Genomic DNA, 113,650 nt, shown 5'->3' with positions numbered 1-113,650 from the left:
GTCCACCCATAGCGTTCGACCAGACGAGTCACGCCATCGGTGAGGACGGCGACCCGGCGGAGCCGGTCAAGAGGCCAGCGGTCGGTGACGCACTTGGCGGCAGCCTCGGGCTTGGTGCTCGCGACCCAGAACCCCGCGTCGGTATTGCGCAGGTCGCGGTTGTTGCCCGGCAGGGGCGCATTCTGGGTGTCACGGACTGTTGCCACCGATCCGTCACGCATCTCCACAACGACCGGCGAGTCTGCCAGCACCAGGCAGTCCAGCCAGCCGCCAGCTCGGCGAACGATGGCCACGGTAGTCGACGGGCTATCGGGATTGCTCAGATCGCAGGTGCTGGCATGGTCGGCGCATACAGAGTTGATGGCGTCGGCCAGCGCGTTCCTCAGTGGTACGCCCTCTTCGGCTGTCAAAGCTCTGAACAGATGGCCGCCGAGGCGGCGAACAAGCCAGGGCACATCATGGATGCAGCCGGTCGACTCCGTCAGCGAAGTGCAGCCGTCCATGACAATGACGAAGTCTTCGGTGCCGAGCACAAAGTCCTCGTTGACGGCTCCGGACATCGGCTGGCATGAGTAGACGATCTCCATCGCTGGGCTCCAATCATGATTGTGCGGCATCAGCAGAAAGCACTCATAGCGCCTGGGCTAGCTGCCTGCCCGCGCGGTGCCAGGCGGCCGACATTCCCGCAAAGGTGGCGTCGGCGGTCAGCGGGCGTCCGGTCGCCACGGCGCGGGCGGCCTTAAGGATCAGCCGTTTGGCGGACTGGGACACGGCGTCCAGCGAGTCCGCTGCCTCGTCGAATCTGTCCACAGCTCCGGCGTGGGCCAGCCAGCGGGCGAAGCGGGCCGCCATGGCCGAGGCGGCTCCGAGCTGCCGCAGAGTTGCGAACGCATAGCCGTCGCCCCCCCCGGGTCCTCCTCCGTCATCCGTGTGACGTCGGAGAAAAAACGGTCCAGGAAGGTCTCCATAGCGTCCCCACCACCACGGCGCGCCACGTGGCGGGCCGCGTTGTCCATGGCGATCGCAACGAGGTCGGCCCGGGCGCGCCTGCGTGCGGGTGCGCCAGTCACCTTCGCCGCTTCGACATACGGAGCGAGCTGGGTGCTGTCGACTGCGTGTGCGCCGACTCGGAAGGCTCCGGCGTAGTCGTCGCGTTGCAACTGGAAGCATCCGGCGTTGTGCAGGTAACGGGCGACACCGGTCGACGGGTCGACAGCTACGACGGCGATCGTCGTCTTGGCGTGCTCGCAGTGGTACGTCCTCGGGACGTCCGGCAGAAAGTACGCGTCGACCTCCATGATCGGTATCCTGCCCATCGCAAGCTGTGTTGCCGCGTGCCGGTCCAGTGGCTCATAGACCATCAGCTCGATGAGGTCGATACCGTACAACGACCAGAGGTCCTGAGCCGGGGGCTTGAAGAACGTCCATTGGTCCCCCTCGAAATCGATTCCCAGGGTGAACGACAACATGGGCGTCGGATCAAGGCCCAGTCCGTGCAGCAGTTCGATCCACAAGTCCGTGTAGCAGTTTGCGTCGAGCCAGTCATTGCTGGCGTCGAGATGCAGTGGGTGGGGAGAGAACGGCTCATCGCAGTAGCGCCATCCGAGAGCCGACGCATCGCGAGCTGGATCACTGATGCCCATGAGGTGCCTTCCGGTACTGAGATGACAAGAATGTGAGATGGTGACAGCGTCCGACTGTCGGCAACTCACTGAGCCGATTCATTCGGCATTCTCGGCCGAATGCATGAACTGGGCTGCGTGCAGTCGCGCGTAGGTGCCTCCTGTAGCGAGCAACTGAGCATGCTTGCCCTGCTCGACGATGGTGCCGTCCTCCAGTACGAGGATCACGTCCGCCTCCCGAATCGTGGAGAGTCGGTGCGCGATGACAAAGCTGGTGCGCCCTTGGCTCAGCCGCGCCATCGCCCGCTGGACTAGCACTTCCGTACGGGTGTCGACCGAACTAGTCGCCTCGTCCAGTACATGGATCACAGGGTCGACGAGGAACACCCGGGCGATGGTCAGGAGCTGCTTCTCCCCGATACTCAGCTCCGTCCCCTCGACACCGATCAACGTGTCGTATCCCTGCGGGAGCGTTCGGATGAAGCGGTCGGCAAGAGCGGCGCGCGCAGCTTCCTCAATCGCCTCGCGCGTGGCGCCGTCCGTTCCAAAGGCGATGTTCTCGGCAATGGTGCCGCTGAAGAGCCACACGTCCTGCATGACCATGCCTATGCCAGAGCGGAGATCGTCCCGTGACATGGCGCTGGCATCGACCCCGTCCACGGTGATTCGACCGCTATCGATTTCGTAAAACCGCAGAAGCAGATTGACGAGGGTGGTCTTGCCGGCTCCTGTGGCGCCGACGATGGCCACCGTCTGTCCCGGCTCGACCGACAGCGACAGGCCTTCGATCAGCGGCTTGTCCGGCTCGTACCGGAAGAAGACATCCTCGAAGCGGACATACCCCTGCCGTGGCTTCTGTCCGACCAGAAGCTCGGGTTCCCCGCTCTGCTCTGTGGCGTCCAGCAGCTCGAACACGCGCTCCGCCGAGGCCACGCCCGACTGGACCACGCTCACCAGGCTCATCAACTGCGTCAGTGGCCCACTGAACAGGCGCGAGTACTGGATGAACGCCTGGACCGCACCGACCGACAGGCCTCCCATGGCGACCTGGAGACCACCAATGACAGCCACCAGTACGTAGCTTGCATTGGTGAGGAACGTCAAGGCGGGCTGGACGATCCCGCCGGCCGACTGGGCTCTGGAGACCGACTGGGAAAGCGAGTCGTTCAGCCGACGGAACGCCGTGTCGCAGTCGGCTTGCAGGCCGTGCGCCCTGACCAGGTCATGAGCGGTGTATACCTCCTCGATATGCGCGTTGAGTTCGCCTGTCGTCTTCCACTGCCGTGCGAACTGCGGCGCCGCCCGTCTGCGCAGGACCGAGGTGAGGAACACCGAGATCGGAACGATCACCAGAGCAACCAGAGCCAGGAGGGGCGAGATCCAAAACATCATGGCCAGCACACCGACGATCAGCAGCAGCGAGTTGGTGACCGAGCTCACCGTCTGCTGAAGGGTCTGCACGATGTTGTCGATGTCATTCGTGGCACGGCTGAGTACCTCGCCACGCGGCTGCCGGTCGAAGTACGACAGAGGCAACCGCGCCAGCTTGGCCTCGATATCGCCGCGGAGTTGGAATGCCGTCCGTTGAACGATCTTCGTGGTGACCCTGCCCTGGATGATCCAGCATGCTCCGTTCCCCACGCTTGCCGCAAGCGCCGCGATCAGCGTGATGTGCACCATCGTGAAATCGATACCGCGTCCGGGTGTGAAGTCTGTCGACCGAAGCATGTCGGCGAGTGTCCCGTCGCCCTGCTGCCGGTAGTGATCGATGACCTCCACCCGGGTGGCCCCGGCAGGCATGTGATGTCCGATGAAGCCGGAGAAGATCAGGTCGGTGGCATGACCCAGAATCATCGGGCCGACTACGTTCAAGACGATGCTGGTGAGCCCGAGCGCCAGCATCCAGAGCAGCAGCGACCGCTGGGAACGCATCAGCGCGAGCAGCCGTCCAGCTGTCACCTTGAAGTTCGTCGACGGCTGGGCAGTCGGGCTGCCCAGCCGAGCGGGGCCCGGCGGCGGGATCGGGCCGGGAGCCTGTCGGGACGCGGACCGCTGCGTGGTCACCTGGCCCCCTCCTGGGACAGCTGCTGGGAAAGCGCAAGCTCCCGGTATGTCGGGGTGCCTGCCATCAGTTCGTTGTGGGTGCCGGTTCCGACGACGATGCCGCTGTCCAGCACCACGATCCGGTCGGCGTCCCGGATGCTGCCGACACGTTGGGCAACGATCACCCGGGTGGCATCGGCCGTCTCCCGTGCCAGCGCCGCGCGCAGCGCGGCCTCGGTCGTGTAGTCCAGTGCCGAGAAGGAATCGTCGAGCAGGTAGATGCGGGGCCGCCGGACGAGCACCCGGGCTATAGCCAACCGTTGCCTCTGCCCGCCGGACAGGTTGGTGCCGCCCTGCGCAATCGGCGAGTGCAGGCTGCCATTCAGCCGTTCCACGAATCCTCGCGCCTGCGCCACGTCCAGTGCCCGCCACAGCTCCTCGTCCGTCACATTGGGCCGACCGTGTCGCAGATTTGACGCCACGGTCCCGGAGAAAAAGTACGGCCGCTGAGTGACGAGGCCGATGAGGTCCGTAAGCGCGGCCTGATCTATGTTCCGCACGTCCTCACCGTCCACCAACACCTGCCCGCTCGTGACGTCGAGGAGTCGGCAGATCAGTCTGAGCAACGTCGTCTTGCCAACCCCGGTGGATCCGATGACCGCCGTGGTCTCACCGGGACGGGCCACCATACCGATGTCACGCAGCACCGCTGCCTCGGCTCCCGGAAATCTGAAACTGGCCCCGCGCATCTCCACGACGCCGCGACGCTGCCGCCGCCGTGCGGGATGCAGCGGCGGCACGACGCTGGATTCGGTGTGCAAGACTTCCTGGATGCGTTCGGCGCTCACTGATGCGCGGGGGACCATCATGAACACGGACGTCGCGGTCGCGACGGATGTCAGGATGAGCATGAGGTAGCCCAAGAAGGCGGTCAGGACTCCGATCTCGGTGCCCGCGCTGTCAATCCTGCGTGCCGCATACCATGCCACCAGTACGCTGAACGCATTGATCGTGGTGAACATCAACGGATACAGCAATGTAGTCAGTCGGCCGGCCCGCAGTGAGACGTCAGTCAGTGCATCGTTGGCGCGTTCGAAACGCCGCTGCTCATGCTCGTCCCGCACGAAGGCGCGAATGACTCGAACGCCATCCAGCTGTTCTCGCAGTACCTGATTCAATATGTCGATGCGACGCTGGATCACGCGGAACAGTGGACGCGATCGGCGGAAGATCGAGCTCGCCTGAAGGGTCAAAACCGGCACGATCGTCAGTAGCAACACAGCGAGAGGGATGTCCTGGCTGCACGCCATGGCTATGGCGCCGACAAGCATCACCGGTGCCGTCACTATCGAGGTGAAGGTCATCATCAGGAACATCTGCACCTGCAGGACGTCGTTGATCGTTCGGGTGATCAGCGAAGGTGCACCGAACTTTGAGACCTCACGCGCAGAGAAGCTCTGCACTCGCTGGAACACCGAGGCTCGGATATCCTTGCCGACCGCTGCGGCCGTACGAACCCCAAGAAAAACCGTGCCGATCACAGAGAAGAGTTCGAGCACCGCCAGAAGTCCCATTGCGGCACCGGTGTACATGATGTGATGGGTATCGCCTCTCACGACCCCTTTGTTGATGATGTCGGCGCTCAGAGTCGGCAGGGAGAGCGCCGTCGTAGCTTGCACTAATTGCAGTGCTACCAGCAACGCGATGGATCGCCTGTATGGGGCCAGGTGCGAACGCAGCAGTGAGACCAACACAGCGACCGACCATACAGTGACATCGGCCCTCCTTGAACCGTTGGCGCTTCAGGAAGCGCGCCGTCCGCACCAGCGCGTTTCCGACCCTAGCCGGGAACCGGCCAACCGCTAGGAAACGGCCAAGTTGGTTACGGCAAGTACGATCTCCGAGCCGGAGTTCGTCACGCCGACGCCCTGCGGCTATACAGCAGATGACGGGCCCGTGGACGATGATTCCGTCTTGCGCGACTCAACAGCGCGACTCAGGATGCTGACAACATCGTTGATCTCCAAGGGGGCTCGCTGCGTGCGGAGTGAGAGTCGTGATCGAGCGGTTGGAACGCGCAAATCCGACTTAGGACACCAGGTACTGACGAGACGGACATCGTTGTCATTGCCTGACCGGCTGTCCATTAGTGAGTGGAAGTCGGTCGGTGACAGGCTGGCCGCCATCGCGGTCTCGTCCGCTTGGTGGCTGGGCGATTGCCTGGTGTACGGCCAGAACAGGTTCCGGGAACGCTATCGAAGGGCGATAGCGGAAACCTCACTCGATTACCAGACGCTGCGCAACTATGCGTGGCTGGCCAGGAAGTTCCCCGTGTCTCGCCGGCGAGACAGCCTGAGTGTGCAGCACCATGCCGAAGTCGCGCGTCTCCCGGAAGCCGAGCAGGACATGTGGCTGAGCCAGGCCGCGGAGTTTTGCTGGTCGAGAAATGAACTGCGCCGCAGGCTGAAGGGCTTGCCCGGTGATCCCGATTCGACCTCCCTGGGAGAGCCTGCCTCCATCCGGCTCGAGATCGCCCAGCACCGGCGAAAACTTTGGGAGGGAGCCGCACAACGGGCGGATTGCAGCCTTTCTGAGTGGATGCTCAGCGTTCTTGACAGCGCAGCAACCGGTGGTGCGGAAGTGCCGTCGATCGGCTGATCCTGTCTTGCGGAGCGTTTGAGTAGTTGAACGGACAGCCGGCAGTCCGAATGTCTCGTAAAAGGATGGTGGAATGCCGAATCCAGCAGTTGACATGATGATGAAGCGACGGTCCGCTCTCGACCGGATGGCCGCTCCGTCGGGAGCGCACCCCGCCCCCCGGCCCTTCGCCGGCATCGACGTGAGCCTGGCAGAGCACAGCGTCGACTACGAGTCGGCCAAGATGCCCCGAACGCTGATCCACTCCATAGCGGAGTTGCTGATCAGAGATGGAAAGAGCTCAGGCCCAGGCGCCGCCCGGGTGATCGATCTCCCCCGGCAGCCAGGGCTGGGCAAAGCGCACACCTTCCACGAGGCGCTGTTTCGCGAAGTTTGGGCCGAATTCATGACTCGATCCTCCGACGTCGATCGGGCAATTTGCTGCCGAATCAAGACCAAAACCCTCACGGACGGGGCCATACCGCCTGAACTGTACGGAAGTAACTGGAGCTTCAAGAAGCTCCACATCGACCGGGAGGCCCTGCTCTTCTCGCACCTGTACGGGCCCGTATCCGGGTTCACCGGCGGCGCGTTACACCTGGTGGACATCCGCTCGTACATGCACCGACACAAGCTGCGATTCGATGACGTGTTCGAGTGGTCGGCGGAACCCACTCCGGGGAGCAAGCCCGTCCTCAGCGCCCGCCATCAGGACGCTGCCCTGGCCGAGTGCGGGATCGACCTGGGCGCTCCCGGTCCCGACCAGGTGATCTTCGTCAATAACATGCCCGGCGCCGGGATCCTGCACGGAGTCACGCCGGTGGTGGTCGCCGATCCGGACAACTTCATCCGGGAGTACCACCGGTGCAGCGTCAAGGAGGACCCACATCAACCTCGACGGATCGGTAGGGGCGCGATGAACAGCACAGTGGCGAGGCGCACGGCGATTGTCGCGACGATCGGCTCGGCAAGCGAGAAGCGTGCGTGCATCGAGGGCCTCATTCTGGCGGGCGTGGACATCGTGCGACTCAGCATGTGCAACGGGACCAGGGAACGGCACGTCAACACCGCCCGCATCGTCCGGGAGGTGTCCGCGGAACACGGTCGCAAAGTCCGTCTCCTGGCGGACTTACAGGGTCGGAAAAACCGCCTGGGCGCCCTTCCCGGAGGGCGCGCCGAGTGGGCGGTGGGGGACACGGTCGTCCTGACCACTCGGCCTGCGAGCAGTACTTCACACTCCACCTGGGTCTCTCACCCATGGCCTTCCGACGGGGTGTCGCCCGGTAACAAGGTACTAATCGACGACGGAGCCGTCCTCCTCGTCGTCGTGGAGGCGGGACCCGAAGAGCTGCTGTGCGAGGTCATCGACGGCGGGCCGGTCACCGACGGCCGTGGGGTGACCATGCCAAACGTAGCAAGATGTTCCGCTGGCCTTGTAGAGCGGGACATCGACGACCTGCACTTCGCGCGGAGGTTGGGGGTCGACATGGTCGCCCTGTCGTTCGCCTCCAAGGAGGACCACGCGGAACTGCGCGCACTCGCCAAAGGTCTGGCGATCATCGGCAAGGAGGAGCATCCGGACGCCGTCAACGAGATCCCAGCCATGGCGGACGCGTTTGACGGTCTGATGGTTGCACGAGGCGACCTGGCGCTGGAGATCCCGTTCGAAGACGTGCCCATCGTGCAGAAAAGAATCGTCGCCGAATGCGCCAGCAGGGGGAGGCTCTCGATGGTCGCCACCCAGCTGCTCCACTCCATGCGGCACAACGCGCGTCCCACTCGAGCCGAGGTGTCCGACATAGCGAACGCGGTGTTGGACGGGGCCGATGCTCTGGTTCTGGCTGGCGAGACGGGGTTCGGGCAACACCCTGTCCAGGTGGTGGATGTCATGCGACGAGTGATCGAGCGCGCCGAACTCTACCGCGACGACAGCGTTTAGGGGCCCCGCCCCGGCCATACGGCCGGGGCGGGGCCCATTACGATGGGTTGATCAGGATCTCGTCAGGCACGACAGAGCCAGCGAACCACGGCTGCCTTGCATGCAACGCGCGGAGCAACTCTTCCACCGAGATAGGGCCGGAGGTACGGACATCCGCCAGCAGGCGGCCCTTGCCGAAGCCCTCGTGGCGCACATCTAGCCGGCAGTGACCGATTCCTGGAACTGCGGTCACCATCGCCCGGGTTGCCTCGCTATCGATCGCCACGCCGCTGTGATGCCCGTGAACATGCTGGGAAGTCGACTCGAATGCCCGGACAGGGATGCCGTTTATGGGCTCGCCGGGTTCGCCGCAGAGTGTCCGCATGACCGCCAGAAGATCCTGAAGCAGGTCCGACGTGTTCCGCTGCGTGCTCACCGGCCTCCTAGCGGTCAGTCTGACGGCCGGGCCGGGCGTGGCCTGGATCGACACGGCGAGATCGGACTTCGCAGATCGCTCCCGGGCAGAGGCATCCGCGCGGCACCCCTGGCGACGAGCGGTGGCGCGAGCGCGGCCGGCGGGCGGGGCGGCGTTCCGGCTGCGCGACGCGTGAGCCGCGCCTGGTCACAGCAGCGTTGAGGTCAGTCCGATCGTTGTGCCCGTCAGGGCCTGGCTCACCGGGCAGTTGACCTTCGCGTCCTCGGCCGCCGCCTTGAACGCGGCCTCCTCGATACCCGGCACCTGGCCCTCCACGGTGAGATGGATTCCCGTGATCCCCGTGCCCGGCTCGAAGGTGACCGCTGCCTTCGTGGTGAGGCGCGTCGGCGGGGTTCCGGCCTTGGTGAGCGTGTTGGACAGGGCCATGGAGAAACAACTGGAGTGGGCGGCGGCGATCAGTTCCTCCGGGCTGGTCCTGCCATGGGGCTCCTCGGCTCGGGAGGCCCAGGTCACGGGGAAGTTGCCGACTCCCGAGGAGTCGAGCGTGACCTCTCCGAAGCCCTTGATGAGTTCGCCTTCCCACTCGGTGTGGGCGGTGCGCGTGGTGGCCACGATGAATCCTCCTGTATCTGGATGACGTCTCGCTTGATCGTCCGCCCTGCGACAGCCGCCCCCGGCTTCCGACGCGCCGGATCGCCCGACTCGGCGCTCGCCGTCCGCCCCACGGGGCTATTCAATCGTTTGGTTGACAACACACAGCTCCCGGCGTACGTTGAATTTAACCAAGCGGTTGAATATGCGAGGTATGAGGTGGCCGACGACCAGCTGTCCAGGGTGCTCTCCGCACTGGCCGACCCGACCCGGCGCGACATCGTGGCCCGGCTCGCCGCGGGGGACGCCACGGTCAATGAACTGGCCGAGCCGTACAACGTCACCGTCCAGGCCGTGTCCAAGCACATCAAGGTCCTGGAGGACGCCGGACTGGTCAGTCGCAGCAGGGACGCTCAGCGGCGGCCCTGCCACCTCGAGGCAGAGGTGTTCGACCTGATGACGAAATGGATAGAGCGTTACCGGCGTGAGGCGGAGGACCGTTTCCGCCGTCTCGACGCCGTCCTCGAGCAGATGGACGGGCGGGCGGACGAGCAGCCGGTGACGGGCAAGTCGACGAAGGAAGAAGCATCATGAGCACCACCAACACGAACCATCGTCACGAGACGCGGATAGCGGCCGACCCGGCCCTGCCCACCATCTTGATCACCCGGGAGTTCGACGCTCCGCCGGAGCGCGTGTTCCGCGCGTACACCGAGCCCGACCTGGTCGTCCAGTGGCTCGGACCGCGCCGGCTCGCCATGCGGATCGACCAGTACGACGCCCGCAGCGGGGGGTCGTACCGCTATGTGCACCGAGACGAGGACGGGACCGAGTACGGCTTCCACGGCGTGTTCCACGAGGTGCGCCCCCATGACCGCATCGTGCAGACCTTCACCTTCGAGGACTTCCCGGACGGCGTCAGCCTGGAGACGGCCGTCTTCGAGGACCTCGGTGGCCGCACCCGGGTCACCACCAGATCGCTGATGGAGTCCCTGGAGACCCGCGACGCGGCGCTCGCGAGCGGCATGGAACATGGCGTGCGGGAAGGGTACGAACGGCTCGACGAACTGCTGAACAGAGACGGCAGAGACGACAGAGACGGCAGAAACGAGAGCGGCGACAGCGACGACCACGGCGTCCGCGCCGACGCCGACCGACGCAGCGAGCCGGAGGCTTGAGATCGTGACAAGCGCAGCCGAAGAACACCGCGTCATCGCGGGTGGGTTCACCGATCGCGTCCGCGGGGTGCGTCCGGAGGCATGGGACAACCCGGCGCCGTGCGAGGGATGGGTCGCACGGGACGTGGTGCGTCATCTCGTCGAATGGTTCCCGGACTTCCTGAAGGCCGGCGCCGGAGTGGAGCTGCCCAAGGGACCGTCGGTGGACGACGACCCCCTGGCGGCCTGGACGGTGCACAGCGACGGGGTGCAGGCCCTCCTCGACGATCCCGCCACGGCGGGGCAGGTGCTGTCGAACCCGCACATCGGCGAGGTCCCCCTCGACCAGGCGGTCGCCCGCTTCTACACGGCCGACGTCTTCATGCACACCTGGGACCTGGCCCGGGCCACCGGCCAGGACGAGAGCCTCGATCCCGGCAAATGCGCCGAACTGCTCGACGGGATGCTGCCGCTGGACGACGTCCTCCGCAACAGCGGGCAGTACGGCACCCGTGTCGAGGTCCCCGCGAGCGCCGACGTCCAGACCCGCCTGCTGGCCTTCATCGGCCGCAATCCCTGAGAGCGAGTCCCGGTCATGGCGCCGTGGGCGCCGCACAGGGCGGGAAGAGATAGTGGAGACCCCGGGCGCAAGCCCGTGGTGTTCACGCAGGACATACCGGGAGTGCCCGACTCCGACGACGGCACGGACGACTTCGGCAGCGCGGTGTCGGTGGGCGACGTCAACGGTGACGGCTACCCTGACGTCGCCGTCGGTGCCCCCAACGAGGACTACGGCGGCCTGGAGAACGCCGGGAAGGTCACTGTGCTGCCGGGCCGCAAGGGCGGGCTGAGCGGCACCGGCGCCAAGGCCTTCACCTCGAGCACCTCCGGTGTGCCCGGCACCGCCAAGGCGCAGGGAGACTTCGGCATCGGGCTGAAGGTCGTCGACACCAATGGCGACGGGCGCGCGGAGGTCCTCGTCGGCGCCCTGGACGGCACGGAGAACGGCGCCCTCTGGAGCTTCCGGGGGACTTCTTCCGGCACCACCGTCACCGGCTCGCGCCATGTCGGCGCGACCGCGCTCGGGCTGCCCGCAGGCGCGGGGCTGCGGGTCGGGTCCAGGTACAACTGCTGACCCGGCACCCGACCGGCACCCGCACCCACATCGGTATGGGCTCCGGCCCCCGCACCCGCACCGGCACCGGCACCGGCACCGGCATCCGCACCGACTCGGCGCCCCGCACGCTCGTCACGGCTTCCACGACGGGTCTCGGCCGCTCAGGCCGATGACCCGGTCGAGGAGCGGGGCGTCGGCCGGAATTTCGACCGCCGGGCCGAACGGTCCGCCCGGGGGCCGTTCGTTCGCCGTAGGGGCGAGCATCGCGTACGACGCTTCCAGGGACAGGGTGTCCGGGTCGTACGGCTGGCCGGTCGCGCGGGCGAGGTCCCAGCCGTGGATGAGGAGTTCGTTCAGGGCGACACGGCCCGCTTCGGCGGCCGGGAAGGTGAGGCCGCCGGCCTGGGTCATGCCCTCCCACGCTTCGGGGTCGCGCCAGGTGGCGGTGAGCTCGTCGAGCCGCTGGGGGAGCTCGGTGCGCCAGCTCTCGCCGTCCTCGATGTCGGGCACGACGGCGTTCGGGGGAGTGCCGGTCGTCTCGCCGAGCTCCTTGCGCCCGGCGTCGCGGAAGGCGACGCTCAGGCCGATCAGATGCCCGAGCATGTTGCGCACCGCGCACCCCGGGCAGGGTGTGGGCGCGGTGAGCTGGTCGTTGGTGACGCCTTCGGCGAGCAGGGCGATACGGCGCGCGGCCGGTTCCAGATCGATCATGGGTGTGCCGGATCCCGTCACGTCGGTCATGGGTGCACTTCCTTTCTTCCCACCCATAAGACCGGAGCGGGCACCGGAACTCATCGGCGACAGCCCGCGCGCTTCACGATTCGGGCGGGTTCCGCGCAGGCTTCCTGTCCACGCGAGCTCCCTGTCCACGCGGGCTCCCTGTCCGCCGAGGGCTGAACGCCGCCTGGCTCCCCGGCGAGCGCGGCGCTCCTACCCTGGGGAGGTGAGCAACCACACGCCGAACCAGACCCGCGTCACACCACCGGCACCGGCTCAGGCACCGGCTCGCCCCCCGGTCCCGGCCGCGGTCCCGGCCGCGGCCTCCCCGGCACCCGCGGCCGCACCCGCCGCGAAGGAGCCCCTGTGGCGGCACATCGTCGGTGACGTCCTGCGCCGCGAACGCCTCGCGCAGGAACGCACGCTCAAGGACGTCGCCGAGGCCGGGCGGATCTCGATGCCCTATCTCTCCGAGCTCGAGCGCGGCCGCAAGGAGGCTTCGTCCGAAGTCCTCGCGGCCGCCGCCCACGCCCTCGGTCTCGGCCTGGCCGACCTGCTCGCCCTGGCCCAGGGCGAGCTCGCCCGCCTCGACGAGGCCAGGTCGGCGAGGTCGGCACCGTCAACACGGTCGGTCGTGAGGAAGCGCACCTCCCCCGCCTCGGTCACCCGGCTGAGCACCCGGCTCGGCGGTGCCCCGGTGGCCTCGCGCCAGGGCGAAGTGCGTCTGGCCGCCTGACGGTTGCCGGCTCCCGGAATCGCGGTTGCCGCGAGGGCCCACCCGGGCCTCAGGCAGCCGCGATCCGTCGGCTCAGCACCTCGTCCGCCAGGCCGTATGCCACCGCCTCGTGCGCGGTGAACACCTTGTCGCGGTCCATGTCCGCGCGCAGCGTCGCCACCTCATGGGGCGTGTGCCGGGACAGGACCTCCTCCACCTGGGAGCGGATCCGCAGCATCTCCTGGGCCTGGAGGCCGAGGTCCGAGACCGTTCCCTGCCGTCCGCCGCTCGACGGCTGCCCCAGCAGGACCCGGGCGTGTTCGAGCACGTACCGCCGCCCGGAGTCACCCCCGGCCAGGAGCACCGCCGCCGTCGAGGCAGCCTGTCCGACGCAGAACGTCGAGATCGGCGCACCGACGAACGTCATCGTGTCGTAGATCGCCATGAGTGAGGTGAACGAGCCACCGGGCGAGTTGATGTAGATCGCGATCTCGCGCTCCGGGCTCGACGACTCGAGGTGGAGCAGTTGCGCGATGACGACGTTGGCCACGCCGTCGTCGATCTCCGTGCCGAGGAAGATGATCCGCTCGGACAGCAGTCGGCTGTAGATGTCGTAGGCCCGCTCCCCCTGCGGGGTGCGCTCGACGACGGTCGGGATGGTGTACTGACTCATGTCTACAGCCCCACCCGTCGCCTCGAACCGGCCGGGCGGACGTCGTCGAGCGAGTCGACGACGCGATCGACCATGCCGTACTCCTTCGCCTGCTCGGCCGTGAACCACCGGTCGCGGTCACCGTCGCGCGAGATCGCCTCCTCGCTCTGGCCGGTGTGCTCCGCGGTGATCCGCTCGATGGCCTTCTTCATGAACTGGAGGTTCTCGGCCTGGATCGCCACATCGGCCGCGGTCCCACCGATGCCGGCCGACGGCTGGTGCATCATGATCCGCGCGTTCGGCAGCGCGCAGCGCTTCCCCTTCGCCCCGACGGTGAGAAGGAACTGCCCCATGCTCGCGGCGAACCCCATGGCGAGCGTGGAGACGTCGTTCGGGATCAGGCGCATCGTGTCGTAGATCGCCAGGCCCGCCGTCACCGAACCGCCCGGGCTGTTGATGTAGAGGCTGATGTCGGTGCGCGGGTCCTCCGCCGAGAGCAGGAGGAGTTGCGCGCAGACGCGGTTGGCGGAGACCTCGTCGACCTCTGTGCCGAGGAGGACGATCCGCTGCGTGAGGAGTTGGGCGGCCAGATGGTCGTCGAACCGTGTGGCGGGTGTATCGCCTTCGGAGGCTCGGGGGTTGAGAGCTGGGTCGCGGCCGGTGATGAGTGGAGCCATCGGTCCTCCTTGTCGTGGCGCGGCCGGAGTTGCCGCGGTGGCTCCACTGTGGGACGGATTTCGAGGCTCGATCGGGAATCCTGCCGGCAGCAGATTCGCTCATGGCAGAGCGGGCGGCCGACGTTCGGCCCACGACCCGGCGCAGGGCGGCCACCGTCGCACGCCGGATGTGGCGGGCCGGGCAGGGAGGACGACTCTCCCGTCGGTAGGCCCTTCCTCCCCCGCGGGAAGGGCCTACGTCGGAGTGATCCCATCGTCGCGAAGCGTCAACAACCCATCAAGGCCCATCTTCTGTACGATCGGTAAGTGGCATTTACCGAACTCGGAGAGATCGAGGCGTTCCTGGTCCTCGCCGAGGAACTCCACTTCGCCAGAGCGGCGGACCGGCTGGGGCTGTCCCGGCCGCGGGTGAGCCAGCTCATCCAGTCGCTCGAACGCCGCATCGGCGGCAAGCTGTTCGACCGCACAAGCCGCAGGGTGACTCTCACCCCGACCGGTCGCTTCCTGCTGGAACGGGTGAAGCCGAACTTCGACGGACTCCAGCGCTCCATCGAGGAGACCCGGGCCTTCGCGCGCGAACTGCGCATCGGATTCCTCGGCCCGTTCGCCGGTGCGGTGAACTCGTCCGTGGCCGACTTCCGCCGTGCGCATCCGGATTGGTCGGTCAGCATGACCGAGACCCGCTGGTCCGACTACTTCGGCCCGCTGCGCCGGGCGGAGGTGGATATGCAGGTCACCATCTGGCCCGTTCAGGAGCCCGACCTGACGAGCGGCCCGGTGATCGCGGAGTATCCCCGCGTGCTCGCCGTCGCCAGTGACAATCCACTCGCGGCCAGATCGTCGGTCTGCGCCGAGGAACTCGCCGAGCACACGATGGTGGAGCTGCCGCGGGCGACGCCCAGCGAGGTCCGCAAGGGGTTCCTGCCGCACACCACGCCCAATGGCCTGCCCATCCCCAGGGGACGGGTGGTCAATACTCAGCACGAGATGCTCAGCCGGGTCGCGACGAGCAACGAGGTCTGCGCGACCTCCACCGCGCTGACGCAGTACTACCGCCACCCCGAGGTGGTGTTCGTGCCCCTGACCGGCCTGCCGCCGGCGAGGGCCGTGGTCAGCTGGCGCACCGACAACGAGAACGTCAAGATCAGGGACTTCGCCTCCTCACTGACGTCCCTCATCTAGAAACGGACGTTTCTCAGCTGGAACGGACGTCCCTCAGCTGGAAACGGGCGTCCCTCAGCTGGAACGAAAGCTCGTACGGGTCCGCGAAGGCCGAGCCCACCGGAGCATCGTGGCGGGGGCTGCGCTGACCCCGTCCCGGCGGCTACGGCTTGATGTTCTGGTTCAGGTGGAAGAGGTTGCCCGGGTCGTAGGCGCGTTTCACTTCCGTCAGGCGGTCGTAGTTGGCGCCGTAGTTGGACCTGACCCGGGGCTGGTCGTCCTCGGCCATGAAGTTGACGTAGCCGCCCGCCTCGGAGTGGGGCGCCGTCGCCTCGTAGTAGTCGCGCACCCAGGCGGTGTTCGCCTCGTTGGCAGCCGGGTCGGGCCACATTCCGGCGATCACGGTGGCGAACGAGGCGTCCCGGTGGGAGAAGGCCGTGGCCTCCTGCGGCACCCGGTGGCAGGCCCCGTTGATCGGGTAGATGTGGACCGTCGAGTTCACGGCGGGCAGCCCCGGTGCGTGCTCGAGATGCGCCGTGATCGCCGCGTCGGTCAGCTCGGTGACGAAGTTGGCCTTCCAGTAGTGCTGCAGCCCGGGCGGCACCAGTGCGTCGAACGCGCTGTTCAGCGCGGGATAGGGCATCGGGCCGATGTGCTCGGCGACCACCGGGGCCGCGTCGCGGAACGGCCGGAGCGCGCTCTCCCCCTCCTCCAGCGGGCCCGTCCAGCACGCCACGATCAAAACGAAGGTGTCACCGTGCCGGTCCTGCGGGATGAAGGGCAGCGGCGGGGCGATCTGGAAGGCCGGGAACGCGCCGAGTTCCTCCGGCGCGTCGGCGATGACCTCGCGGAATGTACGCAGTATCGCCCCGGCGTCCTCCATCTCGAAGAGCATCAAGCCGCCGTAGATGTCCTTGACGGGGCTGAGCCTGAACTCGAACGAGGTGACCGCCCCGAAGTTGCCGCTGCCGCCGCGCAGGGCCCAGAACAGGTCGTCGTGCTCCTTCTCGCTCGCCACGAGGAACTGGCCGTCCGCGGTCACCACATCGGCCGAGACGAGGTTGTCGCAGCTCAGGCCCAGTCGTCGTGACAGGTGCCCGATGCCGCCGCCGAGGGTGAGGCCGCCGACGCCGGTCGTGGAGATGATGCCGCCGGTTGTGCCCATGCCGAACGGGTATGTCGCGGCGTTGAAGTCGCCCCATGTCGCCCCGCCCTCCGCACGGGCCGTCCCCCGTGTCGGATCGACGCGGACACCTCGCATCCCGGACAAGTCGGCGACCACTCCGTCGTCGCACGTACCGAAGCCCGGCACGCTGTGCGAACCGCCGCGCACGGCCAGATCGGCGTCGTTCTCGCGCGCGAACTCCACCGCGGCCATGACGTCACCGGCGTTGGCGCACCGCACAACGGCGGCCGGGCGCCGGTCGACCATCGCGTTGTAGACCGTGCGCGCCTCGTCATATGTGCCGCTGTCCGGAGTGACCACCGCTCCATGCACGCGTTCCCGCAGCTGGTTGATCGAGGGCTTGCCCATGGACGCCACCCGCTCCTCGTGCCGGACGTGCTCTCCGTGCTCCACGTGGTCCACGTGGACCACGCGCTCCCCGCGCTCCACGTGCTCTTGCGGAGCCGCCTCATCCCACGCTACGCCGAACGCGGGAAGCCTCAACCCGAGGAGCCGGCGGCCCCGAGGTCCGCCCGGCCACCGGGCGCGCCGGCCGTCAGACCTCCAGGATCTTCACATCCAGTCGGCCCAGGTGCGCGGGGTCGGCGAGCAGTTCGATCGCTGTGATCCTGCCCGCGGGCGTGATCGTGAAGCCGAACACGACACGGGGCCGCCCGCCCGGGGCCCACACGGCCGCCGCCGCTCCGTCGACGAGTGCCGACTGCGCGGCCCGGGCGCGGCCCAGGAAGGTGCTGACCACGGCCGACGCGCCGCGGACCTCGCTCGCCGCGCCCGCGGCCACGGCCGCGCTGTCGGCGCGCACGACGACATCCGGGTCGAGCAGGGCGAGCAGCGCGTCGAAGTCACCCTCGCGTGACGCCGCGAGGAAGGCGTCCACGACCTCCCCCTGGCGTACCGGATCGGCGCCGCAGCCGGCGTCCGAATCCTGCACCCGGCGGCGGGCGCGGCTCGCGAGCTGCCGCGCGGCGGCGGGCGAGCGCTCGACGATGGGGGCGATCTCGTCGAACGGCACGGCGAACATGTCGTGCAGCACGAACGCGAGGCGTTCGGCGGGCGTCAGGGTGTCGAGCACGACGAGCAGCCCCCGCCCGACGGCGTCGGCCCGCAGTGCCTCGTACTCGGGATCGACGCCTTCCTCGCGCGGCGCGGGCGGCTCGGCCAGGCCGGCGTCCAGTGGATCCTCACGCCGTGACTTCCGGGACTGGAGCATGTTCAGCGAGACGCGCGCCACGATCGTCGTCAGCCATCCGCCCAGGTTCTCCACATCGCCGGTGTCGGAGCGGCTGACCCGCAGCCATGCCTCCTGAACAGCGTCTTCGGCATCGCTGGACGAGCCGAGCATTCGGTAGGCGACGGCCCGAAGGTGGGGGCGGTGCGCCTCGAAGCGCTCCGCCAGAAACTCGTGCTCTTCCATCCGTCACATTCCTCCGTCGCGGTCTGTCATAGGAGTGACGGACACGATCCGGTCGATCCGACGAGCGAACGACACCACGGCATCACGGCATCACGGCATCACGAATCAGGAGTACACCATGGCCAACGGCATCAAGACGATCATCTACCCCGTGCAGGACCTGGCGAAGGCGAAGGCCGTGTTCGGCGCGCTTCTGGGCGTCGAGCCGATCATGGACGAGGCCTACTACGTCGGCTACGACGTCGACGGCCTGGATGTGGGCCTCGATCCCCACGGCCACCGCAAGGGCATGACCGGCCCGGTCACCTACTGGCAGGTGGACGACATCAAGAGCAGTGTGCAGGCGCTCCTGGACGCGGGCGCGCAGGCGCAGCAGGAGATCGGCGACGTCGGCGAGGGCAAGCTGATCGCCACCGTGAAGGACGCGGACGGCAATGTCATCGGACTCGTCCAGCCCGCCTGAGTACACCCGGCACCACGGCGAACGGGCGCAGGGCGGGGCATGATTCCTTTGATCACCCCGATCGTCCCGGTCACATGGTGCCGGGGCCGCGGCCGGCCTTTCGCGCCACCCGCGTCCCTGCCCCGTTCCCGCCACCCGTGTCCTGCCCGCCTGATTGATCCGATCAGCGATGAGGAGACCCGCCCACCATGACCCCGCCGCCCCGCACCCCTCAGCAGCGCAGGCAGGACGCGCTGAACCGGCTCGAGCACGACGTCGACGCCTGGGTGGCCACGGCCGACGAGGAAGGAGGGACCCCCTACCTCATCCCGTTGTCGTTCCTGTGGGACGGCGGCACCCTGCTGGTCTCCACCCCGGCCTCCAGCCCCACCGGCCGCAATCTGCGGGGCACCGGCAAGGTCCGCCTCGGCATCGGCCCGACCCGCGATCTCGTCCTCATCGAGGGTACGGTGCGCCCGCTCGCGGCCACCGAGCTCACCGGCGGACTCGGCGACGCGTTCGCCGCCAAGACGGGCTTCGACCCGCGTGAGCTCACCACCTCCTATCTCTACTTCCGCATCGAGCCGCAGCGGTTGCAGGCCTGGCGGGAGGCCAACGAACTCACCGACCGCGACCTCATGCGCGACGGGACGTGGGTGGTACCTGACACGGAAGGAGCGGAAGGTCGGGAGGCGGGACCGAGCGAGCCGGAGTACCCCGTGCGCCCGGTCGGCCGGGTGGAATCACCGCTGACCGACCGCGCCGGCGCGCCCAAGCAGGGCGACGAAGGAGCACCGGCCGCGCGAATCGTCTTCCGGCCCGAGCTGCGGGAGGCGGCGGCCGATCTGCGGGTGGGCGAGGAGGTGGTCCTCCTGACCTGGCTCCACCAGGGCTCTCGCGATGTGCTGTCCGTCCACCCTCGCGGCAACACCGACCGGCCTCGCCAGGGCGTGTTCTCGACCCGGTCACCGGACCGCCCCAACCCGATCGGGCTGCACACGGTGACCATCACCGATGTCGAGGACGACGGCGACGCGATCACCGTCAGCGGTCTCGAAGCGATCGACGGCACTCCCGTTCTCGATGTGAAGCCGGTCCTGCGCGCGACCGCCGAGCGGTGACATGCGGGGAGGGGACATCCGGGGAGCGGTGACATCCGGGGCGTACCGCACGGTCAGTGGCCAGGGACATCAGCGATCCGGCCGGACGCTGCCCAGCCACAGCACATCCCGGGCTCGCGTCATGGCCACGAACAGCCGGCTGCGGGCGAGTTCCTCACGCTCACGCGCGGTCTCGGACGCCGCGGACTCGTGCGTCGACGCGGCATCGTGCTGGGGCAGATAGACGCGCTTGAACTCCAGGCCCTTGGCGCGGCGGTAGCTGCCGAGCTTCACGGCCTCGACGGGCCGGCCGTCGTAGTGCTCCAGCAGGCGCACCTCGATGCCCGCCTGCGCCAGCAGGCGCCGGTAGTGGCCGATGGCCCGCATCGAGGGGCACAGCACGGCGGCGTCGGCGCGCTCGGACGACGGCAGGGCGAGCAGGGAGTCGAGAAGGGCCTGGTCGTGCACGGCGACCGTTGGCGTCACAACGCGGTGCACCCGGCCGTCGTAGTACGTCAGGTCGATGTCGCGCCGACCGGGGGTGCGCAGGCCGTCGATGTCCTCGAAGTCGTCCTTGGCGACGAGTTCGAGGGCGGCGTCCAGGATCTCCTTGCTGTTGCGGTAGTTGGTGCGCAGCACCTGCCCCCGTCCACCGCGGATGTCGATACCCGCGTCGGACAGCCGGAACCCTCCGGGATAGACGGCCTGTTGTCCGTCCCCGACCAGGAGCAGGCCGTTGGGGACATCGCCGACCAGGGCGTGGAGCAGCCTGACGCCGACGAGCGTCAGGTCCTGGACCTCGTCCACGATCACGGCGGCGTAGGGGGACTTGGCGGCGTTGCCCGCCTCGGCCAGTGCCAGGGAGAGGACGTCGTTGAAGTCGTGCACCCCGCGCTCGACGCGCCCGGACTCGTAGGCCTCGTACAGCGCCCAGACCGCCTGCCGGTGCGGCCGTCGCAGGGTCGCCCGGCGGCGGCGCCGGGGCACGGCGGCGTACTCCTCGAAGGAGGTGATGCCGCGGCCCTTGATGACGTAGTCGATCTCCTCGCGCCAGTAGCCCGGCGCCGGGTCGATCTCGGCGAGGCAGCTCTCGCGTCCGACGTGCTTCCAGGCGAGGCTGAACGCCGTCTCCGCCTTGTCCCCGTGCAGGCGGACGGGCACACCGCGGCCATGGAGGAACTCCTGCGCCCAGGAGTGGAGGCTGCGGAAGTCGACCCGGTCCGCCACGGCGGGCGACATGGTCTTGAGGAAGGTGCCCTGGACGCGGGGCAGGTTGTTGGCGAAGGTGACGTACAGGATCCGGCCGGTGGTGCGCTGGGCGAGGTAGGCCGCGCGGTGCAGGCCGACGACGGTCTTTCCGGTGCCGGCCGGGCCGGTGATGCGCGCGGGGCCCTCCCAGTTGCGGCGGACCAGCGCGACCTGGTCGGGGTGGAGGAACGTCATCCACTGCTCGATGGGGGCCCGCCGTGCCTCGTCGAGGGCGGCCTCGCGCAGGCCCTCGAGGTCGAAGAGGCCGTCGGAGCCGTCGTCGTTCCGGGGCTTCGCGGGCACGTCGGGTCCCTCGGGCGTCTCAGGTGTTCCCGGGGCGGCTTCCGTGAGGTCCGATCCCTCGTAGTCGGGGAAGACGCGCTCGAGTTGGTCGGCGATGACGCGGACCGAATCCGCCCGCAGACGACGGCTCTGCGACAGCAGCGCGGGCCCGACCTCGTACTCGCCCAGCAGCCGGATCCTGCCCAGTTCGGCGTCGACGCGCTGCCCCGCGAAGACCATGAGCGGCTGAACGGCCACGGGGGACATTCCCAGCGCCGCCACCGCGCCCTCGGCGGTCTTGGTCATCCGGATGAGCTTGCGCGCGTGATCGTCACGTGACTCACCACCGGCCCACAGCCGGCCGTCCGAAGGCTCGGGAGCGGCCCGCCAGTTCTTGACGTCGATGACGAAGACGCCGCCCGGACCGACGAGGAGCATGTCCACATTGGCCTCGCGCGTACCCGGCCACCGCCGGTCCACGAGGAGCCGCCACCCCCGCTCGGTCAGCACCAGCAACTGAGCGGCGACCCGCCGCTCCCCCTCGCCGGCCGCCTCCCAGCGGCGGGCCCGACGGCCGGCCGCCCGCCACTGCTCGCGTAACAGCCGCTCCTGCCGCCGTGCTTCCTGCGCCCGCCGTGACGCCGAACCGCCTGCCGCCATGTTCGCCCCCCTCGCACACGGAGTAACGATCATAGGACGATCCGCGATGTCCCGACAGGTGGCGCGCTCCTGCCCGAGCACCTCCCGCCGCCGCCCAGGTGCGGCGCGACGCGCGCTCCTGACGGCCGCCCATGACATACGTCATCTCAGTTGATGACAGTGCGCACCGCTCCGGGCGGTCGCGAGGCCGGACGCTGATGGCATGAACATCGAGGAGAGCGTGATCGAGGCCGCCGAGGTGTGCCGCCGGTACGGGGGCGGCTTCGAGGCCGTACGGGGAGTGTCGTTCGAGGTGGCGCGCGGTGAGCTGTTCGCGCTGCTGGGGACCAACGGGGCCGGGAAAACCTCCATGATCGAGCTGTTGGAGGGACTGGCCCGGCCGAGCGGCGGGGCGGTCCGCGTCCTGGGCCACGACCCCCGCGCGGAAAGGGCCCGGATCCGGCCGAGGGTCGGCATGATGCTCCAGGAAGGGGGCTTCCCCTCCGACCTCACGGTGACCGAGACCGCCCGGATGTGGGCGGGCTGCGTCAGCGGCGCGCGGCCGGTGGACCAGGTCCTGGGCATGGTCGGGCTGAGCGCGCGGGCCAGGGTGCGGACCAAGCAGCTGTCCGGCGGTGAACGGCGGCGCCTGGACCTGGCACTGGCGTTGCTGGGGCAGCCGGAGGTGCTGTTCCTGGACGAGCCGACGGCCGGGCTCGACACCGAGGCGCGTCGCGACACATGGGAGCTGGTGCGGGAGCTGAAGGCCGGCGGCACGACCGTGCTCCTGACCACGCACCACCTGGAGGAGGCGGAGACCCTCGCCGACCGGCTGGCCATCATGCGGGAGGGCCGGATCGTCGCCTCCGGTACTCCCGCGCAGGTCACGGCCGCCCGTCCGGCCCATATCTCCTTCGGCCTGCCGGACGGCCTGCTCCTGGGTGACCTGCCGCCCCTGCCAGGACTGGACGTGCTCGGGCACGAGGTGCGGGACGGGCGCGTCACCCTGCGGACCGAGCGGCTCCAGAAGTCGCTCACCGTCCTGCTGCGCTGGGCGGAGGAGCGGAATGTGCGGCTGGACCGGCTGGACGCCCGCTCGGCGTCGCTGGAGGAGGCGTTCCTCGTGATCGCGGGCAACAGGACGGAAGGTGCGGCATGACGGCGACCATCACCACCACGACCACCCCCATGGGCCGCGTGACCGCGCTCGGGCGGGCCGAACTCACCCTGCTGTCACGGAACACCCTGGCGATGCTCACCGCGTTGCTGTTGCCCGTCGGCATGGTCGCCGTCATGCGCCCGACGATCGCGCAGATGGACCTCGAGAAGACCGGGCTGGATGTGAACGCCGTGTCGATGAGCGGCGGCGTCGGCTTCGTCCTGCTCTTCGTCGTCTACTACAACCTCGTGACCGTGTATGTGGCGCGGCGTGAGGAGCTGGTGCTCAAGCGGCTGCGCACGGGCGAGGCGAGCGACCTGGAGATCCTGGTCGGCACGGCCCTCCCGGCGGTGGCGGTGGCGCTCGTGCAGTGCCTGGTGCTGATCGCAGCGGGGACGGCACTGCTCGATCTCGACATGCCCGAGCGAGCGGAACTCCTGGTGGCCGCAGTCGCCCTGGGACTGGTCCTGCTGACGGCGCTGGCCGCCGCGTCCACGGTCATCACGCGGACCGTGGAGATGGCCCAGATCACCACGACGCCGCTGCTGTTCCTGTCGCTGGTGGGCTCCGGACTCATCATCCCCCTGGAGACGATGCCGGACGCGCTGGCGAATGTGTGCCGCCTGCTGCCGATGACCCCGGTACTGGAACTCGTCCGGGCCGGGTGGGTCGGCGGCGTCGGGGCCCATGATGTGCTCGGGGCGCTGGCCACGGCACTGGTCTGGACGGGCCTGGCCGTGTTTGCTGTACGCCGATGGTTCCGCTGGGAACCGCGCCGCTGACCACGGGAAATCCGCCGACCGGAAATCCCGCTCACCACCCGGAAATCCGCCGACCCACCGGAGAGACGATGTCGAGACTGACGGGCTGGTGGGACCGGCGGAGCGACCCCGCCCGGATCGAGTTGTACACACGGGGGTCGTTCCACTCCTTCGCGCTCCTCGAATTGGGCCTGATCGGCCTCACCGTCGGGCAGGGGGACCTCCCGGAATGGCTGGCCGCGGGGCTGTCGGCGCTCGTCGCCCTGCACGCCCTGCTGTGCGCGATGCTGTCGTCCAGGGCCCTGGACTGGGCGCTGGGGCGCCGCGACCGGCCGAACCGGCTGTTCGTCGCCGTCGTCGTGCTCTCCGGCCTCGGCGCGGTCGCGACGCTGGTGGCGCGGGCGACCGGGACCATCTCGAACGCTGCGGATGTACCGGCGCCCGTCGTCGTCTTCACCGCGTTCGGTCTCGGCGCTCTGGTGCTCGCCATCCGGGGGACGCGCCGGATGCTCTGCACCGTGTTCGGCACGGCGGCCGGGACGGCCGCGGTGGCGGCGGTGCTGGGGCTCGGTGACGAGGCCCTGGTCATCGCCGTCGCCGTGCTCCTCGCGGGATTCGGGTGGGTGATCACCAGCGGCTGCTCGGCCTGGCTGCTGAGCGCGGTGTGGGAACTGGACGCCGCCCGCGAGGTGCAGTCGCAACTGGCGGTCGCCGAGGAGCGTTTGCGCTTCGGGCGGGACCTCCACGATGTGATGGGACGGAATCTGGCGGTGATCGCGCTCAAGAGCGAGCTCGCCGTGCATCTGGCACGGCGGGGCAGGCCCGAGGTGGTGGAGCAGATGATCGAGATCCAGCGCATCGCCCAGGAGTCGCAGCGCGAGGTCCGCGAGGTCGTGCGCGGCTACCGCAAGGCCGATCTGGCGGTCGAACTGGCCGGTGCGCTGTCCGTCCTGGGCGCGGCGGGCGTCGACGGGCGGGCCGAGGGGGACCGCGGAGGCTCGCTGCCGCCACAGATCCAGACGGCGCTGGGCTGGGTGATCCGGGAGGCCACGACGAATGTGCTGCGGCACAGCGAGGCACGGCGCTGCACGATCCACCTGGCGTTGGGCGCCTCGGTGGTGCTGACGGTGGAGAACGACGGTGTGCCCGAGCCCGCCGGGGGTTCCGCCGAACGCGGAACGGCCGGCTCGGGGCTGGCCGGGCTGCGGGAACGACTCGACGCGCTCGGGGGCACGCTGGCCGCCGAGTCGAAGGCGGGAGTCTTCCGTCTGACGGTGGGAGTCCCCCTGCCACGCGACCCCGGCGCCGCGCCGGCAGGGTCCCCGGTCCGGTCCTCGCCCCTCGCGCCGCCGAAGGGGGGCGACGCGGTATGCGAGCCGAGCGCATAAGGGTGCTGCTCGCGGACGACGAGCATCTGATCCGCGGCGCGGTGGCGGCGCTGCTGTCGTACGAGGACGACCTGCTGGTCGTGGCGGAAGCGGCTTCCGGGCCGGAGGCGGTCGCCATGGCCATGGCACACCGGCCGGACGTCGCCGTACTGGATCTGCAGATGCCGGGCGGGAAGGACGGCGTGGCGGTCGCGACGGCGCTGAGGACCGGGCTGCCCGAGTGCCGGACGATGATCGTCACCGGCCACGGCCGGCCGGGTCACCTCAAGCGTGCCCTCGCCGCAGGGGTGCGCGGCTTTGTGCCGAAGACGGTGTCGGCGCAACGGCTCGCCGAGATCATCCGGAGCGTGCACAGCGGAGGCCGCTACATCGACCCCGACCTGGCCGCCGACGCCATCAGCGCGGGGGACTCCCCGCTGACGGCCCGTGAGGCCGAGGTCCTGGAACTGGCCGCGGACGGCGCCCCGATCGCCGAGATCGCCCGCAGGGCATCCCTCTCCCCCGGCACCGTCCGCAACTACCTCTCCTCCGCCACCGCCAAACTGCACGCCGAAAACCGCCACACCGCCGCCCGCCTCGCCCGCGAACGCGGGTGGGTGTGAGGCGGCGGGCAGCTCACGCGCCCGTACCGCCGGGACGGGCCGCATCAACCCGGCGCAGCGGTCCGGCGCAGCGGTCCGGCGCAGCGGTCCGGGTCAGCGGTCCGGGTCAGCGGATCGCGGTGGCGTTGGCGGGGGAGCCCGCGGCGCCCGGGAGGTTCAAAGGCGCGGCTACGAGTTGGCAGGTCCAGCGGTGGTCGCTCGCGCAGGCTTCGGCCGGGGGGTCAGGCGCCACAGCTCGCCGATCGCGAAGCCCAGGAGGGCGATGAGGCGCTGGTGCATCATGCCGCTGTCGGTCCCGCCGCCGAAGGGGGAGCCGGTCCGGGCGGGGAGTGCCTCGAAGGCGAAGGTGTCGGCGGCGATCACGGCGAAACGGTGGTCCCACAGCCAGGCGAGGACGTCATGGTCCTGGTCGACGCCGGTGAATCGGCGGGGCTCGCGGACCCGCCGCTGCGCTGCCGAGTCGAGGCCGAGCTACCACTGCGCCAGTCGGTGTGCGGGAGGAGGGCGTCACCCGGGCGGGGGTGGACGGCCTGGGCTCGCGCGGTGGCGCTCAGCGACTCCGCGTCCAGGTGCTCTGCGCGCTCGTGGTCGATCGGCCGCCCCGTCTCCCGCCGGAACCGGCTCACATCGAGGACGAGCCCTCGGGTGACGATGCCGCGTTCGGCCCAGCGCTGGATGCCCAGCGCCGGGCTGCCCTCGGCGATCTCGGCGTCCGGGGTGCCGTTGTAGAAGCCGTGTCCGTGGTGGCGGCGGTGGCGCAGGCCGTCGAACTGGCCGGCCGCCTAGGGGAAGAAGCCGTCCAGGACGTCGTCGCGGTGATCGCGATCCTGCTCACCACCGGTGTGCTCTACCTCGCCATCACGATCCCGGCCGCACTGCCGGCCCACCGCATCGAGCGAAAGGCGGCGATCACACGATGACCGCCGTGCTGTACGACGCCCTCGGTCCGGGCTCGGTCGAAGGCAGGGCTCGGCCGAATGGCAGGCTCAGTCGAAGGCCGCCGAAATCGTTCGTTTGGTGATCCGGGCGGCCAGGCCGCCGTCGGCGGCGGAGGTGGGTGACGGGTCCTCCACGACCACCGCCACGGCCACTTCCTTGCCGTTCGTGCCGCGTTGGGCGTAGGAGGTGAACCAGGTGTACCGCGCCTGTCGGCCTCCCTCGGAGGTCTGGGTGATGCCGGGCTTGCCGCCGACCAGGGTGTCGTGGAGGCGGACGCCCCCGCCCGTGCCGTCCATGACGACGTCGACCATCGCCTTGCGCAGCTCGCTCGCCGTGTTCGCGCTGACCACCTGCGAGGGCTTGGAGCCTCCGTACGTCCGCAGCGTCCTGCCGCGTGAGTCGGTCAGCCGCGCCACCATGTGCGGTGAGAACAGCTTGCCGCCGTTCGCCAGCGCCGAGGAGACCATGGCCATTTGGAGCGGCGTCGCCCGCACCTCAAACTGCCCGAGGCCCGACAGCGCCACCTCCGCCGACCGCATCCCCTCCGGGAAGACGCTCTGCGCGGCCGCCACGGGCACCTTCGGCTTCTCGGTGTTGAAGCCGAACTTCTCCGCGGTCGCCCTCACCTTGTCCTCCCCGAGCGTGGCGGCCGCCTTCGCGAAGACGTTGGAGCAGGAGAGGACGAGCGCGGTGCGCAGGCTGGCGTTCGCGCAGGCGCCCGAGGTGTCGCCGCTCGTGACCTGGGTGCTGGTCCGGGGAAGGACATAGGGATCCGGGCTGTCGGTCCTGTCGTCGACCGACCGGTACAGGCCGCTCTCCAACGCCGCCGCTGCCGCCACCAGTTGGAAGGTGGCGCCGGGGGGATAGGTCTCGCGCAGGGCGCGGTTGCGCAGCGGACCGGTGGCGTCCCCGTTGAGCTTCGTCCAACTGGCCTTGTCCGACGTGCTGTTCCCGCTGAAGACCGACGGGTCGTACGAGGGCGTGCTGACCAGCCCGAGGATGGCCCCGTTGGACGGGTCGATCGCCACGGCCGCGCCCTTCTTGTCGCCCAGCGCCTCGAAGGCCGCCTTCTGGACGGAAGGGTCGATCGTCGTCACCACGTTGCCCGGTCCGGACGACTTGCTCAGCCGTCCGTCCGTGCCGTCGAGGACGGACTGGAACATCGCCTCGAGCTGGCTGGACCCGTAGGCACGCGAACGGAAGCCGGTGACGGAGGAGTACAACTCGCCCGCGGTGTAGGTGCGCTGGTAGGGCACGGTTGTCCCCTTGTCATCCAGGCGCCGTGACCCGGTGACAGGCTTCCCGGCGACGACGATGTCGCCCAGGGGCTTCCCTCCCGCCGCGGGGTTGCCACCGCTGCCCTCGCCCTTGCCGTCCCCGGTGAGCTGAACGACGGCGAATGTCGCCCCGCCGATGACGACCAGAGCCGCAAGCAGCGCACCGGCGATCCGTGCCGGGGACCTTCGCCCGCTCCGCTCGGGCGAGGGGGTGGGGACCGGGGCCGGGGACAGCGGGGGCCGCGTGGGTGGGTCGGCCGCCTGGGCAGGAGAGGGCGGCGGGGCAGCAGAGGGCGGCGGGGCGACAACCAGAGGGGCAACCGGTGGGAGGACCGCAGGGGCCACCGGCGGAACATCCGCCGGCACGGGGCTGGGATGGGGCGTCGGCTCCCGCCGCGGCACCTGCCCGGCCACCGCCGGTGGGAGCCACCCATGCGACACCCTCTCCAGTACCCCCTCACCCGCCCGTTCGGCGCAGAGGTCGATCACTTCGGAGGGAGTGGGCCGCTCGTGCGGTTGCTTCGCCAGGCAGGCGGTGACCAGATCCCGCAGCTCGGCCGGGCAGGCGCTCAGGTCCGGCTGCTCGGCCACGATCCGGTACAGCAGCGCATGCCCGCTCCCCTCACCGAACGGATGGCCCGCGGTGGCGGCGAAGTACGTCAGCAGGCCCAGCGCGAAGACATCCAGCGCTGGGCCCACATCACCGCCGGAGATCTGTTCCGGCGCCATATAGGCGGGCGTGCCCAGTCGGGCGTCCGATCCGGTCAACGCCGTGGCGTCCGCCGCCCGGGCGATGCCGAAGTCGATGACGCGGGGCCCGTCCGAGGCCAGCAGCACATTGGAGGGCTTCAGATCCCGGTGGACCACCCCCACCCTGTGGATGGACTGGAGCGCCTCGGCCACTCCGGCCGTCAGCTGGAACACCGTCGGCAGGGGCAGCGGTCCATGCCGGCGCACGGCGGCGCTGAGCGAGGGCCCGGGCACATAGGCGCTGGCGAGCCACGGCTGCGGCCCCTCCGTATTGCTGTCCACCACGGCCGCGGTGTAGGGCCCCTGCACACGCCGGGCCGCCTCGGCCTCACGGGTGAACCGCCGACGGAACTCCAGGTCCTGGGCGAACTCCCGCCGGATCACCTTCAGGGCGACGGCCTGGCCACCACGGGTGTAGGCGAGATAGACCGCCCCCATCCCGCCCATCCCCAGCCGCCCCCGCACCCGGTACCCGCCGACCTCCCCGGGATCGTCCGCCCCCAACTCCTCCATGCCCGCCCCTTCACCCGCACCGGCCCTTGCGGAGTCCAGTCAAGCAGCCCAGGCCGACGCGGAGTTCACCCGGTGGCCACCGGCTCGGCGGCCTGAACGCGGCGCGCGGGCACGGGATCCAACTGAGCCACGACCCCCGCGTGAAAGCGGTCCACGGCGTTGTCCACGCTGCGGATGAAGCTCGTTTCCGCGTTGCCGCGGGTACTGCCCATCCCCTTGAAGAGGGACAGGCGAAAGCCGGTGATAGGGACACCGTCCCTCGGGAGCATGTCCCCGGGTTCCGGGCGCAGACGTTCCAGGGTGCCTCGCGGTCCGCCGCCCTGTCCGTCGACGAGGGGGATCTCCACGCGGGTGCCCGTGGGCGCGACGGCCGGGGGGATTCAGGGGCCTCGGAGCAACCGCAACCGCGGCCCGGCTGCCGGCGGGGAACCGTCGGCGGGCCGGGTCAGCGGGCCATGCCGAACAGCTGGGTCCAGTAGGTGCCCGCACGGCTGCCGGTGGCGTACCCGATGCCGATGTGCGTGAAGTCGGGTTTGAGGATGTTGGCGCGGTGGCCCGGGCTGTTCATCCACCCCAGGACCACTTCGGCGGGGGTGCGCTGGCCGCAGGCGATGTTCTCGCCGATGCCGCGGTGGGCGCATCCGGCGGAGGCGGCCCGGTCCCACGGTTCACGGCCCTCCGGCGTGGTGTGGGAGTAGAAGTCACGGGTGACCATGTCGTCGCTGTGGCCCTGCGCCGCCGCGGTCAGGCGCATGTCGGGGGCCAGCGGCGCCAGCCCGGCACCCGCCCGTTCGGCGTTGGTGAGCGCGATCACCTCCCGTGCCACATCGGCCAGGCCCGCCGCGGTGAACGGCCGGGCCCACAGCGCGGTCCAGTAGACGTCCCCGGACCGGCCGCCCACGGCGCTGCCGATCCCCACCTGCGTGAACGCCCGGTCGTGGAAGGTGCCGGTGTACTTCCCCTCGCCCAGGCAGTAGGACACGAACTCGCCCGGGGTACGCGGCCCGGAGACGATCTGCTCGGCGATGGAGAGGTAGGCGTAGCCGCCGGCGGCCACGCGGTGGAAGACCGACGTCCCGTCGGGGCCCTCGATGGCGAGGAGGCCCTGGGCGGCCATGGCCGACGCGTGGGTACGGGCCGCGGTGGCCAGCCTCGGGTCGACGGTCACCGGTGGGGCGCCCACCCGGGAGCGTTCGGCGTTGACGAGGTGGAGGAAGCCGTCCGGGCCGTCGGCCGCCCCGCCCGGCTGCCCGCCGTACCCCACGGCCGACTGCCAGCCGTGCCCCGCTCCCGGCTGCCCGCCGTACCGCTCGGGCTCGGCCTCGCGCTCGGGCTCGGCCTCTTCCTCGACGTCGACGCCGAAGTCACGGGCGAGGGCGGCCAGGCCCTCCGCATAGCCGTGTCCGAGGGCCCGCAGCTTCCACTGGTCTGCGCGCCGGTAGAGCTCGGCGACGAGCAGGACCCTCTCAACTGTCGGGCGCGGCGGGGTGAACCGGGCCAGGACCGTCCCACCGCCACCGGTGACCACCATGGCCGGGGCGGGCAGTCGACCGAGCGGGGTGCCGGTGGCTGCGGCGGCGACGACCACGGTCACCCGCCCGGCCCCCGGACGCAGCCGCCGGGGGTCCACGGTCACCGTGTCTCCGCTCAGCCGGGCGCCGGGGGCGGACGGCTGGTTGTAGAAGACGAAGTCGCCGTCGCCCGCCACCTTCCCGTCGTCACCGGTGATGAGGACGGACACGTCGAACGGGCCCCGCACCCGGATTGAGACGGCGCCCTCCGGCATCGGCCTGTTGGCGCCTGGAACCAGCTCGACCATCCCCGCCCCCTCGTCGCCGTCCCCCCAGGGGAACGGTTCCGCCGGGCGGGCGGTTCCAACGGCACCCCGGCCCCGTGGCACCCCGGCCCCCTGGACCGCCCACCCGGGATCCCCCGCGTTCACCCGCCCATCGGCTCGCGCCCCAGCCAGGCGGCCGGTTCCCGGTTCGCCCCGGCACCGGACGGCACCGGCCGCACCTCGCCGGACGGCATTGCGGACCGGAGCTGTCCGCAATGCCTCGTAGTCTCTTCCTCAGCGAACCCAATAATTCAGTCGGCGAAAGTCAGCGGATCTCAGCGCCCATCTCGCGAGATCGGCGGCGGAGGAAGGGAAGAGGCGTCATGGACTGGAAGCTCGAGCTGGTGGCGGTGCCGGTCTCCGATGTGGACAGGGCGAAGGCCTTCTACACGGAGAAGGTGGGCTTCAACGCCGACCACGACCACAAGGTCAGCGACGAGATCCGCTTCGTGCAGCTCACACCGTCCGGCTCCGCCTGCTCGATCGCGCTCGGGACCGGGATCGTCGACAGCGCGCCCGGCTCGGTCAAGGGCCTGCAGCTGGTGGTCGCGGACATCGAGGCGGCACGGGCGGAACTCGCCGGGCGGGGTGTGGAGGTCAGCGAGGTCCAGGAGTTCCCCTGGGGCTCGTTCGTCTTCTTCAGCGACCCGGACGGCAACGCCTGGGCGGTGCAGCAGTTGCCCGCCCGGGGCTGACCGTCGGAAGAGCGAGCGTGGGCGCCGTCCGAAGACCGGTCTGCGGACGGCGCCCACACCGATCCACAACCGGCGCGCAGTTCGAGGATGATCGCCGCCCCCTCCCCTGACGCCGGAACATGATCAAGTCATATCCCCTCCCGACCACCACCCGACACCATCGGTCATCGATGCGGTCATCAACACCAGGGAAACGACTAGAAATTCGCACACATGATCTTTCTACTAGTCGTTCCACCTGAAAAAACGATCATTCAGAGAGACGGGCCTCTTGGTCGAAGCGGAACGGTCTATGCTCCTGGCTTGTGGCGCAGCGCCTTGACGCGATTACGCCATGCGCATGCTCGCTGTGGCCGGTGCCGCAGACCGGGCGGGTCCACAGGTCCCGGTGGTCCGCGGCCTTCGGGTCCGCGGGCGCGCGACGCTGCCCGCATCCGCTACGACACGGGGTCCCGCGGGTGCGGCCGGGCGGTCGACGTATCTGCCCGGTGGCCCGCCGATGCCGCCGCAGCCCGCATGTCCTTCCATCCATTCAACTGTTCTGAGGGTGCAGATGGTTCGCGCTGGATCGTCACCCGGAGTCCAACGGCCCGCTTCCGCTCGCATATGGCTGCTCCCCCCTGCCGTCATGGCGGTCTTCACCGCCTTCGCCGTGCCCGTCGTCTCCGCCGGGGCGCGCGCTCCCGTCGCCTGGTGCGGGGCGGTGGCCGTCGCGCTGCTGGCCGCCGTGTCGGCCGAGGCCGTGCGCCGGGGCCGGACCAATGCCGCTCTGCGTCACCGATGTGCCGCGCAGGAGGCCGAGTTCAGGCGCCTGCTCGCCAACCAGGCGGCGGAGACCGCCCGGCTGGCCGAGGTCGTGCTGCCGGACGCGGTGGCCCGGCTGCAGCGGGGAGAGCACCCCGAGCAGGTGCTGCGCGCCTCTTGCTCCGAGCTCGAGGTCGACTCGCAGTTCCAGGCGGCGCACCAGCGGGTGGTGCGCACCTTCGTGGATGCCGTGGTCGCGGAGGAGGAGCTCCGGGACTCCGCGCAGCGGGCGTTCGTCAACATCGCCCGCCGTGTGCAGGCCATCGTCCACCAGCAGGCCCAGGACCTGCGGGAGATGCAGCACCGGCACGGCAACGACGCCGCGGTCTTCGGCGACCTCCTGCACGTCGACCACGGCAACTCGCTGATCGGCCGCCTCGCGGACAGCATCGCGGTCCTCGGCGGCGCCCGGCCGGGTCGGCAGTGGCTGAAGAATGTGACCCTGTTCAGCGTGCTGCGCGGAGCGATGTCGAGGATCCTCGACTACCGCCGGGTGGACCTGCACTCGGTCGCGAACGTCGCCGTGCTCGGTCCCACCGTCGAGCCGCTCATCCACGCCCTCGCCGAGCTGCTGGACAACGCCACCCGGTACTCGCCGCCGCACACCCGTGTGCATCTGACGGCCACCGAGGTGCAGTCCGGCATCGCCGTGGAGATCGAGGACGCCGGCGTCGGCCTGACCGAGGAGGCCCTGAACCGGGCCGAACGCGTGCTGGCCCAGGCCTCGATCGGGCTGGACCTGACCGACCTCGGTGAGGCGCCCCGGCTCGGTCTGGCCGTGGTCGGCCGCCTGGTGCGGTCGAACCGCTTCCAGGTGTCGCTGCGGCCCTCCGCCTACGGAGGCGTCCGCGCCGTGCTCGTCGTCCCCCGGGACGTGATCACCACGGCCCCCATGCCCGACACCTACCCGGGAGCCGGACTCGTGTCGATGCCCGTACCGGCGTCGGTCACGGTGGCGAACCAGGAGGAGGACGAGCCGGTCATCGCCGGCCGCACCGCCAACGGTCTGCCCCAGCGGCGCCGCCGCCGCAACGCGGCTCCGCTGCCCCGCCCCGCCCGCGCGGGCTCCGCACCCGCGCCCACCGCCGTCCCTGTCACCGCTCCCGAGACGCCGGCACCGGCCGACCCTCCCGTCCAGCCGGGTATCTGGCTGGCCGCCTTCCACAGCGGTGTTTCCGGTGAGGCGCCGACGGACGGGCCCGTCCGCCGCAATGGCGACGGGCCACTGGATGAGAGTGAGTAACCGTGACACAGCGGCCCGACATGGACTGGATGCTCAAGGACCTCGCGACGAGCGTTCCCCAGACCCGTCACGTAGTGGTGCTGTCCGCGGACGGCCTGCGCATCGCGAAGTACGGAACGGACGAGGACGTCGCCGACCGGCTCGCCGCCGCGTGCGCCGGGCTGCAGAGCCTCTCGGTGGCGGTGGCGTCCGAACTCCCGCACGGTGACGGGCGGATGCGCCTGGTCGTGATCGAGATGAGCGGCGGCTTCTTCTATCTGATGGCGGCCGGCACGGGCGCCTACCTGGCGGTGCTGGCCGACGAGGGAGTGGACGCGGGCCTGATGGGCCAGCGCATGCGAGATCTCGTGGCCAGGCTCGGCGGCCACCTCAACAGCCCGCCGCGAGTGGACGGGCGGGTCACGTGAGCGGACCGGAGGACAAGTCCGAAGGAGAACAGCCCGAGCGGCTGTACATCATCACCGGCGGCCGCAGCGACGCGAGCGAGCAGGCACCGCTCGACCTTGTCTCGCTGATCGTGTCCCGGTCCGCCCCGCAGCCGGACATGCTGCCCGAGCACTCCGCCATCGTGCGGATGTGCCAGTACCCCTTGTCCCTCGCCGAGATCTCGGCATACCTGGCCCTGCCGGTCAGCGTCGTCAAGGTGCTGCTCGCCGACCTGTTGGGGGACGGGCGGGTCGAGGCCCGCGCGCCCGTCACTCCCGCGTCGCTGCCCGACGTCGAGCTATTGGAAGCGGTGATGCATGGACTGCAAAAGCTCTGACCGGCACACGGGTCCGAGCCGCGAGGACACCCTGCCCGCCTCGGTCACCGCCGCGGTCAAGATAGTGGTCGTCGGCGGCTTCGGGGTCGGCAAGACAACGATGGTCGGCTCGGTGAGCGAGATCAGACCGCTGACCACCGAGGAGACGATGACGCAGGCGGGTGTCGGCGTCGACGACACCGCCGGTGTGGAGCGCAAGACCTCGACCACCGTGGCCATGGACTTCGGCCGGATCAGCATCAACGACCAGCTGGTGCTGTACCTGTTCGGCACTCCCGGCCAGGAGCGCTTCTGGTTCCTGTGGAACGGGCTGTTCCAGGGAGCCCTGGGCGCCGTGGTCCTGGTCGACACCCGCCGCCTGGAGGTCAGCTTCGACGTGATCGGGCGCCTCGAGGAGCGCGGTGTCCCGTTCGTGGTCGCCGTCAACACCTTCCCCGGCGCCCCCGTGCACTCGATGGAGGAGTTGAGGGCGGCCCTGGACCTGCCCGAGTCCGTGCCCATGCTCGACTGCGACGCCCGCAAGAGGACGTCGAGCCGGGACGTGCTCATGACGCTGATGCGCTACCTCTACTCCCTCGCCGTCACCCCGGAGCCGAAGTGAACGCCCTGCCCCCCGACGACATCCGCCTTCACACCCAGCGCGGCGCCGCGGCGCATCCCGGCCCGCTGTCCGCCGGCCCCCCTCCCGGCTGCCCGGCCCACCAGTGGGACACCGACGGCAAGGCACCCGTGCGGTTGTTCGGACCGCAGCACGAGAGCGATGCGATGGGCGTCTACGCCCGGCTGCGCGCCCAGCACGGCGAAGTGGCCCCGGTCCTGCTCACCGGGGACATCCCGGCGTGGCTGGTCCTCGGCTACCGGGAGATCCTCGAGGTCGTCCGCACCCCCACCCGGTTCTCCCGTGACTCGCGCAGGTGGCGCGAGCTGCGTGAGGGCAGGGTCCCCCAGGATTCGCCCCTCCTGCCGGTGATCGGCTGGCGTCCCGACTGCGTGTCCGCGGACGGGGACGAGCACCGGCGGCTGCGCGAGGCGGTCATCGACAGCCTCGGGCGCTTCGACCGCCGGGGCATCCGGCGCCATGTCACCCGCTTCGCCAACCAGATCATCGACGGCTTCTGCGAGGACGGCCGGGCCGACCTGCTGACCCAGTACGCCCAGCAGCTGCCCATGATCGTGCTGACCGAGCTGCTGGGGATGCCCGAGGAGTACGGGCCGCGGATCGTGGAGGCCGCCCTCGAGCTGATCAAGGGCTCGGAGAAGGCGGTCGAGGGCAACGAGTACATCAGGAGCACGCTGCGGCAGCTCGTGGCCCGCAGGCACGAGGAGCCCGGCGCCGATCTGGCGTCGTGGCTGATGGAGCACCGCGCGGGGCTCTCCGACGACGAGGTGCTCAACCACCTGTGGCTCGTGATGCTGGCCGCGAACGAGAACACCACCAGCCTGATCGCCAACACCGTGCGGATGGTGCTGACCGACCACCGCTTCCGCGCGTCGCTCGCGGGCGTCCGGATGACGCTCGAGGACGCGGTCGAGCAGGTGCTGTGGGACGAGCCGCCGACCGTCGTGCTCCCCGCGCGGTGGGCCACGGGTGACAGCGAACTGGCCGGACGGCACATCAGGTCCGGGGACATGCTCCTGCTCGGCCTCGCCGCCGGGAACGTCGACCCCCTCATCCGCCCGGACCTCGGCGCCTCGATGCACGGCAACCGCGCCCACCTGTCGTTCAGCGGAGGGCCCCACGAGTGCCCCGGTCAGGATGTGGCACGGGCCATCACCGACACGGCCGTGGACATCCTGCTGACGCGGCTGCCGGACGTCGAGCTGGCGGTCCCGGAGTCCGAGCTGGCCTGGCGCTCTTCTACTTGGACCCGCCATCTGGCGGCGCTGCCGGTGAAGTTCGGGCCCCGGTCCCCGATGCCCGTTCCCGAGCAGGCGCCACCGGTGCGGTCCCCGCGTTCCATGCGTGCGTCCATGCCGCAGATGCCGCCGCTGGTGACCGCCACTGCGGTCCCCGGGTCGCCGGGCGGGCCCCCGGCGGGGCCGGCCGGCATGCCGTCCCCGCGTCCGTCCCGGCCTCCGTCCCGGCGCAGGCCGTGGTGGAAGGCCGTCGCGCGGTGGTTCAGCGACGAACCTGGCAGCGGGGACTGATCAGGTCCTCGCTGAAGCCGGGCTCATGGGCGGAGGTGGCGGTGTGGACGGCGTAGCGGTCCGTGGTGGCCTCCCAGTCGTAGCATCCGCGGATCCAGGCATGGACGCCGTCGAGGAAGAGCTCCCGGTGATCGCGTTGGAGGGCGGCACGGCCGGTTCCGGCGGGCGACCGCTGGAACTGGGACTCCAGGACCCTCAGCCGCTCGATCCGGGTCCTGACCATGGCGCTGATCTCCTGGATGGCGTCCTGCTGCGAGCACCGCATCTCACGCATGAGCACGAGGACGAGATTGTGCGGGTCACCGCGCATCGACTCCTTCTCGAGGGAGGAGATGTCGTTGTTGAACGCGATCACGTCGGCGGCGATCCGCCGGACCTCCTGGACATGGGGGCTGTAGTACTCGGCCGGTGTCAGCTCGAAGTGCCCCACTCGCTCGACCATGTCGAGCAGCGGGTGCATGTCGACGGATTTTTGGCGCATGTCCAGGTAGACATCGAGAGGCGGAGGGGTGCCTCCGTGGCGGTTCTCGGCCTCCTGCACGTAGACCGAGTAGTTGGCCGCGAAGTTCCTGCCGGCGCGCGAGCGCCAGTCGTCCGACATGCCGGGGACGGTCCGCTGCCACAGGTCCTTCCAGGAGCGCACCAGCGGGGTGCCCTCGTACTCGGGAGCGATGGGGGAACCGTCGATGACGGAGATCATCGCGCCGCACACACCGGAGGCGCGGTCGGGCTGCCACCCCAGAGGGCCGTCGAACTGGTCGTCGAAGAGGAAGGCGAGGGACAGCACCCCGCAGATGAGGTCGAGGTCGTCCCCCGTGGCACGGGGGTTGGTGCGGGCGGCGAGTTCCGCCACCCTCCATGAGCGGTAGCGCTCCATGGATTCGTCACTGCCGACGAGTCCCATGTCACGGACCCAGGCGATATTGCGCTCGCGGGCGGCGTCGTGGTCGGGACTGATCCCGGGTGGGAAAGGTATGTGGAGTTCGGTTCCCTGAGGCATCGTTGTCCCCTCTTTCTGCTCCCCCGAGGCACCGGGTCGGCGCTCCCGGCTCCGGGGCATCTTCCCCCCGCATATGTCCGGCCACAACAGCGCCTAAGCGCCACCCACGCGCCTTACGAGCCGAGCGCGAGCCCCTGTTGTGCGCGCCTTGTACCACCCCCCCGTCGGCCTTCGGCGGGGGGATCCGGGGTGCTCGGAACGACGGCGGAGAAGCCGTTCATTCCAGCCCTGACCTGGGACAACTCATTTGCGTCGAGGGGAGGCGGGTCAGGGCGGCAGTGGACGGGCACGCGGTGCCCTCGAGGGATCACCGCTGCCGCCGGGCCTGCTGAGCCATGCTCAGTTCGCGCCGGACACCGAGGAGATACTGGGTCTTGCCCCATACTTCACCTTCGGTATCGGGGGCCGCTCGGCGGCACGCGGTGCCATGCGCGGGAGGGCGGGGTCAGCTCTCGGCGACGCGCAGGAGGAGCTTGCCCGTGGAAGTGCGGCTCTCCATGAGCCGGTGGGCGCGCGGGGCGTCCTCCAGGGAGAACTCCGCCGTGACCGGGAGGCAGACCTCGCCGTCCGCGACCAGTTGGAACGACGCGGCGGCGAGCTCCCGCAGGGCCGCGGGGTGGGTGGCGGCCAGCGCGATCATCGAGAATCCCGCGACGGCCCGGCTGCCGCCCGGGTACAGCTCCGCCTGTCCGACCTGGAGGGGTCCGGCGAAGCTGGCATTGCCGTAGGTGACGACCCGCCCGTACAGGGACACCGACTCCAGGGTGCGGTAGAAGGTCTGACCACCGACGGGGTCGAGGGCGAGGTCGACGCCCCGCCCGCGGGTCACCCGCCGTACCTCCTCGAAGAAGCGGTCGCCGACGAACACCTCGTCGTAGCCGTGCTTGAGGGCGTGGTCGACCTTGTCGGCCCGGGAGACCACGCCGTACACCGCTCCCGCGCCCGCCGCCTTGGCGACCTGCGCGACCGCCGTGCCGACACCCCCGGCCGCGCCCTGCACCAGCACGCTCTCGCCCCGGCTGAGCCTGCCGACCTCGTGGACGAGGGCGTGAGCGGTCGGCAGCACCGTCGGCAAGGTGGCACCCGTGCGGGTGGAGACCCCTTCCGGCAGGGGGAAGACGGTGGCCGCGGAGGCCAGGGCGACCTCGGAGTAGCCGCCGCCCGGAAGGAAGGCCGCGACGGGCTGGCCGACCGTCAGCCCCTCGGCGCCCCGGCCGATCGCGCGCACCCGTCCGCCCACCTCGAAGCCGGGGACGTGGAAGGGGCGTGCACCGTAGCCGCCCCTGGCACGGGCCTTGACCTCGGCGAAGCTGATGCCCGCGTAGTCGACGTCGATGGCCACCTCTCCGGCATCCGGCTCGGGCGCCTCGATCTCCACCACCCTCAGCACATCCGGGTCACCGAAGTCCTCCATCACAACGGCACGCATAGCGGCTCCTCCACCGAGTATGTTCAATCAGCGTCGAACAATTAGAGTGTATGGATATCATCGAACAGTCCGCAAGCGGATCAGCGACACAGGGAAGGCAGGCGAGCGCCATGGCCGAGACGGCCGCCACCAGACCGAGCCACCGGGCCGCCCCCTCGCACACCCACCCCGACGAGGTCGCGCTGACAGCGGCGCTGGCCGCCCTCGCCGACCCGGTACGGCTGCGGCTGGTACGCGAGTTGGCCGCCTCGGACGAGTGGGAACGCACCTGCGGCTCGTTCGACGTGCCGGTGGGAAAGGCAGCGCTCAGCCATCACTTCGCGGTGCTGCGGGACGCTGGTGTGGTCGAGCAGCGGGACATCGGCCGCAAGCGCACCAACCGGCTGCGCCGCCCGGAGTTCGACCGGCGCTTCCCGGGCCTGCTCGACCTCGTGGTCAACGACCGGGACGGTTGAGGACGGTCCGACGAAGGCGACCGCCCGCCGACGGCTCTCCCGTCGGCGGGCGGTCGCTCCGGAGCCCGGGGCCAGGCCGGGTCAGTGGGCCGTGCCGGTCTGCCAGATCAGATTGCCGTCGCTGGTGTAGATCGCGACATTGCCGTCGGTCTGGACGACCAGCCGGGCGCCCGGGTTGCCATGGGTGCGGGACTTCCACAGCGGAGCGTCGCTCTTGTTGAAGATGACCAGGTCGCCGTCCTCCTGCAAGGTGGCACGGACACCGCCGGACCCTTTGGTGTTGGAGGACCAGCGGACCTGCCCGCGCTCGTCCAGGACGACGAGGTCACCGTCCTGCCGCATGACGAGCTTGGCCTTGCCCGCGTCGATCGAGTCGGTCGGCGCGGAGCCGGAGCCGTACCCGCCGCCCGAGCCCCCCGAACCGCCGGAACCGGCTGCCCAGAGGGTGAACGGGGCGGTGACGACCTGGTCTCCCGCCGGTCCGCCCTCCTCCAGCCTGCCGTCGGCGAGCATGTCGAGCGTGGACAGCGACGGCGTGAACGCGTACACCGCCCCCTCGGTCCGCACGAACTGCTCGAAACGCAGCTTCCTGCCCTTGAAGTCCACGTCGGTCGGGATGCCGACCATGGGGTCGGAGCCGACCGAGGGGACGCGCCGGGGGAAGTCGGGGTCGTTGATCCAGTCCTTCTGCATGAACTCGAACTGCCGGACCAGGTCGGACTGGTAGGAGACGAAGACCAGGCCGCGGGGCGCGTCCGGGCCGTTGGCGTCCGCTGCCGCCGGGTCGAACGGCTGGCCGTAGGGGATGCCGCGCCGCATGATCCGCCTGCCGTCGAGCTCGCCCTTCTCCGGCACGAACGGCCCGCCGGGCTTGAGCACCAGACCGTCCCTGGGGCTGGTCTTGCGCAGGTGGGAGAACAGCGGAGTGATCTCCCCCTCGGGGTCGTCGCGGTAGCTGATGTCGTTGTCCGACCACGCCTCCGCGTCGCTGGGCATGTCCGCGTGCGGGCACTTGGCCACCGGAGTGCCCGAGCGCCAGCGGCCGACCAAGCGGGCGGCCAGCCACTCGGTCGTGGCCTCCGGCGGCACGGCCTTGGCGTTCTTCAGCTCTTTGAGCCGCGCACCGACCTGCGCCCACCAGCCCGGGACGTCCTGGGCGAGCCGGCGCACCACCTGGAAGGAGCCGTTCTCCGCCCACCGCGGCATGCCGGAGGGGCGGTTGCCGACCCGTTCGAGGCCGACGACGAACTCCCCCGGCGGGATGAGCCGGGTGCCGGGCTTGCCCTTCTCGTACTCCGGGTTGTCCGGGTCCGGCTCGTCGAAGCCGAACACGGCCGGCTCGCTGATGCCGTCCTTGAAGCCGAAGTGCTCCTTGCCCCTGCGGCTTCCCTCCAGGGTCGTGCCGTCCTGCTCGAAGACGATCACGATCTTGTGCGTGGCGGCCTCCTGGCGCTCCTGGCTCAGCGCCGCCCGCATGTCCTTGGCCTGGTCGGCGGCGATGGTCAGCACCGCGTGGACGACCTGTCCCTTGCCATTGCCGAACAGCCAGTTCTCCGGGGAGTTCTCGCCCGTGTCACCGAGCGTTCCCGCCCGATGGGCAGGGCCCTGGACGAATGCCTCCTGGGTGCTCGCCCCGGGGGGATTGGGCAACGGGTCCTTGCCCGCCAGGATCCTCAGACCCTCGTAGGTGAAGCTGACGCTGCGCCACAACGCGTTCAGTGCCTTGGGGTCGTCGCCTCCGGAGTGCTTGCGCGCCTCGCTGAAGGCGGCGTTGAAGGTCGCCACCTGCCGGGTCGTGGCGATCCTGGGCCGGAGCCTGCGAAGCCAGGTGCGCGCCCGCTGCTCGTCCTCGAACTTCAGCAGGAGTAGCTGGACGTTGTCCTTCTTGAACCCGGCCAGCACATCGCCCTGGATCTCCCTGCTCTCGCGCAGGGGCAGACCGGTTGTCGTCGTGGTGGTCGCTCCCGCCATGGCGCTAGCTCCTCGCCGGGCCGAAGGAGAGCCACTTGGCGACGCTGGGCACGCCCTCCTCGTTGAGCAGGAAGAGCATGTAGTAGCCGGGAGGGGCCGCGGCGGACGAGGGCGGGGCCTGGAGCTCCAGCTGCCCGCTGCCGACGTTCTTGATCCGCAGCTCGATGTGCCGCTGGCTGGTGTTGACCGAGTGGGTGGCGGTCGTGGGCGCCAGCAGGACGGCCCGTTTGACGTCCCGGGCGGAGGAGGTGGACACGGTGAACCGCTCGTCGTGGGCGAGGGGCCCCATGGGCACCGCGCCGAGGTCGGGACGGGCCCCGTTGTGCAGGTAGGCGGGCTCGTAGATCTCGATGCTGCCGTTCATGTCGTCCTTGATGTCCGGGTCGTTGGCGATCTGCTGGAGCTCGTCTCCGGTGATCATGACCCGTCCGTCCGGCATCACGACGGCGTTGGAGTGGTAGCCGCGGGGCAGGCGCTGGACCGGGCCGAGCTTCCAGTCGCCCTGGGCGTCGCGGGTCTCGATCTGGCGGTACTTCAGGTCCGCGTTGGGGTTGTAGGGGCCGTTGCCGTAGTCGCGGATGTCGAAGGCGCCATTGACCGTCAGAAGGTTGCCGTCGGGCATGAGGAGGGTGTCGTCCTGGGTGCGGCCGAACGCCCTCGGCTCCTGGGTCTTCCACTTGTTGCCCGAGACGAGCTGGTAGGTGTTCGGGTCGTTGCGGTCGCCGCCGAGGACGAGGACGGAGTCCGGGCCCCTGAAGCCGCCGGGCAGCGGCACGGCGGAGCCATAGGTGCGGTTGGTGCCGTCGATGCGCGGGGGCAGGTCGGCGCGGGTCTCGTTGACCGGGTCGAAGAGCCACTGCTGGTCGAAGTCGCGGCCGAGCCCGTAGATCTTCCCGTCACGCAGGGAGAACAGGTGCGGGTAGTCGGTCTTGAACGGGGCGTCCACCTTGAAGCGGTCCACGGGAACGAACCGCGGGGTGTCGGTCGGGCTCGTCGGGACCGGGCGGTTGAGCGCGGGGAAGCGTTCGACGACGGGGGTGGGGGTGCCCCAGCCGAGCTCGGACTGGCCCGACATGATCAGCTGACGTCCGTCGGCGCCGGTGACGACGGAGGGGTACCAGCGCCCGACGGACATGTCCTCGTTCATCGACCAGGTCTCGGTCCACGGGTCGAAGACGAGCGAGAGCTTGGCGCCGGTGCCGCCGTTGCCGCCGAGGTTGCCGCCGAAGACGCCGAGCATCCCATTGGGCAGGAAGGCGTGCCCGGCGCAGAAGAAGGGGGCGGGGCGCGCGGTGCCGGTGCCGTCCGGCATCACGACGGAGGGCGGGGTGACCTTGGTGAACGCCGCCGTGCCGGTGCCCTTCGACGGGTCCCACAGGTAGGCGCGGCCGGCGTTCTCGGGGCCGATCACATTGGTGGGGGCGGGCTCCTTGGTGGGGTCGGTCTCGACACGCTCGAAGGAGAACAGCAGGACCTTGCCGGTGGGCAGCTGGGCGATGTGGGCCCCGAAGTCCGGGGAGGGGAAGTACTCCCTGAACTGGCCGGAGTCCTTGGGGTTGAAATTCTTGTTGGTGGTGGCCTGGGACTCGGTGAGCGCCTTGAGGCGGGCGGTACGGGTCGGCTGCGGGTAGTCGGCGAGGGCCTGGGCCTGCTCACGGGTCCTGGCGTGCGCCTCGGCGTGCTCCTTGCCGAGCACGGCGGCCTCGTCGGGCTCGGCATGGCCGGGACGGTGACCGGCCGCCGGGGTCGCGGCCTCCTGACCGGCGTGGTCGTGGGCGGAGGAGGGGGTGGCGCAGACGAGGGTGGTCGTGGTGAGCGCGGAGATCACGGCGCATGCCGAGATCACCGCGGAGAGTCTTCCGCGGGACATGGTGCTGCTCCTCATGAGTGGGGACACGGGGGCACAGCGATACGGCGCGCGGGGACGGCGCGCCTTTCGCAGGGGACAGTGGTCACGTACGGTGAGATAAGATCACAATAAGCAACCATCTGCTCCGGAGCGGGTGGCGGGAGCGGGCGTCGGGAGCACCGGACGCAGCGCTACCAGCAGCCCCGGAAACCGGAACTGACGGGCCGTGGGCCGAGTCGCGGATGCCGCTCCCGCTCGGGAGGGAGCCGCGGCTTTTTCCTCCGGACGGACGCGTCCGCCCGGTACGAGCGGCAGCTCTGTCCGGGGCGACGAACCGGCGGGAAAGGCGGCGGGAAGTCCCACTCCCGGCGGGGTCGAAGCCCCCGACGGCAACCCGCCCAGCCCCGGCGGAGCCGGTTTCGGGCGGGAGCGGTTTCGGGCGGAGCCGGTCACGGGCGGGAGCGGTTTCGGGCGGGGGCGGAGCCGGTGGGGGACGATGGGGGCATGTTGCTTGCCGAGCTCGCCAGGACCTCCCGTGCGGTGGCCGCCACCTCTGCCCGGTCGGAGAAGGCGGGCCTGCTCGCAGAGCTGTTTCGGCAGGTGGAGCCCGAGGAGGCTCCCGTCGTCATCACCTACCTCTCCGGAAGGCTGCCGCAGCGCCGGACCGGGGTCGGGTGGAGCACTCTGCGCGAGCGGCCGGCCCCCGCCGACGAGCCGCGGCTGGCGGTGCTGGAGGTGCATGAGGCCCTGAGCCGCATCGCCGCCGTGTCCGGAAAAGGCGCCACCGCCGAGCGCAGGCGGCTCGTGGGGGAGCTGATGTCCGCCGCCACCGAGGAGGAGCAGGACTTCCTGCTCCGGCTGATCGGCGGGGAACTGCGCCAGGGCGCGCTGGACGCGCTCGCCGTGGAGGGCGTGGCCGCGGCGGTCGGCGCGGCTCCCGCGGACGTCCGCAGGGCGGTGATGCTGGGCGGTTCGCTGGGCGCGGTGGCCGAGGCACTGCTCGACCGGGGCCCGGAGGCGCTTGCGGACTTCCGGCTGGAGGTCGGCAGGCCCGTGCTGCCGATGCTCGCCCAGACGGCGAAGGACGTGGACGAGGCGCTGGACCGGCTCGGACCCTGCGTCGTCGAGGAGAAGCTCGACGGCATCCGGGTGCAGGTGCACCGCGTCGGGGACGAGGTGCGCGTCTACACCCGCACCCTCGACGAGATCACCGGCCGCCTGCCGGAGGTGGTCGCCGCGGCCAGGGAGCTGTCGGTCGACCGGGCCGTCCTCGACGGCGAGGTCATCACGCTGGACGATCAGGGACGGCCCCGGCCGTTCCAGGAGACCTCCTCCCGCGTCGGTTCACGGCGAGGCGTCGAGGAGGCCCGGGCGTCCATGCCGCTGTCGCCCGTCTTCTTCGACCTGCTCGCCGTGGACGGGCGAGACCTGCTGGAGCTGTCGACCCAGGAGCGGTGGGCCGAACTGGCCCGGGTGGCGCCCGATCCCCGCCGGGTGCGCAGGCTCGTGGCGCAGGATCCGGCGGACCCGGGGACCCGGGAGGCGGCGAGGAGCTTCGCCGCGGACGTCCTCGAGCGCGGCCACGAGGGCGTCATGGTCAAGGCCCTGGACGCGCCCTACAGCGCGGGCCGCCGCGGGGCGTCCTGGCTGAAGGTCAAGCCCGTGCACACCCTCGACCTGGTGGTGCTGGCCGCGGAGTGGGGCCACGGGCGGCGCACGGGGAAGCTGTCCAACCTCCATCTGGGCGCGCGGGCCGAGGACGGCACTTTCATCATGCTCGGCAAGACCTTCAAGGGCCTCACCGACGTGCTCCTGGCCTGGCAGACCGACCGCCTGCGCCAACTCGCCGTCAGCGACGACGGCTGGGTGGTCCGGGTGCGGCCGGAGCTGGTGGTGGAGGTGGCCTTCGACGGACTGCAGCGCTCCACCCGCTACCCGGCGGGGGTGACGCTGCGCTTCGCACGAGTCCTGCGCTACAGGGAGGACAAGACGGCGGCGGAGGCCGACTCCGTGGACACGGTCCTGGCGCTGGGCGGTTGAGGCCGCGCAGAGCGGTTGAGCCGCACCGGACGCGGACGGCGGGCACGGGCGACAGACGAACGGCTCCGGCCGGAGGCCCCCCGGCACGCCGAGGTGCAGCGGCGAGTCGGCGACGGTGGGGTCGCGGTGGCCCGGCCCCCGGCCGGGCGCGTCGATACGGTCGAAGGCCGTGGTCCTCGCGGACCACGGCTTTCGACGTCCCTGCGGCACCCAGGGCGGGGCGGCTGGAGGCCGCCCCGCCCTGCTGGTGTCAGGGGATGCAGTTCAAGGTGCCGGCGCGCAGTGCGTGGCCGCCGTCGTTGCCGTCGTCGGACCAGACGGCCTCCTTGCGGCCGGACGTGCATGCCGTCTCGGGGGCGAAGGCGAGGCCCTCGTTGTTCAGGTTGGGCATGCCGGCGGGTCGGTTGAAGGTGTGGGTGAGGGCGAACTTGCCCTTGGCGTTGATGTCGAAGGTCTTGGTCTGGCCCTGGCAGGTGTCGTCGCAGGCCACCCACAGGTGTCCGGTGGCGGGCTCGAACTCCAGGTCCATCACGGCGGGAAAGCCGCTGGTGATGGTGGCGACGGGGGTGAAGTCGTCGCCGGACTGGTCGAGGGCGTAGGCGTGGACGCTGCCGTCGTCCTCAACGCCGACGAAGACCAAGCCGCTGCCGTGGCCGGGGTAGGTGGCCGGGTCGTAGGCGGCGCCGGTGCGCTCGTCGCGGAAGCCCTGCGCGGTCAGGAACGAGTCCGGGATGAACGAGATGGCCTCGGGTCCGTCGTTGTCCGGCAGGTCGGGCAGGTCGGAGGTGAGGTCCCACTCGGCGGTCGCCTTCAGCGAGGACGCCTTGGAGGAGGCATCGAAGCGCAGGACCTTCGGCAGGCTGGAACCGTCGCCGTCGCGCTCGGTGGCGACGAACAGGCCGTCGGGAGTGAAAACCACGCCCTCGGCGTCGGGCTCGCCCTTGCCGTTCGCGTAGCGCAGAGTCTTGCCGGATCCAAAGCCGCCGGCCTTGTCGGGACGCCAGTTCGCGCCTTTGGGCACAAGCCGGTAGAGCTTGCTCGGGCTGTTCTGCACCGCCCACAGCACGTCCGCGTTCTCGAAGGACAGACCGCTGAGGTTCTCCCCGAACACGTTCGAGTCGTCGGCGACGCTTACCGACGCGCCGCCGGGCAGCGTGGTGCGGGAAGTCGGGTCACCGCCCCCGCCGCCGCAGGCGTTGGCCGCGCCCTTGGTCGAGGCGGTGGTCTTGGTGAACGCGCCCTTACCGTCCGCGCACCGCCCGAGAGTGGTGGTGGCCTGGTTGGTCCAGGTGTGGGAGTCCACCAAGGTGGAGCCGTCCGCCCGGAACAGCCGCGCCGCGTCCGAACTGCCCAGATCTAACGACGGCTCGACGTTCAGCGCCAGGAACGCGCCGGGAGCGATCGACTCGTTCTTGCCGATCTTGTAGGAGTGGGAGTCGTCGTCGTCCTTCACGATCCACCCGGACACATCGACCGCGGCGGTTCCCGTGTTGACGAGCTCGACCCAGCCGCCGGGGCTGCCGCCGCCCGACTCGATCTCGTTGATCCGCACCGTGGACCGATACTGCGCCGAGGCCGGAGCGTCGAACTCTCCGAGGGCGAGCAGGGTCAGGCCAACGGCGAGGAGGGGCAGGGCAACGGTGGTGATGTGGGCTCGTCTTCTTAAGTGCTTACCCATGATGGCCGGTCCTCTTTTCAGGGATTTGGTCAGGGGAGGAGCGCGCTCACACTCCGGCGGCGCTTGGGCGCACCGGCGATCGACTGAACGCGCTACGAACAATGCGGGCAGGTCCGGACGGACCTGCTCCACGTCGCGACTGACCCCGCCGGCAAAGAGGGACCTCCAGGGCCTCCTTGCTCAAGATCGTCACTCAGCGCCAAAAGCTGTTTTGTTCTTCCCAGGACCGGCTTAGGACAGGCGGGGTTGAGACCGCGCCCGATCCCGGCCGCATGAGGAACAGCCGGGACCGGGTGCTGCGACGCCGCGGACGCGCGAGGCGCCACGACGCCACGGCGGTTGCTAGCTGTCGATCTCGTACGAGTCGCCGTACACCTTCCACTTCAGCGGCGTGTTCAGGTCGAAGTTGCCCTTGTTGAGGAAGACGCGCTGCTCGGTGTCGACCCGGCTGGTGTCGGCGTGGGCCTCCTCGTGCTTCATCGCGACCTTGCGGGCGTCGAGGAAGGCGTTGAGGTAGGTCTTCTCGTCGCCGCCCTGGGACGGCGGCTTGGCCTTCTTCAGGGCGTTCTTGCGGATCGAGCCGAAGCTGTCGCGGTCGCCGTCGTCACCGTGCATGACGATGGCGTCGTAGTACGCGAACTGGCCCAGGGCCCGCAGGCCGTCCTTCTTGGCCTGGCTGACGGCCGGGTTGAAGTAGACGCGGTCGCGTTCGTCGTCCTGGGCCTTCTTGAAGGCCGAGTCGGAGGCGGCCTTCTCCCAGTCCCTGGTGAAGTTCGGGTCCAGACCCGAGTGCGAGTCCGAGCCGTTGACCTTGCGCAGCGCCGGGAGGTACTTGGCGAGGACGTTGCCCGGCTTGCGGTCGGTGTACAGCTCCACGAGGTCGAGCATGTCGCCGGTCCCGGAACAGAATCCGATGATCCCGGCCGTGTAGCCGCGTTCGTCGCCGATGTCCTCGATGTACTTGTACTGGGCCTTCCAGTCCAGCGAGGAGTTCTCGGCGCTGGACACCAGCTGCATCGCGATGTCCTTCTTCTGCGGGTCGTCGAGGCCGCTGCCCGCCGCCTTCGCGACGACGGTGGTGGTGGTGTGGGTCTTCGACGGCTCGGCGGCGTTGCTCACCGTCATCATCGCCAGCGGCACGGACACCGCGGCGACGAGGCCGGTCGCCAGGACGACCCTGCGACGTACGCGGGGTCGGTTCTCGTGGGTTTGCTCCACGTTGTTCTCCGTTTTCGGAAAGGGTTCACGGCAGCATCTGTTAGGAAAGTTTCCTGTCGGATGTGGGCCATATTGAAGCACTGCCGGAAGCAGGCGCCAAGGGGTGTGGAGTTATTCGTTTCGCTTGTGGAGCGGATCGTTCACGCCCACTCAGGTCCGCTTGAAGGCCTTGAAGTCCTTGAGCAGCAGATATGTGTCCCGGAGGCCGTCCTTGTCGTTGAGGGACCGGTAGATCCCCCACTTCGGGCGGGCACGGTCGGGTCCGAGCCAGGTGTCCAGGCCGCCCTTGGTGACGTCGATCGCCTTCGACGCACCCTTTTTGACGGTCCAGTGGACTTTGCCCGCCGTGCCGTCCTTGAAGGTGACGTCGAGTTGGTTGGTGATCCAGTGGTTCCACAGCGGGGCGAGATCGGTGCGCGCCACGATCTTTCCGGAGGACTCGGAGTTCAGTTCGATGGTCGGCTTTCCCCCGCTCAGGCGCAGAGAGAGCGTCATGATCGGAGCGGTGCCATTGCCCGGCTCCTTGAATTGCATGATGTGGGTAAAGCTCTTGGTGGCCCGCAGCGTGTCGGGGATGAACATCGAGTACGTGAACCGCCAGGTCTGGCCCTGAAGGATCTCCAGGTTTTTGCCGCCCGCGTGCATGCCCTTGACCTCGTTGCGCTGCCGGTCGGTGGAGCTGTCGCGGTCGCGAAGATGCATGTCGAAGCGGTAGGCGCCGCCCTTGACGTAGATGTGCTTGACGCCCGCGTGGGAGCCCGCGCGGTCGTCCTCGACGCCCTCGAAGGCGCCGAGTCCGTCCTTGGCCGGACCCGGCTGCCACATCGGCTTCCACGTCGGGGCGGCGGCAGGCGCGTTGACGGAAGCCATGGCGTGAGTACCGGCCACGGCTATCGCCGAGACGGCCACGGCCGACCCCGCGAGGATGACGGCCCTGCGCTTTGCGGTTCCGCCGCGCAGTTGGGGATGTGCCACTGAGATCTCCTACAGATGTGGGGGGTTGGCGGACGGCCGGCAGTGGTCAGACCACCGGCCGCCATCCCAGCAGAGGCGCGCGGGCGCGAGCCATCCCGATGGCGTGGATTTTAAGTTCCCTTAAGGCTGGCTTGAGCCGGCGCCCCGGCTGGGGAGCGCGGGCATGCCGACAGGGCCCGGTCCTGGTGGTGTGGTGATGGACCGGGCCCTGCCGAAGTGCGGTGGTGCCGGACTACTTGATGTCGGAGATCTTCTTCGTGGCCAGGTCGGCCTGGACGTGGATCTTGGTGACCACGCCGCCGCCCCAGGTCAGCTTGACGGTGGCCCAGGTGTGGCCCGCGCCGCTGCCGTCGGAGGTGACGCTCCACTTGGAGGGGATGCTCTGGGCGCGCAGCACACCGTCCGCGTGGTTCTTGTCCTCCCACTTGGCGAGCTTCTTCTGCAGGCCCTTGGTCAGGTAGAACTTGCGCAGTTCGGTGGCGAGCTTGCCGCCGCCCTCCTCCGAGCCGGCGTCGATGTAGGCGCCGTAGAAGTCGTTGATCCGGGTCAGGGCGGAGTCCGGAGTGCCCGACGCGGTGGGTGCCGCAGCCGCAGACCGCGTGTGGGTCGCGGCACCGTGCTGCGTGCCCGCGGCCTGCGCCGTGGCGACGGCGGTGAGCGGCAGCAGGACGGCGGCGACGCCGGTGGCCACGACGGCCTTGCGGGTGATACGGCGCTTGCTCATGTATGTGTCCCCTCTTCCCCCGGCTCGGTGACATTCCGGGTAGAGCCCTATGAAAGGTGCTCTCTGCATGTGTCACTCGCATTGACGCCTGTTCCGGCGGAAACGGTTCCCGCCCCCGAAAGAAACTTTCACTCGCGCGCCCCGCCGGCCCCTACGGGGGCGGTGGTCCGGCCACGCGGGAAGGAGGGGGAGGAGCGGTCGGCGCCGCGGGCGTCCGTGGGAAGCCAGGATCAGGAGGCGGTCCAGGAGGTGGAGGAAGTCACCGGTCGCCTCGGCGGCACGAGGACGGGGGCCAGGCCCGGAGCCAGGACGGCGGCCACCGCCAGGCGGCGGGCGGGGGCGGGGGGCGGGACGGGCCGCGGAATGTACGGCCGGAGTGAGAGCGCCGGCGGCACATGGACGTCGAAGCGCACGGCGCCCTACCCCTCGGCCGGAGCCCTCGCGGGGGCCTGTTCGGGAGACCGCTCGTCCCGCTCCTCCGCCGTCCGCCGCGCACGGTCCTCGGCGGCGAGGAAGGCGCGCAGGGCCGCCTCCTCGTCGGGGCCGAGCCCGGAGACGAACTGCTGGAGGGTGGCGATGGGGTCCGGCCCGCGCTCGAGCGCCTTGTGCATCGCCTCGGCGGAGAGCTGTGCGGCGTTCTTCGCCGGGCGGTAGGCGCCCTTGCGGCCCTCGGCGTCACGGATGACGAGGGCCTTGTCGTACAGGCGCTTGAGGATGGTGTGGACGGTGTTGTAGGCCAGGTCCCCGCCCAGCTCGGCCTGTATCTCGGCCGGGGTGAGGGGGCGGTCGGTGGCCCAGAGCGCGGCCAGGACCTCGCTCTCCAGCTCTCCCGGGCCCCGCCTCGCCGACGTGCCCATGGGTCCGGTGCCTGCGTCCATGGGTCCGGTGTCCATGGGTCCGGTGCCTGCCATGTCTGCACCTTACAGCGCGTAGGGTCCCAAGCGGCGGATCACTCGCCGTGCCCCTCCGGGGGCGCCGCACCCCCGTCGCAAGCCGCCGCGACCCCGCCGCCGGGTCGCCGCGACCCCGCCGCGGGGCCGCCACAACGCCGCCGCGGGGCCGCCGATCAGGCGCTGATGACGTTCGCGCCCAGGAGCCCGAAGAGCAGGACGCCGATGATGATCCGGTACACCACGAAGGCGTTGAACGAGTGCTTGGCGACGAACTTCAGCAGCCAGGCGATCGAGGCGTAGGCGACGACGAACGAGACCACCGTGCCGACCGCCAGCGGGCCGAGCCCCACCCCGCCGCCGGTGGCGTCCTTCAGCTCGTACAGGCCGGCGCCGGTGAGGGCCGGGATGGACAGGAAGAACGACAGACGCGTGGCGGCCACCCGGTCCAGGTCGCGGATGAGCGCGGTGGACATCGTGGCGCCGGAGCGGGAGAAGCCGGGGAAGAGCAGGGCGAGGATCTGCGAGGAGCCGACGATCATGGCGTCCTTGAAGTCGATGTCGTCCTCACCGCGCTTGTGGCGGCCCATCTGGTCCGCCGCCCACATCACGGCGCTGCCGACGATCAGGGAGCCCGCGACCACCCAGAGCGACCCCAGCGGGCCGTCGATGAGCTTCTTGGCCGCCAGGCCGACGGCCACGATCGGGAGGGTGGCGTAGACCACCCACCAGGCGAACTTGTAGTCGTGCCGGTCGCGCAGCTCCGGGTTGCGGATGCCCTGGAACCACGCGGAGACGAAGCGCCGGATGTCGCTGAAGAAGTAGACGAGGACCGCGGCGATCGCCCCGACCTGGATCACCGCCGTGAAGCCGACGACGGCGTTGTCGTCGACCGGGATGTCCATCAGCCCCTCGGTGATCTTGAGGTGCCCGGTGGAGGAGACCGGTAGGAACTCGGTCACCCCTTCGACGATTCCGAGAACCACGGCTTGCCCGAGACCGATCGCGCTCAATTGACCCATCCTTGCGGCGTCGTGGGGCAGGGTCCGCAAGGAGCCTGCAGTCCTCCGCGCACCCTACACCACGTAGGGTGCGCGGGATGCCGGGGCAGGGACTGTCAGGGCCGGTCGGAGGGCCGGTCGGAGGGGTGGTCGGGCACCTCGGGCGGAGGCCGCGCGGAGGGATCCGCCCGGGTCGAGTCTGCCGCAGTCGGGCCGGTTCCGGAAATGTCCCCGGCGTCCGCCGGACCGGCGCCGTCCTGAGGGACTCCACCCCGAGGCATCCCGCCCCGCGCGGCCCCGTCCTGCGCGGCCGGCGCCGCGCCGTCGGCGGACGCCATTCCCGGCACCGCGCCCTGCAGCCGCTCCAGGTCGGCGGCGCGCACTTGGATGACGAACAGGGCTACGAGGAGCCCCACCACCGTGAACACCGCCGAGGCCACGAACGCGGTGCTGATGCCGTGGGCCAGTATCCGGTCGGCCCAGGGCGGTGGGAGCACCCCCGTGCGCTGGAACTGGGCGCGTTGCAGCGGATTCGCCTGCGAGAGGAACTGCGGCACCTGGTCCTTGGCCTCGTTCCGGCTGGCCGTGCCGAAGACGGTGACCAGGATGGACAGGCCCAGGGAACCGCCGACCTGCTGGGTGGCGTTGAGCAGGCCGGAGGCGGCGCCGGCCTCGTGCGGGGCCACTCCGGAGACCGCCGTCAGCGTCAGGGAGACGAACTGCAGGCCCATGCCCGTGCCGAACAGCAGCATCGGCCCGAGGATGCTTCCGATGTAGGTGCTGTCGACGTTGATCCTCGTCAGCCAGATCAGTCCGGCCGCGGCCAGCAGCGCGCCGATCACCATCATCGGCTTGGGCCCGAACCTGGGCAGCTGCCTGGAGCAGATCCCGGCGCCCATGACGACGACGGCGCTCACCGGCAGGAACGCCAGACCGGCGCGCAGGGGGCTGAAGTGCAGGATGTCCTGCACGAACAGGGTCAGGAAGAAGAACATGCCGAAGATCGCCGCGGCGAGGCTGAGCATGATCCCGTAGGTGCCCGCCCGGTTGCGGTCGGCGAACATCTTCAGCGGGGTGATCGGCTGCCTGGAACGCCTTTCCACCGCGATGAACAGCGACAGCAGGACCACGGCCGCAGCGAACGCGCCGAGGGTCAGCGGGTCGCGCCAGCCCTCCTGCGCGGCTCTGATGAATCCGTAGACGAGCGAGACCATGCCGAGCGTCGAGGTGATCGCTCCGGTGAAGTCGAACTGCCCCGGACGGCGCTCGGACTCGTTGACGACCCGGGGTGTGGCGAGGGCGATGGCCAGGCCGATGGGGACATTGACGAAGAAGACCCACCGCCAGTCGAGCCACTCGACGAGGATCCCGCCGAGGAGCAGGCCGATGGCGCTTCCGCCCGCGGAGACGGAGGCGAACACGCCGAAGGCCCGGTTGCGGGCCGGCCCTTCCGGGAACGTCGTGGTGATCAGCGCCAGCGCCGTTGGGGAGGCGATGGCGCCGCCCACCCCCTGGAGCGAGCGGGCCGCGAGGAGCTGGCCGGAGTTCTGGGCGAGGCCTCCGAGGAGCGAGGCCAGGACGAACAGCAGGACACCGAAGATGAAGACCCGCCTGCGGCCGAGGATGTCACCGGTGCGGCCACCGAGGAGCAGCAGGCCGCCGAAAGTGAGCGTGTACGCGTTGACCACCCAGGACAGGCTGGTGGTGGAGAAGTGGAGCGCGTTCTGGATGTGCGGGAGCGCGATGTTCACGATGGTGATGTCCAGGACCACCATCAGCTGGCACGAGGCGATGACCGCAAGCGCCACGCCGTTGCGCTTGCCGGTCGCCGCCGGAGAGTGAGAGGTGGTCGACATGGCCGATCCTCCACTGTCGGCATCGGCGATCAGCGGCGTACACCTAGAACTAGACAGTAGATCTCATATGGCGCGAAAACAAACGTTCGCCTCATACACCCCAAATCCACCCCGGCCGCGTCGACGTGGGAGCCGTCCGGGTGAACGGTGGGGCGCGGTGGCCCCGCCAGGACGGGTACGCGGGGGCCGGGGGCTCAGGATCTGCTCCAACGCCCCGGATCCCGGATCAGCACGAAGGAGCTGCCGCCATGTTGGAGCGCACTCTGCGCAAGAACCGCTGCGAGGTCACATTCGTGGTGCCCAAGGACTACCCGTGCGGACAGGTCAGTGTCGTCGGAGACTTCAACGACTGGCAGCCGGGCGCCCACCCGCTCACCGAGCGCCCCGACGGCAGCCGCGCGGTGACGGTCGCGCTCCCGGCCAAGCAGCGTTTCGGCTTCCGCTACCTCGGTGAGGGCGACCACTGGTTCGACGACGACCGCGCCGATGGCCACGACGGGACCAACTGCGTGGTCCAGACCTGAACGATCCCGACCCGTACTGAGCGGACCCGAAGACAAACCCCGCACGAGCACCGAGCCCGACGACCGCCGCCGCGGTCGTCGGGCTCGGTTGTGCGGTGCGTCAGCGACGGGCGCCGGTGACCCCCGTCACCGACCGCTCGTGCGGCGCTTGCGCGTGGCCACGACGACCAGCCCGGCGCCCGCCAGGAGCGCCGCACCGGCGACCCCGGCGATGATCGGGGTGCTGCTGGACGCACCGGTCTCGGCGAGGTCGCCCGGCGTGCTGGAGCCCGCGTCGGGGGTGTGGGCCGGGGCCGACGGCGCCGCGGACGACGGCGTGCTGCTCGGCGTCGGGGCGGGCTTGCTCGGGGCGGGCTTGCTCGGCGTGGGGCGCGGCGAGGGGGACTGGGGGGTGTCCTGGCCCTCGCACACCGGCGAGACCTTGGTGTCGTCCTTCGAGAACTGCGCTCCGTCACCGGCCTCGACGACCAGACGGATGCTCACCTTCGCGTGGTGGGTGGGGATGTCCACCACCTTGTGGAACTCGCGGCCGAACGTCCGCGTGGGCAACAGGTCCTTGCCGTCGGCCGTGATGGTCACCTTGTTGGTGACACGGGGGTTGTACGCGGTCAGGTCGACGGTCACCTTCGAGCAGTCGACCGTCCACACCGGTGTGTGAGCCGACGCCGGGGTGGCCATCACCCCGGTGGCCAGCAGGGCGGTGAGGCCGACCACGCCTATCGCGCCTGCTCGCGTCCGTCTTCCACCGGCAACGCTCATGGGTCCTCCAAACGAGGTGGGGGTACGGCGCGGGGGAGGGCCGCACCGAATATGAGCGGCACCGTACTCCTGGGTAGAAACGGCTCTCACGCGCCCCCCGCCAAAGGGTCCCGGCCTCCGGCCGGGTGACGGCCGATCGGGCGACGGAGGCCGCGGCGGACCCCGGACGGCAGCGGGGGCGCGGCGCAAACCGCTCCCGGCTGAGGTCGCGGGGTGACCACCGGTCGCGCACCGTGGGAGTCCGGAGAAGGCGACCGCGGGCCCGCAGGCGCACGGTCGCCCTCCACCGACCGTCTGGAGGACCCATGCCGGTATCCACCCCGCGCTGGCGCAGGGCGGTGGTCACAGGAGGAGCCGGCTTCGTCGGTTCTCACCTGTGCACGACCTTGATAGACAGCGGCACGGCCGTCGTGTGCGTGGACGACTTCTGCACGGGCTCGCCCGACAACGTGGCCCATCTCGCCGACCGCGACGGATTCTCCCTGCTGCGCGCGGACGTCACCCGCCCCTTCGGCGTCGACCGTCCCGTCGACCTGGTGCTGCACTTCGCCTCCCCCGCGTCCCCCGGGGACTATCTGCGGCTGCCGGTGCACACCCTCGAGTCGGGAAGCCTCGGCACCCGCAACGCGATAGCCCTCGCCCGCAGCCACGGGGCCCGTTTCGTGCTCGCCTCCACCTCGGAGGTGTACGGCGATCCTCAGCAGCACCCGCAGAACGAGCGCTACTGGGGCCATGTCAATCCGGTCGGCCCACGCAGCGTCTACGACGAGGCCAAGCGCTACGCCGAGGCCCTGACCACCGCCGAGATCAACGCCCATGGCCTGAACGGGGCGATCGTGCGGCTGTTCAACACCTACGGCTCCCGTATGAGGGCGCACGACGGCCGGGCCGTTCCGACCTTCATCCGGCAGGCCCTGGCCGGGGAGCCGCTGACGGTGACCGGCGACGGCGGCCAGACCCGTTCCATCACCTATGTGGACGACACGGTCGAGGGTGTGCTGGCGGTGGCGGCCTCCGACCTCGCCCAACCGGTGAACATCGGCAACCCCGCTGAGATGACGGTCCTCCAACTCGCCCGGCTGGTCGTCGAACTGACCGGCTCCGGCTCCGGGATCGAGTTCGTCGAGCGCCCGACGGACGACCCGAGCGTGCGGTGCCCGGACATCGGCCTGGCCAGGGACAAGCTCCAGTGGGAGCCGCGTACCCCGGCTGTCGAGGGGCTGACCCGGACCATCGCGTGGTTCCGCGAGAACCCCGAGAACTGAGAACCCCGAGACCTGCGAAACCCCGAGACCTGCGAAACCCCGAGATCTGAGGACCCCGGGACGGAGAACCCGAGACCTGCGACCCCCGAGAACCGACCCCCGAGAACCCCACGAAAGGTCCCCGCCACGAAGGACCCAGCCCCACGAAAGGCACCGGTCATGCGCATCCTGGGCATCAACGCCCTCTTCCACGATCCCGCCGCGGCCCTCGTCGTCGACGGGCAGGTCGTCGCAGCGGCCGAGGAAGAGCGCTTCTCCCGCCGCAAGCACGGCAAACGGCCCGTGCCCTTCTCTGCGTGGGAGCTGCCCGAGCGCGCCGCCGCCTGGTGCCTGGCCCAGGCGGGACTGCGGCCCCAGGACCTGGACGCGGTCGGCTACTCCTACGATCCGGCGCTGGCCCGGCCCGTGGACGAGCTCGGCATCGCCGACCCCTGGGACCGGCTGCGGCAGCTGTACGCCCGGCAGGCGCCCCAGTTCCTGGCCGAGGCACTGCCGGGACTGGAGGCGGGCACGGTCCGCTTCGTTCCCCATCACATCGCCCACGCCGCCTCCGCCGCGTACGCCGTGGACGGCGAGGCGGACCCCTCGTCCGTCCTGGTGCTGGACGGACGCGGCGAGGCCACCTCGCACCTGGCCGCCCGCCGGGTCGGCGCGACGCTCGAACCCCTCGCGGGCCAGGGCCTGCCCCACTCCCTCGGCCTGGTCTACGAGGAGCTGACGGAGCATCTGGGATTCCTGCGGTCCTCGGACGAGTACAAGGTGATGGCGCTGGCCTCCCACGGCAGGCCGCGCATGCTCGCGGAGCTGCGGCGGTACGTCCACGCGACCGGCGACGGCGGCTTCCACGGCTCCGGGGTCCCCTGGGCGCAGTTCACCGGTGCCAGGCGGCCCGACGAGGCATGGAGCCAGGACCACGCCGATCTGGCCTCCTCCGCCCAGACCGTCCTGGAGGAGGTCCTGCTCGACCTCGTCAGCTGGCTGCACGGGCGCACCCACGACCGCCTGCTGACCATGGCGGGCGGGGTCGCGCTCAACTGCGTGGCCAACTCCCGTATCGCCCGCGAGGGGCCGTTCGACCGGGTGTGGGTGCAGCCCGCCGCCGGTGACGCGGGCACGGCGCTGGGCGCCGCGCTGCGCCTGGCCGCCGACGGCGGGGACCCGGTGGCGCCCATGGGCGGCGCGGACCTGGGGCGGGGCTGGTCGGACGCCGAGCTGGAGGCCTGGCTGAAGACCGCCGGAGTGCCCCACGAGCGGCCCGCCGACGTCGCCGAGGCGGTGGCCGAGGCCCTGGCGGACAACGCGATCGTGGCCTGGTTCCAGGGGCGGGCCGAGTACGGGCCCCGGGCGCTCGGCCACCGGTCTCTGCTCGCCCACCCCGGCCACAGCGGGAATCTGGAGCGGCTCAACGACGTCAAGGGCCGCGAGCACTTCCGGCCGGTCGCGCCGATGGTGCTGGCGGAGCGGGCCGGGGCCATCTTCGACGGACCGCTGCCGAGCCCGTACATGCTGTTCGTCCACGACGTGGCACCGCGGTGGCGCGAGCGCATCCCCGCCGTCGTGCACGTCGACGGGACCGCCCGGATCCAGACCGTGGACGCGGCCGCCGAACCGCTCGTCGCCCGCATGCTCCAGGCGTTCGAGCGGCGCACCGGCCTGCCCGTCGTCGTCAACACCAGCCTGAACACGGCCGGCCGCCCCATGGTCGACGATCCGCGCGACGCCCTGGAGTGCTTCGGCTCCTCGCCGGTCGACCTGCTGGCCATCGGCTCCTTCGTGGTGCGGCGCGGCCGGATGTTCGACCACCACGGAACCGGCGGGGAGGCCCAGCGATGACCAGTCACGACCTGTCCTACGCGGTGGTGGTGCCCACGCTGGGCCGCCCCAGCCTCGACGACTGCCTGGACGCGCTGGCGCACAGTTCCGGTCCGCCGCCCCGCCGGGTCGTCGTGGTGGACGACCGGCCGCTGAGCGACCGCGCCCCGCTGCACATCGAGGTCCCCCGGCCGCTGCGCGACCGGCTGCACGTGGTCGCCGGGTGCGGGAACGGTCCGGCCGCCGCGCGCAACGCGGGCTGGCGGGCGGTGTCCGAGCCCTGGGTGGCGTTCCTCGACGACGACACGCTGCCGGGGTCCACCTGGGCCCAGGACCTCGCCTCCGACCTGGCCCGGGCGGCGCCGGACACCGGGGCGGTGCAGGGCCGGATCCACGTTCCGCTGCCCGACGGCCGTCCCCCGACCGACTGGGAGCGGGGGACGGCCGGGCTGGCCGCCGCCCGCTGGATCACCGCGGACATGGCGTACCGGCGGGAGGTGCTGGAGACGGTCGGCGGCTTCGACGAGCGCTTCCGCAGGGCCTTCCGTGAGGACGCCGATCTGGCCCTGCGCGTCCTCGACGCGGGCTGGCGCCTGGAGACCGGCCGCCGTACGACGGCGCATCCGGTGCGGCCCGCCGACCGCTGGGTGTCGGTGCGCGCCCAGGCCGGCAACGCCGACGACGTACTGATGGGCCGCCTGCACGGACGCGGCTGGTGGGCACGGGCCGAGGCACCGCGCGGCCGCCTGCCCTCGCACATGGCCGTGACCGCGGCGGCGGCCGGGGCGCTGGTCTGCGCCGCGGCGGGACGGCGCGGGGCGGCGGCGGTGTTGGCCGGGGCATGGCTCGGCGGCACGGCGGAGTTCGCGCTCGCGCGGATCATGCCCGGTCCGCGGACGCGCCAGGAGATCACGGCGATGGTCCTGACCAGTGCCGCCATCCCGCCCGTCGCCTGCTGGCACCGGGTCAGGGGGCTGATCCGGCACCACGACGCGGGTCCCTGGCATCCGCCGGGCTCCCCGCAGCCTTCGCTCGACCGTGTCCTGCCGGGCCACGGCGCGGACCCGGTGGGCTCCGTCCCCTGATGACGGACGGCCACGGACGGCTGAGGACCGTCGGCTGACGGGGACGAGCGGCTGAGAACGGACGGGCGACACAGAACGGACGGGCGACACAGAACGGACGGGCGACGCAGAGGCGGGACAGGCGACACAGAACGGACGGGCGGCAGAACGGACGAGTGGCAGGACAGGCGAGAACCGGCGATCGAGAGCAGCGATGGGAGACCCGAGACACATGGTGTACGTAGCCGACCCCAGTACCCGCCCGGTCGGGCGGGAGTCGGAGGCAACGGTGGACGCGGCGCCCCCGTGGGTCTTCCAGCGGCCCCTCGACCCCGCCCGCGCACCCGTTCCCGAGGGGTTGCCCCTCGCGGTGCTGTTCGACCGGGACGGCACGCTGGTGGAGGACGTCCCCTACAACGGCGACCCCGCGCTGGTGCGCCCCATGCCATGGGCCCTCGACGCGCTCGGGGCGCTGCGCGCCCGCGGGATCCCGGTCGGGGTGGTGAGCAACCAGTCGGGAGTCGCCCGCGGCCTGCTGACCCGTCAGCAGGTGGAGGCCGTGCAGCGGCGGATCGAGCAGTTCCTCGGCCCGTTCGACGTCTGGGTGGTCTGCCCGCACGGCACGGGTGACGGCTGCGGCTGCCGCAAGCCCGCGCCCGGTCTGGTCCTGACCGCCGCCGAGTGCCTGGACGTCCACCCGAGCCGGGTCGCGGTGATCGGGGACGTCGGCTCGGACGTCGAGGCGGCCCGCGCCGCCGGGGCGCGCGGGGTGCTCGTGCCCAACCCGTACACCCGGCTCGAGGAGGTCGCGGACGCCCTGGAGGTCGAGCCGAACCTCCTCGGCGCCGTGCGCCGCCTCCTGCGCGGCGACCGCCCGGACCCTTCCGGCGCGGACGGCGGGCCCGCGCGGTGAGAACCCTCGTCGTGCGCCTCGACAGCGCCGGGGACGTGCTGCTGGCGGGACCCGCCGTGCGGGCCGCCGCGGCGGGCTCCGACGCGGTCACCCTGCTGTGCGGGCGGCAGGGAGCGGCCGCCGCGCGCCTGCTGCCGGGGGTGGACGAGGTCCTGGAATGGGACGCGCCCTGGGCCGGGTTCGATCCCCCGCCGGTGCGGGCGCACGACGTCCAGGACCTGATCCACCGTCTCGCCGCCCGCTGCCTCGACCGCGCGCTGGTACTGACCTCGTTCCATCAGAGCCCGCTGCCCGCCGCGCTGGTGCTGCGCATGGCCGGTATCGGCCGCATCTGCGCCGACAGCGAGGACTACCCGGGCTCCCTGCTCGACCTGCGCCACCACCGCCGTCCCGGGCGCCACGAGGCGGAGGCCGCGCTCGACCTGGCGTTGGCGGACGGGTTCGCCCTGCCGCCCGGCGACGACGGATCGCTGCGGGTGCTGCCCGCGCCCGACACCCGCCCGCTCACCGGCGGCGGACCGTACGTGGTCGTCCACCCCGGCGCCGCCGTGCCCGCCCGCACCCCGAGCGCGCCGTGGATGGCGGCCGCGGTGCGCGCCCTGACCGACGAGGGGCACCGGGTGGTCGTCACCGGAGGCCCCGGGGAGAAGGCGCTGACGGCCGCCGTCGCCGACGGGCACGCGGTGGACCTGGGCGGGCGCACGGAGCTGCCCGACCTGGCCGGGGTGCTCGCCGGGGCGTCGGCCGTGGTCGTCGGCAACACCGGGCCCGCCCATCTGGCGGCGGCGGTCGGCACACCCGTGGTCTGCCTGTTCGCCCCCGTGGTCCCGGCCGAGCGCTGGCGCCCCTTCCGGGTGCCGCACATCCTGCTGGGCCGTCAGGACGCGGAGTGCGCGGGCAGCCGCGCCCGCCTGTGCCCCGTACCCGGGCATCCCTGCCTGGACTCCGTCGGCCCCGCGGAGGTCACCGCCGCCGTCACCGCCCTCGCCGGGACCGGCGCGGCCAGGGGAAAGACGCGGGCACGCAGGCGGGGACCGGCCCGGGGACGGAGGCAGGGACCGAACGAGGGACAGGCGCAGGGACCGGCCCAGGGGCCGAACCAGCGCCGCCCCGCCGAGGAGGTGACGGCATGAACATCCTGCTCTGGCACGTGCACGGATCCTGGACGACCGCCTTCGTCCAGGGGGCCCACACCTACCTCGTCCCCGTCACCCCCGACCGCGGGCCCGACGGCCTCGGCCGCGCCCGTACCTTCCCCTGGCCCGACTCCGTCCTCGAGATGCCCCCGCAGCGGCTGCGGCACACCCATGTCGACCTGGTCGTCCTCCAACGCCCGCACGAGGCCCGGCTGGCCGAGGAGTGGCTCGGCCGCCGCCCCGGCCGCGACGTCCCGGTGGTCTACCTGGAGCACAACGCCCCGCACGGCGAAGTGCCCGACACCCGGCACCCGATGGCCGACCGGGACGATCTGACCCTCGTCCACGTCACCCACTTCAACCGGCTGTTCTGGGACAACGGGGCCACCCGTGCCGAAGTGATCGAGCACGGGATCGTCGACCCCGGCCACCTCTACACCGGGCGCCTCGCACGCGCCGCCGTCGTGGTCAACGAGCCCGTCCGCCGCGGCAGGACCACCGGGACCGACCTGCTGCCGCAGTTCGCCGAGGCCGTGCCGCTCGATGTCTTCGGCATGGGCACCGAGGGCCTGGCCGAGCACGTCGGACTGCCCTCCACCCGCCTGCGCACCCAGGAGCTCCCCCAGGCGCTCCTGCACGGCGAGCTCGCCGAACGGCGGCTGTATGTGCACCCGGTGCGCTGGACCTCCCTGGGCCTGTCGCTGCTGGAGGCCATGCACCTGGGCATGCCGGTGGTCGCCCTCGCCACGACCGAGGTCGTCCGGGCCGTACCCCCCGGCGCCGGGGTGGTCTCCACCCGGCCCGAGGTGCTCGCCGAGGCGGCCCGTCACTACCTGGCCGACCAGGGCGCGGCCGCCGCCGACGGGCTTCGGGCGCGTCAGGCCGCGCTGGAGCGCTACGGACTCAAACGGTTCCTGTCCGACTGGGACCGCCTGATCGAAGAGGTGACCCGTTGACCACGCCCCTGAAGATCGCCCTGGTGTCCGAGCACGCCAGCCCGCTCGCCGTGCTCGGCGGTGTCGACGCCGGCGGCCAGAACGTGCATGTCGCGGCCCTCGCCGACGCACTCGGCGGCCTCGGCCACCGCGTGACCGTCTACACCCGCCGCGATGCCATGGGCCTGGCCGTCGAGGTCCCCCTGCGCCAGGGAGTGATCGTCCACCACGTGCCCGCCGGCCCCGCCCGGGAGATGTCCAAGGACGACCTGCTGCCGCACATGGGCGCCTTCGGCGCATACCTGGCCGCCCGCTGGGCCGACGACCCGCCCGACATCGTCCACGGCCACTACTGGATGTCCGGGCTGGCCGCTCTGCGCGGCACCCGTGGCCTGGACATACCGGTCGTGCAGACCTTCCACGCCCTCGGCAAGGTCAAACGCCGCCATCAGGGCCCGGCCGACACCAGCCCCCCGCGGCGCATCGCCGCCGAGACCGCGCTCGGCCGCACCTGCCACCGCATCATCGCCACCTGCCACGACGAGGTCGAGGAACTGTGCTCCATGGGGCTGCCGTTCTCCAAGACCCGCGTGGTGCCCTGCGGCGTCGACACGGAACTGTTCACCCCCCGTGGCCCCGCCGCACCACGCAACGGCAGGCCCCGGCTCGTCCAGATAGGCCGCCTCGTCCCCCGCAAGGGCGCCGACACCGCGATATCCGCCCTGGCCTCGATCCCCGGCGCCGAACTGGTGATCGCGGGCGGCCCGGCCGACGACCGGTTCGAGGCCGACCCGGAGGTCCGACGACTGGCCGCGCTCGCCCAGCGCAACGGTGTCGGCCACCGGCTGGTGCTCCTCGGCGGCGTCCCCCGCGAGGCGATGCCCGCCCTGCTGCGCAGCGCCGACCTGGTGGTGTGCCCGGCGCGCTACGAGCCGTTCGGGATCGTTCCGCTGGAGGCCATGGCCTGCGGGGTGCCGGTGGTCGCCAGCTCCGTCGGTGGCCACTTGGACACCGTGGCCGACCGCACCACCGGGCGGCTGTTCCCCGCGGGCAACGCGCAGGCACTCGCCGCCGCGGTCAATGAACTGCTCGCCGCCCCCCATCTGCGGGAGCACTACGGCGCCGCGGGGCGCCGCCGGGTCCTCGCCCGCTACGGCTGGCACCAGGTGGCCGCCGCGACCGAGCGGGTCTACGAGGAGCTGGCCGCGTACGCGTTCGGCCTGCGGGGCGCGCGGACCTCGGCGGCGAGAGGGGCAGCGCCCGGCGGGAACCGGGCCCCGGGCAAGGGGACTGCCCCGGGCAACGGGTCGGGCACCGGAACGACGACGGGAGCGGCCGGATGACCGCGCGGCCGGACGTCCCGCGGGAGCGCGTCCTCGACGAGGCGACCGAGCACTGCCTGGTGCTGGAGGCGGCCCTTGCCCGCCTGCGCACCCGTCAGCTCCCCCTGCTCACCGGCTGGGGGGAGGTCCTCGCGGAACTGCTGCCCGGCGGCGGGCGGCTGCTCGCCGCGGGCAACGGCGGAAGCGCCGCCCAGGCCCAGCACCTCACCGCCGAACTCGTCGGCCGCTACTTCGAGGAGCGCCCCGCCTTCTCGGCGATCTCCCTGCACGCCGAGACCTCCAGCGTGACCGCCATAGGCAACGACTACGGCTTCGACGAGCTGTACGCGCGCCAGGTGGCCGCCCACGGCCGGTCCGGCGATGTGCTGGTGCTCATGTCCACCTCGGGCCGCAGCCCCAACCTGCTGCGGGCGGCATCGGCCGCGCGGACCCTCGGGATGCGGGTGTGGGGCATGACGGGACCGCGCCCCAACCCCCTCGCGCAGGACGCCGACGAGGCGCTGTGCGTGGACGCCGACCGGGGCGCCACCGTCCAGGAGGCCCACCTGGTGGCGCTGCACCTGATGTGCGAGGCCCTCGACGCGGCGCTGGCGCGGCGCGGGGGCGACGGCCGGACGTCGTCCACCACCGGGGTGCTCCACCTCGGCGCGCGCCGTCCGGGGCCGCGTCATCCGGGCCCACGTCCGAGGAGGGAAAGCCGATGACCCGCCCCCTCGTCGTCGTCGGGGACGCTCTGCTCGACCGTGACATCGACGGTGAGGCCACCCGGCTCAGCCCGGACGCGCCCGCCCCCGTGGTCGAGGTCCACCGCGAGCACACCCGCCCCGGGGGCGCCGCCCTCGCCGCCGCCCTCGCCGCCCGCGACGGCCGCGAGGTCGTCCTGGTCACCCCTCTCGGCGGCGGCGCGGACGACGACGAGGTGCGCTCCCGCCTGCGCGGCCGGGTGCGCGTCGCCGAGTTCCCGCTGGACGGCACCGTCGCCGTCAAGACCCGGATCCGCGCCGGAGGCCGCCCGCTGGTGCGGATCGACCGGGGCGGCGGCGCCCCCGGCCGGCCCGGCGACGCCGTCACCGAGGCCATCGCCGCCGCGGGCGTGGTCCTGGTCTCCGACTACGGGCGGGGCACCGCCGACGCCCTGCGCCCGCTGCTGGAGGCCGCCGCCCACCGAGCGCCGCTGGTGTGGGACCCGCATCCGTGCGGCGGGCCCCCCGTGCCCGGAGTCCGCCTGGCCACGCCGAACGCGGCCGAGGCCCGTCTGTTCGCCGAGCCGCTGGGCGCGGGCGACGGCGCACGGGGCCTGCGGGCCGCCGCCGAACGTGGCGCCGCCTTGTCCCGCCATTGGCGCGCCGCCGCGGTCTGCATCACCCTCGGCGAACGCGGCGCCCTGCTCAGCCGCGGCGCCGAGAGCCCCATGCTGCTGCCCGCCCCGCACCGCGCGCCAGGCGACCCCTGCGGGGCGGGTGACTGCTTCGCCGCCGCCGCTGCCGCCGCCCTGGCCGACGGCGCCCTGCCCGAGGAGGCGGTCCAGCGCGCGGTGGCCGCCGCCACGGACTTCGTCTCCCGAGGAGGCGCCGGGGACCCGGCCCTGTGGGGCGAGGCCGACCCCTTGCCCGTACCGGCGCACGACGCGTTCGCCCTGGCCGACGCGGTGCGCTCGCGGGGCGGCACGGTCGTCGCCACGGGAGGGTGCTTCGACCTCGTCCACGCCGGCCATGTGGGGATGCTGGAGTCCGCCCGGCGGGTCGGCGACTGCCTCATCGTGTGTCTGAACTCCGACATTTCGGTGACCCGGCTCAAGGGCCCCGGCCGTCCCCTGACCCCGCTGGAGGACCGGCTCAGGGTGCTGGCCGGCCTCGCGTGCGTGGACGCGGTCGCGGTCTTCGACGAGGACACCCCGGAAGCGCTCCTGCGCAAGCTGCGCCCCGATGTCTGGGTCAAGGGCGGCGACTACACCGCGGACGCCCTGCCGGAGGCGCAGGCCGTGCGCTCGTGGGGCGGCCAGGCCCTCGTTCTGCCGTATCTGGAGGGGCGTTCGACCACGGCGCTGGCCCGCAGAGCGGCCACCGCCGCGGCTGTGAGGCCGCGGTGAGGCCCAAGCTGCTCGTGCTGCGGGCGCTCGGGCTGGGCGATCTGCTGACCGCGGTGCCCGCGCTGCGCGCCCTGCGCCGCCACTGGCCCGGGCACGAGATCGTGCTCGCCGCCCCCGCACGGCTGGCCGAGGCCGCCGCCGCCACGGGAGCCGTCGACCGGCTCCTTCCCGTGTCGGCACCCGCCCGGTCGGTGCCCGCGCGGATCGACTGGCTCGGCCCGGCCCCCGAGGTCGCCGTCGACCTCCACGGCAACGGACCGCCGAGCCATCTGCTCCTTCAGGGCGTACGGCCCGGTGCTCTGCTGGCCTACGCCCACCCGCGGACGCCGCACATCGCCGGGCCCGTGTGGCGCACCGACGAGCACGAGCGGGACCGCTGGTGCCGCCTGCTGCACTGGTACGGCATCCCGGCCGATCCCGGCGACCTGCGCATCGCTCCGCCCGATGTCCCCTCACCCGCCCGCGGTGCGACGGTCGTCCACCCCGGAGCGGACGCGGGATCCCGCCGCTGGCCCGCGACACGGTTCGCCGCCGTCATCCGGGGCCTGCGGACCCCTGTGGTGGTCACCGCGGGTGCGGGCGAGGCCCCCCTGGCGCACCGGATCGCCGAACTCGCGGGGCTGCCCGCGAGCCGCGTCCTCGGGGGTGACGCCGATGTGCCGTTCCCCGTCCTGGCGGCGCTCGTGGCCGAGGCGCGGGCCGTGGTGGCCGGGGACACCGGGCTCGCCCACCTCGCCAGCGCGCTCGGCACCCCCTCGGTGGTGCTGTTCGGCCCGGTCTCGCCCCGTCTGTGGGGCCCGCCCGACGACCCACGCCACCAGGCCCTGTGGCACTACGGCGGCGCACCGGACGAGGTGCGGCCGGGCGACGCGCACGGGGACCGGCCGGACGAGCGGCTGCTGCGGATCTCGGCGGACGAGGTGCTCGACGCCCTCGCCACCGCGGTCCGCACCGCGCGCCCGGACCCGATGGAGGGCGCCGGAACCAGGTAGCACCCAGCGGTCACGCCCTCACCGGGACCGTGCGAGAGGCGCACGGTCCCGGTGAACCGCGTTGGCTGCCCAACTCCTTTTTCTCTTCAGTGCGTTCGGTGAGTCGCTCCGGCGCGTGTGCTCTTTCGGTCGCTCCGCCCGTCCGACCGCCCTGCCCTCCCGGCCGCGCCACCGTGCCATTTCGGCCACTGTGACGGTCCTGCTGTTGCAGTCCTGTTGCAATACTTCGGTTATATGGAAGGAACCCTTTCGGTCTGACTGCGGTCATAGCGTACGACCAGTTCGGTGCAGACCTGGCGTATTTGATCCGAAAGGTGTTCTTGTGAGCGCATTGACACGTAGAAGCATGCTCACCCTCACCGCGGGTGCAGCGCTGGGTGTGGCCGGATGCGGCACCAGCGATGTCCTCGGCTCGGACTCCGGGTCGCACAGGCGCAAGCGCCACGGGAACGACAAGCCGCACGTGAAACTCATAGGAGACGGCTCCACCTCCGACAGCGGCCCTCAGCCCCACCAGCCCAAGCCCGAGCGCCTGGAGCCGGGGCAGATCCCGCCGCAGTTCGTCGTCTTCTCCTGGGACGGCGCCGGGGAGCTGGACAACGGCCTGTTCTCCCGCTTCCGCAAGATCGCCAAGGACCACAACGCGGCCATGACGTTCTTCCTGTCGGGCATCTACTGCCTGCCCGAGTCGAAGAAGAGCCTGTACCAGCCGCCGAAGAACCCGGTGGGAGCCTCCGACATCGGCTACCTCACCGACGACCACGTCCGGGCCACCATCGAGCAGGTGCGGCTGGCCTGGCTGGAGGGGCATGAGATAGGCACCCACTTCAACGGCCACTTCTGCGGTGGCTCCGGCTCCGTCGCCAACTGGACGAGCGCGGACTGGCGCAGCGAGATCGACCAGGCCGTCGGCTTCGTGACCAAGTGGAAGACCAACACCGGCTTCAAGGACATGGAGCCGCTGCCCTTCGACTACCGCAAGGAGCTCATCGGCGGCCGCACCCCCTGCCTGCTGGGCCAGGACAACCTCCTGCCCGTGGCCAAGCAGCTGGGCTGGCGGTACGACGCCAGCTCGCCCGGCGGCCTGCAGACCTGGCCGCACAAGAAGATGGGCGTGTGGAACTTCCCCCTCCAGTCCATACCGTTCCCCGGGCACAGCTTCCAGGTGCTCTCGATGGACTACAACATGCTGGCCAACCAGTCCCAGAACGCGACCAAGAGCGACCCCGCCAACTACCCGGGCTGGCGTCAGCAAGCACGTGACGCCTACCTCGCGGGCTTCCAGCGCGCCTACGACACCAACCGGGCACCGATGTTCATCGGCAACCACTTCGAGCAGTGGAACGGCGGCATCTACATGGACGCCGTCGAGGAGGCGCTGAAGAGGATGTCGGAGAAGAAGGACGTCCGCCTGGTCTCCTTCCGGCAGTTCACCGACTGGCTCGAAGCCCAGGACCCCAAGGTGCTGAGCAAGCTCTGCGGCATCGGCGTCGGCGAGGAGCCGACCGGTGGCTGGAAGGCGTATCTCACCGCCTGATCCGGAATCCTCGCCGCCAACCCGCCCCGGACCCCGCGCGTCTGCGCGAGGCAGGTGAACGGCGCACGCCCTGGGCGCTAGAAGGGGAACCGGCTGCGCCCGTGCTGGATGGAGATCCACTTCTGCGTGGTGAACGCCTCGACGGTCGACTCGCCGTTGAGCCGCCCCACTCCGGAGTGCTTCTCACCGCCGAAGGGCACGATCGGCTCGTCGTGGATGGTGCCGTCGTTGACGTGGATCATGCCGGTGTCGATCCGGCGGGCGACCCTCACCCCGCGCTCCACGTCCGCGGTGTGCACGGCTCCGCTGAGCCCGAACTCGGTGTCATTGGCCAGCCGCACCGCCTCGTCCTCGCCGTCGAAGGGAACGATCAGCACCACGGGGCCGAACAGCTCCCGGCGCAGGATCGCCGAGCCCTCAGCGATACCGGTCAGCACGGAGGGCGCCATCAGCGTGCCCTCGGTCGTGCCGTGCAGCAGGGCCGTCGCCCCTTCCTCCAATGCCTGCTCGACCTGGGCGGTGACGATCTCGGCCTGGGCGGAGTTGATCAGCGGTCCGAGATGGGTGCCCGGGTCGCTGGGGTCGCCCACCCGAAGCGTCCTGACCTTGGCGACGAACTTCTCGGTGAACTCCGCCTCCACCGCACGGTCGACCAGGACGCGGTTGGCGGCCATGCAGACCTGCCCCTGATGCGCGAAGCGGCTGAACACCGCGGCGTCGACCGCGTAGTCCAGATCCGCGTCGTCGAGGACGATCAGCGCGCTGTTGCCGCCGAGTTCGAGCACCGAGCGCTTGAAGTGCCCGGCCGCGACCCGGGCGACATGGCGGCCGACCTTGTCCGATCCGGTGAAGGAGATGACCTTCGGCACCGGGTGCTCGATCAGCGCGTCACCGATCTCCGCGATGTCGGTGACCACCACGTTCAGCAGGCCGGGAGGCAGCCCCGCCTCCTCGAAGAGCCGGGCGATCAGGGCGCCGCCGGCGATCGGCGTGTTCTGGTGGGGCTTGAGCACGACACCGTTGCCCAGCGCCAGCGCCGGGGCCACGGACTTGAGCGAGGAACAGCGGGAAGTTGAACGGGCTGATGACCCCGACGACGCCCACCGGCAGCCGGTACAGCCGGTTCTCCTTGCCGTCCACCGGTGAGGGCAGGATGCGCCCCTCGGCTCTGAGGGACAGCTGTCGGGCGCTGTTCTATGCCTGACGATCACTCATCCTAGTGAGGGATCAAGGAAGTTGTACGATCTTGGCGAGCGCCTCGAGCGTCTGCTCGCGGGTCTCGCTCTGCGCGCGCAGCCGCTCCATCGCCCTGGAGTACTGGTTCACGTCCTCCGGCTTGTCCAGATACATCGCCCCGGTGAGCTGCTCGAGATAGGCGATGTCCGGGAGGTCGTCCTGAGGGAAGCTGAGGACGGTGAAGGCACCGCACTCGCCGGAGTGGCCGCCGAAGGAGAACGGCATCACCTGGATGGTGACATGGGGATGCCGGGCCATGTCGACGAGGCGTTCGACCTGGCCGCACATCACGTTCTCCCCGCCGATCGGACGGCGCAGCGCGGCCTCGTCGATCACCGCGTGGTACCGCGGCGCCCGCTCCGACAGGAGCAGCTTCTGCCGCTGCATCCGCAGGGAGACCCGGCGCTCCACTTCCTCGGCGGTGGCGTCGGGCTGGCCGAGGGAGATCACCGCGCGGGCGTAGTCGGCGGTCTGGAGAAGCCCGGGAACGTACTGGACTTCATACGTTCGGATGAGGCCGGCGGCCTCCTCCAGACCCACATACGTCTGGAACCAGTGCGGCAGGACATCGGTGTACGAGTGCCACCAGCCCGCGCTGCTGGCCTCGCGGGCCAGGCCGATGAGCGCCCTGCGCTCGGTGTCGTCGTGGACGCCGTAGAGACTCAACAGGTCTGCGACGTCCCGCTCCTTGAAGCCCACGCGGCCCAGCTCCATACGGCTGATCTTGGACTCGGAGGCGCGGATCGAGTAGCCGGCGTCCTCGCGCGTGATGCCCTTGGCCTCGCGAAGCCGCCGCAGTTGGGACCCGAGGAGGATACGGCGAACCGTCGAACTACCGCTCGATTGCACGCTGCCCATCCCGCCCTCCGCCCTGTGCGCCGGTCGCAGTCTGCCACCACCTGGCGCCTGAGCGTGCATGGCGGCACCCTCGAAAGGACCGAAACGGCCATCCCCGCACACAGGTTCGGGCAGGTCCAGACCTGGTCAGGTACCGTCGCAAGCTGACCGAATGATCGCCGGGGTGGGGAGTCTACGGTGGAAAGCGCTTACGTCTTCAACCAATCGTGGGAACGTGAGCTCGAGCGACTGCGGGCCCTGGAGAATGTCTACGATCCGCAGTCGCGCACACGGCTGGATCTGCTCGGCCTCGGCGAGGGTGCGCACTGCCTCGAAGTGGGCGCGGGCGCGGGCAGTATGGCCCGGTGGATGGCCGAACGGGCGGGCCCGGCGGGACATGTGCTCGCCGTCGACATCGACACCAGGTTCGCCGTCGGGCACGGGCTGCGGCAGCTCGAGGTTCGCGAGCACGACCTGCTCGGCGATCCCCTCCCGGACGCCGCCTTCGACATGGTCCACGCACGGGCCGTCGTCGGGCACCAGCCGGGGCGGGAGAAGGAGGCCATGGAGCGGATGGCGGCCGCCACCCGGCCCGGCGGCTGGATGGTCGTCGAGGACTTCGACATCGCCGGTCCCATGGCGACCGCCGCCGCCCGCTACTACCCGCCGGAGCACCGGCAGTTGGGGGAGAGGGTCGGCAGAGCGATGGAGGCGCAGTTCGCCGGTCTCGGGGTCGACCCGGGCATCGGACGGCGGTTGACGGGGCTGCTCGCCGAGGCGGGGCTCGAGGAGATCGGCGCGGATGTGCACTCGCCGGTCATCCCGGGTGGCGACTCCTTCATGCCGCTGACGCTCCAGCACCTGCGCCCCAGGCTGGTGGGCACGGGAATCCTCAACGACGCGGAGGTGGACGAGGCGATCGCTCTGATGGAGCGTCCCGAGTCTTCCTATGTGCCGGTGTTCATGGTCACGGCCTGGGGGAGGAAACGTTCCGGCTGACGCGGCGACCGCTGAGCCCGGCGCCGCCCTTTCCAGAAGGGGATGGCTGGAGCGTGCCACACCGGTAGTCGGATTGACGGCATGGAGGATGTGTTGTGCGCCGATCTCCCCCGAAAGCCCGAATCCCCCGAAGAGGCCGCCGCGCCTGCCTCGGGAGGGGACCGGGGCTAGAACTCCTTGGCGATCCGGCTCAGCAGGGAGACCGTCCGGTCGGGGGCGAGGCTGTCCACGCACAGCCGCTCCATGGCCTGGCTGTACTGGTCCACGTCGTCACGCTTGTCGAGATACAGGGCGCTGGTGAGCTGTTCGAGGTAGACCACGTCCGGCAAGTCCTGCTCGGGGAAGCGCAGGATCGAGAACGCGCCGCCCTCGGCCGCGTGCCCGCCGAACTGGAACGGCATCACCTGGATCGTGACTCCCGCCTGGTCGGTGAGCTCCACGAGCCGCTCGACCTGAGCGCGCATCACCTTGCGCCCGCCGAGCGGACGGCGCAGCGCGGCCTCGTCGATGACCGCCCACAGCTTCGGGGCGCGCTCGGAGACGAGCAGCTTCTGCCGCTGCATCCGCAGGGCGACCCGGCGCTCTATCTCCTCCGAGGGTGCGGCGGGCTGGCCGAGCATGGTGACGGTACGCGCGTAGTCCTCGGTCTGCAGCAGGCCGGGGACGAACTGGACCTCGTAGGTGCGGATGAGCGAGGCGGCCTCCTCCAGACCCACGTAGGTCTGGAACCAGCTCGGCAGGACATCGCCGTAGCTGTGCCACCAGCCGGCCGCGTTCGCCTCGCGCGCGAGTCCAAGCAGGGCTGAGCGCTCTGTGTCGTCCGTCACACCGTAGAGGGTGAGGAGATCGGCCACGTCGCGCTCTTTGAAGCTCACCCGCCCGAGCTCCATACGACTGATCTTCGACTCGGAGCCGCGGATGGAGTACCCGGCCTCCTCGCGTGTGATGCCCTTGGATTCACGCAATCGCCGCAGTTGGGAGCCGAGAAGGATACGGCGCACCATCGACCCGCCGCCGGGCTGCACTGTGCTCATCCTCGTGAACCTCCTCCCCCTGCGTCCTCAAGCCATCAGGCACAGTGTGCCACCCCGGTGCTGCGAAGAGTGCGGGTCCGGCCACACAAAGATTACCAGTGCACATGCAAATGCACGTGCATTTGCCTTGGCGCCTCATGCACGGGAATCCGCTCTTGCATCTGCTGTGCGCGTTGGGGAGGATGGTGCACGTGCACTTGCACGATCACTTGCGATCACACGGGGTGCTGCACATGGGGACTGGAGGCTCTGTAGTTCTCGAGCCGTTATGGCAAGAACTGCTCGCGTCCGCGGAGTTCGAGGCGCCGGGCGCCGTCTCCATCTCCTGTGAGTTCGAGCTCCCGCCGCGGTTCGAAGCGGTCAAGGACGCGAGGGACTTCGCGATGACGACGTTGCGACGCTGGAACCTCGCCGAGCTCTTCGACTCGGTGGCCCTCGTGGCCTCCGAGCTGGTCACCAACGCCCTGCGGCACGGCATGTCGCAGGGGCCCTCGCACCCGGGGGCCCCTATACAACTGTGTCTCATACGCAAGGCGTCGCGGGTGGTCTGCGCCGTGCGCGACCCCAGCGACCAGGGACCGGTGTCGAAGGAGCCCGACTACATATCGGAGTCGGGACGCGGACTGCACCTCGTCGACTCGTTCAGTGACACCTGGGGCTGGCACCCGCTCGCGGGAGCCGGGAAGATCGTCTGGGCGCTGTTCCACTCGGGCGACGACGACCTGTCCGGTCCGACCACCCAGGTGGCGGTGTAACCCAAGGAACGCACACCTCCCCATTCATGAGCGCGGAGCCCCACGTGGCCGGCACCGGCGATGGGCGCGGAGTTCGCGAATCGGGGAGGCGTGCCCTTGGGTGCGCGCGGGCTCGCGCGTGGGGAGTGCGGCCCAGCACTGTGCCACCGCCGAGTACCACCGCCGACTGCCGCACCGGCCGTCCCTCGCCCTGCTCAGGGCGAACTTCAGCCCGTGCTCGGCATGGGCTTACCGTCGGCGCCGGCGCCGCTTACTGGACCAGGCCGTCGAAATCGCCGTCCTTGGCACCCAGGATGAGTGCCTCGATCTCGGCGCGAGTGTAGATGAGTGCGGGCCCGTCGGGGTGACGAGAATTCCGCACCGCCACATCGCCGTCCGGCAGCTTCGCAAACTCCACGCAATTCCCCTGCGAGTTACTGCGCCGGCTCTTCTGCCAGACGACCCCCCGCAGGTCAGTGGCGGCCATGCCGTTGTACGTGGGGCGCATCTGAGTCTCCCGGGTGCCGTGCTGTACCTCAGATGATAGCGGTGTGCACGTGCATTCGCATGGGCGATTGCGCGTGCACGACCACTCACCACGTGTAATCGAAGGCGCCCGTTATTAACTCTGAGAAATCATCCGACCACCATCCAGTCAAGAACCCGCGCGGACTGGGAGATAGGCCGGCGGGCACAGCAGGGCGAGCAGCCCGAGGCGTCGGCCGAACACCTTCCTGAACAACTGCCCTTCCGATCCGACGCCGCCCACGGGAGCCGCTCCGGCCGGGTTCCGCGGAGAAATCATTTTCGCCCGGACCCCCGCCCGCGGTGTTGGCGGCCCCGAACAGAACGGGTGAGGCACGATGCCCGCGGAGGGTGGCCGTCTTCCTCGCCCAGGGCGCGTCCGACTTCGCCAACGGGCATGTGCCGGTCGTGGACGGGAGGTGGGCCGGTCGTGGACGGGAGGTGGATGGGGCGCTGGGGCGGGGCGGTCGCGGATACGGTGGGCATATGAGGAGCAACCCGGGCGGCGGCAACGCGATCGAGAAGGTGCTGGCCGTGCTGGAGGCGCTGCCCGAGCACGAGCGGGTCACCGACATCGCCGGCGCCACCGGGCTCGCCAAGTCCACCGTGCACCGCATCCTGCAGTCGCTGGTCGACCGGCAGTTCGCCATCCCGACCGGCAGCGGCAGCTACATCGGCGGCCCGCGCATCCTCTCGCTCGCCGGGAAGGTCATGGGCCGCTTCAACCCCGCCCAGCACGCGGACGCGGCGCTGCGCGGGCTCTGCCAGGAGACCGGCTGCACGGTCCACTTCGCCCTGCTCGACGCCGACCAGGCGGTCTACGCCGCCAAGCTGGAGGGCGCAAAGCCCTACCGGATGCCGTCGCGGGTGGGGCTCGGCATCCGCCTGCACTCCACCGCCATAGGCAAGTCGATCCTGGCGGCGCTGCCGCCCTCCGAGGCGGACGCGATCATGGCGAGAACGGGTCTGGAGGCCCGCACCCCGAACACCGTCACCGATCCGACGGAGCTGCGCCGCCGGCTCGACGAGGTCCGCTCCCGCGGCTGGGCCTACGACGACGAGGAGAACGAGCCCGGCATCCTGTGCATCGCCGCCGCGGTGCAGGGCCACACGGGCGCGGTCATCGGCGCGGTGAGCGTCGCCACGATCAGCCTCGACCCGTGGCCCGCGGACGTGGAATCCCTGGCAGCCCAGGTCCGCTCCACAGCGGACGAGGTCTCCACCGCGCTGGGCGCGCCGGACCGGACGACCGGCTAGCGGCATTACGCGTTCTGATGGCCGCGGCTGATCGGCTCGGCTCGTGAGCGCCTGGATGCGTGCGCCGCCGACCGGGCCGAGAGCGACGCCGTGCCCGTCCTTCTTGGTGACCAGCGCACGCTCAGCGGCGTATGCCCGGGGGCGGGGTTGCGCTGGTTGCCAGGCGTCTGAGGAGTTTGGCCGCCTCCGGTGGCGGCAGCTCTTCCGCGGTCGCATCGACGACGAAGACCTGCACCCGGCCCGGCATGCCCCGGTGCCGTTCCTCCTCCAGCATCGGCAGCGCCGCGGCCAGGAGTCCGCCCGCGCCCAGTGCCTCCTCCAGCCGTAGCACGTACTCGTCCGAGGCCACGCGCGTGGCGGTCTCGACATGGCCGACGAGCCCCGCGGAGTAGTGCAGCTTCTCTCCCAGTTCCTGGTGGGTCAGCCGCGCACGGATGCGGAAGTGGCGGGCCACCTCTCCGAAGTACCTCAGCGCTTCGGAAGGTTGCGCCGGGCCTTCGCCGATCACTCCGCCCCCAAAGGGGCCTGCGCCGTCGCGTCGGGGCGCAGGCCGTTGCGGCAGCGTGGGCAACGGCACGGTGGGAACCGCTGGTCGAGGGCGAGTCCGGTCGTCGCCGACGCGGTGACAGCGACCGCGCGCCGGATGCGCCGCTCGCCGGTGGCCGGGTCCACGCTGTAGACGCGCATCGTCATACTCGACTGCCTGGCGGCGGGCCACAGCCCATCGGGCGCGCTCACCGGGGCGCCGCCAGGTCCAGCGCCGCCAGGTCCAGCGCCGCCAGGTCCAGCGCGGCCAGGTCCAGCGCGGCCGTCACCAGGAGCGTCCGGCGGCGACGCCGCCGTCGCCACTCCTCGCGATCGAGCAGGTAGGGGCGCACAAGGTCGTGGGCCTCGCCGTCCAACGGCTCGACGGGTGTCCGGGGTGCCTGCCGTGCCCGCGGCGGTGGGCACGGCAGGCACCCCGGAACAGGTAACCCCCCGCGAGCCCGGCGCCTCCCGGGGGTGCGCGGGCCGAAAGCCGCCCTCACGCCATCGACGAAACGGGCGATAAAGTCCGTCATGTCATCAGCTCCTTCTGGCTGGTGGCCATGCCCCGGGGCCGGTCGCGCGGTCGCCGGGGTCTGCCGTTCCCACGTCGTGGAGCCGCCCGGACGCGGCCGGACGCGGCCGGACATGGCCGGGCCACCCCTTGCGCGTTGTCCGCTCGCTGATCAAACCGTCGCAACGGGCCATGACGTTGGGTACACATAGCGTCGCTCTCCGGCGCTACGATCAAAAGGCCAAAACACGTTCCAGCCAGGGGCTGTCACAGGGGGATGCCATGAGCCGACGTAACGGCAAGCCGGGGCCCGCGGCCACGTCAGCCGCACTGTTCGGGGAGGTTTTGCGGGATTTGCGCGACGGGGCAGGGCTGTCCCAGGAGAAGTTGGCGAGCCGGATCCCGTGCGATCGGTCGTTGGTCGCGCGTATCGAGTCCGGAACGCGGGTGCCTCAACAGTCATTTGTGGCCACCTGCGACGAGCTGTTGGACACCGGCGGGATACTGGCTCGGCTGTGGTCCCGCATCGACTGGTACCCGGCGGTCGAGCATCCCGACTGGTTCCGGCGCCGTGCGGCCATGGACGCCGAGACCGTTGGGCTCCGCGTCTATCAAACCCAGGTCATTCCCGGTCTGTTGCAGACCGAGGAGTACGCGCGGACGCTGTTCTCACGGGTGGCCACCAAGGACGACGCCGATCTGGTCGAGGAGCGCGTCTCGGCCCGATTGAGCCGCCAGCGGCGCTTCCTGAGCCCTGACGGGCCGCTCCTCGTGGTGGTGCTGGAGGAGGGTTCGATCCGGCGCGTGGTCGGCGGTCCGGCTGTGATGCGGGGGCAGTGCGCCCATCTGCTGGCCCTGGGCAGGCAGCGGAACATCCGGATCCAGGTGGCACCGTTCGGCGTCGCGGCCTTGATCCCGCCGAACACGTCCATGTCGCTGATCACGTTGCCCGACGGGCATGAGTGGGTCTACTCGGAATCGCTGGACCGCGGCCATTTCAGCGACGATCCAGCCGTCTTCGCCCGGCACGCACGGACCTATGATGTGCTCAGGGCGGACGCACTCTCGGCCCCTGAATCAGCCGCTCTGATCAGCGAAGTGATGGAGGGTTACGGCGATCATGAACACCCACGATCCGAGCGCGGCGACGTGGCGGAAGAGCAGCTACAGCGGCGCCAACGGCGGCAACTGCATCGAGGTGGCGGCGATGTGGCGCAAGAGCAGCTACAGCGGCGACAACGGCGGCGACTGCATCGAGGTGGCCCCCGGTATCCCCGGCGTCGTGCCCGTCCGGGACAGCAAGGACCCCCACGGCCCGGCCCTGACATTTCCTGACGAAGCGTGGACCGCGTTTGTGGCGGGTGTGAAGCTGGGGGACTTCCCGGCCCTCGACTGAACACGGCACGACCACGAGCACGGCAGCCCCGGCACGGGCAACCAGCCGGGGCTGCGGCATGTCCGGCGCCCCACTTCGCGCGCCTGCGACCCACGACCCGCACCGCAGCTCGGCGCCGAGCGCAGATCCGTGCTGTCGCGGCAGGTGCCCGCCCGCGAGCGCCTCGACGCCTTCGTGGACCTCTACCTGCCGGACGGTCACCGGGATCCCCGGTGGACGCTCTGGCTGGAGGTGTGGAACCGCTCGACCACCGCCGACGACGAGACCCGGGTCAGGCAGCGGGAGCTGGAGCTGGCCTGGCACCGGGACCTGGTGGCGCTCCTGGCCGAGGGGATCTCACGCGGGGAGTTCCGCGCGGTGGACGCGGACCGGTTCGCCGTGCGCACGCGGGCCCTTCTGGACGGGTTCGGCACCTATCTGGTGGTGGGCCTGCCGGGCATCGACCGCGAGCAGGTGCTCGGCCACGTCGGCGAGCACCTCGACACCTCGCTCCTGCCCGCCTCCTCCATCTGAGGCCCCCGCCGACTTCGGCGGCGCCGCTGTCACCCGTCCGCTCGACGCTGTCACCCGTCCGGCATGCATCGGCATGCGGACGTCGTTTGTCCGGGTTTGCATGCAATCAAGGCGTGGACTCGCCGCGGAGACACCAGCTCCGCATCCTCGCTGATGGAGATTCACATGCGAATAGCCAGCCTCATGGCAGCCTCGGCGCTCACGGTCGCCGCACTCGGTGTCGCGACCCCCGCCGCCTTCGCCGTGGACCCGTCCCCGGCGCAGACGTCCGGCTCGAACCACTCGTGGCCCTCGAGCAAGCCGAGCGACAAGGCGACGGAGAAGCCGACCCACGAGCCCACCCACAAGCCGACCCACGAGCCGACTCACAAGCCGACTCACAAGCCGACTCACAAGCCGACCCACGAGCCGACTCACAAGCCGACCCACGAGCCGACGCACCGGCCGACGGAGAGGCCCACCCACCGTCCGACGGTGCAGCCCACCCGGGGCGTGCTCGGCGGTGAAGGCGGCACGATCGCCGGTATGAACACCGGTCAGGCCGCCGGCGGTGCCGCGCTCCTGGCCGCCGCCGCGATCGGTGGCACCTGGGCCCTGCGCCGCAAGAGCGCCGAGGGCCACCGCCACTAGCAGGCCCTGGGGCCCACGGCCCGAACGAGCAGCCTGTCCGCCGGTCGCGCCTGGTCGGCGGACAGGCTTGAGCCCGCGGACCATTCGCGCGGGCGGCGCTGCCGACCCGGCCCTCAGTCCCCGGTGACCCCGTCGGCCATCTCACGGAGGATGTCCAGGTGCCCGTTGTGCCGGGCGGTCTCCTCGATGAGGTGGAACAGGATCCAGCGCAGCGTCACCGGCTCCCCCGAGCTCCCCCGATTCCGCTTGGAGGGGGTGTCGAGGTCCAGCGTGGCGACGAGTTCCCGGTAGCGGGCGCTCTGGTCCTCGTACCGCGCCAGGAGTTCGGCCAGCGGTGTCTCGGCGCCGAGGCGCATCTCCCGGTCCGGGTCGTCCTCGGTCCAGGGGCCGTGGATCTCCTGGCCGAGCAGCACTGCCTCGAACCAGTGCTGCTCCACCCAGTACAGATGGCTGACCAGTCCACCCACGGTCATCAGCGGCGAGGTCGGCAGCGGGGCGGCGCTCGCCCCTTCCTGTGACAGGCCGGCGCACTTCTCGTGCACGGTGGCGCGGGTGTAGTCGAGGAACGTGGTGAGCATCGTGCGCTCGTCCCACGATGCGGGGATGTCGGTGCGCTCAGGTGACGTCATGACGGGGATACTCGCCCGCCCCGACCGGCCTGTCGAACCGTTATCCCGCCCCTTCCCAAGTCTCCCCTGCCCGTCGCCCCTTCCCCGCCTCCCCTTCTTCCCCGCCTTCCCCGCCTTCCCCTCTTCCCCGCCTCCCCTCCAGGTCCCCGTTCTCCTCCCCTTCACTCACCGGTCCCGGCCCCGTGCCGCCCGCATGCGCGCAGCGCCCTCGTCGAGGTCCACGATCGGCGCGGGATAGTCACCGGGGAGCTCGGCCTGCCTCCAGGGCCGGTGCACGGCCGGGCCCTCGACGCCGGCGAGCTCGGGGACCCAGCGGCGCACATACTCGCCGTTCGGATCGAAGCGCTTGGCCTGGGCGAGCGGATTGAGGATCCGGTTCGGGCGGGTGTCGGTGCCCGTGCCCGCCACCCACTGCCAGTTGAGCTGGTTGTTCGCCACATCGCCGTCGACGAGCAGGTCGAGGAAGTGCCGGGCGCCCACCCTCCAGTCCGTGTAGAGGGTCTTGGCGAGAAAGCTCGCGGTCAGCAGCCTCGCCCGGTTGTGCATCCAGCCCTCGTGCGCGAGCTGCCGCATCCCCGCGTCCACGACGGGGTAGCCGGTGCGCCCCTCCTTCCAGGCGGCGATCTCCTTCTCGTCGGCGCGCCAGCGGTCGCCCTTGGTCCGGTAGTCCGCGGTGGCCGCGTCGGGGCGGGCATGGAGCACCTGGTGGTGGAAGTCGCGCCAGGCCAGCTGGCGCACGTACGCCTGGGCGCCCTCGCCGCCGCGCCTGCGCGCCCTCCGCACGGCCTCCACCGGTGAGAGGCAGCCGAAGTGGAAGAAGGGCGACATGCGGGAGGTGGCGTCGCCGGCGAGGTCGTCGTGCCGGTCCGCGTACTCGTCGAGCCCCGCCCTCTCCCATGCGGCGAACCGCCGCCTCGCCTCGCTCTCCCCTCCCCGGGCCAGGCCCGGCGAGATGCCGCCCGGCCGCTCGGGCAGGGGAAGCGAACCGATGTCCTCCGGCACCCGGACCCCACGGGGAGCGGCCAGCGGATCACGCGTCTCGGCCCGCTCCCACTGGCGGAAGTAGGGCGTGAACACCGCGAAGTGGTCCTTGCCCGCGGGGGTCTGCGCACCGGGGGCGACCGCGGTCACCACCGCGTCATGGACCCGCAGAGTGCAGTGTCCCCCCGTGGAGCGGCCTCCCGCGAGCGCCGTACGCAGCCGTTCCTCGCGGCGCACGGCGTAGCGGCTGGCGCCTGCCGCGAGGTGCACCTGTCCGGCGCCGGTCTCGTGCGCCACCCGGCACACCTGCTCGACGGCGTCTCCCGCGCGCAGCACCAGCCGCCCACCGCGCTCGCGCAGCCCCGAGTCGAGGTCGGTGAGGCAGTCGGCGAGGAAGGCGGACCGGTTCGCGGTGGCGAAGCCCGCCGAGCGCACACCGTCGTCGAGCACGAACAGCGGAACCACCTCGTCGGCCTCGGCGAGGGCGGCACGCAGCACGGGGTTGTCGTGCAGGCGCAGGTCGGAGGTGAACAGGGCGACGGCGGTGGAGGGCATGGCCCCTACACCTATTACCCCGGTGGTGGAACGAATGTCGCCGACCGTGCGACACACGGGGGACTCACCCGTCCGGGGCCGCTCTCCGGCTGCGGCCGCGCCGGGACGGTGTCTATGGTGACGTATGAGGCGATTCGTATCGGTCCTGGGGGCTGTCGCAGCGGTGACGCTCGCGTCCGTAGCCTGCTCGGACACGACTCAGCAGCTCGGCGGCTCGATCGTGCGCACCGCCACCTCTCAGGCGGGCGCCGCGGCGTTCAAGAACGCGGGGTACCCCATCCAGGGTGAGCTGTCGTGCAAGAGCACTTCCCAGGGCGACAGCGCCTACGAGGTGAACTGCACCGGCGTCACCACCAAGAACGAACCGGTGACGCTGAACGGCTCGGTCGACAAGAACGCTCAGGCGGAGGTGGGGAAGAACGCGAGGATCACCGGCGTCAAGTTCGTCGGCACGGCGGGCTCCAAGATCGTTTTCAACACCACCTGCATCGGCACCGACTGCTGAGCCGAGCCGGCTGGGTCGTGCGGCCGGCCTTCCGGAGAGCGCGGGGAGCCCCGTACGGGGCTCCCCGACCGGCGCACCCGAAACCGTGGACTACGCTCGGGCCCGGCCACCGCGTGCGCGTGGCCGGGCCCGAGCGTATGAGCCTGCCGGTGTCCGGGATCAGACGTGCTCCGCCGGTATCTGTCCCAGGCGGCCCGCCTTGAAGTCCTCGAAGGCCTGGGCGAGCTCCACCTGGCTGTTCATCACGAACGGCCCGTACTGCACCATCGGCTCGCGGATCGGCCGCCCACCGAGGAGGACGACCTCCAGATCGGGGCTGCGCGACTCCTGGGTCTCGGCGGCCCGAAGGGTCACCGAGTCACCGCGCCCGAAGGCCACGGCCTGCCCCGTCTCGAACGGCCGCCCCTCGGCGCCCGCCGTGCCGCGGCCCGCCAGGGCGTAGACGAGGGCGTTGAAGTCGGGGCGCCAGGGCAGGGTGATCTCGGCGCCGGGGCTGATGGTGGCGTGGATCAGCGTGATGGGGGTCTGGGTGACTCCCGGGCCGCTGTGGCCGTCGAGCCCGCCCGCGATCAGCCGCAGCAGGGAGCCGCCGTCCGGGGTGGTCAGCAGCTTGACCTGGCCGCCGCCGATGTCCTGGTACTTGGGGTTCATCATCTTCTGCTCGCGCGGAAGGTTCACCCAGAGCTGGAGGCCGTGGAAGAGGCCGCCGCTCATCACCAGCTCCTCCGGAGGAGCCTCGATGTGCAGGATGCCGCCGCCGGCGGTCATCCACTGGGTGTCGCCGCCGCCCAGAACCCCTCCACCACCGGTGGAGTCGCTGTGCACGAAGCTTCCGTCGATCAGACGTGACGGAGAGCACGGGGCGCGCGGTCGCCACGCCGGGGACGGGCGTGGTGACGCGCGGCAGGGTCAGGGGGTTGTCCACAGTCACTGCGGGCATGACGGCCTCCTTGGTGTTCAACGTTCAAGTTAGTTGAATTTCGAACAACCCGCAAGGAGTGCTTCATTCCCGATCAGGCCCGTGGGCGATTTTCGGCGAAGGCGGGAGCGACCCGGGAGGCCGGAGGGAGGCGGAGGCGCGTCCGCGCGTACAGGCGGGTGCCCGAGCGAGCCGGTCAGCCGTACATCCGGCGCATGGTGAAGTCGACCATCTGCTCGACGGCCTTGGCGTCGAACACCATCCGGTGCTCGCCCTCCATGTCGAGCACGAAGCCGTAGCCGGTCGGCAGCAGGTCCAGCACCTCGGCCCCGGTGATCACGAAGTACTTGGACTCCTTGCCCGCGTACCGGCGCAGCTCCTTGAGCGTGGTGAACATCGGGATCACCGGTTGCTGGGTGTTGTGCAGGGCCAGGAAGCCGGGCCGCTCACCGCGGGGGCAGTACACACGGGACGAGGCGAATATGGACTGGAAGTCCTCGGCCGACATCGAACCCGTGGTGAACGCGCGTACCGCGTCGGCCAGTGACGGGCTGGACGGCTCCGGGTACAGCGGCTGGCCGCCGTACCCGTCAGGAGCCGGCGGCGCCTGCTGGTAGTCAGGGCCCGGTCCACCGCTCACACTCTGGTCGTAGCCGTACACGCGGTACAGCGTAGCCAGTCGCGAGCGCCCCTGGAGCGGGGCCGGGTGACATGCGCCTCACGAGGTACTTCGGTGAACCGGTTGATTTGTGTTACTCACCAGTAGCATAGTGGGGTGCTACCGATTGGTAAGCAGACTACCGCCCTGGGAAAACGGAGAGCTGTTGCTATGGGCCACTACAAGTCAAATCTCCGCGACCTGGAGTTCAACCTCTTCGAGGTACTCGGCCGCGACAAGCTCTACGGCACCGGACCGTTCGCCGAGATGGACGTGGACACCGCACGCAGCGTCCTGAGCGAGATAGAGCGCCTCGCCAGCAACGAGCTGGCCGAGTCGTTCGCCGATGCCGACCGGAACCCCCCGGTGTTCGACCCGCACACCAGCACGGCCACCGTACCGGAGTCGTTCAAGAACTCCTACAAGGCGTTCATGGACGCCGAGTGGTGGCGCCTGGGCATCCCGGAGGAGATCGGCGGCACCAACGCGCCCCGCTCCCTGACCTGGGCTTACGCCGAGATGGTGCTGGGCTCCAACCCCGCCGTGTGGATGTACTCCTCCGGCCCCGCCTTCGCGGGCGTCCTCTTCGAGGAGGGCACCGAGGAGCAGCAGCGCATCGCCAAGCTGATGGTGGACCAGCAGTGGGGCTCCACCATGGTGCTCACCGAGCCCGACGCGGGCTCCGACGTGGGCGCCGGCCGTGCCAAGGCGGTCGAGCAGGAGGACGGCACCTGGCACATCGAGGGCGTGAAGCGCTTCATCACCTCCGGTGAGCACGACATGTCCGAGAACATCATCCACTTCGTGCTCGCCCGCCCCGAGGGACACGGCCCCGGCACGAAAGGCCTGTCCCTGTTCATCGTGCCGAAGTACGACTTCGACTGGGAGACCGGCGAGCTCGGCGAACGCAACGGCGCCTACGCCACCAACGTCGAGAAGAAGATGGGCCTGAAGGTCTCCAACACCTGCGAGATCACCTTCGGCGCCAACCACCCGGCCAAGGGCTGGCTGCTCGGCGAGAAGCACGACGGCATCCGCCAGATGTTCAAGATCATCGAGTTCGCCCGGATGATGGTCGGCACGAAGGCCATAGCCACCCTCTCCACCGGCTACCTCAACGCCCTCGAGTACGCCAAGGAGCGGGTGCAGGGCGCCGACCTGGCGAAGTTCACCGACAAGACCGCGCCGCGCGTCACCATCACCCACCACCCGGACGTGCGCCGCTCGCTCATGACGCAGAAGGCGTACGCCGAGGGCATGCGCGCCCTCGTGCTCTACACCGCCTCCGTCCAGGACGACATCCAGGCCGCCGAGGCCGCCGGCGAGGACGCCTCCGTCTCGCACCGTCTCAACGACCTGCTCCTGCCCATCGTCAAGGGCTACGGCTCGGAGAAGTCCTACGAGCAGCTCGCCCAGTCCCTCCAGACCCTCGGTGGCTCCGGGTACCTCCAGGAGTACCCGATCGAGCAGTACATCCGGGACGCCAAGATCGACACCCTCTACGAAGGCACCACGGCGATCCAGGGCCAGGACTTCTTCTTCCGCAAGATCGTCCGCGACCAGGGCCAGGCGCTCACCACCCTGTCCGAGGAGATCAAGAAGTTCCTCGGAACGGAGACCGGCGGCGAGGAGCTCGCGGCCGAGCGCGCCCTGCTCGCCCAGGCCGCCGTCGACCTCGAGGCGATCGTCGGCACCATGCTGACCGACCTCGCGGCCACCGAGCAGGACGTCAAGAACATCTACAAGGTGGGCCAGAACACCACCCGCCTGCTCATGGCCAGCGGCGACGTCGTCATCGGCTACCTGCTGCTGCGCCAGGCCTGCGTGGCACTGGACAAGCTCCCGACCGCGTCGGCGAAGGACAAGTCCTTCTACACCGGCAAGGTCGCCGCCGCGAAGTTCTTCGCGCGCAACGTCCTGCCGCTCGTCGCCACCCAGCGCTCGCTCGCCGAGTCCATCGACAACGAGATCATGGAGCTGCCCGAAGAGGCGTTCTAGTCCGCCCGACGGTCCCCTCCCCGCCCGCGAGCCGCCCGCGAAACGGACGGGGAGCGGACCCAGAAGGCCCAGAAGTCCCCCGCACCGGTGGCTCCCGGTGCGGGGGACGTTTTGTACTACGACTTTGTAGATTGGCACTGCGAGGACACAGCGAGGAAACGCTCCAGAAAGCAGGCAGACCATGGCCACGGCCTTCGACCGGACCCACACCGACGACCTGATCGCCTACCTCAGCGCGAGCCCGTCCCCCTATCACGCGGTCGCGAGCGCGGCCGAACGCCTGGAGAAGGCGGGGTACCGGCAGCTGTCGGAGACGGAGGCGTGGAGCGGTTCCGCCGGCGGCCGGTACGTGATCCGCGCAGGCGCGCTGATCGCCTGGTACGTCCCCGAAAGCGCCACCGCCGCCACCCCGTTCCGCATCATCGGCGCGCACACCGACTCGCCCAACCTGCGCGTCAAGCCCATCCCGGACACCGGCTCCGCGGGCTGGCGGCAGATCGCCGTCGAGCTCTACGGCGGCACGCTGCACAACACCTGGCTCGACCGCGACCTCGGCCTGTCCGGGCGCCTGGCCCTGCGCGACGGCTCCACCCGCCTGGTCCACATCGACCGCCCGCTCCTGCGCGTCCCCCAGCTCGCCATCCACCTCGACCGCTCCGCCAACGAGGGCCTGACGCTGGACAAGCAGCGCCACCTCACCCCGGTCTGGGGACTCGGCCGGGTCGAGGAGGGCGCGCTCATCGCCTTCGTCGCCGAGGAGGCGGACGTCGACGCCGACGACATCGCCGGGTGGGACCTGATGGTCCACGACATCCAGCCGCCCGCCTACCTCGGCCGGGACGGTGAACTGCTCGCCGCCCCCCGCCTGGACAACCTGCTCTCCGTCCACGCGGGCGCCGCGGCCCTCACCTCGGTCACCGACAGCGACCCGCGCCACATCCCCGTCCTGGCCGCTTTCGACCACGAGGAGAACGGCAGCCAATCCGACACCGGCGCCCAGGGGCCGCTGCTCGGCAATGTCCTGGAGCGCTCAATCGCCGCCCGGGGCGGCTCGCTCGAGGACCGCGCCCGTGCCTTCGCCGGCACCGTGTGCCTGTCCTCCGACATGGGCCACGCCGTGCACCCCAACTACAGCGACCGCCATGAGCCGGGCCACCACCCGCTGCCCAACGGCGGCCCCATCCTGAAGGTGAACGTCAACCAGCGCTACGCCACCGACGGGGTGGGACGCGCGGTCTTCGCCCGTGCCTGCGAGCGGGCGGCGGTGCCGTGGCAGGCGTTCGTCTCCAACAACTCGATGCCGTGCGGCACCACCATCGGCCCGATCACCGCCGCCCGCCTGGGCATTCACACGGTGGACGTGGGGGTGGCCGCCCTGTCGATGCACTCCTCGCGCGAACTGTGCGGCGCCGACGACCCATTCCTGCTGGCGAGCGCGCTCAAGTCGTTCGTGGAGGAGTGAACGCGCATCCCGGCGGCCGTCGAACGGTGACCGGGGCGGCCCTCGAGCCCTGGCCGGGGCGGCCGTTGAGCGGTGACCGGGACGGCATGGAGCGTTGGAGTGCCAAGGGGCGGCGGCGGTGGACAACACCGCCGCCGCCCCTGCGCGTCGGGTTCCTTCGCGACCGCGGCTCACGGGCCGGGAAACATACCGCCGCCGAGTGCGGGTAGGCGCAGCCCCAGACCGGGTGAACACCCGAGAGACAAGGAGACACTCCCCATGGGTATCGGCGGCTGCATCGCACTCATCGCCGTGGGCGCCATCCTCACCTTCGGGGTGAACTGGCACCTGGCCGGCGCGAACGTCGACCTGATCGGACTCATCCTGATGGGCGTCGGCGTCATCGGAATCGCGGCCTACGTCAGCATCTTCAAGCGGCGGCGTATGCAGCCGCCGTCCCCCGCCGCTCCCGTGGTGGAGGAGCACAGGTACTACGACTGACGCCCGCTCCAGGCGCGTGACGCCCGCTCAGGCCGCGGGCACCTTGTCGAAGAAGCCGAGCACGGTGGCGATCCGCCCGTCCTCACCCACGACGACGGTGTCGAAGCCGACGACGAGCGCCTCGCCACCGGCCTCGGGCGCCAGCTCCCAGGTGAACCGGGCGATGCCGTGGTGGCCGTCCACCGGGCCGCCCCGCCGCAGGACAAAGCCGGGAAACTGCTTCTGAACGCCCGCGATCACGGCTTCCAGGCCCTCATGGCCGCGCACGTCCGAGAGCGGATCGGTGAAGGTGCCGTCCTCGGCGAAGACCGCGGCCACCGCATCGGCTCGGCGGGCGGTGTCGCTCTCGTTCCAGACGGCGATGTAGCGGTCGACGAGCTGGTCGAAGTCGATGTCACTCATGGCGGATCCCCTTTGCCTCGACGGGAGTCGGCGTTCCGCGAGCTCGCGGAACGCCTTCAATCTCCCATCGGGCGCGGGGACCGTCGATGACGTCACAGGTAATGGCCCCGGGGCGCGGGGAGCCGTTCAGGCGTCCATGCCCGCCAGGACCAGCGGAAGGCGTCCGGCGCCACCGGGCACGATCCGCACCGGAACTCCCCAGTCCTGCTGGTGGACATGGCAGGCCGGGTACTCGATGTCCGCATCGTCGTCGCACGAGGCGGCCATGGCGGAGACATGCAGCACCCCCTCGACCGGACCGTCCCCGGCGATGACGACCTCGCGGCTCAGATCCGTGCCCGCGCCCGCCCCTTCGGCCAGCAGCTCCGGCGGGGTCGAGCCGACCAGCAGGCGCGTCGAGGGGCCGTAGCGCTCGTCCAGCTTCTGCCCAGCGGGCGCGGAGAAGACCACATCGAGGCGGAACGGCCCCGCGGCGACCTCGGTCGCCGGGCGCTGCGTGCGGTGGGCGGCGGCCTCCACCCGCACCGCGTCCTCGGGCAGCCGCAGCCGGGTCAGCCGGTGGCGGGCCGACTCCACCACCACGATGTCCTCCCCCACCAGCACGGCATCGGACGGCTCACGCACATCCGTGGCGAGCGTCGTCACCTCGCCGGTCGCGGGGTCGTAGCGGCGCAGCGCGTGGTTGTAGGTGTCGCTGACGGCGACCGAGCCGTCAGGGAGGACGGTGACGCCCAGCGGATGCTGGAGAAGGGCCTGCTCGGCGGCCCCGTCCCGGTGCCCGAAGTCGAACAGCCCGGTGCCGACGGCGGTGTGCACGGTGAAACCGTCGGCGTCCTGGACCACATACCGCAGCGCTGAGGTCTCCGAGTCGGCGATCCACAGCCTGGCCCCGCCGGGGGCGTCGTCCGTCGCCGCGGCCAGCCCTGACGGCTGAGCGAACCACGCCTCGGCCGCGGGCCCGTCGACCAGGCCCTCGTTGGTCGTACCGGCCGCCGCCGCCACCGTGCCGTCCCCGGGGTCGTAGCTCCACAGCTGGTGGACCCCGGCCATGGCGATCCACAGCCGGTCCGCGAACCAGGCCACGTCCCACGGCGACGACAGATCCACCGCGAGGGCCGGGCCGCTCGTCGCCGAGCCCTGCCACCACTGCCTGCCGGTGCCGGCGAGGGTGGCCACCTCACCGGTGGCGGGGTCGAAGCGGCGCAGCGCGTGGTTGACGGCGTCGGCGACGGCCACACCGCCGTCGGGCAGGAGGGCCAGGCCCTGGGGCTCGCTGAAGCGCGCGCTCTCGGCCGGTCCGTCCCGGAAGCCGCGGGTGCCGTCGCCGATCCGGCGCACGACCGTCTCCCCGTCCTCGGCCAGCTCGACCAGGGCGTGCCGGGTGGAGTCGGAGACCAGGAGGTTTCCCGAGGGCAGCAGCAGCGCCTTCCCGGGGAAGCGCAGATCGGTGGCGGCGGGCTCCGGCGGCACATAGGGTCCCTCGCCCCGGCGCAGCGTCCCCTTGGCGGCGTGCTCGGCCTCCAACTCGCTGACCAGCGTCTCCAGGGCGTGCGCATGCCCCTCACCCGCGTGCTGGGCGACGACGTACCCCTCGGGATCGATGACCACCAGCGTCGGCCAGGCCCGGACGGCGTACTGCTTCCAGGTGGCGAGCTCGGGATCGTCGAGCACGGGGTGACGCACCTCGTACCGCTCGACGGCATCGAGCACCGCCTGGTGGTCGGCCTCATGAACGAACTTGGGCGAGTGCACCCCGACGATCACCACGGTGTCCCGGTGCTTCTCCTCCAGCTCCCGCAGCTCGTCGAGGACGTGGAGGCAGTTGATGCAGCAGAAGGTCCAGAAGTCGAGGATCACGACGGATCCCCGAAAGTCGGCCAGCCGCAGACCGCGGCCTCCGGTGTTGATCCATCCGCCCTTGCCGAGCAGCTCCGGAGCGCGCACGCGGGCGCGCCGGGGCGCCTTCTCCTGGTTGCTCATGGCTACCAGCATGCCTGGTGGCCCCCGTCCGGCGGGAGGCAGGGCGGGGCCACCGGGGACCGGCCGCGCAAGCCCGGAGGGCTAGCCCCAGTCGGGTTCGGGGCCGGTGGCGTCGATGATGGCGAAGACGGCGCCCTGCTGGTCGTGGACGACGGCCATACGGCCCGCGGGCATGTCGAAAGCGGGTCTGATCGTGCCGCCGCCTGCCTTGACCAGCGTGTCCACGGTGGCGTCGGTGCCGCCGACCGAGAAGTAGGGCAGCCAGTGCGGCGGGGTCCCGGGTGGGAAGTCGTCGCCGATCTGCTGCATACCGCCGACCACGCGGCCGTTCACATCGAGGCCGTGGTAGCCGGGGATGCCCTCCATCGGAGCGACGCCGATGCCGATGGCGCGGGGGTAGAAGGCGGCTGCGGCCTCGGGGTCGGTGGTGTTGAGCTCGCTCCAGACGAGGGAGCCGGGCTCGTTGACGACGCGGGACCCGAAGAACTCCAGCGCCTGCCACACACCGAACGCGGCTCCGGCGGGGTCGGCGGCGATCAGCATGCGGCCCATCGCGGGGACCTCGGTCGGCGGCATCAGCACGACTCCGCCGTTGTCGGTCACGGAGCGGGCGGTCCCGTCGGCGTCGGCGGAGGCCAGGTAGGTGGTCCACGCGGCCGTCGGTACGGCCTGGTCCTCGGGGGCCTGCGGGCGGGCCATGATGCCGGCGACGGGCTTGCCCTTGAGCGAGCAGACCGCGTAGCCGCCGTACTCGGGCGGACCGATCTCACCCGTCCAGCCGAAGAGCTGGTGGTAGAAGTCGAGGGCCGCCGGCTGGTCGGGGACGATCAGGTCCACCCAGCACGGGGTTCCGGGCGGGTAGGGGGCGATGACCTCGGGCATGGAGTGCCTCCCTGTGGACTGTGCGTCTCCTAGTCACCCTGATGGCTCAGAGCCGGTGCCGCCACTCGGGCGGACGCGGGGCGGGCCCGGGGCCCGGGCCTGGGGGAAACGGCCAGGAGCGCGGGGAAACAGCCATGGGCGCGGGGAAACAGCCAGGGGCGGGAAACGGCCGGGCCAGGAGAAGCGGCCAGGAGCGCGAGGAGCGGCTAGCGACGCGGGACCGGCTAGCGACGCGGGAGCGACTAGCGACGCGGGGGAACCGGCAGGCCCAGCAGGCGGTCGCGCAGGACGGGGAAGTCGGCGCGGACCTTGGCCACCTGACCGGGGTCGATGTCCACGACGAGGACCTCCTCGTCCGTGCCGCCCTCGGCCAGCACCTCGCCCCACGGATCGACGACGAGGCTGTGCCCCGCCTGCTCCACCCCGGCGTGGGTTCCGGCCGAGCAGCACGCCAGGACGAACGCCTGGGACTCCACGGCGCGGGCGCGGGCCAGCAGGAGCCAGTGTTCACGGCGGCGGGCGGGCCATCCCGCGGGGATCACCAGCAGTTCCGCGCCCGCGTCCACCAGCAGCCGGAACTGCTCGGGGAAGCGCAGGTCGTAGCAGGTGGCCAGGCCCAAGGTGCCGTGTGCGGTGGCGGCGGTGGCGATCTGCTCGCCGCCGCCCATGACGACGGCCTCGCCCTCGTCGAAGCCGAAGCGGTGGATCTTGCGGTAGGTCCGGCGCAGCTCGCCGTCGGGGCCGAAGACCAGCGAGGTGTTGAACATCCGCCCCGGCCGCCCCGGTCCCTCGGCGGAGCCGGGGCCGGTGGCCTCGCGCTCCACGATGCTGCCCGCATGCAGCCACACCCCCGCGTCACGGGCGGCGCCGGACATCGCCGTGGCCGTCGGGCCGTCCAGGGGCTCGGCGGTGTCCTCCCAGAGGTCGTACGCGAAGGCACCCGTGGGCCACAGCTCCGGCAGGACCACCAGATCCGCCCCGGATTGCGCGCGGACCAGGTCGGCCACCCGGGATCGCCGTGAATCGACACTCTCGTCCGGATGTACGTCGATCTGCATCAGCGCAGCGCGCACAGTACCACCGCCCATGAGTCCGGACCCTGCGTTCGGCCCTACCATCGTCATTCGAAAGCACTGCCACGGTGCCCGTGGGCAGCGTAACTTAGCGACTCAGACCAGCGCGCTCCGAAACGTTCGAGGGGTCACGTGACCGTCCATCAGAATCTCCAGCCCTATGTCGACGCCTGGACCCACTCCATCGAAGCGATATCCGAGTTGTGCGCTCCGCTCTCCGAGGGGGAGTGGAACCGTGCGACCTCGTGCCCCGGCTGGTCGGTGCGCGACGTGGTCTCCCATGTCATCGCGATCGAGTCGGAGATCCTCGGCGATCCGCGTCCCATCCACTCGCTGCCGCGAGATCTGCGCCATGTCGTGGACGAGACCTCGCGCTACATGGAGGTGCCGGTCGACGTGCGGCGCTGCCACACGGGGCCGGAGATGACGGGCGAGCTGGAGTACACGATCATCCGGCGCAGCCGCCAGCTGCGGAACGAGACCCGTGAGCCCGACGCGACCGTGCGCGGTGTGACGGGCAAGGAGGAGACCCTGGAGGCCCAGCTCATCAGCCGGGCGTTCGATGTGTGGGTGCACGAGCAGGACGTCCGCCGCGCCCTCGGCCGACCGGGCAACCTCGACTCGCCCGGCGCCATCGTCACACGGGACTTCCTCATCCAGTCGCTCCCCAAGGCCGTGGCCAAGGGCGCGGGCGCTCCGCCGAACTCGGCGGTGGTCTTCGACGTGCACGGTGCCGTGGAGTTCATGCGCACCGTGCGGGTGAACGCCGAGGGACGGGGCAGCGTCGACGCCAGTGTCTCGCTGGGCCCGGCCGTCACCCTGTCGATGGACTGGGAGATGTACGTCCTGCTGCAGTGCGGGCGGATCCGCGCGCACGTTGCGCAGGTCAAGCTCGAGGGCGACGAGGAGCTCGGCCGCCGGGTGCTGGAGAACCTGGCCGTCACTCCCTGACGCGAGCGACCCCTCCCTGGCGCCGATCCCCGGCGCCGACGCGGCCGACGCGACCGGACCGGCCCTCGCCCGGTCGTTGTCGCGCAGTCGGTCCCGCGCGGTCGGTCCCGCGCGGTCGTCGCCGCCCTCAGGCGGCCTTGGCCGGGACGTGGACCGTCTCGACGCGGCTCACGGTGATCCGCTCCCGTTCCAGCATGGCCGCCCGGCGGCGCAGCCGCAGGATCTGGGTGAGGCCGATCGCCTGGAGGACGAAGACCGAGCAGAACGCGATGTGGTAGGCGTGCGCGCTGTACGGCGTGCCACCGCGGCCGCCGTCCACCGCGTCCAGGATCACTCCTACGGCCAACAGGGTGATCATGGTGGCGACGAAGCCGCCCATGTTGACGATGCCGGAGGCGGTGCCGAGCCGCTCCGGCGGGTTCGCGGGCCGGGCGAAGTCGAAACCGATCATCGACGCCGGTCCGCACGCCCCCAGCACGGCGGCGTGCGCCACCAGCAGCCCGATCGGCGCGTGCTCGCCGGGCCAGGCCAGCACCGCCACCCAGGCGAGCGCGGTCGTGGCGACGACGGCGAGGGTGAGCGGCATCCGGGCGCCGTTGTGGCGGGCGATGACCTGGCCGAAGACGATGCCCAGGACCATGTTCGACACCACCACGAGCGTGAGCAGTTCACCGGCCGTCTCCCGGCTGAGCCCCTCGGCCTCCACCAGGAACGGCATGCCCCACAGCAGCAGGAACGCCATCGCGGAGAACTGGGTGGTGAAGTGGGTCCACAGGCCGAGGCGGGTGCCGGGCTCACGCCAGGCGCTGGCGATCTGCTCGCGCAGCCGCGCGGGTGACGTCTTCTCGGCCGGGGCCCGCCGCGGACCTGCGTCGGGCCGGTCCTTGAGGAACAGCACGACGAGTATCAGCGCCAGCGCGCCGCCCGCGGCGGTTCCGGTGAACGTCGGCGTCCAGCCCGCGGTGTGCAGCATGCGGGCGAGCAGCAGCGTGCTGACGAGGTTGCCCGCCATGCCGAACAGCGCCGCGCACTGGGCGATCAGGGGGCCGCGGCGGGCGGGGAACCAGTGCGCGCCCAGCCGCAGGACGCTGACGAACGTCATGGCGTCACCGCAGCCGAGCACCGCCCGGGAGACCAGGGCGGGGGCGAAGGCGTGGGAGAGGGCGAAGCCGAGCTGTCCCGCGGTGAACAGCACGATGCCCAGGCTCAGCACCCGCTTGGTGCCGAGGCGGTCCACCAGGAGCCCGACCGGGATCTGCATTCCGGCGTAGACGAGCACCTGGAGGATGGAGAAGGAGGAGAGCGCGGAGGCGCCCACGCCGAAGCGGTCGGCCGCGTCGATCCCGGCGACGCCGAGGCTGCTGCGGTGGACGACCGCGATGACGTAGACGAGGACGCCGATGCCCCAGACGAGGGCGGCCCTGCGGCCGCCCGGCGGGTCGTTGGGCATCCGGAGGTGCGCGGAGCTCATATCCCCCTCACCAGTGCCTGCACCCAGCTGACGTGCCGGTGGACCAGGGCCGCGGCCTTGTCGGGGCAGCCTCCGCGCAGGGCCTCGAGGATCTCGGTGTGCTCGGCGATGTTCTTGTTGACCCGGTCGGGCTCGGCGTTCATCACGGCCACACCCATCCGCAACTGGCGGTCGCGCAGCTGGTCGTAGAGCTGCTCGAGGATGCGGTTGCCGGCCGTCGCGACGATGGCGGCGTGGAAGGCGCGGTCGGCGGCGGCGAATCCGGAGAGGTCGCCCGAGGCGGCCAGTTCGCTCTGGAGGACGAGCAGTTCCTCCAGGCGCTCGATCAGGCGCGCCGGGGCGGGCACGGCCTTGCGGACGGAGTGCTCCTCGATGAGGCGCCGGGTCTCGACGACGTCGGCGATCTCCTGGGCCGAGACGGGCAGCACGAGGGCGCCCTTCTTCGGGTAGAGCTTGAGCAGTCCCTCGGCCTCCAGGCGCAGCAGCGCCTCGCGCACGGGGGTGCGCGAGACCCCGAGGACCGAGGCGAGGTCTCCCTCGGTCAGCAGCGTCCCGCCCTCGTAACTGCGGTCGAGCACGGCCTGTTTGACGTGGGCGTACACCCGGTCGGCGGCGGGGACGCGGGAAGTGGCGGCGGTGGGGGTGGGGGCTGCGGCAGGCATGATGAATGCATCATAGATACAACAGGGATGCGTCACGAGGGCGTTCCGCGATGCGGACGAAGCGCTGTGCGGCGTGACCGCCGCGACCGGCGACGGCTTCCAGTGCGTCGGCGACGGCTTGAAGCCCGCCCGGCGGCCGACGAGCGCGACCGGCGGCCCCGAACACGGCGGCAGGCCCGAACACGGCGGCCCCGGGCGGAGATCTCCGCCCGGGGCCGCCGTGGACCGGCTGCGCCCTGGCCGATGACGCGGTGACCGACAACGCCATGACCGACAACGCCATGACCGATTTGTTCGCCGGTCGACGCACGCCGGGCCGAACGCCGGTTCACGCCCAGGTGATGAGCCTCTTGGGGCGCTCCAGGATCGCCGCGATGTCGGCGAGGACCCTGGAGCCCAGCTCGCCGTCGACCAGGCGGTGGTCGAAGGACAGCGCCAGCGTCGTCACGTCGCGCGGGACGACCTTGCCCTTGTGGACCCACGGCTGCGGCTTGACCGCGCCGAAGGCGAGGATCGCGGACTCCCCGGGATTGAGGATCGGGGTGCCGGTGTCGATGCCGAAGACGCCCACGTTGGTGATGGTCACGGTGCCGCCCTGCATGTCGAGCGGACTCGTCCTGCCCTCGCGGGCGGTGGCGACGAGTTCGCCCAGGGAGGTGGCCAGCTCCGGCAGGGTCTTGGCGTGCGCGTCCTTGATGTTCGGGACGATCAGCCCACGGGGAGTGGCCGCGGCGATGCCCAGGTTGACGTAGTGCTTGTACACGATCTCCTGGTTCGCCTCGTCCCAGGCGGCGTTGACCTCCGGGTTGCGCTTGATCGCGACGAGGAAGGCCTTGGCCACGATGAGCAGCGGGTTCACCCGCACCCCCGCCATGTCCGGGTCCTCCTTGAGGTCGCGGACCAGCTTCATCGTGCGGGTGACGTCGACCGTGATGAACTCGGTGACGTGCGGCGCGGTGAAGGCACTGGAGACCATCGCCTGGGCGGTGGCCTTGCGTACGCCCTTGACCGGCACCCGGGTCTCGCGCTCGCCGGGCGCGGCGGTCACGGCGGGCGCCACCGCGGGGGCCGGGGGAGCCTGCGGGGCCGGTTCGGCCGCCGCGGGCGCGGCCTGCTCGGTGCGGGCGGCGGCGAACGCGTGCAGATCCTCGCGGGTGACGCTGCCGCCGGGCCCGGTGGCCGCCACCTCGGCCAGATCGATGCCCATGTCCTTGGCGAGCTTGCGGACGGGGGGCTTGGCGAGGGCCTTGCCGCCGGTCGGCTGGGGCGCGGCCACGGGCTCGGGCGCCGGTGCCGGCTCCACCGCGGGGGCGAAGGCGGCGGCGGTCGCCGTGGTGGCGGTCCCCGAAGCGGCCGGTGCGGCGGGCGCGGCGGGCGCCTTGCGCGGGCGGCGCTTGGCGGTGCCGGTCCGCGGGCCGTAGCCCACCAGGACCGCCTGGCGCTCCTGCTTCTCCTCCTCCACGGGAGCGGCCTCGGCCACGGGCTCGGGGGCCTGCGGCCGGCCCGCGGGCACCTCGGCGTCCCCGGCGTCCGGGTCGGTGTCGACGGTGATGATCACCTCTCCGACGTCGACCGTCGTCCCCTCGCCGAAGCGCAGCTCGTGCACCACTCCGTCGAACGGGATCGGCAGCTCGACGGCGGCCTTGGCGGTCTCCACCTCGCAGACCATCTGGCCGTCGCTGACCTTGTCGCCGGGGGCGACGTGCCAGGTGAGGATCTCGGCCTCGGTGAGTCCCTCGCCGACGTCCGGCATCCTGAACTCACGGAAGCGCTGTCCGGTGGTCGCTGTAGTCACGGTCACGACACCCCTCAGAACGCGAGCGCGCGGTCGACTGCGTCGAGCACGCGATCGAGGTCGGGCAGGTACTCGTCCTCCAGTCTGGACGGCGGGTACGGCGCGTGGAAACCGCCCACACGCAGCACCGGAGCCTCCAGATGGTAGAAGCATCGCTCGCTGATCCGGGCCGCGATCTCGGAGCCCATCCCCAGGAACACGGGAGCCTCATGGGTCACCACCAGGCGCCCGGTCTTCTCGACCGACGCCTGCAGCGTGTCGAAGTCGACCGGGGAGAGCGAGCGCAGGTCCACGACCTCGATGCCGCGGCCGTCCTCGGCCGCGGCGGCGGCGACCTCTAGGGCCACGCGCACCATGGGGCCGTAGGCGGCGAGCGTCAGGTCGGTGCCCTCGGCCACCACTCGGGCCTTGTGCAGCGGGTCCGGGATCGCCTCGGTGCTGACCTCGCCCTTGTCGTAGTACCGGGCCTTCGGCTCGAAGAAGATCACCGGGTCGTCGGTGGCGATGGCCTGCTGGAGCATCCAGTAGGCGTCGGAGGCATTGGCCGGGGTGACCACCTTCAGGCCCGCGGTGTGCGCGAAGTACGCCTCCGGGGACTCGCTGTGGTGCTCCACCGCGCCGATGCCGCCCGCGTAGGGGATGCGGATGACGACCGGCAGCTTGACCTTGCCCAGCGCGCGGGCGTGCATCTTGGCGAGCTGTGTGACGATCTGGTCGTAGGCGGGGTAGACGAACCCGTCGAACTGGATCTCCACCACCGGCCGGTAGCCGCGCAGCGCCAAGCCGATCGCGGTGCCGACGATGCCGGACTCGGCGAGGGGGGTGTCGATCACCCGGTCCTCGCCGAAGTCCTTCTGCAGCCCGTCGGTGACGCGGAAGACGCCACCGAGCTTGCCCACGTCCTCGCCCATGATCAGGACCTTGGGGTCCGTCTCGAGCGCCTTGCGCAGGGAGGTGTTGAGGGCCTTGACGATTGGCATCCGGGTCATGTCAGTGCCCCTCTCCGGCTGCGGCGTCCGCGAAGGAGGCCTGGTATTCGGCGAAGGCCGCGCGCTCCTCGTCCACGAGGGCGTGGCCGTCGGCGTAGACGTTGTCGAAGATCGCCAGGGTCTCGGGGTCGGGCATGTTGCGCACGCCCTCGCGCACGCGCTTGGCCATCCGGTCGCTCTCGGCGTCGATGTCGGCGAGGAACTCCTCGTCGGCCAGGCCGTTGTCCGCCAGGTAGGTCCTCAGCCGGGAGATGGGGTCCTTGAGCGCCCAGGCCTCCCGCTCGTCGTCGTGGCGGTAGCGCGTGGGGTCGTCCGAGGTGGTGTGGGCGCCCATGCGGTAGGTGAACGCCTCGATCAGCATCGGGCCCTGGCCGGTGCGCGCCCGCTCCAGGGCTGCACGGGTGACGGCCATGACGGCGAGCACGTCGTTGCCGTCGACCCGTACCCCCGGGAAGCCGAAGCCCGCGGCGCGCTGGTACAGCGGCACCCGGGTCTGCTTCTCGGTGGGCTCCGAGATCGCCCACTGGTTGTTCTGGCAGAAGAAGATCACCGGAGCGTTGTAGACCGCCGCGAAGGTGAAGGCCTCGTTCACATCGCCCTGGCTGGAGGCGCCGTCGCCGAAGTAGGCGATGACCGCCGAGTCCGTCCCGTCCATCTGCGCGCCCATGGCGTAGCCGGTGGCGTGCAGGGTCTGGGAGCCGATGACGATGGTGTAGAGGTGGAAGTTGTTCTGGTTGGGGTCCCAGCCGCCGTGGTTCACACCGCGGAACATCCCCAGCAGGTTCAGCGGGTCCACACCCCGGCACCAGGCCACGCCGTGCTCACGGTAGGTGGGGAAGACGTAGTCGTCGTCGCGCAGCGCCCGGCCGGAGCCGATCTGCGCGGCCTCCTGGCCGAGCAGCGAGGCCCACAGGCCCAGCTCGCCCTGGCGCTGGAGCGCCGCGGCCTCGCCGTCGAAGCGCCGTGTCAGCACCATGTCCCGGTACAGCCCGCGCAGCTCCTGCGGGCTCAGGTCGATGGAGTAGTCCGGGTGCTCGACGCGCTCGCCCTCGGGGGTCAGCAACTGGACGAGTTCGGGGGCGGCCGCGGTTGTCGCGGTGCGGGGCGCCTTGGCCTTCGCGCGCGTGCGCGGCGCGGCCTTCTTGGCGGCACGCGGCGCCTTGCCGGCGCCCGCCGTGCTGTCGACGGTCACGTTCACTCCTCGGTCTGTCCGGCCCCCGGGGTCTTCCGACGGCCGTGTCCGGTTCACCCGGCGCCGCCGAGTCGCACGGGGTGGGTGCGGCTGGGACCCTCCCGCGCCGATGGCGGGCTGGAGGGAGGCTCCGGGTGGTGACAGGTGCCCCGGTGACAAGCCTGCAAGGGGAACGTTACCCAGTACCGGCGCGCTTGTGCGTAGCGCCCCGTTGATGGCGAATTACTAGGGTTTCCGAGTTGTTCCCGGTCCCGTTCCATTCACGTTCCGTTCCCGCAGGCCACCGGGACACGGGGCACGCTATCCCGCCGATCGGACTGGCGTAAGAGGCTTCGGGCGGTGATTGTGTGCGACCCTGATTCCGTGCCCGAAAATGGACAAATCAGAGTTTTCCTGCTCGATGATCACGAAGTGGTACGGCGGGGCGTCCACGAGTTGCTGTCCGTGGAGCCCGACATCGATGTCGTCGGTGAGGCGGGTACCGCGGCCGACGCCCTGGTGCGCATTCCCGCGACGGATCCCGACGTCGCGGTGCTCGATGTGCGCCTGCCCGACGGCAGCGGCGTCGAGGTGTGCCGGGAGATCCGCTCCAACCACCCCGACATCAAGTGCCTGATGCTCACCTCCTTCTCCGACGACGAGGCGCTCTTCGACGCGATCATGGCCGGAGCCGCTGGATATGTGCTCAAGGCGATCCGCGGCACGGATCTGCTGACCGCCGTGCGGGACGTGGCCGCCGGAAGGTCCCTGCTCGACCCCGACGCCACCGCCCGCGTGCTGGAGCGGCTGCGCGGCGGCGAGAGCAAGGAGCAGGACGAGCGGCTGTCGGCCCTGACCGATCAGGAGCGCAAGATCCTGGACCTCATCGGCGAGGGGCTCACCAACCGCCAGATCGGCGACCGGCTGCATCTCGCGGAGAAGACGGTGAAGAACTACGTCTCCAGCCTGCTGTCCAAGCTCGGGATGGAGCGGCGCACCCAGGCGGCCGCGTACGTCGCCCGGATGCGGGCGGACGAGCACCGTCCCCGCCGGGAGGAGTAGGGCGCGCCCGGCGGTACGGGGCCGGGGGGCGGGCGCGGTACGGCACAGGGCCTGCGCGGGCTCGGCGGGGCTCGAAGGGCGGGCTCGGCGCCCGGTGTGACCGCCGGCACAGCCAAAGATCCCGTTTCAGGACCAACGCCCCCGCGAATCCGGGGCGGCCGCCCCTGCTCACGGCCGCCCGCGGGCGGGCAGCCTGGTGGGAATGTGGACCGATGCGCGCACTGTCACCCGACCGCTCGACGCGGAAACCGGCCTCTCGCTGCTCTCCCGCGCCCGCTACGGGCGCCTGGGGGCCAGCCGAAGGGCGCTGCCGTCGATCGTGCCGATGCGCCATGTCGTCAGCGGCGGAACGGTCCTGCTGCGCACCCACCGCCCGTGGGGCCACCACACCGCCTGCGACGGCGCGGTGGTCGCGTTCGAAGCCGGCCATTTCGACCCCGCCGCCCATGAGGCCGCCTGGACGGTCCAGGTGATCGGCCCCGCGAGGGTCGTCGATCCCTCGCGGGAGGAGCGCGCCCTGTTCGGCGGCGCGCCCGCCTCGATAGACGGCGAGCCCTACGATCCCGTGCACGTCAGGATCGAGCCGAGGATCGTCACCGGCCGCACCAGCGCGGTACCCGGCGCGCGACGGGCACCCGACGACATGTGATTCGCGCCGGTTGTGCGCCCCAGCCTGAATTAACATCTGCGCCGTGACACTCGGTCAGGCAACGGCGCCTACCGGCGGCTTACTCGGTGCGCTCCTGCACCGGTACGGCGTCGGCGACCCGCTGTCCTGCGTACCCGTCGCCAAGGGGCTGCTCAACCGGGGCTACCGCCTCTCCACCACCCGGGGCGAGTTCTTCCTCAAGCACTACCTCGACGGCGACGAGGACGTCATCGCCCGTCAGCACCGGGCGACGGTCCGCCTCGACGAGCTGGGCCTGCCCGTAGCCTCTCCCGTGGCCGACGGCCAGGGCCGCACCGTCACCGTTCTGGAGGACGGCCGCTGTTTCGGGCTCTACCCCTGGGTGGAGGGCCGCCACCGCGAGGGAACGGAGCTCAGCGCGGGCCAGTCCGCGCGGCTCGGCGCCCTGCTCGGTCTGGTGCACACCACGCTGGCCGAGGTGCAGAAACTCCCCCAGCAGCGCCCCGACACCACCGCCGCCCACGATGCCGCCGACCCCGAGCACACCCACCGGCTCATCGACGAACTGCTGGGGCTGGTGCGCGGGCAGGCGTCGTACGACGCGTTCGACGAGCTGGCCGAGCGGCGGCTGGTGGAACGGCACGCCCTTCTCGACCGCTGGGCCCACCGCAGGCCCGAGGCGGGCTCCGAGCCGGAGCCCGGCTGGGTGCACGGGGACTTCCACCCGCTGAACCTGCTCTACCGGGGGCCGGAGCCCGTCGCGATCCTGGACTGGGACCGGCTCGGGGTGAAGCCGAGGGCCGAGGAGGCGGTACGGGCCGCCGCGATCTTCTTCCTGGGGCCCGAGTACGGGGCGCTGGACCTGGTGAAGGTGCGCCGCTACGCGCGGGCGTACCGGCAGGCGGCCGGGGTGCCGGTGGAGGAGCTGGGCGCGGCCGTGCACCGGGTGTGGTGGGAGCGGCTCAACGACTTCTGGATGCTCCAGTGGCGCTACCAGGAGCACGACCGCAGGGCCGACCCGCTCTTCCCCGCGGCGGCGGCGCTCGTCGTGTGGTGGACACGAGAGTACGAGGCGGTACTGGAGGCGTTCACCGGATGACCGCCTCCGCACCGCGGCGGACGGCCGGGCCGGCGGACCGCGAGGAAGGGACCGCGAGGAAGGGACCGGGCGGGCCGCCGGGGACGGCCGGACCGGTCCGCTCAGCCGCCCGCCGTGGTGGCCGCCGTGCCGCCGCCGTCCGCGCCCTGCGCCCCGGCGGTTGTGCCCTCCGCCGCTCCGCTGTCCGTGCCCGCGGTGGTCCCGCCGTCGGCCGTCCCACCGTCGTCGGTGCCGCCGTCGGCGGGGTCGCCGCCGGTCCCGCCGTCCGTGGTGGCACCGCCGTCGTCGGTGCCACCGTCGGTCGTCGTGCTGGTGCCGGGGTCGGAGCTCGCGGGCGGGCTCGTGCTGGGGGTCGGGTGGTCGGACGGCGGATTGGAGTGGGACGGCGTGGCGCTCGCCCCTCCCGTGCCGCCTCCATTGGTGTCCGACGGCGTCCAGGACTGCTGGCCCCCGTCGCCGGGGGCGGTCTGGCTCTGGTCGTCGCCGCCGGGCGTGGTGCTGTCGTTCTTGTGGTCCTGCGGTCGCGGCTGGTGGGTCTGCTTGGTGTCGCCGCCGCCGCCGCCGTTGTTGAGGTTGCCGTTCCAGGCGGCGAAGGCGCCCGTGCCCACGGCGAGTATCGACGCGGCCACGATCAGCGCGGCCTTGCGGAAGCCGCGGCGCCGCCTCGGCTCACCGAAGCCGTCGGCTCCGGAAGGGCCGATCAGGACGGGCGGAGGCAGCCGGTCGGTGGCCCCGGTGCCGTGCGGCGGGGTGTGGGCGGCCGTGCCGTGGGCGGGGGTGTGCACCGCGGTCGCCGCGCCCATGCCGCGGGGCGGGGTGGCGCCGAGGTGGCCGGTGCCCCAGGTGCCGGTGTTGCCGCCCTCCTGCTGGAGCATCCGCAGCGCGTACTGGACCTCGCCGCGCATCTCCTCCGCGCTCTGGTACCGGTCGTCCGGCTCCTTGGCGAGGGCGCGCAGCACGAGCCCGTCGAGCTCCGGCGGCACCCGGTCGGAGATCTCCGAGGGGATCTTGGGATCGTCCTGGACGTGCTGGTAGACCACCGACAGCGGGGTCTCGCCGGTGAACGGGGGACGCAGCGCGAGCAGTTCGTAGAGCAGGCAGCCGGTCGCGTACAGGTCGGAGCGCGCGTCCACGGCCTTGCCGAGCGCCTGCTCGGGGGAGAGGTACTGCGGAGTGCCCATGACCATGCCGGTCTGGGTCATGGTGCTGGCCGCGCCGTGCAGGGCGCGGGCGATGCCGAAGTCCATCACCTTCACGGCGCCGCTGTTGGTGATGATGACGTTGGCGGGCTTGATGTCGCGGTGCACGATGCCGTGCTGATGGCTGTAGGCGAGCGCCTCCAGCACACCGGAGACGATGATGAGCGCCTGGTCGACCGGCGGTGCCTCGGTGTTGACCAGCAGGTCGCGGATCGTCCGTCCGTTGACGATCTCCATGACGATGAACGGGACCGTGTCACCGTTGGCCAGCAGGTCCTCGCCGGAGTCGTAGACGGCGACGACGGCGTGGTGGTTCAGCCCGGCGACGGCCTGGGCCTCGCGGGTGAAGCGGGCCTTGGCCACCGAGTCGGCGGCGAGATCCGCGCGCAGCAGCTTCACCGCGACCGTGCGGCCGAGTCGCACGTCCTCGGCCGCGAACACCTCGGCCATGCCTCCACGGCCGAGTCGGTGGGTCAGACGGTATCGGCCGTCGCCGACCATGCCGTCGCTGCCCCACTGCTCGGGGGCATCCGGCTGGCTCTCGCCACCGGCGGCCCGACCGGGCCCGGGGTCCCCATCGGCTTGCGTCGGTGCCATCAGTCCTCGCCGTCGCTCATCGGCTCGTACACGGTCGTCTCTCCTTCAGCACGCTACCGCTTCGGGGGATGGCATCGGGACTCGCAAAGCGAACAAACCATCCCTCATGCCAACAAAATCATCGGATCCCACGGCCGTTGGACCCCGGGACTCCGAGACGCAGAGCCCCTCTACCCCAACGAGCCCGCCCCCGTGAGGGCACGCTCGGGGGCCACGGGACGATAGCGATCCGATAACCAAGGTCGCAGGGTATTGGGCATCCGGTGACGGAACGGTCAAGCAACTTGACGTGTCAGGGCGCTCAGGCAGACTTGGCGGGCAGAATACAGACGCGAGCGCGAGGTGCATGGCGGTGCGCCGAGGGGGAACCATCACATGAGCGGGGACGGCGCACAGGGCGGAGACGTCAAAGGGCGCTCGGTCGGCAACGGCCGGTACGAACTGCAACACCTCCTCGGCCAGGGCGGCATGGCTTCCGTGCACCTGGCGTACGACACGGTCCTGGACCGCCGGGTGGCGGTGAAGACCCTGCACACCGAGCTCGGCAGGGAGCAGTCCTTCCGCGAGCGCTTCCGCCGCGAGGCGCAGGCCGTCGCCAAGCTCAACCACACCAACATCGTCTCCGTCTTCGACTCCGGTGAGGACGTGGCCGAAGGCGCCGCCGTCCCCTACATCGTCATGGAGTACGTCGAGGGCAAGCCGCTGCGCGACGTGCTCGACGAGGACGTGGCCGCGCACGGCGCGATGCCCGCCGAGAAGGCACTCAAGATCACCGCCGATGTGCTGGCGGCGCTCGAGGCCAGCCACGAGATGGGCCTGGTCCACCGCGACATCAAGCCCGGCAATGTGATGGTGACCCAGCGGGGCGTCGTCAAGGTCATGGACTTCGGCATAGCCCGCGCCCTCCAGTCGGGTGTCACATCGATGACGCAGACCGGCATGGTCGTGGGCACCCCGCAGTACCTCTCCCCCGAGCAGGCCCTGGGCCGCGGGGTGGACGCGCGCTCCGACCTCTACTCGGTCGGCTGCATGCTCTTCGAACTCCTCACCGGGCGCCTGCCGTTCGAGGGCGACTCGCCGCTGTCGATCGCGTACCAGCACGTCCAGGAGGAGCCGGTGGCTCCCTCCACGATCAACCAGGCCGTGCCGCCCGCGGTGGACGCGCTGGTGGCACGGGCGCTGAAGAAGAACCCGGCGGAGCGTTTCCCCACCGCCGAGTCGATGCGCGACGAGGCCGTGCGGGTCAACCGCAACGAGAACACCGGCAACACCCCGCTGATCATCAGCGAAGGCCCCCGCGCCAACAGCAGCGCGGTCGCCAACGCGGTGTTCCCGCCGGTGCCCGGAAGCCTGCCCGGCGCGCACGGCAACCTCCAGACGCCCTACCAGCCGCCCACCCCGCCACCGGCGTTCGGCCCGCAGACCCCGCCGCCGAACCCCGGCCCCATGCCGCACCGCACCCCGATCCCGAACCAGATGAACATGGGCGCCCCGCACGGGATGCAGACCCCGCCGCCGCCCCCGGGACAGGCGACCCCGGCCCCGTTCAACATCAGCCCGCAGCCGGGTCCGGGCATGCGCCCGCAGACCAGCAACGGCGGCGGCTGCTCGACGGCGATGATCGTGGTGGGCGTTGTCCTCGGTGTGATCGCGCTGGTGGTGGCGATCATCGTCGTGGCGGCGGTCAACTCCAACGACAAGAAGGCCGACCCCGACCCGGTCAGCTCCTCGACGTACACACCCTCCACAACGGCGGGCGCCACCGGCGGCTCCTCGACCGAACCCTCGGACACCCCGTCGGCCGAGCAGAGCATCAAGCCGGGCACGTCGTACAACAACATCAAGGCGTCGGCGTGCACACAGGCCTACAAGGACTCCAAGGGCGAGGTCCTGGTGCCCAGTTTCAAGCTCGGCAAGATCGAGGACGCCCGCGACTGCGCCGAGGCCGCAGGCTGGAAGCTGATCGAGAAGAAGGAGAACGAGACCCTGTACGGCCAGGGCATCGTCGTCGACCAGTCCCCCCACATCGAGTACGTCGACCCGAAGAACCTCGAAATCACGGTGTGGGTCTCCACCGGCCACGAGTGATCGTGCCGGTCCCGAACCAGCGGCGCGAAGACACGGCGCGCCAAGGCGGGAACACGAGTGGGCGGGTGCCGGTCGGCGCCCGCCCACTCGGTCGTCCGGGTCTACAAGTACGGGCCCGAGCGGTGGTGTTGGCCCTCTTCGTCGGGGTCGTGGCCGCCCACGCCCGGGGGGAGGGCGCGGCGCATCTGTTCCAGCTGGGCCCGGGCGGCCATCTGCTGGGCGAACAGGGCGGTCTGGATGCCGTGGAAGAGGCCCTCCAGCCAGCCGACCAGCTGGGCCTGGGCGATACGCAGTTCCGCCTCGCTGGGGACGGAGTCGTCCATGAACGGGAGCGAGAGGCGCTCCAACTCCTCGACGAGCGCGGGCGCGAGGCCCTGCTCCAGCTCCTTCACCGAACTCGCGTGGATCGCCTTCAGCCGCTGGCGGCTCGCCTCGTCCAAAGGCGCGGCGCGCACCTCCTCCAGAAGCTGCTTGATCATGCTGCCGATCCGCATGACCTTCGCCGGCTGCTCCACCATCTCGGTCACGGGGGTCTCTCGGCCCTCGTCGCTACCGACGGGCTGCGACCCACCACCGAGCGCCATGCCGTCGGGGCCGACGACCAGCACGTGCGGGTTCTGCTGAGACCGTTCGTTGCTCGGCATATCCATGAGGCCATTCTCTAACACAGGGGTGGTTGTCTTTGGTGTGCCCCCCGCATGACACTCGAACACGCATGGGCACGAACTGATGACGGAAAGTAAGCGAATTCCGTACGAAAACAGGGCCGGGACGCGCCACGCACGTCCCGGCCCCCTCGCTCAGCGGGACCCTCGCTCAGCGGGACCTCGCCCACCGGCCCCGCGCCGCAGCGGTCACTGCGCCGCCCTGCGGGCCGGCGCCGTACGGGAGCGGGTGAACAGCGCTGCCAGCAGCGCCGCGCCCAGCGGCACCGCCACCAGCAGTTCGAGCAGCGTCGTCCACGGCACGACGATCGGCATGTGCACCGAGGTCGTCCCGATCGAGCGCCCCAGCCTCACCGCCTCCTCGTACTGCGCCACCGCCTGGCGCTCCTGGGCCTTGCGCAGACCGATCGCGGGGACCACACCCGCCGCCGCCCCGAGGGCCACGCCCATCGCCGCGACGACCCCGCACTGGAAGCCGGACAGGGTCCTGCGCACCCGGGGCGCCGCGCCGATGGCGGCGAGGGTGTTGAGGTCGGCCTCGGCGTCCGCCTGGGACAGACCGGTGGCGATACCGGCGGCGCCGATGGTCACCAGGCCCGCGAAGACGGACAGCGCCATCAGGACGAGGCTGCTGTCGGCCTGGTAGCCCCGCTCGATGTACGGATCCGCCCGGACGTTGAGCTTGGCCAGCGCCCCCTTCAGCTCCTGCCGCTGCTCGGTGGAGACCCCGTGGGAGAGCGTGTAGTACGAGCCGAACGGCGCCGTCTTGAAGTCGGCCTCGGCCGCGGCCGTTCGCGGCATGAGCGCGACGAGGCCGTACGCGTTGTGCTGGGCCAGGTGCGCCTTGACCGGGACCGGCCGGCCCTTCTGCTCCTGATCGCTCTCGACGACCCTGTCGATCACCTTCAGCGTGATCCGGCCGTCCTTGACGTACTTGCGGTCGAACACGACGGTCTCGCCGCGGCGCAGCGCCCGCTCCGCGGACGGGTCGTGGATGCCGAGGGCGGCCAGCACCTGCGGGCCGCCGACCAGCGTGTCACTTCCGGAGCGCATCATGTAGGCGCCCCAGCCGTTTTCGTAGTGCTGCTCGCAGCGCCAGTCCTTCCGCAGCCCGCGCCGCTGGGCAGCGGTGAAATGCGCGCCGGTGTCCTCCTTCTCCAGCGGGCAGGTGTTCCGCTCCGGCACGACCAGCTCGATGGAGCCGCAGCCGTTGGAACCGCTGTACGGGCCGCAGTCCTTCCCGCCCACCCAGATCCGGTCGACGTCCGCGCGCTCGGCGACCGGCAGGGTCTTGGCGACGGTCGCGCGGATCTGCCCGAGCTGGCCCTTCTCATCGGCGTCGACGGAGAGCGCGGCCCGGTGCTCCGGCAGCGATCTGCGGTACTCCTGCCGGTGCTGCTGGTCCGCGCTGGCCGCGTAGGTCGCGACTCCGACGGTGCCCGCGACGGCGGCGAGGACCGCGGCGACAGCGGGCGCCGTGCGGCCGCGGTTGCGGACGGCGTCGCGCAGGGCGAGGCGGGGGGACAGCGGCATCCACCGCCCCAGGCGGCCGAACAGCCCCACCAGCGCCGGTGTCAGGGCGACAATCCCCAACTCCGCGATACCGGAGCCGGCGGCGACCCCCAGGACATTGTCATAGGACAGCGAGCCGACCAGGGCGATGCCCACACCCAGCAGCACCGCGCCGAGCCCCACCAACGGCAGCACCCTCGACGAGTGGCGCACCCCGCGGCGTCCGGTCAGCGATTCGAGGACGCTCTGCCGGGAGGCGACGAACGCCGGGACGATCGCCGCCAGCACTCCGGTGACCAGGCCGACGGCGGCGATGCCGGTCAGTTCGAGCGGGCGCAACTGGATGGCGCCGAACCGCGCGCCGACGTAGTCCTCCAGGATCGGGCGCAGCGCGAGCGTGAGTCCGAAGCCGAGCGCCACGCCGATCACGGCCGCCGCCGTGCCGATCACCAGGCCGCCGGACAGGACGATGGCTCGGATGTGGCGCCGGTCGCCGCCGTTGGCCCCGACCAGTCCGAGCTGGCGGCGCGAGCGGCGCGCCCCGACGGCGAACGCGGGCCCCGCCAGCAGGCAGATCTCCAGCATCGCCATCCCGACGACGGTGGCCGCCATGACGACCATGGTCTGGTCGGTGCCGAGGTCTCCGGACCGCTGGTAGTCGCCCTGCGTGTACAGCGGGACGTCCTGGTCGGCCGGGGGATTGAGGACGACGTCCTTGGACATGACCATGACGCCCTTGGCGTTGGCCTCCTTGGCCATGTCCCAGGTGACCCGCCCGCCGACGGAGACGAGGTAGTTGGTCGTCGCCGTCGACTCCCCGTGCTTCGCGGCGGCCCTGTCCAGCACGGGCAGCACCGCGCCGGGCCTGGCCAGCAGTTCCTCGCGCTCGAGCTCGTCGGGAGCCTCGACCGCGCCGACGATCGTGAGCAGGGCGCCGCCCATTCCGCGCAGGGTCGTGTGCGAACCCACGTGCAGACCGCTGCTCTTGAGGAATGCCTCGGTGGCCGCGACCTCGTTGGGCCGTGCGGGCAGGTCACCGCGCAGGAGGGTGAAGATCCCGGCGGCGAGGGGGTGGCCGGCGTCGAGTTCGCGGACGGAGATGTCGAGCAGTCCGTGCCGGGTGCGGGCCAGGGCCCGCCCGCTGCCCTCGGTGATCCATTTGGCGCCCTTGGGCAGGGCCTTGATCACATTGCTGTGCTTGCCGCTGAGGACCCGGGGGTCCTCCTCGTAGCGCTCGGCCACGCTGAAGCCGTAGTCGCCCTTGGGCTCCTGCATGATCGGCGCGCCACCGGTGTCCGCGGACTCGTAGCGGGCGTCCGCCGCCCCGAGCCGGCGCTCCAGCTTCTGGGCCTCGCTGATCTGGCCGCTGCGGATGGTGATGTCGGCGGCGCTGACGCCGACGATCGGCAGGGCGATCATGAGCAGGACGAGCAGGCTGCGCCCTTTGGAGCGCCAGGCGTCGCGGCGGGCGATGCGGATCGCCGCCCGCCAGGAGTGGAGCAGGCCGGTCACCGGGCGGCCCCGCCCGACAGGAGCGTCTCGGCCCGGGAGCGCACCGTCTGATCGACCATCGAGCCGTCGCGCAGGAAGACCACCCGGTCGGCCCAGGCGGCGAACCGCGGCTCATGGGTGACCAGGACACCGGCGGCGCCCGCGTCGCAGCGGGCGCGCAGCAGGGCGAGGACGGTCTCACCGGTCTCGGAGTCCAGGGCGCCGGTGGGCTCGTCGGCGAGGACGAGGCGGCGGCCGCCGACGAGCGCGCGGGCGATGGCCACGCGCTGCTGCTGTCCGCCGGACATCTCGTCGGGGAAGCGGTCGGCGAGTTCGGTGAGGCCGAGCTCCTCGAGGGCCGCGAGGCAGTGGCGGCGGGCCTTGCGGGCCGAGGTGCCGTCGAGTTCGAGGGGCAGGGCTATGTTCTCGGCGGCGGTCAGGGCCGGGATGAGGTTGTAGTCCTGGAAGACGTAGCCGATGCTGCGGCGGCGCAGGGCGGCGGCGCCCTTGCGGCCGATGGCGGCGATGTCGATGCCCTCGACGAGGACACGGCCCGAGGTGGGGGTGTCGAGGCCGCCCGCGAGGGTCAGCAGGGTGGACTTGCCGGAGCCGGAGGGGCCCATCACGGCGACGAGTTCGCCGGGGAGGACGGACATGTCGATACCGCGCAGGGCATGGACCTCGGCGGCCCCGGTGCCATGGACGCGGGTGAGGCCCTCCAGGGCCAGGACGGGGCTGTGCTGATTGTTCTCGGTCATGGTCGTGTCCCCCCTCGGACGGTGGTGCGGGCGGCGGAGGGCGGTGCTACCGGTCCCTCGGGCCCCTGGGCGGGCCGGTTGGACCGGTCGGCGGCGAGCCGGGCCAGACGTGTCTCGCAGTGATCCAGCCAGCGGGCCTCGGCCTCGGTCTGGAAGATGAGCTGTTCGAGGACGAGGAGCCACGCGACCTCGTCGCGGCCCGCCCCCTCCCCGTAGCCGCCGCCGGGCATCTCGGCCAGGGCACGGGCCTTGAGGCGTGTGTAGTCCTGGAGTGCCTGGACGGTGTGGTGCCGCTGGGCCTGGATGACCTCGCGGATGTCGACCCCCGGTGCGCCGACGGCCATGGCGAGCTTGATCGCGAGCTCGTTGCGCGGCGGATTGGCGCGGTCGACGGGGGTGGAGAACCAGGAGCGCAGTTCCTCGCGTCCCTGATCGGTGATGGCGTAGAGCGCGTGCCCGGCGTCGTCCTCGCCGGAGGGCTCGACGAGCCCGTCCCGCTCGAGGCGGCCAAGGGTGGTGTAGACCTGGCCGACGTTGAGCGGCCAGGTGGAACCGGTGCGGGACTCGAACTCGGTACGCAGCTGGTAGCCGTAGCGAGGGCCGTGTTCGAGCAGGGCAAGGAGCCCGTGGCGGATGGACATACTCAGTATGTATACCGAGTATGCACCGCCTCGACAAGCATTCCTGGCCAGCCGTGGCATACGGCCGAGTGAGGGACGGGGCTCGTAGGCCCCGCGACGCGGACCCGGCCGCGGCGCGACCCGGGCGCGCGAGCCCCGGGGCCGAAGGAGTGCCTACGGCCGGCGCAGCCGCACACCCAGCAGGGCGGAGCCCAGGCCGATCAGGGTCAGGCCCGTCCCCAGCGGGAGCAGGCCATCGGCGGTTCCCGCCGGGAAGGGGGCCGTGGCCGTGTTGCGCGGCTCGACACCGTCGGCGCCGCTTTGCCACTCGGGCGCGGTCCGCTCCAACTGCGAGCGCTGCGGCGCCCGTTCACGCGTCTGCGCGGCGGGGGCGGCCCCGGCCGGTCCGGAGTGCCGCCGCTTGGGCGCCGCATCCTCGGAGGAGCTCTTGCGATGACTCCTCCCGGCCTTCTCCGCCTTCTTGGCGGGCCGCTTCGCCGCGCCCGACGGGGCGGGCCGGCGCTTGTCGCCCGGATGCGCGGACTTCGGCGTGTGCCGGGGAGGTCCGGCCGGCTTGCGTTTCGGCTCCGCAGAGGCCGTCCCGCCGCCGGGAGCGGGGGGAACGGCGTCGGCGGCCCACGCGGGGGACGCCGGCGCCAGCAGGGCGACGGCCAGAAGGACGCCTGCCGACCAGCGAAGGGTGCGCGGTGCGCGTACTGCGGCCACAACCGTTCCCCCATCTCCTCGTAAGGCGCCCCGTCAGGGGCGTGGCCGAGTGTCCGGTTTCAGGCTGGCACAGCTATACGAAAGGGGCATTTCGGGCGAGGAGGGGCTGTCAGGGCGTCAGCAGCACCTTTCCGATGTGGGCGCTGGATTCGAGCACCTGGTGGGCCTCGGCGGCGTCCTCCAAACGGAGGATCCGGTCCACCACCGGCCGCACCCGCCCGGCCTCGACGAGCGGCCAGACGTGCTCGCGCACCTCCGCCACGATCGCCGCCTTCTCCCGCGGCGGCCGTCCGCGCAGCGTGGTCGCGGCCACGCTCGCCCGCTTGGTCAGCAGCCGGCCGAGGTCGAGCTCGCCCCTGGTCCCGCCCTGCAGGCCGATGACGACCAGCCGCCCGTCGACGGCGAGCGTCTCGACATTCCGCCCGAGGTACTTGGCGCCGATGATGTCGAGGATCACATCGGCCCCGGCGCCCCGCGTGGCCTCGCGCACACGTTCGACAAAATCCTCCTCGCGGTAGTCGACCCCGACATCCGCCCCCAGCTCCGCGCAGCGGGCCAGCTTCTCCGGGCTCCCCGCGGTCACCGCGACCCTCGCCCCGACCGCCTTCGCCAGCTGGATCGCCATCGTGCCGATGCCGCTGGAGCCGCCGTGCACGAGCAGCATCTCCGCGGGCCGCAGACGGGCCATCATGAACACCGTCGACCAGACCGTGCACGCGGCCTCCGGCAGGGCGGCGGCTGTGACGAGATCCACACCCCTGGGCACCGGCAGCAGCTGCCCCGCCGGGACGGCCGCCTTCTCGGCATAGCCGCCGCCGGAGAGCAGGGCGCACACCTGGTCGCCGACGGCCCAGCCGGAGACGTCGGGGCCGAGCGCGGCGATCGTGCCCGAGCACTCCAGCCCGGGGTAGCGGGAGGCCCCGGGCGGCGGGTCGTAGAAGCCCTGGCGCTGGAGCAGATCCGCCCTGTTCACGGCGGCGGCCGCGACCTCGACGAGCACCTCCGCCTCGCGGGGCTCCGGGTCGGGGACCTCGGCCCATACGAGCGCGTCGGGACCGCCTGGTTCGGGAATCGTGATCGCATGCATGGCGGCGAGGCTACTCGCCTGCCCCTTGGCGGACCGATGGCGGCACGGCGGCCTAATATCCGTTTTGTCCTGGGAATTTGACACGTCAGAGACCATACGGACGTGTCCAAACGCTTCCGCCGCATATCCGCCGCTGTTGTCGCCGTCGTCTGCATGGGCGGCGCCGTCGCCGTCGCCAGGACCGTCTCCGGCGAGGAACGGCAGCGCGACGCGCCATCCTTCAGCATCGTGGCGGGCGGTGACATCCTCATCCACCCCGAGCTGACCGCTCAGGCGCAGAAGGACGCGAAGGCCGAGGGCAAGCCCGACATGGACTTCGATCCGCTGATGGCCGGGGTGGCGCCCGTGATCAAGCAGGCGGACCTGGCGATCTGCCACTTCGAGACGGTGACGGCGCCGGGGCCGAAGGGTCCGTTCCTCGGCTACCGCAAGTTCGCCGTCCCACCGCAGATCACGACCACGCTCAAGCACATCGGGTACGACACCTGCTCGACCGCCTCGAACCACACACTCGACCACGGCCCCGAAGGCATCAAGCGCACCCTCGACGCCCTGGACGCGGCCGGGGTGCGGCACACCGGCTCGGCCCGCTCCGCCGAAGAGGCGAAGAAGATCAACATCATGACCGTGCGCGGTGTGAAGGTCGCCCACCTCAGCTACGCCTACGGCTTCAACGACACCACGCTGCCCAAGGACAAGCCGTGGCTGGTCAACCAGATCGACGAGAAGCGCATCGAGGCGGATGCCCACCGCGCCCGCCGACTGGGCGCCGACGTGGTGATCACCAGCCTCCACTGGGGCCGCGAGCAGCACAACGAGCCCACCCGTATGCAGCTGGACCTGGCCCGGAAACTGTCCCGCGACAAGGACATCAGCCTGATCCTCGGCCACCACGCGCACGTCGTGCAGCCCTTCGAGAAGATCAACGGCACCTGGGTCGCCTACGGCCTCGGCAACGCCGTCGCCAAGCACGACAAGCCGATCGGGACCACCGAGGAGGGCGTGCTCGCCTGGTTCCGCTTCGCGCGGATCAACGGAAAGTGGCAGGTCAAGCAGGCCGACTTCATCCCGACCTTCGTCGACCTGAGCAAGGACATCCGCGTCTACGACGTGGCCTCGGCCCTGAAGGACCCCTCCCTGCCGAAGAACAAGAGGGCCCGGTTCCGTCTGGCGTTCCACCGCACCGAGGGCATCGTCCTCAACCGCGGCGGCAACTCCGACGGCCTGAAGCCTCTTCAGGGGATCGGCAACGGCTGAAACGCCAACACATCATGGTGGTTTCGTGAACAAATCCCAGGTGTCCAACGTGTTATGTACTTTGACCGCACCCCGGCACAACCGTGTGAGCCGGACACTGGTCCAATGACTTGGATCGGTCCCCTGCGCGCTGCGCACCGGAAAGGAAGACTCTTGGCCACGGCACAGCGCCAGAACCAGACTCCTCGCTCGCGGAAACTGCGACGTCGGGCCGACATGCCGCTGCTGGGCGGCATACGCCCGCCCGTGGCGGCGCTGCTGGCCCTGCTCCTGCTCGTGGCCGGGGCCACCGCGCTGTGCCTGGGCCAACAGGACAACCGGGACGTCCCCAAGGCCGTTCTCACCTCCCAGCAGCACGTCGCCGAGGACGGCGCCACCGCGCTGCGCGCCTCGCTCGACGAGAGCACCACCGACCTGCGCCGCGCCGCCGCGATGCTCAACGCGGCCAAGCCCGTCGAGCCCGATGTCGTCCTCAGCAGCCTCACCAAGGTCTACCGCAAGTGGCGCGGCACCGCCGTCGTCGACCTGGCCACCGGCGGCCTGCGCGCCGCGCGCGGCGAGAACGTCCCCCTCGACGCCATCGACCTGAGCAATCTGCCCGACGGCCTGCCGCCGCGCCTGGTCAAGATCAAGTCCGGTGAGACCCGCCTGCTGGTCTTCGCGATCCTGTCCTGGACCGGCAAGCCGCAGCAGCTGCTCATCGCCTCCGACAGCCTCCAGGTGCCCAGCATCACCACCGGCCAGGACCGCACCCTCCAGGTCATCGACCCCAAGGGCCACGTCCTCGCCGCCGACGGACCCGGCGCCGGCGCCAAGGCGGCCAAGAGCCTCGCCGTCGAGGCGGTGCGCCAGCTCCACGGCAGGCGCCCGTCCGAGACCGCGGCCAGCGGCGGCTTCGACGGGCCCAGCGGCAAGATCCTCGGCGGCGTCGCCGAGGGCTCGCGCACCGTCGCCGGATACGCCGCCGTCACCCCCGGCATCGGCACCACCACCGACACCAGCCTCGCCGG

The 113,650-nt window shown here is 71.0% G+C and carries 103 protein-coding genes and 7 pseudogenes (1 of these 110 cut by a window edge); 53 read left to right on the top strand and 57 right to left on the bottom strand.

Annotated features, from left to right (window positions below; all coding sequences use genetic code 11):
* From IEY86_RS08680 to IEY86_RS08660, 5 genes are all read right to left on the bottom strand, one after another.
* Positions 1-587 carry the 5' portion of a protein phosphatase 2C domain-containing protein gene (locus tag IEY86_RS08680; protein ID WP_189130958.1) on the bottom strand. Its footprint begins 151 nt before the window's first position, so only the first 587 of its 738 coding nucleotides appear in the window; it begins with the start codon at positions 585-587; its stop codon lies off the left edge, out of view.
* Between the two features lie 43 nt (positions 588-630).
* A complete protein-coding gene (locus IEY86_RS38020) occupies positions 631-852 on the bottom strand; it encodes a DUF1839 family protein (protein ID WP_189131097.1) in 222 nt (73 codons plus the stop codon).
* Complete coding sequence (locus IEY86_RS08670) at positions 747-1,643, bottom strand: DUF1839 family protein (protein ID WP_189130957.1); 897 nt, start codon at positions 1,641-1,643, stop codon at positions 747-749. The genes IEY86_RS38020 and IEY86_RS08670 overlap by 106 nt, the downstream gene beginning before the upstream one ends.
* A 78-nt stretch (positions 1,644-1,721) precedes the next feature.
* Positions 1,722-3,686, bottom strand: coding sequence for an ABC transporter ATP-binding protein (locus IEY86_RS08665; protein WP_373286979.1), 1,965 nt, complete (start codon positions 3,684-3,686; stop codon positions 1,722-1,724).
* Positions 3,683-5,419, bottom strand: coding sequence for an ABC transporter ATP-binding protein (locus tag IEY86_RS08660; RefSeq protein ID WP_189130956.1), 1,737 nt, complete (start codon positions 5,417-5,419; stop codon positions 3,683-3,685). Before IEY86_RS08660 ends, IEY86_RS08665 begins: the two co-directional genes overlap by 4 nt.
* 349 nt (positions 5,420-5,768) lie before the next feature.
* On the opposite strand from IEY86_RS08660, the gene IEY86_RS08655 reads away from it, so the two are divergent.
* The gene (locus tag IEY86_RS08655) at positions 5,769-6,323 is read left to right on the top strand and encodes an LmbU family transcriptional regulator (protein ID WP_189131095.1); all 555 of its coding nucleotides are present in this window, start codon (positions 5,769-5,771) and stop codon (positions 6,321-6,323) included.
* Between the two features lie 73 nt (positions 6,324-6,396).
* A complete protein-coding gene (gene pyk / locus IEY86_RS36320; protein ID WP_229698249.1) occupies positions 6,397-8,241 on the top strand; it encodes a pyruvate kinase in 1,845 nt (614 codons plus the stop codon).
* Positions 8,242-8,278: 37 nt separating this feature from the next.
* On the opposite strand, the gene IEY86_RS08645 is transcribed toward pyk, so the two are convergent.
* Together IEY86_RS08645 and IEY86_RS08640 are read right to left on the bottom strand one after the other, a co-directional pair.
* A complete protein-coding gene (locus IEY86_RS08645; protein WP_189130955.1) occupies positions 8,279-8,656 on the bottom strand; it encodes a hypothetical protein in 378 nt (125 codons plus the stop codon).
* Positions 8,657-8,842: 186 nt separating this feature from the next.
* Positions 8,843-9,268 (bottom strand): OsmC family peroxiredoxin, encoded by a 426-nt coding sequence (locus tag IEY86_RS08640; protein WP_189130954.1) that lies wholly within the window; start codon positions 9,266-9,268, stop codon positions 8,843-8,845.
* A gap of 198 nt (positions 9,269-9,466) precedes the next feature.
* On the opposite strand from IEY86_RS08640, the gene IEY86_RS08635 reads away from it, so the two are divergent.
* The 4 genes from IEY86_RS08635 (at position 9,467) to IEY86_RS08620 (ending at position 11,539) form a co-directional block, all read left to right on the top strand.
* Positions 9,467-9,841: an ArsR/SmtB family transcription factor gene (locus tag IEY86_RS08635; RefSeq protein WP_189130953.1), complete on the top strand. Its 375-nt coding sequence runs from the start codon at positions 9,467-9,469 to the stop codon at positions 9,839-9,841.
* On the top strand, positions 9,838-10,425 hold the full coding sequence (locus IEY86_RS08630) for an SRPBCC family protein (protein WP_189130952.1): 588 nt from the start codon (positions 9,838-9,840) through the stop codon (positions 10,423-10,425). The genes IEY86_RS08635 and IEY86_RS08630 overlap by 4 nt, the downstream gene beginning before the upstream one ends.
* Before the next feature lie 4 nt (positions 10,426-10,429).
* Positions 10,430-10,984, top strand: coding sequence for a TIGR03086 family metal-binding protein (locus IEY86_RS08625; RefSeq protein ID WP_229698248.1), 555 nt, complete (start codon positions 10,430-10,432; stop codon positions 10,982-10,984).
* 102 nt (positions 10,985-11,086) lie between these two features.
* Positions 11,087-11,539 carry an FG-GAP-like repeat-containing protein gene (locus IEY86_RS08620; protein WP_189130951.1) on the top strand — a complete coding sequence of 151 codons (453 nt, stop codon included), beginning with the start codon at positions 11,087-11,089 and terminating at the stop codon, positions 11,537-11,539.
* Between the two features lie 114 nt (positions 11,540-11,653).
* Here the strand turns inward: IEY86_RS08620 and IEY86_RS08615 are convergent, their stop codons facing one another.
* On the bottom strand, positions 11,654-12,262 hold the full coding sequence (locus IEY86_RS08615; RefSeq protein ID WP_189130950.1) for a TIGR03086 family metal-binding protein: 609 nt from the start codon (positions 12,260-12,262) through the stop codon (positions 11,654-11,656).
* Positions 12,263-12,464: 202 nt separating this feature from the next.
* Here IEY86_RS08615 and IEY86_RS36315 point away from each other — a divergent pair, with 202 nt between their 5' ends.
* Positions 12,465-12,974: a helix-turn-helix domain-containing protein gene (locus IEY86_RS36315; RefSeq protein WP_265804015.1), complete on the top strand. Its 510-nt coding sequence runs from the start codon at positions 12,465-12,467 to the stop codon at positions 12,972-12,974.
* A 49-nt stretch (positions 12,975-13,023) separates the two neighbouring features.
* Here the strand turns inward: IEY86_RS36315 and IEY86_RS08605 are convergent, their stop codons facing one another.
* Together IEY86_RS08605 and IEY86_RS08600 are read right to left on the bottom strand one after the other, a co-directional pair.
* On the bottom strand, positions 13,024-13,626 hold the full coding sequence (locus IEY86_RS08605) for a ClpP family protease (RefSeq protein ID WP_189130949.1): 603 nt from the start codon (positions 13,624-13,626) through the stop codon (positions 13,024-13,026).
* A gap of 2 nt (positions 13,627-13,628) precedes the next feature.
* The gene (locus IEY86_RS08600; protein WP_189130948.1) at positions 13,629-14,282 is read right to left on the bottom strand and encodes an ATP-dependent Clp protease proteolytic subunit; all 654 of its coding nucleotides are present in this window, start codon (positions 14,280-14,282) and stop codon (positions 13,629-13,631) included.
* A 306-nt stretch (positions 14,283-14,588) separates the two neighbouring features.
* Here IEY86_RS08600 and IEY86_RS08595 point away from each other — a divergent pair, with 306 nt between their 5' ends.
* Positions 14,589-15,464 (top strand): LysR family transcriptional regulator, encoded by an 876-nt coding sequence (locus IEY86_RS08595; protein ID WP_189130947.1) that lies wholly within the window; start codon positions 14,589-14,591, stop codon positions 15,462-15,464.
* A 142-nt stretch (positions 15,465-15,606) separates the two neighbouring features.
* On the opposite strand, the gene IEY86_RS08590 is transcribed toward IEY86_RS08595, so the two are convergent.
* Together IEY86_RS08590 and IEY86_RS08585 are read right to left on the bottom strand one after the other, a co-directional pair.
* Positions 15,607-17,040, bottom strand: coding sequence for an FAD-binding protein (locus tag IEY86_RS08590; protein WP_308425115.1), 1,434 nt, complete (start codon positions 17,038-17,040; stop codon positions 15,607-15,609).
* Positions 17,041-17,164: 124 nt separating this feature from the next.
* Positions 17,165-18,043, bottom strand: coding sequence for a sigma-70 family RNA polymerase sigma factor (locus tag IEY86_RS08585; RefSeq protein WP_189130946.1), 879 nt, complete (start codon positions 18,041-18,043; stop codon positions 17,165-17,167).
* Between the two features lie 118 nt (positions 18,044-18,161).
* Between IEY86_RS08585 and IEY86_RS08580 the strand changes: the two genes are divergently transcribed.
* The 3 genes and pseudogenes from IEY86_RS08580 (at position 18,162) to tsaA (ending at position 19,606) form a co-directional block, all read left to right on the top strand.
* Positions 18,162-18,506, top strand: coding sequence for a VOC family protein (locus IEY86_RS08580; RefSeq protein WP_189130945.1), 345 nt, complete (start codon positions 18,162-18,164; stop codon positions 18,504-18,506).
* 188 nt (positions 18,507-18,694) lie between these two features.
* Positions 18,695-19,153, top strand: a pseudogene (locus tag IEY86_RS36310) (pyridoxamine 5'-phosphate oxidase family protein); the annotation flags it as partial.
* A complete protein-coding gene (tsaA, locus tag IEY86_RS08575) occupies positions 19,142-19,606 on the top strand; it encodes a tRNA (N6-threonylcarbamoyladenosine(37)-N6)-methyltransferase TrmO (protein WP_229698267.1) in 465 nt (154 codons plus the stop codon). The pseudogene IEY86_RS36310 and the gene tsaA, both read left to right, overlap by 12 nt.
* A gap of 69 nt (positions 19,607-19,675) precedes the next feature.
* On the opposite strand, the gene IEY86_RS08570 is transcribed toward tsaA, so the two are convergent.
* The gene (locus tag IEY86_RS08570; RefSeq protein ID WP_189130944.1) at positions 19,676-21,775 is read right to left on the bottom strand and encodes a nuclease-related domain-containing DEAD/DEAH box helicase; all 2,100 of its coding nucleotides are present in this window, start codon (positions 21,773-21,775) and stop codon (positions 19,676-19,678) included.
* A 202-nt stretch (positions 21,776-21,977) separates the two neighbouring features.
* On the opposite strand from IEY86_RS08570, the gene IEY86_RS08565 reads away from it, so the two are divergent.
* The 4 genes from IEY86_RS08565 (at position 21,978) to IEY86_RS08550 (ending at position 25,664) form a co-directional block, all read left to right on the top strand.
* The gene (locus IEY86_RS08565; protein WP_189130943.1) at positions 21,978-22,913 is read left to right on the top strand and encodes an ABC transporter ATP-binding protein; all 936 of its coding nucleotides are present in this window, start codon (positions 21,978-21,980) and stop codon (positions 22,911-22,913) included.
* Positions 22,910-23,695, top strand: a complete 786-nt coding sequence (locus IEY86_RS08560; protein ID WP_189130942.1) for an ABC transporter permease — start codon at positions 22,910-22,912, stop codon at positions 23,693-23,695. The genes IEY86_RS08565 and IEY86_RS08560 overlap by 4 nt, the downstream gene beginning before the upstream one ends.
* A 68-nt stretch (positions 23,696-23,763) precedes the next feature.
* Positions 23,764-25,062 (top strand): sensor histidine kinase, encoded by a 1,299-nt coding sequence (locus IEY86_RS08555; RefSeq protein WP_189130941.1) that lies wholly within the window; start codon positions 23,764-23,766, stop codon positions 25,060-25,062.
* Positions 25,044-25,664, top strand: coding sequence for a response regulator transcription factor (locus IEY86_RS08550; RefSeq protein ID WP_189130940.1), 621 nt, complete (start codon positions 25,044-25,046; stop codon positions 25,662-25,664). Before IEY86_RS08555 ends, IEY86_RS08550 begins: the two co-directional genes overlap by 19 nt.
* Positions 25,665-25,832: 168 nt before the next feature.
* On the opposite strand, the gene IEY86_RS08545 is transcribed toward IEY86_RS08550, so the two are convergent.
* From IEY86_RS08545 to IEY86_RS08525, 5 genes and pseudogenes are all read right to left on the bottom strand, one after another.
* Positions 25,833-26,027, bottom strand: coding sequence for a hypothetical protein (locus IEY86_RS08545; protein WP_189130939.1), 195 nt, complete (start codon positions 26,025-26,027; stop codon positions 25,833-25,835).
* Entirely contained in the window at positions 26,024-26,317 is a 294-nt protein-coding gene (locus IEY86_RS38015) for a hypothetical protein (protein WP_506016875.1), read from the bottom strand. The genes IEY86_RS08545 and IEY86_RS38015 overlap by 4 nt, the downstream gene beginning before the upstream one ends.
* Before the next feature lie 333 nt (positions 26,318-26,650).
* On the bottom strand, positions 26,651-29,143 hold the full coding sequence (locus IEY86_RS08535; protein ID WP_189130938.1) for a penicillin-binding transpeptidase domain-containing protein: 2,493 nt from the start codon (positions 29,141-29,143) through the stop codon (positions 26,651-26,653).
* Positions 29,144-29,208: 65 nt separating this feature from the next.
* Positions 29,209-29,514, bottom strand: a pseudogene (locus tag IEY86_RS08530) (TerD family protein); the annotation flags it as partial.
* Positions 29,515-29,588: 74 nt separating this feature from the next.
* Complete coding sequence (locus tag IEY86_RS08525; RefSeq protein WP_189130937.1) at positions 29,589-30,962, bottom strand: CAP domain-containing protein; 1,374 nt, start codon at positions 30,960-30,962, stop codon at positions 29,589-29,591.
* A gap of 341 nt (positions 30,963-31,303) precedes the next feature.
* On the opposite strand from IEY86_RS08525, the gene IEY86_RS08520 reads away from it, so the two are divergent.
* From IEY86_RS08520 to IEY86_RS08495, 6 genes are all read left to right on the top strand, one after another.
* Entirely contained in the window at positions 31,304-31,675 is a 372-nt protein-coding gene (locus IEY86_RS08520) for a glyoxalase superfamily protein (RefSeq protein ID WP_189130936.1), read from the top strand.
* Between the two features lie 553 nt (positions 31,676-32,228).
* Positions 32,229-33,722, top strand: coding sequence for a sensor histidine kinase (locus IEY86_RS08515; RefSeq protein WP_189131089.1), 1,494 nt, complete (start codon positions 32,229-32,231; stop codon positions 33,720-33,722).
* A gap of 20 nt (positions 33,723-33,742) precedes the next feature.
* The gene (locus tag IEY86_RS08510) at positions 33,743-34,129 is read left to right on the top strand and encodes a roadblock/LC7 domain-containing protein (protein ID WP_189131088.1); all 387 of its coding nucleotides are present in this window, start codon (positions 33,743-33,745) and stop codon (positions 34,127-34,129) included.
* Positions 34,126-34,485 carry a DUF742 domain-containing protein gene (locus tag IEY86_RS08505; protein WP_189130935.1) on the top strand — a complete coding sequence of 120 codons (360 nt, stop codon included), beginning with the start codon at positions 34,126-34,128 and terminating at the stop codon, positions 34,483-34,485. Before IEY86_RS08510 ends, IEY86_RS08505 begins: the two co-directional genes overlap by 4 nt.
* Positions 34,466-35,086, top strand: a complete 621-nt coding sequence (locus IEY86_RS08500; protein WP_189130934.1) for a GTP-binding protein — start codon at positions 34,466-34,468, stop codon at positions 35,084-35,086. The genes IEY86_RS08505 and IEY86_RS08500 overlap by 20 nt, the downstream gene beginning before the upstream one ends.
* Positions 35,083-36,633 (top strand): cytochrome P450, encoded by a 1,551-nt coding sequence (locus tag IEY86_RS08495; protein WP_373286976.1) that lies wholly within the window; start codon positions 35,083-35,085, stop codon positions 36,631-36,633. The genes IEY86_RS08500 and IEY86_RS08495 overlap by 4 nt, the downstream gene beginning before the upstream one ends.
* On the opposite strand, the gene IEY86_RS08490 is transcribed toward IEY86_RS08495, so the two are convergent.
* Together IEY86_RS08490 and IEY86_RS08485 are read right to left on the bottom strand one after the other, a co-directional pair.
* On the bottom strand, positions 36,605-37,633 hold the full coding sequence (locus IEY86_RS08490) for a terpene synthase family protein (RefSeq protein WP_189130933.1): 1,029 nt from the start codon (positions 37,631-37,633) through the stop codon (positions 36,605-36,607). The two genes, IEY86_RS08495 and IEY86_RS08490, sit on opposite strands and share 29 nt — an antisense overlap.
* A 445-nt stretch (positions 37,634-38,078) precedes the next feature.
* On the bottom strand, positions 38,079-39,062 hold the full coding sequence (locus tag IEY86_RS08485) for a quinone oxidoreductase family protein (RefSeq protein ID WP_189130932.1): 984 nt from the start codon (positions 39,060-39,062) through the stop codon (positions 38,079-38,081).
* Between the two features lie 110 nt (positions 39,063-39,172).
* Between IEY86_RS08485 and IEY86_RS08480 the strand changes: the two genes are divergently transcribed.
* On the top strand, positions 39,173-39,517 hold the full coding sequence (locus tag IEY86_RS08480; protein WP_189131086.1) for an ArsR/SmtB family transcription factor: 345 nt from the start codon (positions 39,173-39,175) through the stop codon (positions 39,515-39,517).
* A gap of 81 nt (positions 39,518-39,598) precedes the next feature.
* Here the strand turns inward: IEY86_RS08480 and IEY86_RS08475 are convergent, their stop codons facing one another.
* A complete protein-coding gene (locus IEY86_RS08475) occupies positions 39,599-41,488 on the bottom strand; it encodes a Dyp-type peroxidase (protein ID WP_229698246.1) in 1,890 nt (629 codons plus the stop codon).
* Positions 41,489-41,492: 4 nt separating this feature from the next.
* Positions 41,493-43,358, bottom strand: coding sequence for a galactose oxidase early set domain-containing protein (locus IEY86_RS08470; protein ID WP_189130931.1), 1,866 nt, complete (start codon positions 43,356-43,358; stop codon positions 41,493-41,495).
* 483 nt (positions 43,359-43,841) lie between these two features.
* Here IEY86_RS08470 and IEY86_RS08465 point away from each other — a divergent pair, with 483 nt between their 5' ends.
* Positions 43,842-45,377 (top strand): ATP-dependent DNA ligase, encoded by a 1,536-nt coding sequence (locus tag IEY86_RS08465; RefSeq protein ID WP_189130930.1) that lies wholly within the window; start codon positions 43,842-43,844, stop codon positions 45,375-45,377.
* Positions 45,378-45,627: 250 nt separating this feature from the next.
* On the opposite strand, the gene IEY86_RS08460 is transcribed toward IEY86_RS08465, so the two are convergent.
* From IEY86_RS08460 to IEY86_RS08425, 7 genes are all read right to left on the bottom strand, one after another.
* Complete coding sequence (locus tag IEY86_RS08460) at positions 45,628-47,055, bottom strand: lamin tail domain-containing protein (RefSeq protein WP_189130929.1); 1,428 nt, start codon at positions 47,053-47,055, stop codon at positions 45,628-45,630.
* Positions 47,056-47,397: 342 nt separating this feature from the next.
* Positions 47,398-48,183 (bottom strand): chitosanase, encoded by a 786-nt coding sequence (locus tag IEY86_RS08455; protein WP_189131084.1) that lies wholly within the window; start codon positions 48,181-48,183, stop codon positions 47,398-47,400.
* Positions 48,184-48,423: 240 nt separating this feature from the next.
* Positions 48,424-49,248 carry a heparin lyase I family protein gene (locus tag IEY86_RS08450; protein ID WP_229698245.1) on the bottom strand — a complete coding sequence of 275 codons (825 nt, stop codon included), beginning with the start codon at positions 49,246-49,248 and terminating at the stop codon, positions 48,424-48,426.
* A gap of 232 nt (positions 49,249-49,480) precedes the next feature.
* A complete protein-coding gene (locus IEY86_RS08440; RefSeq protein ID WP_189130928.1) occupies positions 49,481-49,972 on the bottom strand; it encodes a hypothetical protein in 492 nt (163 codons plus the stop codon).
* 419 nt (positions 49,973-50,391) lie between these two features.
* Positions 50,392-50,883 (bottom strand): BlaI/MecI/CopY family transcriptional regulator, encoded by a 492-nt coding sequence (locus tag IEY86_RS08435; protein ID WP_373286975.1) that lies wholly within the window; start codon positions 50,881-50,883, stop codon positions 50,392-50,394.
* A gap of 155 nt (positions 50,884-51,038) precedes the next feature.
* Positions 51,039-51,875 carry an undecaprenyl-diphosphate phosphatase gene (locus IEY86_RS08430; protein ID WP_189130927.1) on the bottom strand — a complete coding sequence of 279 codons (837 nt, stop codon included), beginning with the start codon at positions 51,873-51,875 and terminating at the stop codon, positions 51,039-51,041.
* Between the two features lie 104 nt (positions 51,876-51,979).
* Positions 51,980-53,719 carry an MFS transporter gene (locus IEY86_RS08425; RefSeq protein ID WP_229698244.1) on the bottom strand — a complete coding sequence of 580 codons (1,740 nt, stop codon included), beginning with the start codon at positions 53,717-53,719 and terminating at the stop codon, positions 51,980-51,982.
* A 248-nt stretch (positions 53,720-53,967) separates the two neighbouring features.
* Between IEY86_RS08425 and IEY86_RS08420 the strand changes: the two genes are divergently transcribed.
* Positions 53,968-54,243, top strand: a complete 276-nt coding sequence (locus tag IEY86_RS08420) for an isoamylase early set domain-containing protein (RefSeq protein ID WP_189130926.1) — start codon at positions 53,968-53,970, stop codon at positions 54,241-54,243.
* Positions 54,244-54,369: 126 nt separating this feature from the next.
* Here the strand turns inward: IEY86_RS08420 and IEY86_RS08415 are convergent, their stop codons facing one another.
* Positions 54,370-55,002 (bottom strand): LAETG motif-containing sortase-dependent surface protein, encoded by a 633-nt coding sequence (locus IEY86_RS08415; RefSeq protein ID WP_189130925.1) that lies wholly within the window; start codon positions 55,000-55,002, stop codon positions 54,370-54,372.
* 305 nt (positions 55,003-55,307) lie between these two features.
* Here IEY86_RS08415 and IEY86_RS08410 point away from each other — a divergent pair, with 305 nt between their 5' ends.
* From IEY86_RS08410 to IEY86_RS08360, 11 genes are all read left to right on the top strand, one after another.
* Entirely contained in the window at positions 55,308-56,267 is a 960-nt protein-coding gene (locus IEY86_RS08410) for an NAD-dependent epimerase/dehydratase family protein (RefSeq protein ID WP_189130924.1), read from the top strand.
* 159 nt (positions 56,268-56,426) lie between these two features.
* Complete coding sequence (locus IEY86_RS08405) at positions 56,427-58,100, top strand: carbamoyltransferase family protein (RefSeq protein ID WP_189130923.1); 1,674 nt, start codon at positions 56,427-56,429, stop codon at positions 58,098-58,100.
* The gene (locus IEY86_RS08400) at positions 58,097-59,164 is read left to right on the top strand and encodes a glycosyltransferase family 2 protein (RefSeq protein WP_189130922.1); all 1,068 of its coding nucleotides are present in this window, start codon (positions 58,097-58,099) and stop codon (positions 59,162-59,164) included. Before IEY86_RS08405 ends, IEY86_RS08400 begins: the two co-directional genes overlap by 4 nt.
* Positions 59,165-59,375: 211 nt before the next feature.
* Positions 59,376-60,056 carry a D-glycero-alpha-D-manno-heptose-1,7-bisphosphate 7-phosphatase gene (locus tag IEY86_RS08395; protein ID WP_189130921.1) on the top strand — a complete coding sequence of 227 codons (681 nt, stop codon included), beginning with the start codon at positions 59,376-59,378 and terminating at the stop codon, positions 60,054-60,056.
* Positions 60,053-61,189 (top strand): glycosyltransferase family 9 protein, encoded by a 1,137-nt coding sequence (locus IEY86_RS08390; RefSeq protein ID WP_189130920.1) that lies wholly within the window; start codon positions 60,053-60,055, stop codon positions 61,187-61,189. Before IEY86_RS08395 ends, IEY86_RS08390 begins: the two co-directional genes overlap by 4 nt.
* Positions 61,186-62,148, top strand: a complete 963-nt coding sequence (locus IEY86_RS08385; RefSeq protein ID WP_189130919.1) for a glycosyltransferase — start codon at positions 61,186-61,188, stop codon at positions 62,146-62,148. Before IEY86_RS08390 ends, IEY86_RS08385 begins: the two co-directional genes overlap by 4 nt.
* A complete protein-coding gene (locus tag IEY86_RS08380) occupies positions 62,145-63,470 on the top strand; it encodes a glycosyltransferase (RefSeq protein WP_189130918.1) in 1,326 nt (441 codons plus the stop codon). The genes IEY86_RS08385 and IEY86_RS08380 overlap by 4 nt, the downstream gene beginning before the upstream one ends.
* Positions 63,467-64,174, top strand: a complete 708-nt coding sequence (locus IEY86_RS08375; RefSeq protein WP_189130917.1) for a D-sedoheptulose-7-phosphate isomerase — start codon at positions 63,467-63,469, stop codon at positions 64,172-64,174. Before IEY86_RS08380 ends, IEY86_RS08375 begins: the two co-directional genes overlap by 4 nt.
* On the top strand, positions 64,171-65,559 hold the full coding sequence (gene rfaE2 / locus IEY86_RS08370; RefSeq protein WP_189130916.1) for a D-glycero-beta-D-manno-heptose 1-phosphate adenylyltransferase: 1,389 nt from the start codon (positions 64,171-64,173) through the stop codon (positions 65,557-65,559). Before IEY86_RS08375 ends, rfaE2 begins: the two co-directional genes overlap by 4 nt.
* A complete protein-coding gene (locus IEY86_RS08365) occupies positions 65,556-66,551 on the top strand; it encodes a glycosyltransferase family 9 protein (RefSeq protein WP_229698243.1) in 996 nt (331 codons plus the stop codon). The genes rfaE2 and IEY86_RS08365 overlap by 4 nt, the downstream gene beginning before the upstream one ends.
* A 322-nt stretch (positions 66,552-66,873) precedes the next feature.
* A complete protein-coding gene (locus tag IEY86_RS08360) occupies positions 66,874-68,088 on the top strand; it encodes a polysaccharide deacetylase family protein (RefSeq protein WP_189130915.1) in 1,215 nt (404 codons plus the stop codon).
* A gap of 77 nt (positions 68,089-68,165) precedes the next feature.
* On the opposite strand, the pseudogene IEY86_RS08355 reads toward IEY86_RS08360, so the two are convergent.
* Together IEY86_RS08355 and IEY86_RS08350 are read right to left on the bottom strand one after the other, a co-directional pair.
* A pseudogene (locus tag IEY86_RS08355) lies at positions 68,166-69,276 on the bottom strand (aldehyde dehydrogenase family protein); the annotation flags it as partial.
* Between the two features lie 39 nt (positions 69,277-69,315).
* Positions 69,316-70,182, bottom strand: a complete 867-nt coding sequence (locus IEY86_RS08350; RefSeq protein WP_189130914.1) for a Sco1979 family transcriptional regulator — start codon at positions 70,180-70,182, stop codon at positions 69,316-69,318.
* Between the two features lie 177 nt (positions 70,183-70,359).
* Here IEY86_RS08350 and IEY86_RS08345 point away from each other — a divergent pair, with 177 nt between their 5' ends.
* Positions 70,360-71,160 (top strand): methyltransferase domain-containing protein, encoded by an 801-nt coding sequence (locus tag IEY86_RS08345; protein ID WP_189130913.1) that lies wholly within the window; start codon positions 70,360-70,362, stop codon positions 71,158-71,160.
* Positions 71,161-71,327: 167 nt separating this feature from the next.
* On the opposite strand, the gene IEY86_RS08340 is transcribed toward IEY86_RS08345, so the two are convergent.
* Complete coding sequence (locus IEY86_RS08340) at positions 71,328-72,194, bottom strand: Sco1979 family transcriptional regulator (RefSeq protein WP_189130912.1); 867 nt, start codon at positions 72,192-72,194, stop codon at positions 71,328-71,330.
* 233 nt (positions 72,195-72,427) lie between these two features.
* Between IEY86_RS08340 and IEY86_RS08335 the strand changes: the two genes are divergently transcribed.
* The gene (locus IEY86_RS08335; protein ID WP_189130911.1) at positions 72,428-72,949 is read left to right on the top strand and encodes an ATP-binding protein; all 522 of its coding nucleotides are present in this window, start codon (positions 72,428-72,430) and stop codon (positions 72,947-72,949) included.
* A 250-nt stretch (positions 72,950-73,199) separates the two neighbouring features.
* Here IEY86_RS08335 and IEY86_RS08330 read toward each other — a convergent pair whose 3' ends face one another.
* A complete protein-coding gene (locus IEY86_RS08330) occupies positions 73,200-73,436 on the bottom strand; it encodes a DUF397 domain-containing protein (protein WP_189130910.1) in 237 nt (78 codons plus the stop codon).
* Positions 73,437-73,939: 503 nt separating this feature from the next.
* Between IEY86_RS08330 and IEY86_RS08325 the strand changes: the two genes are divergently transcribed.
* Entirely contained in the window at positions 73,940-74,710 is a 771-nt protein-coding gene (locus IEY86_RS08325; RefSeq protein ID WP_189130909.1) for an IclR family transcriptional regulator, read from the top strand.
* Positions 74,711-74,831: 121 nt separating this feature from the next.
* Here the strand turns inward: IEY86_RS08325 and IEY86_RS08320 are convergent, their stop codons facing one another.
* The 3 genes from IEY86_RS08320 to IEY86_RS08310 are packed head-to-tail and all read right to left on the bottom strand — an operon-like array spanning position 74,832 to position 75,612.
* The gene (locus tag IEY86_RS08320; RefSeq protein ID WP_189130908.1) at positions 74,832-75,164 is read right to left on the bottom strand and encodes a helix-turn-helix domain-containing protein; all 333 of its coding nucleotides are present in this window, start codon (positions 75,162-75,164) and stop codon (positions 74,832-74,834) included.
* A gap of 50 nt (positions 75,165-75,214) precedes the next feature.
* The gene (locus tag IEY86_RS08315) at positions 75,215-75,403 is read right to left on the bottom strand and encodes a hypothetical protein (RefSeq protein WP_189130907.1); all 189 of its coding nucleotides are present in this window, start codon (positions 75,401-75,403) and stop codon (positions 75,215-75,217) included.
* Between the two features lie 41 nt (positions 75,404-75,444).
* The gene (locus IEY86_RS08310) at positions 75,445-75,612 is read right to left on the bottom strand and encodes a hypothetical protein (protein ID WP_189130906.1); all 168 of its coding nucleotides are present in this window, start codon (positions 75,610-75,612) and stop codon (positions 75,445-75,447) included.
* Between the two features lie 329 nt (positions 75,613-75,941).
* Here IEY86_RS08310 and IEY86_RS08305 point away from each other — a divergent pair.
* The 4 genes and pseudogenes from IEY86_RS08305 to IEY86_RS08295 all read left to right on the top strand — a co-directional run.
* A pseudogene (locus IEY86_RS08305) lies at positions 75,942-76,835 on the top strand (helix-turn-helix domain-containing protein); the annotation flags it as partial.
* 34 nt (positions 76,836-76,869) lie between these two features.
* Positions 76,870-77,145 carry a DUF397 domain-containing protein gene (locus IEY86_RS36300; RefSeq protein WP_229698242.1) on the top strand — a complete coding sequence of 92 codons (276 nt, stop codon included), beginning with the start codon at positions 76,870-76,872 and terminating at the stop codon, positions 77,143-77,145.
* 105 nt (positions 77,146-77,250) lie between these two features.
* Positions 77,251-77,658: pseudogene (locus tag IEY86_RS08300) on the top strand (TetR family transcriptional regulator C-terminal domain-containing protein); the annotation flags it as partial.
* Positions 77,659-77,823: 165 nt separating this feature from the next.
* Positions 77,824-78,288, top strand: coding sequence for a hypothetical protein (locus IEY86_RS08295; protein ID WP_189130904.1), 465 nt, complete (start codon positions 77,824-77,826; stop codon positions 78,286-78,288).
* Positions 78,289-78,401: 113 nt separating this feature from the next.
* Here IEY86_RS08295 and IEY86_RS08290 read toward each other — a convergent pair whose 3' ends face one another.
* Entirely contained in the window at positions 78,402-78,917 is a 516-nt protein-coding gene (locus IEY86_RS08290) for a DinB family protein (protein ID WP_189130903.1), read from the bottom strand.
* A gap of 165 nt (positions 78,918-79,082) precedes the next feature.
* A complete protein-coding gene (locus IEY86_RS08285; RefSeq protein WP_189130902.1) occupies positions 79,083-80,453 on the bottom strand; it encodes a cryptochrome/photolyase family protein in 1,371 nt (456 codons plus the stop codon).
* Between the two features lie 124 nt (positions 80,454-80,577).
* Here IEY86_RS08285 and IEY86_RS08280 point away from each other — a divergent pair, with 124 nt between their 5' ends.
* The gene (locus IEY86_RS08280; RefSeq protein WP_189130901.1) at positions 80,578-80,958 is read left to right on the top strand and encodes a hypothetical protein; all 381 of its coding nucleotides are present in this window, start codon (positions 80,578-80,580) and stop codon (positions 80,956-80,958) included.
* Between the two features lie 159 nt (positions 80,959-81,117).
* Here the strand turns inward: IEY86_RS08280 and IEY86_RS08275 are convergent.
* Both IEY86_RS08275 and IEY86_RS08270 read right to left on the bottom strand, forming a co-directional pair.
* Positions 81,118-81,898, bottom strand: a pseudogene (locus IEY86_RS08275) (pirin family protein).
* 175 nt (positions 81,899-82,073) lie between these two features.
* Positions 82,074-82,538, bottom strand: a complete 465-nt coding sequence (locus tag IEY86_RS08270) for an SseB family protein (RefSeq protein WP_189130900.1) — start codon at positions 82,536-82,538, stop codon at positions 82,074-82,076.
* Positions 82,539-82,706: 168 nt separating this feature from the next.
* Between IEY86_RS08270 and IEY86_RS08265 the strand changes: the two genes are divergently transcribed.
* The 3 genes from IEY86_RS08265 to IEY86_RS08255 all read left to right on the top strand — a co-directional run bounded on the left by IEY86_RS08265 (position 82,707) and on the right by IEY86_RS08255 (position 86,475).
* Positions 82,707-84,533 (top strand): acyl-CoA dehydrogenase, encoded by a 1,827-nt coding sequence (locus IEY86_RS08265; protein WP_189130899.1) that lies wholly within the window; start codon positions 82,707-82,709, stop codon positions 84,531-84,533.
* Between the two features lie 181 nt (positions 84,534-84,714).
* Positions 84,715-85,995, top strand: a complete 1,281-nt coding sequence (locus tag IEY86_RS08260) for a M18 family aminopeptidase (RefSeq protein ID WP_189130898.1) — start codon at positions 84,715-84,717, stop codon at positions 85,993-85,995.
* A 258-nt stretch (positions 85,996-86,253) separates the two neighbouring features.
* Positions 86,254-86,475, top strand: a complete 222-nt coding sequence (locus IEY86_RS08255) for a hypothetical protein (protein WP_189130897.1) — start codon at positions 86,254-86,256, stop codon at positions 86,473-86,475.
* 27 nt (positions 86,476-86,502) lie between these two features.
* Here the strand turns inward: IEY86_RS08255 and IEY86_RS08250 are convergent, their stop codons facing one another.
* From IEY86_RS08250 to IEY86_RS08235, 4 genes are all read right to left on the bottom strand, one after another.
* Positions 86,503-86,877, bottom strand: coding sequence for a nuclear transport factor 2 family protein (locus IEY86_RS08250; RefSeq protein WP_189130896.1), 375 nt, complete (start codon positions 86,875-86,877; stop codon positions 86,503-86,505).
* Positions 86,878-87,003: 126 nt separating this feature from the next.
* A complete protein-coding gene (locus tag IEY86_RS08245) occupies positions 87,004-88,857 on the bottom strand; it encodes an NHL domain-containing thioredoxin family protein (RefSeq protein WP_189130895.1) in 1,854 nt (617 codons plus the stop codon).
* 81 nt (positions 88,858-88,938) lie between these two features.
* A complete protein-coding gene (locus IEY86_RS08240) occupies positions 88,939-89,739 on the bottom strand; it encodes a VOC family protein (RefSeq protein ID WP_189130894.1) in 801 nt (266 codons plus the stop codon).
* Between the two features lie 242 nt (positions 89,740-89,981).
* Positions 89,982-90,812, bottom strand: coding sequence for a carbon-nitrogen family hydrolase (locus IEY86_RS08235; protein ID WP_189131079.1), 831 nt, complete (start codon positions 90,810-90,812; stop codon positions 89,982-89,984).
* A gap of 132 nt (positions 90,813-90,944) precedes the next feature.
* On the opposite strand from IEY86_RS08235, the gene IEY86_RS08230 reads away from it, so the two are divergent.
* Positions 90,945-91,763: a maleylpyruvate isomerase family mycothiol-dependent enzyme gene (locus IEY86_RS08230; protein ID WP_189130893.1), complete on the top strand. Its 819-nt coding sequence runs from the start codon at positions 90,945-90,947 to the stop codon at positions 91,761-91,763.
* Positions 91,764-91,890: 127 nt separating this feature from the next.
* On the opposite strand, the gene IEY86_RS08225 is transcribed toward IEY86_RS08230, so the two are convergent.
* The 5 genes from IEY86_RS08225 to pdhA all read right to left on the bottom strand — a co-directional run bounded on the left by IEY86_RS08225 (position 91,891) and on the right by pdhA (position 97,872).
* The gene (locus IEY86_RS08225; RefSeq protein WP_189130892.1) at positions 91,891-93,234 is read right to left on the bottom strand and encodes an MFS transporter; all 1,344 of its coding nucleotides are present in this window, start codon (positions 93,232-93,234) and stop codon (positions 91,891-91,893) included.
* Positions 93,231-93,896 carry a GntR family transcriptional regulator gene (locus IEY86_RS08220; RefSeq protein WP_189130891.1) on the bottom strand — a complete coding sequence of 222 codons (666 nt, stop codon included), beginning with the start codon at positions 93,894-93,896 and terminating at the stop codon, positions 93,231-93,233. Before IEY86_RS08220 ends, IEY86_RS08225 begins: the two co-directional genes overlap by 4 nt.
* 328 nt (positions 93,897-94,224) lie before the next feature.
* Complete coding sequence (locus tag IEY86_RS08215) at positions 94,225-95,691, bottom strand: dihydrolipoamide acetyltransferase family protein (RefSeq protein ID WP_189130890.1); 1,467 nt, start codon at positions 95,689-95,691, stop codon at positions 94,225-94,227.
* A gap of 14 nt (positions 95,692-95,705) precedes the next feature.
* Complete coding sequence (locus IEY86_RS08210) at positions 95,706-96,680, bottom strand: alpha-ketoacid dehydrogenase subunit beta (protein ID WP_229698241.1); 975 nt, start codon at positions 96,678-96,680, stop codon at positions 95,706-95,708.
* A 1-nt stretch (position 96,681) separates the two neighbouring features.
* Positions 96,682-97,872, bottom strand: a complete 1,191-nt coding sequence (pdhA, locus tag IEY86_RS08205) for a pyruvate dehydrogenase (acetyl-transferring) E1 component subunit alpha (protein WP_189130889.1) — start codon at positions 97,870-97,872, stop codon at positions 96,682-96,684.
* A gap of 363 nt (positions 97,873-98,235) precedes the next feature.
* Between pdhA and IEY86_RS08200 the strand changes: the two genes are divergently transcribed.
* The 3 genes from IEY86_RS08200 to IEY86_RS08190 all read left to right on the top strand — a co-directional run bounded on the left by IEY86_RS08200 (position 98,236) and on the right by IEY86_RS08190 (position 100,640).
* On the top strand, positions 98,236-98,913 hold the full coding sequence (locus IEY86_RS08200) for a response regulator (RefSeq protein WP_189130888.1): 678 nt from the start codon (positions 98,236-98,238) through the stop codon (positions 98,911-98,913).
* 202 nt (positions 98,914-99,115) lie between these two features.
* Positions 99,116-99,562, top strand: a complete 447-nt coding sequence (locus IEY86_RS08195) for a pyridoxamine 5'-phosphate oxidase family protein (RefSeq protein WP_189130887.1) — start codon at positions 99,116-99,118, stop codon at positions 99,560-99,562.
* 43 nt (positions 99,563-99,605) lie between these two features.
* Positions 99,606-100,640 carry a phosphotransferase gene (locus IEY86_RS08190; protein WP_189130886.1) on the top strand — a complete coding sequence of 345 codons (1,035 nt, stop codon included), beginning with the start codon at positions 99,606-99,608 and terminating at the stop codon, positions 100,638-100,640.
* Positions 100,641-100,741: 101 nt separating this feature from the next.
* Here IEY86_RS08190 and IEY86_RS08185 read toward each other — a convergent pair whose 3' ends face one another.
* The gene (locus IEY86_RS08185; protein ID WP_189130885.1) at positions 100,742-102,436 is read right to left on the bottom strand and encodes a protein kinase domain-containing protein; all 1,695 of its coding nucleotides are present in this window, start codon (positions 102,434-102,436) and stop codon (positions 100,742-100,744) included.
* A 375-nt stretch (positions 102,437-102,811) separates the two neighbouring features.
* Between IEY86_RS08185 and IEY86_RS08180 the strand changes: the two genes are divergently transcribed.
* A complete protein-coding gene (locus IEY86_RS08180) occupies positions 102,812-104,524 on the top strand; it encodes a protein kinase domain-containing protein (RefSeq protein ID WP_189130884.1) in 1,713 nt (570 codons plus the stop codon).
* A gap of 101 nt (positions 104,525-104,625) precedes the next feature.
* Here IEY86_RS08180 and IEY86_RS08175 read toward each other — a convergent pair whose 3' ends face one another.
* From IEY86_RS08175 to IEY86_RS08150, 6 genes are all read right to left on the bottom strand, one after another.
* Positions 104,626-105,174: a bacterial proteasome activator family protein gene (locus IEY86_RS08175; protein WP_189130883.1), complete on the bottom strand. Its 549-nt coding sequence runs from the start codon at positions 105,172-105,174 to the stop codon at positions 104,626-104,628.
* Between the two features lie 204 nt (positions 105,175-105,378).
* Complete coding sequence (locus IEY86_RS08170) at positions 105,379-108,213, bottom strand: FtsX-like permease family protein (protein ID WP_229698240.1); 2,835 nt, start codon at positions 108,211-108,213, stop codon at positions 105,379-105,381.
* Complete coding sequence (locus IEY86_RS08165) at positions 108,210-108,950, bottom strand: ABC transporter ATP-binding protein (protein ID WP_189130882.1); 741 nt, start codon at positions 108,948-108,950, stop codon at positions 108,210-108,212. Before IEY86_RS08165 ends, IEY86_RS08170 begins: the two co-directional genes overlap by 4 nt.
* The gene (locus tag IEY86_RS08160) at positions 108,947-109,591 is read right to left on the bottom strand and encodes a PadR family transcriptional regulator (RefSeq protein WP_189130881.1); all 645 of its coding nucleotides are present in this window, start codon (positions 109,589-109,591) and stop codon (positions 108,947-108,949) included. The genes IEY86_RS08165 and IEY86_RS08160 overlap by 4 nt, the downstream gene beginning before the upstream one ends.
* Positions 109,592-109,744: 153 nt before the next feature.
* Positions 109,745-110,296 (bottom strand): hypothetical protein, encoded by a 552-nt coding sequence (locus IEY86_RS08155; RefSeq protein WP_189130880.1) that lies wholly within the window; start codon positions 110,294-110,296, stop codon positions 109,745-109,747.
* 109 nt (positions 110,297-110,405) lie between these two features.
* Positions 110,406-111,383 carry an NAD(P)H-quinone oxidoreductase gene (locus IEY86_RS08150; protein WP_189130879.1) on the bottom strand — a complete coding sequence of 326 codons (978 nt, stop codon included), beginning with the start codon at positions 111,381-111,383 and terminating at the stop codon, positions 110,406-110,408.
* Between the two features lie 102 nt (positions 111,384-111,485).
* On the opposite strand from IEY86_RS08150, the gene IEY86_RS08145 reads away from it, so the two are divergent.
* On the top strand, positions 111,486-112,640 hold the full coding sequence (locus tag IEY86_RS08145) for a CapA family protein (RefSeq protein ID WP_229698239.1): 1,155 nt from the start codon (positions 111,486-111,488) through the stop codon (positions 112,638-112,640).
* 153 nt (positions 112,641-112,793) lie between these two features.
* Positions 112,794-113,650, top strand: a pseudogene (locus IEY86_RS08140) (HAMP domain-containing protein); the annotation flags it as partial.

It is taken from the genome of Wenjunlia tyrosinilytica, assembly GCF_014646055.1.
Taxonomy (GTDB): Bacteria; Actinomycetota; Actinomycetes; order Streptomycetales; family Streptomycetaceae; genus Wenjunlia; species Wenjunlia tyrosinilytica.
This window is presented reverse-complemented; position numbering and strand designations above follow the sequence as displayed.

Coding starts and splice junctions, on each gene's coding strand:
- IEY86_RS38020 (WP_189131097.1), bottom strand. CDS start 852: ATGGCGGCCCGCTTCGCCCGCTGGCTGGCCCACGCCGGAGCTGTGGAC.
- IEY86_RS08670 (WP_189130957.1), bottom strand. CDS start 1,643: ATGGGCATCAGTGATCCAGCTCGCGATGCGTCGGCTCTCGGATGGCGC.
- pyk (WP_229698249.1), top strand. CDS start 6,397: ATGCCGAATCCAGCAGTTGACATGATGATGAAGCGACGGTCCGCTCTC.
- IEY86_RS08630 (WP_189130952.1), top strand. CDS start 9,838: ATGAGCACCACCAACACGAACCATCGTCACGAGACGCGGATAGCGGCC.
- IEY86_RS08615 (WP_189130950.1), bottom strand. CDS start 12,262: ATGACCGACGTGACGGGATCCGGCACACCCATGATCGATCTGGAACCG.
- IEY86_RS08605 (WP_189130949.1), bottom strand. CDS start 13,626: ATGAGTCAGTACACCATCCCGACCGTCGTCGAGCGCACCCCGCAGGGG.
- IEY86_RS08600 (WP_189130948.1), bottom strand. CDS start 14,282: ATGGCTCCACTCATCACCGGCCGCGACCCAGCTCTCAACCCCCGAGCC.
- IEY86_RS08585 (WP_189130946.1), bottom strand. CDS start 18,043: ATGGAAGAGCACGAGTTTCTGGCGGAGCGCTTCGAGGCGCACCGCCCC.
- IEY86_RS08580 (WP_189130945.1), top strand. CDS start 18,162: ATGGCCAACGGCATCAAGACGATCATCTACCCCGTGCAGGACCTGGCG.
- IEY86_RS08570 (WP_189130944.1), bottom strand. CDS start 21,775: ATGGCGGCAGGCGGTTCGGCGTCACGGCGGGCGCAGGAAGCACGGCGG.
- IEY86_RS08565 (WP_189130943.1), top strand. CDS start 21,978: ATGAACATCGAGGAGAGCGTGATCGAGGCCGCCGAGGTGTGCCGCCGG.
- IEY86_RS08560 (WP_189130942.1), top strand. CDS start 22,910: ATGACGGCGACCATCACCACCACGACCACCCCCATGGGCCGCGTGACC.
- IEY86_RS08555 (WP_189130941.1), top strand. CDS start 23,764: ATGTCGAGACTGACGGGCTGGTGGGACCGGCGGAGCGACCCCGCCCGG.
- IEY86_RS08550 (WP_189130940.1), top strand. CDS start 25,044: ATGCGAGCCGAGCGCATAAGGGTGCTGCTCGCGGACGACGAGCATCTG.
- IEY86_RS08535 (WP_189130938.1), bottom strand. CDS start 29,143: ATGGAGGAGTTGGGGGCGGACGATCCCGGGGAGGTCGGCGGGTACCGG.
- IEY86_RS08525 (WP_189130937.1), bottom strand. CDS start 30,962: ATGGTCGAGCTGGTTCCAGGCGCCAACAGGCCGATGCCGGAGGGCGCC.
- IEY86_RS08520 (WP_189130936.1), top strand. CDS start 31,304: ATGGACTGGAAGCTCGAGCTGGTGGCGGTGCCGGTCTCCGATGTGGAC.
- IEY86_RS08515 (WP_189131089.1), top strand. CDS start 32,229: ATGGTTCGCGCTGGATCGTCACCCGGAGTCCAACGGCCCGCTTCCGCT.
- IEY86_RS08510 (WP_189131088.1), top strand. CDS start 33,743: ATGGACTGGATGCTCAAGGACCTCGCGACGAGCGTTCCCCAGACCCGT.
- IEY86_RS08500 (WP_189130934.1), top strand. CDS start 34,466: ATGGACTGCAAAAGCTCTGACCGGCACACGGGTCCGAGCCGCGAGGAC.
- IEY86_RS08490 (WP_189130933.1), bottom strand. CDS start 37,633: ATGCCTCAGGGAACCGAACTCCACATACCTTTCCCACCCGGGATCAGT.
- IEY86_RS08485 (WP_189130932.1), bottom strand. CDS start 39,062: ATGCGTGCCGTTGTGATGGAGGACTTCGGTGACCCGGATGTGCTGAGG.
- IEY86_RS08480 (WP_189131086.1), top strand. CDS start 39,173: ATGGCCGAGACGGCCGCCACCAGACCGAGCCACCGGGCCGCCCCCTCG.
- IEY86_RS08475 (WP_229698246.1), bottom strand. CDS start 41,488: ATGGCGGGAGCGACCACCACGACGACAACCGGTCTGCCCCTGCGCGAG.
- IEY86_RS08470 (WP_189130931.1), bottom strand. CDS start 43,358: ATGTCCCGCGGAAGACTCTCCGCGGTGATCTCGGCATGCGCCGTGATC.
- IEY86_RS08465 (WP_189130930.1), top strand. CDS start 43,842: ATGTTGCTTGCCGAGCTCGCCAGGACCTCCCGTGCGGTGGCCGCCACC.
- IEY86_RS08460 (WP_189130929.1), bottom strand. CDS start 47,055: ATGGGTAAGCACTTAAGAAGACGAGCCCACATCACCACCGTTGCCCTG.
- IEY86_RS08455 (WP_189131084.1), bottom strand. CDS start 48,183: ATGATGACGGTGAGCAACGCCGCCGAGCCGTCGAAGACCCACACCACC.
- IEY86_RS08440 (WP_189130928.1), bottom strand. CDS start 49,972: ATGAGCAAGCGCCGTATCACCCGCAAGGCCGTCGTGGCCACCGGCGTC.
- IEY86_RS08435 (WP_373286975.1), bottom strand. CDS start 50,883: ATGGCAGGCACCGGACCCATGGACACCGGACCCATGGACGCAGGCACC.
- IEY86_RS08425 (WP_229698244.1), bottom strand. CDS start 53,719: ATGTCGACCACCTCTCACTCTCCGGCGGCGACCGGCAAGCGCAACGGC.
- IEY86_RS08420 (WP_189130926.1), top strand. CDS start 53,968: ATGTTGGAGCGCACTCTGCGCAAGAACCGCTGCGAGGTCACATTCGTG.
- IEY86_RS08415 (WP_189130925.1), bottom strand. CDS start 55,002: ATGAGCGTTGCCGGTGGAAGACGGACGCGAGCAGGCGCGATAGGCGTG.
- IEY86_RS08410 (WP_189130924.1), top strand. CDS start 55,308: ATGCCGGTATCCACCCCGCGCTGGCGCAGGGCGGTGGTCACAGGAGGA.
- IEY86_RS08405 (WP_189130923.1), top strand. CDS start 56,427: ATGCGCATCCTGGGCATCAACGCCCTCTTCCACGATCCCGCCGCGGCC.
- IEY86_RS08400 (WP_189130922.1), top strand. CDS start 58,097: ATGACCAGTCACGACCTGTCCTACGCGGTGGTGGTGCCCACGCTGGGC.
- IEY86_RS08395 (WP_189130921.1), top strand. CDS start 59,376: ATGGTGTACGTAGCCGACCCCAGTACCCGCCCGGTCGGGCGGGAGTCG.
- IEY86_RS08385 (WP_189130919.1), top strand. CDS start 61,186: ATGAACATCCTGCTCTGGCACGTGCACGGATCCTGGACGACCGCCTTC.
- IEY86_RS08375 (WP_189130917.1), top strand. CDS start 63,467: ATGACCGCGCGGCCGGACGTCCCGCGGGAGCGCGTCCTCGACGAGGCG.
- rfaE2 (WP_189130916.1), top strand. CDS start 64,171: ATGACCCGCCCCCTCGTCGTCGTCGGGGACGCTCTGCTCGACCGTGAC.
- IEY86_RS08350 (WP_189130914.1), bottom strand. CDS start 70,182: ATGGGCAGCGTGCAATCGAGCGGTAGTTCGACGGTTCGCCGTATCCTC.
- IEY86_RS08340 (WP_189130912.1), bottom strand. CDS start 72,194: ATGAGCACAGTGCAGCCCGGCGGCGGGTCGATGGTGCGCCGTATCCTT.
- IEY86_RS08335 (WP_189130911.1), top strand. CDS start 72,428: ATGGGGACTGGAGGCTCTGTAGTTCTCGAGCCGTTATGGCAAGAACTG.
- IEY86_RS08330 (WP_189130910.1), bottom strand. CDS start 73,436: ATGCGCCCCACGTACAACGGCATGGCCGCCACTGACCTGCGGGGGGTC.
- IEY86_RS08325 (WP_189130909.1), top strand. CDS start 73,940: ATGAGGAGCAACCCGGGCGGCGGCAACGCGATCGAGAAGGTGCTGGCC.
- IEY86_RS08315 (WP_189130907.1), bottom strand. CDS start 75,403: ATGACGATGCGCGTCTACAGCGTGGACCCGGCCACCGGCGAGCGGCGC.
- IEY86_RS36300 (WP_229698242.1), top strand. CDS start 76,870: ATGAACACCCACGATCCGAGCGCGGCGACGTGGCGGAAGAGCAGCTAC.
- IEY86_RS08295 (WP_189130904.1), top strand. CDS start 77,824: ATGCGAATAGCCAGCCTCATGGCAGCCTCGGCGCTCACGGTCGCCGCA.
- IEY86_RS08290 (WP_189130903.1), bottom strand. CDS start 78,917: ATGACGTCACCTGAGCGCACCGACATCCCCGCATCGTGGGACGAGCGC.
- IEY86_RS08285 (WP_189130902.1), bottom strand. CDS start 80,453: ATGCCCTCCACCGCCGTCGCCCTGTTCACCTCCGACCTGCGCCTGCAC.
- IEY86_RS08280 (WP_189130901.1), top strand. CDS start 80,578: ATGAGGCGATTCGTATCGGTCCTGGGGGCTGTCGCAGCGGTGACGCTC.
- IEY86_RS08265 (WP_189130899.1), top strand. CDS start 82,707: ATGGGCCACTACAAGTCAAATCTCCGCGACCTGGAGTTCAACCTCTTC.
- IEY86_RS08260 (WP_189130898.1), top strand. CDS start 84,715: ATGGCCACGGCCTTCGACCGGACCCACACCGACGACCTGATCGCCTAC.
- IEY86_RS08255 (WP_189130897.1), top strand. CDS start 86,254: ATGGGTATCGGCGGCTGCATCGCACTCATCGCCGTGGGCGCCATCCTC.
- IEY86_RS08250 (WP_189130896.1), bottom strand. CDS start 86,877: ATGAGTGACATCGACTTCGACCAGCTCGTCGACCGCTACATCGCCGTC.
- IEY86_RS08245 (WP_189130895.1), bottom strand. CDS start 88,857: ATGAGCAACCAGGAGAAGGCGCCCCGGCGCGCCCGCGTGCGCGCTCCG.
- IEY86_RS08240 (WP_189130894.1), bottom strand. CDS start 89,739: ATGCCCGAGGTCATCGCCCCCTACCCGCCCGGAACCCCGTGCTGGGTG.
- IEY86_RS08225 (WP_189130892.1), bottom strand. CDS start 93,234: ATGAGCTCCGCGCACCTCCGGATGCCCAACGACCCGCCGGGCGGCCGC.
- IEY86_RS08220 (WP_189130891.1), bottom strand. CDS start 93,896: ATGCCTGCCGCAGCCCCCACCCCCACCGCCGCCACTTCCCGCGTCCCC.
- IEY86_RS08210 (WP_229698241.1), bottom strand. CDS start 96,680: ATGACCCGGATGCCAATCGTCAAGGCCCTCAACACCTCCCTGCGCAAG.
- IEY86_RS08195 (WP_189130887.1), top strand. CDS start 99,116: ATGTGGACCGATGCGCGCACTGTCACCCGACCGCTCGACGCGGAAACC.
- IEY86_RS08185 (WP_189130885.1), bottom strand. CDS start 102,436: ATGGCACCGACGCAAGCCGATGGGGACCCCGGGCCCGGTCGGGCCGCC.
- IEY86_RS08180 (WP_189130884.1), top strand. CDS start 102,812: ATGAGCGGGGACGGCGCACAGGGCGGAGACGTCAAAGGGCGCTCGGTC.
- IEY86_RS08175 (WP_189130883.1), bottom strand. CDS start 105,174: ATGGATATGCCGAGCAACGAACGGTCTCAGCAGAACCCGCACGTGCTG.
- IEY86_RS08165 (WP_189130882.1), bottom strand. CDS start 108,950: ATGACCGAGAACAATCAGCACAGCCCCGTCCTGGCCCTGGAGGGCCTC.
- IEY86_RS08160 (WP_189130881.1), bottom strand. CDS start 109,591: ATGTCCATCCGCCACGGGCTCCTTGCCCTGCTCGAACACGGCCCTCGC.
- IEY86_RS08150 (WP_189130879.1), bottom strand. CDS start 111,383: ATGCATGCGATCACGATTCCCGAACCAGGCGGTCCCGACGCGCTCGTA.